General features: G+C 62.3%; 108 protein-coding genes, 3 tRNA genes and 1 riboswitch (2 of these 112 running past the window's edge). Of the genes, 43 read left to right on the forward strand and 68 right to left on the reverse strand.

The features are described 5' to 3' along the window. Positions 1 to 835 carry the beginning of a translation initiation factor IF-2 gene (gene infB / locus M1D89_RS15590; protein WP_498644829.1) on the reverse strand. 2051 nt of this gene lie to the left of the window's left edge, so only the first 835 of its 2886 coding nucleotides appear in the window; it begins with the start codon at positions 833 to 835; the stop codon falls past the left edge of the window. 152 nt (positions 836 to 987) lie between these two features. Further along, positions 988 to 1242, reverse strand: a complete 255-nt coding sequence (locus tag M1D89_RS15595; RefSeq protein ID WP_498650967.1) for a YlxR family protein — start codon at positions 1240 to 1242, stop codon at positions 988 to 990. Between M1D89_RS15595 and M1D89_RS15600 the strand changes: the two genes are divergently transcribed. After that, positions 1162 to 1425: a hypothetical protein gene (locus tag M1D89_RS15600; RefSeq protein WP_475039846.1), complete on the forward strand. Its 264-nt coding sequence runs from the start codon at positions 1162 to 1164 to the stop codon at positions 1423 to 1425. The genes M1D89_RS15595 and M1D89_RS15600 overlap by 81 nt on opposite strands. Before the next feature lie 100 nt (positions 1426 to 1525). On the opposite strand, the gene nusA is transcribed toward M1D89_RS15600, so the two are convergent. Next, positions 1526 to 2506, reverse strand: a complete 981-nt coding sequence (gene nusA, locus M1D89_RS15605) for a transcription termination factor NusA (RefSeq protein WP_011774271.1) — start codon at positions 2504 to 2506, stop codon at positions 1526 to 1528. Then, positions 2506 to 3117 carry a ribosome maturation factor RimP gene (gene rimP, locus M1D89_RS15610; protein WP_419203385.1) on the reverse strand — a complete coding sequence of 204 codons (612 nt, stop codon included), beginning with the start codon at positions 3115 to 3117 and terminating at the stop codon, positions 2506 to 2508. The genes nusA and rimP overlap by 1 nt, the downstream gene beginning before the upstream one ends. 30 nt (positions 3118 to 3147) lie before the next feature. Between rimP and M1D89_RS15615 the strand changes: the two genes are divergently transcribed. Genes M1D89_RS15615 through M1D89_RS15625 form a run of 3 tightly spaced genes read left to right on the forward strand, consistent with a single transcriptional unit; the run spans position 3148 to position 6154 of the window. Next, positions 3148 to 4317, forward strand: a complete 1170-nt coding sequence (locus M1D89_RS15615) for a DUF4439 domain-containing protein (protein WP_498644832.1) — start codon at positions 3148 to 3150, stop codon at positions 4315 to 4317. A 51-nt stretch (positions 4318 to 4368) separates the two neighbouring features. Beyond that, positions 4369 to 5097, forward strand: coding sequence for a VIT1/CCC1 transporter family protein (locus M1D89_RS15620; protein ID WP_498644834.1), 729 nt, complete (start codon positions 4369 to 4371; stop codon positions 5095 to 5097). A gap of 49 nt (positions 5098 to 5146) precedes the next feature. After that, on the forward strand, positions 5147 to 6154 hold the full coding sequence (locus tag M1D89_RS15625) for an aminoglycoside phosphotransferase family protein (protein WP_498650968.1): 1008 nt from the start codon (positions 5147 to 5149) through the stop codon (positions 6152 to 6154). Between the two features lie 28 nt (positions 6155 to 6182). Here the strand turns inward: M1D89_RS15625 and M1D89_RS15630 are convergent, their stop codons facing one another. Next, positions 6183 to 6980 carry a sulfite exporter TauE/SafE family protein gene (locus M1D89_RS15630; protein WP_498644836.1) on the reverse strand — a complete coding sequence of 266 codons (798 nt, stop codon included), beginning with the start codon at positions 6978 to 6980 and terminating at the stop codon, positions 6183 to 6185. Beyond that, positions 6977 to 8788 carry a proline--tRNA ligase gene (locus tag M1D89_RS15635; protein WP_498644838.1) on the reverse strand — a complete coding sequence of 604 codons (1812 nt, stop codon included), beginning with the start codon at positions 8786 to 8788 and terminating at the stop codon, positions 6977 to 6979. The genes M1D89_RS15630 and M1D89_RS15635 overlap by 4 nt, the downstream gene beginning before the upstream one ends. Before the next feature lie 502 nt (positions 8789 to 9290). Here M1D89_RS15635 and M1D89_RS15640 point away from each other — a divergent pair. Genes M1D89_RS15640 through M1D89_RS15650 form a run of 3 tightly spaced genes read left to right on the forward strand, consistent with a single transcriptional unit; the run spans position 9291 to position 11400 of the window. Continuing rightward, entirely contained in the window at positions 9291 to 10040 is a 750-nt protein-coding gene (locus M1D89_RS15640) for an ABC transporter ATP-binding protein (protein ID WP_498644840.1), read from the forward strand. A gap of 8 nt (positions 10041 to 10048) precedes the next feature. Then, positions 10049 to 10792, forward strand: a complete 744-nt coding sequence (locus M1D89_RS15645; RefSeq protein WP_498650969.1) for an ABC transporter permease — start codon at positions 10049 to 10051, stop codon at positions 10790 to 10792. Further along, complete coding sequence (locus M1D89_RS15650) at positions 10789 to 11400, forward strand: TetR/AcrR family transcriptional regulator (protein ID WP_498644842.1); 612 nt, start codon at positions 10789 to 10791, stop codon at positions 11398 to 11400. Before M1D89_RS15645 ends, M1D89_RS15650 begins: the two co-directional genes overlap by 4 nt. A 16-nt stretch (positions 11401 to 11416) precedes the next feature. Here M1D89_RS15650 and M1D89_RS15655 read toward each other — a convergent pair whose 3' ends face one another. The 5 genes from M1D89_RS15655 to dxr are packed head-to-tail and all read right to left on the reverse strand — an operon-like array spanning position 11417 to position 16337. Next, positions 11417 to 12295: a GNAT family N-acetyltransferase gene (locus tag M1D89_RS15655; protein ID WP_498650970.1), complete on the reverse strand. Its 879-nt coding sequence runs from the start codon at positions 12293 to 12295 to the stop codon at positions 11417 to 11419. Then, positions 12258 to 13424: a flavodoxin-dependent (E)-4-hydroxy-3-methylbut-2-enyl-diphosphate synthase gene (gene ispG, locus M1D89_RS15660; RefSeq protein ID WP_011774258.1), complete on the reverse strand. Its 1167-nt coding sequence runs from the start codon at positions 13422 to 13424 to the stop codon at positions 12258 to 12260. The genes M1D89_RS15655 and ispG overlap by 38 nt, the downstream gene beginning before the upstream one ends. A gap of 48 nt (positions 13425 to 13472) precedes the next feature. Next, on the reverse strand, positions 13473 to 13766 hold the full coding sequence (locus M1D89_RS15665; RefSeq protein WP_498644845.1) for a YciI family protein: 294 nt from the start codon (positions 13764 to 13766) through the stop codon (positions 13473 to 13475). A 22-nt stretch (positions 13767 to 13788) separates the two neighbouring features. After that, entirely contained in the window at positions 13789 to 15120 is a 1332-nt protein-coding gene (locus tag M1D89_RS15670) for a M50 family metallopeptidase (RefSeq protein ID WP_498644847.1), read from the reverse strand. Between the two features lie 32 nt (positions 15121 to 15152). Next, entirely contained in the window at positions 15153 to 16337 is a 1185-nt protein-coding gene (dxr, locus tag M1D89_RS15675; protein ID WP_498644849.1) for a 1-deoxy-D-xylulose-5-phosphate reductoisomerase, read from the reverse strand. A 103-nt stretch (positions 16338 to 16440) separates the two neighbouring features. Between dxr and M1D89_RS15680 the strand changes: the two genes are divergently transcribed. Continuing rightward, on the forward strand, positions 16441 to 17901 hold the full coding sequence (locus M1D89_RS15680) for a lipase maturation factor family protein (RefSeq protein WP_498644851.1): 1461 nt from the start codon (positions 16441 to 16443) through the stop codon (positions 17899 to 17901). On the opposite strand, the gene M1D89_RS15685 is transcribed toward M1D89_RS15680, so the two are convergent. Continuing rightward, complete coding sequence (locus tag M1D89_RS15685) at positions 17873 to 18940, reverse strand: LacI family DNA-binding transcriptional regulator (RefSeq protein WP_498644853.1); 1068 nt, start codon at positions 18938 to 18940, stop codon at positions 17873 to 17875. The two genes, M1D89_RS15680 and M1D89_RS15685, sit on opposite strands and share 29 nt — an antisense overlap. Positions 18941 to 19224: 284 nt before the next feature. On the opposite strand from M1D89_RS15685, the gene M1D89_RS15690 reads away from it, so the two are divergent. Genes M1D89_RS15690 through M1D89_RS15720 form a run of 7 tightly spaced genes read left to right on the forward strand, consistent with a single transcriptional unit; the run spans position 19225 to position 26508 of the window. Beyond that, positions 19225 to 20544, forward strand: coding sequence for an extracellular solute-binding protein (locus tag M1D89_RS15690; RefSeq protein WP_498644855.1), 1320 nt, complete (start codon positions 19225 to 19227; stop codon positions 20542 to 20544). Positions 20545 to 20548: 4 nt separating this feature from the next. Then, entirely contained in the window at positions 20549 to 21487 is a 939-nt protein-coding gene (locus M1D89_RS15695) for a carbohydrate ABC transporter permease (RefSeq protein ID WP_498644857.1), read from the forward strand. Further along, positions 21487 to 22386 (forward strand): carbohydrate ABC transporter permease, encoded by a 900-nt coding sequence (locus M1D89_RS15700; RefSeq protein ID WP_498644859.1) that lies wholly within the window; start codon positions 21487 to 21489, stop codon positions 22384 to 22386. Before M1D89_RS15695 ends, M1D89_RS15700 begins: the two co-directional genes overlap by 1 nt. Before the next feature lie 12 nt (positions 22387 to 22398). Continuing rightward, positions 22399 to 23619, forward strand: coding sequence for a Gfo/Idh/MocA family protein (locus tag M1D89_RS15705; protein WP_498644861.1), 1221 nt, complete (start codon positions 22399 to 22401; stop codon positions 23617 to 23619). Between the two features lie 11 nt (positions 23620 to 23630). Beyond that, entirely contained in the window at positions 23631 to 24635 is a 1005-nt protein-coding gene (locus M1D89_RS15710) for a sugar phosphate isomerase/epimerase family protein (protein ID WP_498644863.1), read from the forward strand. A 47-nt stretch (positions 24636 to 24682) separates the two neighbouring features. Next, a complete protein-coding gene (locus tag M1D89_RS15715) occupies positions 24683 to 25384 on the forward strand; it encodes a ThuA domain-containing protein (protein ID WP_498644865.1) in 702 nt (233 codons plus the stop codon). Beyond that, the gene (locus tag M1D89_RS15720) at positions 25369 to 26508 is read left to right on the forward strand and encodes a Gfo/Idh/MocA family protein (RefSeq protein ID WP_498644867.1); all 1140 of its coding nucleotides are present in this window, start codon (positions 25369 to 25371) and stop codon (positions 26506 to 26508) included. The genes M1D89_RS15715 and M1D89_RS15720 overlap by 16 nt, the downstream gene beginning before the upstream one ends. Before the next feature lie 65 nt (positions 26509 to 26573). Here the strand turns inward: M1D89_RS15720 and M1D89_RS15725 are convergent, their stop codons facing one another. Genes M1D89_RS15725 through M1D89_RS15755 form a run of 7 tightly spaced genes read right to left on the reverse strand, consistent with a single transcriptional unit; the run spans position 26574 to position 34401 of the window. Then, positions 26574 to 27422, reverse strand: a complete 849-nt coding sequence (locus M1D89_RS15725; protein WP_498644869.1) for an HpcH/HpaI aldolase/citrate lyase family protein — start codon at positions 27420 to 27422, stop codon at positions 26574 to 26576. Between the two features lie 45 nt (positions 27423 to 27467). Beyond that, the gene (locus tag M1D89_RS15730; protein ID WP_498644871.1) at positions 27468 to 27953 is read right to left on the reverse strand and encodes a MaoC family dehydratase; all 486 of its coding nucleotides are present in this window, start codon (positions 27951 to 27953) and stop codon (positions 27468 to 27470) included. Continuing rightward, positions 27950 to 28702: a CoA transferase subunit B gene (locus M1D89_RS15735; protein ID WP_017199435.1), complete on the reverse strand. Its 753-nt coding sequence runs from the start codon at positions 28700 to 28702 to the stop codon at positions 27950 to 27952. The genes M1D89_RS15730 and M1D89_RS15735 overlap by 4 nt, the downstream gene beginning before the upstream one ends. Continuing rightward, complete coding sequence (locus M1D89_RS15740) at positions 28699 to 29466, reverse strand: CoA transferase subunit A (protein WP_498644874.1); 768 nt, start codon at positions 29464 to 29466, stop codon at positions 28699 to 28701. The genes M1D89_RS15735 and M1D89_RS15740 overlap by 4 nt, the downstream gene beginning before the upstream one ends. A gap of 20 nt (positions 29467 to 29486) precedes the next feature. Then, a complete protein-coding gene (locus M1D89_RS15745; protein WP_498644875.1) occupies positions 29487 to 30650 on the reverse strand; it encodes an acyl-CoA dehydrogenase family protein in 1164 nt (387 codons plus the stop codon). Then, a complete protein-coding gene (locus M1D89_RS15750; RefSeq protein ID WP_498644877.1) occupies positions 30647 to 32788 on the reverse strand; it encodes an acetyl/propionyl/methylcrotonyl-CoA carboxylase subunit alpha in 2142 nt (713 codons plus the stop codon). The genes M1D89_RS15745 and M1D89_RS15750 overlap by 4 nt, the downstream gene beginning before the upstream one ends. A gap of 2 nt (positions 32789 to 32790) precedes the next feature. Next, the gene (locus tag M1D89_RS15755) at positions 32791 to 34401 is read right to left on the reverse strand and encodes a carboxyl transferase domain-containing protein (protein WP_498644879.1); all 1611 of its coding nucleotides are present in this window, start codon (positions 34399 to 34401) and stop codon (positions 32791 to 32793) included. A 140-nt stretch (positions 34402 to 34541) separates the two neighbouring features. Between M1D89_RS15755 and M1D89_RS15760 the strand changes: the two genes are divergently transcribed. From M1D89_RS15760 to M1D89_RS15770, 3 genes are all read left to right on the forward strand, one after another. Continuing rightward, positions 34542 to 35174: an SACE_7040 family transcriptional regulator gene (locus tag M1D89_RS15760; RefSeq protein ID WP_498644881.1), complete on the forward strand. Its 633-nt coding sequence runs from the start codon at positions 34542 to 34544 to the stop codon at positions 35172 to 35174. Positions 35175 to 35251: 77 nt separating this feature from the next. Next, positions 35252 to 37231, forward strand: a complete 1980-nt coding sequence (locus tag M1D89_RS15765) for an HNH endonuclease signature motif containing protein (protein ID WP_498644883.1) — start codon at positions 35252 to 35254, stop codon at positions 37229 to 37231. A gap of 380 nt (positions 37232 to 37611) precedes the next feature. After that, the gene (locus tag M1D89_RS15770) at positions 37612 to 38484 is read left to right on the forward strand and encodes an NAD-dependent epimerase/dehydratase family protein (protein ID WP_498644885.1); all 873 of its coding nucleotides are present in this window, start codon (positions 37612 to 37614) and stop codon (positions 38482 to 38484) included. A gap of 94 nt (positions 38485 to 38578) precedes the next feature. On the opposite strand, the gene M1D89_RS15775 is transcribed toward M1D89_RS15770, so the two are convergent. From M1D89_RS15775 to pdhA, 3 genes are read right to left on the reverse strand one after another with little or no spacing between them, the layout of a single operon-like run. Then, the gene (locus M1D89_RS15775; RefSeq protein ID WP_498644887.1) at positions 38579 to 40036 is read right to left on the reverse strand and encodes a dihydrolipoamide acetyltransferase family protein; all 1458 of its coding nucleotides are present in this window, start codon (positions 40034 to 40036) and stop codon (positions 38579 to 38581) included. Next, positions 40033 to 41043: an alpha-ketoacid dehydrogenase subunit beta gene (locus M1D89_RS15780; RefSeq protein ID WP_498644889.1), complete on the reverse strand. Its 1011-nt coding sequence runs from the start codon at positions 41041 to 41043 to the stop codon at positions 40033 to 40035. Before M1D89_RS15780 ends, M1D89_RS15775 begins: the two co-directional genes overlap by 4 nt. Next, positions 41043 to 42212 carry a pyruvate dehydrogenase (acetyl-transferring) E1 component subunit alpha gene (pdhA, locus tag M1D89_RS15785; RefSeq protein ID WP_498644891.1) on the reverse strand — a complete coding sequence of 390 codons (1170 nt, stop codon included), beginning with the start codon at positions 42210 to 42212 and terminating at the stop codon, positions 41043 to 41045. Before pdhA ends, M1D89_RS15780 begins: the two co-directional genes overlap by 1 nt. A gap of 195 nt (positions 42213 to 42407) precedes the next feature. Between pdhA and M1D89_RS15790 the strand changes: the two genes are divergently transcribed. The 5 genes from M1D89_RS15790 (at position 42408) to M1D89_RS15810 (ending at position 46004) form a co-directional block, all read left to right on the forward strand. After that, positions 42408 to 42878 (forward strand): Lrp/AsnC family transcriptional regulator, encoded by a 471-nt coding sequence (locus tag M1D89_RS15790; protein WP_475039744.1) that lies wholly within the window; start codon positions 42408 to 42410, stop codon positions 42876 to 42878. Between the two features lie 148 nt (positions 42879 to 43026). Next, positions 43027 to 43728, forward strand: a complete 702-nt coding sequence (locus tag M1D89_RS15795) for a hypothetical protein (protein WP_498644894.1) — start codon at positions 43027 to 43029, stop codon at positions 43726 to 43728. A gap of 129 nt (positions 43729 to 43857) precedes the next feature. After that, the gene (locus M1D89_RS15800; RefSeq protein WP_498644896.1) at positions 43858 to 44265 is read left to right on the forward strand and encodes a DUF4383 domain-containing protein; all 408 of its coding nucleotides are present in this window, start codon (positions 43858 to 43860) and stop codon (positions 44263 to 44265) included. Positions 44266 to 44305: 40 nt separating this feature from the next. Then, positions 44306 to 44911 (forward strand): hypothetical protein, encoded by a 606-nt coding sequence (locus M1D89_RS15805; protein ID WP_498644898.1) that lies wholly within the window; start codon positions 44306 to 44308, stop codon positions 44909 to 44911. 73 nt (positions 44912 to 44984) lie between these two features. Further along, a complete protein-coding gene (locus M1D89_RS15810) occupies positions 44985 to 46004 on the forward strand; it encodes a PHP domain-containing protein (protein ID WP_498644900.1) in 1020 nt (339 codons plus the stop codon). Between the two features lie 73 nt (positions 46005 to 46077). Here the strand turns inward: M1D89_RS15810 and M1D89_RS15815 are convergent, their stop codons facing one another. Further along, a complete protein-coding gene (locus M1D89_RS15815; protein WP_498644902.1) occupies positions 46078 to 47697 on the reverse strand; it encodes a monocarboxylic acid transporter in 1620 nt (539 codons plus the stop codon). After that, positions 47694 to 48074, reverse strand: a complete 381-nt coding sequence (locus M1D89_RS15820; protein WP_017199418.1) for a DUF485 domain-containing protein — start codon at positions 48072 to 48074, stop codon at positions 47694 to 47696. Before M1D89_RS15820 ends, M1D89_RS15815 begins: the two co-directional genes overlap by 4 nt. Before the next feature lie 275 nt (positions 48075 to 48349). Here M1D89_RS15820 and M1D89_RS15825 point away from each other — a divergent pair, with 275 nt between their 5' ends. The 5 genes from M1D89_RS15825 to M1D89_RS15845 are packed head-to-tail and all read left to right on the forward strand — an operon-like array spanning position 48350 to position 52862. Then, entirely contained in the window at positions 48350 to 49549 is a 1200-nt protein-coding gene (locus M1D89_RS15825) for a sensor histidine kinase (protein ID WP_498644904.1), read from the forward strand. 21 nt (positions 49550 to 49570) lie between these two features. Then, positions 49571 to 50290: a LytR/AlgR family response regulator transcription factor gene (locus M1D89_RS15830; RefSeq protein WP_091466370.1), complete on the forward strand. Its 720-nt coding sequence runs from the start codon at positions 49571 to 49573 to the stop codon at positions 50288 to 50290. Then, complete coding sequence (locus M1D89_RS15835; RefSeq protein WP_498644907.1) at positions 50287 to 50658, forward strand: DUF485 domain-containing protein; 372 nt, start codon at positions 50287 to 50289, stop codon at positions 50656 to 50658. Before M1D89_RS15830 ends, M1D89_RS15835 begins: the two co-directional genes overlap by 4 nt. Beyond that, positions 50655 to 52121: a sodium/solute symporter gene (locus tag M1D89_RS15840; protein ID WP_498644909.1), complete on the forward strand. Its 1467-nt coding sequence runs from the start codon at positions 50655 to 50657 to the stop codon at positions 52119 to 52121. Before M1D89_RS15835 ends, M1D89_RS15840 begins: the two co-directional genes overlap by 4 nt. Positions 52122 to 52169: 48 nt before the next feature. Further along, on the forward strand, positions 52170 to 52862 hold the full coding sequence (locus tag M1D89_RS15845; protein ID WP_498644911.1) for a hypothetical protein: 693 nt from the start codon (positions 52170 to 52172) through the stop codon (positions 52860 to 52862). 13 nt (positions 52863 to 52875) lie between these two features. On the opposite strand, the gene M1D89_RS15850 is transcribed toward M1D89_RS15845, so the two are convergent. The 6 genes from M1D89_RS15850 to rpsB form a co-directional block, all read right to left on the reverse strand. Next, on the reverse strand, positions 52876 to 53460 hold the full coding sequence (locus M1D89_RS15850; RefSeq protein ID WP_498644913.1) for a DivIVA domain-containing protein: 585 nt from the start codon (positions 53458 to 53460) through the stop codon (positions 52876 to 52878). A gap of 20 nt (positions 53461 to 53480) precedes the next feature. Then, positions 53481 to 54416, reverse strand: a complete 936-nt coding sequence (locus M1D89_RS15855; RefSeq protein WP_498644915.1) for a phosphatidate cytidylyltransferase — start codon at positions 54414 to 54416, stop codon at positions 53481 to 53483. Next, the gene (frr, locus tag M1D89_RS15860) at positions 54416 to 54973 is read right to left on the reverse strand and encodes a ribosome recycling factor (RefSeq protein ID WP_011774219.1); all 558 of its coding nucleotides are present in this window, start codon (positions 54971 to 54973) and stop codon (positions 54416 to 54418) included. The genes M1D89_RS15855 and frr overlap by 1 nt, the downstream gene beginning before the upstream one ends. 116 nt (positions 54974 to 55089) lie before the next feature. Then, positions 55090 to 55827, reverse strand: a complete 738-nt coding sequence (gene pyrH / locus M1D89_RS15865; RefSeq protein ID WP_014921238.1) for a UMP kinase — start codon at positions 55825 to 55827, stop codon at positions 55090 to 55092. A 121-nt stretch (positions 55828 to 55948) separates the two neighbouring features. Then, positions 55949 to 56785, reverse strand: a complete 837-nt coding sequence (gene tsf, locus M1D89_RS15870) for a translation elongation factor Ts (RefSeq protein WP_011774217.1) — start codon at positions 56783 to 56785, stop codon at positions 55949 to 55951. A 121-nt stretch (positions 56786 to 56906) separates the two neighbouring features. After that, positions 56907 to 57779, reverse strand: coding sequence for a 30S ribosomal protein S2 (gene rpsB / locus M1D89_RS15875; protein WP_017199410.1), 873 nt, complete (start codon positions 57777 to 57779; stop codon positions 56907 to 56909). Positions 57780 to 58186: 407 nt separating this feature from the next. On the opposite strand from rpsB, the gene M1D89_RS15880 reads away from it, so the two are divergent. Continuing rightward, positions 58187 to 58711, forward strand: coding sequence for a M23 family metallopeptidase (locus tag M1D89_RS15880; protein WP_498644918.1), 525 nt, complete (start codon positions 58187 to 58189; stop codon positions 58709 to 58711). Between the two features lie 66 nt (positions 58712 to 58777). On the opposite strand, the gene M1D89_RS15885 is transcribed toward M1D89_RS15880, so the two are convergent. Further along, positions 58778 to 59968, reverse strand: coding sequence for an acyl-CoA dehydrogenase family protein (locus M1D89_RS15885; RefSeq protein ID WP_498644920.1), 1191 nt, complete (start codon positions 59966 to 59968; stop codon positions 58778 to 58780). Between the two features lie 864 nt (positions 59969 to 60832). After that, complete coding sequence (locus M1D89_RS15890; RefSeq protein ID WP_498644922.1) at positions 60833 to 61834, reverse strand: hypothetical protein; 1002 nt, start codon at positions 61832 to 61834, stop codon at positions 60833 to 60835. Positions 61835 to 62472: 638 nt separating this feature from the next. Between M1D89_RS15890 and M1D89_RS15895 the strand changes: the two genes are divergently transcribed. Next, positions 62473 to 62895 carry a hypothetical protein gene (locus M1D89_RS15895; protein WP_498644924.1) on the forward strand — a complete coding sequence of 141 codons (423 nt, stop codon included), beginning with the start codon at positions 62473 to 62475 and terminating at the stop codon, positions 62893 to 62895. A gap of 92 nt (positions 62896 to 62987) precedes the next feature. Here M1D89_RS15895 and M1D89_RS15900 read toward each other — a convergent pair. The 5 genes from M1D89_RS15900 to M1D89_RS15920 form a co-directional block, all read right to left on the reverse strand. Continuing rightward, positions 62988 to 63061: transfer RNA gene (locus M1D89_RS15900), tRNA-Ile, on the reverse strand. 83 nt (positions 63062 to 63144) lie between these two features. After that, the gene (locus tag M1D89_RS15905; protein ID WP_498644926.1) at positions 63145 to 64341 is read right to left on the reverse strand and encodes a glycosyltransferase; all 1197 of its coding nucleotides are present in this window, start codon (positions 64339 to 64341) and stop codon (positions 63145 to 63147) included. 107 nt (positions 64342 to 64448) lie between these two features. Next, a complete protein-coding gene (locus M1D89_RS15910; protein ID WP_498644928.1) occupies positions 64449 to 65354 on the reverse strand; it encodes a DMT family transporter in 906 nt (301 codons plus the stop codon). Further along, entirely contained in the window at positions 65354 to 65977 is a 624-nt protein-coding gene (locus tag M1D89_RS15915) for a CDP-alcohol phosphatidyltransferase family protein (RefSeq protein ID WP_498644930.1), read from the reverse strand. The genes M1D89_RS15910 and M1D89_RS15915 overlap by 1 nt, the downstream gene beginning before the upstream one ends. A 51-nt stretch (positions 65978 to 66028) precedes the next feature. Then, positions 66029 to 66877 carry a phage holin family protein gene (locus M1D89_RS15920; protein WP_498644932.1) on the reverse strand — a complete coding sequence of 283 codons (849 nt, stop codon included), beginning with the start codon at positions 66875 to 66877 and terminating at the stop codon, positions 66029 to 66031. Positions 66878 to 67049: 172 nt separating this feature from the next. On the opposite strand from M1D89_RS15920, the gene M1D89_RS15925 reads away from it, so the two are divergent. From M1D89_RS15925 to M1D89_RS15945, 5 genes are all read left to right on the forward strand, one after another. Next, positions 67050 to 68279, forward strand: a complete 1230-nt coding sequence (locus tag M1D89_RS15925; protein ID WP_498644934.1) for a multidrug effflux MFS transporter — start codon at positions 67050 to 67052, stop codon at positions 68277 to 68279. Positions 68280 to 68302: 23 nt separating this feature from the next. After that, positions 68303 to 68482: a YMGG-like glycine zipper-containing protein gene (locus M1D89_RS15930; protein WP_017199401.1), complete on the forward strand. Its 180-nt coding sequence runs from the start codon at positions 68303 to 68305 to the stop codon at positions 68480 to 68482. A gap of 124 nt (positions 68483 to 68606) precedes the next feature. After that, the gene (locus M1D89_RS15935) at positions 68607 to 71132 is read left to right on the forward strand and encodes a bifunctional lysylphosphatidylglycerol flippase/synthetase MprF (protein ID WP_498644936.1); all 2526 of its coding nucleotides are present in this window, start codon (positions 68607 to 68609) and stop codon (positions 71130 to 71132) included. A 22-nt stretch (positions 71133 to 71154) separates the two neighbouring features. Then, complete coding sequence (locus M1D89_RS15940) at positions 71155 to 72438, forward strand: alpha/beta hydrolase (RefSeq protein ID WP_498644939.1); 1284 nt, start codon at positions 71155 to 71157, stop codon at positions 72436 to 72438. Positions 72439 to 72482: 44 nt separating this feature from the next. Continuing rightward, positions 72483 to 72890, forward strand: a complete 408-nt coding sequence (locus M1D89_RS15945) for a hypothetical protein (protein ID WP_011774207.1) — start codon at positions 72483 to 72485, stop codon at positions 72888 to 72890. A gap of 50 nt (positions 72891 to 72940) precedes the next feature. Here M1D89_RS15945 and M1D89_RS15950 read toward each other — a convergent pair. The 9 genes from M1D89_RS15950 to M1D89_RS15990 form a co-directional block, all read right to left on the reverse strand. Further along, positions 72941 to 73013: transfer RNA gene (locus M1D89_RS15950), tRNA-Asn, on the reverse strand. A gap of 116 nt (positions 73014 to 73129) precedes the next feature. Then, a tRNA-Asn gene (locus M1D89_RS15955) sits at positions 73130 to 73202 on the reverse strand. Positions 73203 to 73254: 52 nt separating this feature from the next. Further along, positions 73255 to 75153 (reverse strand): DNA primase, encoded by a 1899-nt coding sequence (dnaG, locus tag M1D89_RS15960; RefSeq protein WP_498644941.1) that lies wholly within the window; start codon positions 75151 to 75153, stop codon positions 73255 to 73257. Positions 75154 to 75212: 59 nt separating this feature from the next. Further along, complete coding sequence (locus tag M1D89_RS15965; RefSeq protein WP_498644943.1) at positions 75213 to 76529, reverse strand: deoxyguanosinetriphosphate triphosphohydrolase; 1317 nt, start codon at positions 76527 to 76529, stop codon at positions 75213 to 75215. 64 nt (positions 76530 to 76593) lie between these two features. After that, complete coding sequence (dusB, locus tag M1D89_RS15970; RefSeq protein WP_498644945.1) at positions 76594 to 77775, reverse strand: tRNA dihydrouridine synthase DusB; 1182 nt, start codon at positions 77773 to 77775, stop codon at positions 76594 to 76596. 113 nt (positions 77776 to 77888) lie between these two features. Further along, positions 77889 to 79385 carry a YibE/F family protein gene (locus tag M1D89_RS15975; RefSeq protein WP_498644947.1) on the reverse strand — a complete coding sequence of 499 codons (1497 nt, stop codon included), beginning with the start codon at positions 79383 to 79385 and terminating at the stop codon, positions 77889 to 77891. 137 nt (positions 79386 to 79522) lie between these two features. Continuing rightward, a complete protein-coding gene (locus M1D89_RS15980; RefSeq protein ID WP_498644949.1) occupies positions 79523 to 80485 on the reverse strand; it encodes a GNAT family N-acetyltransferase in 963 nt (320 codons plus the stop codon). Between the two features lie 2 nt (positions 80486 to 80487). Next, positions 80488 to 81873 carry a glycine--tRNA ligase gene (locus tag M1D89_RS15985; protein ID WP_498644951.1) on the reverse strand — a complete coding sequence of 462 codons (1386 nt, stop codon included), beginning with the start codon at positions 81871 to 81873 and terminating at the stop codon, positions 80488 to 80490. Positions 81874 to 81987: 114 nt separating this feature from the next. Next, positions 81988 to 82992, reverse strand: a complete 1005-nt coding sequence (locus tag M1D89_RS15990) for a DMT family transporter (protein WP_498644953.1) — start codon at positions 82990 to 82992, stop codon at positions 81988 to 81990. A gap of 23 nt (positions 82993 to 83015) precedes the next feature. Between M1D89_RS15990 and M1D89_RS15995 the strand changes: the two genes are divergently transcribed. Beyond that, a complete protein-coding gene (locus M1D89_RS15995; protein WP_062067368.1) occupies positions 83016 to 83243 on the forward strand; it encodes an RNA-binding S4 domain-containing protein in 228 nt (75 codons plus the stop codon). A 12-nt stretch (positions 83244 to 83255) separates the two neighbouring features. Here the strand turns inward: M1D89_RS15995 and M1D89_RS16000 are convergent, their stop codons facing one another. Next, positions 83256 to 83906, reverse strand: coding sequence for an alpha/beta hydrolase (locus tag M1D89_RS16000; RefSeq protein ID WP_498644955.1), 651 nt, complete (start codon positions 83904 to 83906; stop codon positions 83256 to 83258). A gap of 70 nt (positions 83907 to 83976) precedes the next feature. On the opposite strand from M1D89_RS16000, the gene M1D89_RS16005 reads away from it, so the two are divergent. The 3 genes from M1D89_RS16005 to M1D89_RS16015 all read left to right on the forward strand — a co-directional run bounded on the left by M1D89_RS16005 (position 83977) and on the right by M1D89_RS16015 (position 86530). Beyond that, positions 83977 to 84819: an SGNH/GDSL hydrolase family protein gene (locus M1D89_RS16005; RefSeq protein ID WP_498644957.1), complete on the forward strand. Its 843-nt coding sequence runs from the start codon at positions 83977 to 83979 to the stop codon at positions 84817 to 84819. Positions 84820 to 84827: 8 nt separating this feature from the next. Beyond that, a complete protein-coding gene (locus M1D89_RS16010; RefSeq protein ID WP_498644959.1) occupies positions 84828 to 86003 on the forward strand; it encodes a winged helix DNA-binding domain-containing protein in 1176 nt (391 codons plus the stop codon). A gap of 62 nt (positions 86004 to 86065) precedes the next feature. After that, positions 86066 to 86530 (forward strand): hypothetical protein, encoded by a 465-nt coding sequence (locus tag M1D89_RS16015; protein ID WP_498644961.1) that lies wholly within the window; start codon positions 86066 to 86068, stop codon positions 86528 to 86530. 11 nt (positions 86531 to 86541) lie between these two features. Here M1D89_RS16015 and metX read toward each other — a convergent pair whose 3' ends face one another. After that, positions 86542 to 87663: a homoserine O-acetyltransferase MetX gene (metX, locus tag M1D89_RS16020; protein ID WP_498644963.1), complete on the reverse strand. Its 1122-nt coding sequence runs from the start codon at positions 87661 to 87663 to the stop codon at positions 86542 to 86544. Positions 87664 to 87678: 15 nt separating this feature from the next. Then, a riboswitch (SAM riboswitch) is annotated at positions 87679 to 87795 on the reverse strand. Positions 87796 to 87957: 162 nt separating this feature from the next. Further along, positions 87958 to 89313 carry a bifunctional o-acetylhomoserine/o-acetylserine sulfhydrylase gene (locus tag M1D89_RS16025; protein WP_498644965.1) on the reverse strand — a complete coding sequence of 452 codons (1356 nt, stop codon included), beginning with the start codon at positions 89311 to 89313 and terminating at the stop codon, positions 87958 to 87960. A gap of 188 nt (positions 89314 to 89501) precedes the next feature. On the opposite strand from M1D89_RS16025, the gene M1D89_RS16030 reads away from it, so the two are divergent. Then, on the forward strand, positions 89502 to 90140 hold the full coding sequence (locus M1D89_RS16030) for a VOC family protein (protein WP_026005588.1): 639 nt from the start codon (positions 89502 to 89504) through the stop codon (positions 90138 to 90140). Positions 90141 to 90263: 123 nt separating this feature from the next. On the opposite strand, the gene M1D89_RS16035 is transcribed toward M1D89_RS16030, so the two are convergent. Then, positions 90264 to 91037, reverse strand: a complete 774-nt coding sequence (locus M1D89_RS16035) for a CPBP family intramembrane glutamic endopeptidase (RefSeq protein ID WP_498644967.1) — start codon at positions 91035 to 91037, stop codon at positions 90264 to 90266. A 23-nt stretch (positions 91038 to 91060) separates the two neighbouring features. Between M1D89_RS16035 and M1D89_RS16040 the strand changes: the two genes are divergently transcribed. Next, entirely contained in the window at positions 91061 to 91741 is a 681-nt protein-coding gene (locus tag M1D89_RS16040; RefSeq protein ID WP_498644969.1) for a histidine phosphatase family protein, read from the forward strand. A 39-nt stretch (positions 91742 to 91780) separates the two neighbouring features. Here the strand turns inward: M1D89_RS16040 and M1D89_RS16045 are convergent, their stop codons facing one another. The 9 genes from M1D89_RS16045 to tdh all read right to left on the reverse strand — a co-directional run bounded on the left by M1D89_RS16045 (position 91781) and on the right by tdh (position 101251). Then, positions 91781 to 92572, reverse strand: a complete 792-nt coding sequence (locus M1D89_RS16045; RefSeq protein WP_014921218.1) for a DeoR/GlpR family DNA-binding transcription regulator — start codon at positions 92570 to 92572, stop codon at positions 91781 to 91783. A gap of 23 nt (positions 92573 to 92595) precedes the next feature. Continuing rightward, positions 92596 to 93450, reverse strand: a complete 855-nt coding sequence (locus M1D89_RS16050; RefSeq protein ID WP_498644971.1) for a class II fructose-bisphosphate aldolase — start codon at positions 93448 to 93450, stop codon at positions 92596 to 92598. Next, positions 93432 to 94400, reverse strand: a complete 969-nt coding sequence (locus M1D89_RS16055; protein ID WP_498644973.1) for a 1-phosphofructokinase family hexose kinase — start codon at positions 94398 to 94400, stop codon at positions 93432 to 93434. Before M1D89_RS16055 ends, M1D89_RS16050 begins: the two co-directional genes overlap by 19 nt. Continuing rightward, the gene (locus M1D89_RS16060; RefSeq protein WP_498644975.1) at positions 94397 to 95332 is read right to left on the reverse strand and encodes an ROK family protein; all 936 of its coding nucleotides are present in this window, start codon (positions 95330 to 95332) and stop codon (positions 94397 to 94399) included. Before M1D89_RS16060 ends, M1D89_RS16055 begins: the two co-directional genes overlap by 4 nt. Positions 95333 to 95342: 10 nt before the next feature. Further along, complete coding sequence (locus tag M1D89_RS16065; RefSeq protein ID WP_498644977.1) at positions 95343 to 96260, reverse strand: SIS domain-containing protein; 918 nt, start codon at positions 96258 to 96260, stop codon at positions 95343 to 95345. A 201-nt stretch (positions 96261 to 96461) separates the two neighbouring features. Beyond that, positions 96462 to 97691 carry an imidazolonepropionase gene (gene hutI / locus M1D89_RS16070; protein WP_498650971.1) on the reverse strand — a complete coding sequence of 410 codons (1230 nt, stop codon included), beginning with the start codon at positions 97689 to 97691 and terminating at the stop codon, positions 96462 to 96464. 20 nt (positions 97692 to 97711) lie between these two features. Beyond that, positions 97712 to 98809 carry an NAD(P)/FAD-dependent oxidoreductase gene (locus M1D89_RS16075; protein ID WP_498644979.1) on the reverse strand — a complete coding sequence of 366 codons (1098 nt, stop codon included), beginning with the start codon at positions 98807 to 98809 and terminating at the stop codon, positions 97712 to 97714. A gap of 157 nt (positions 98810 to 98966) precedes the next feature. Then, entirely contained in the window at positions 98967 to 100160 is a 1194-nt protein-coding gene (locus tag M1D89_RS16080; protein ID WP_498644981.1) for a glycine C-acetyltransferase, read from the reverse strand. Between the two features lie 44 nt (positions 100161 to 100204). Beyond that, complete coding sequence (gene tdh / locus M1D89_RS16085) at positions 100205 to 101251, reverse strand: L-threonine 3-dehydrogenase (protein WP_498644983.1); 1047 nt, start codon at positions 101249 to 101251, stop codon at positions 100205 to 100207. A 108-nt stretch (positions 101252 to 101359) separates the two neighbouring features. Between tdh and M1D89_RS16090 the strand changes: the two genes are divergently transcribed. After that, positions 101360 to 102298, forward strand: coding sequence for a LysR family transcriptional regulator (locus M1D89_RS16090; RefSeq protein ID WP_498644985.1), 939 nt, complete (start codon positions 101360 to 101362; stop codon positions 102296 to 102298). 44 nt (positions 102299 to 102342) lie between these two features. Here the strand turns inward: M1D89_RS16090 and M1D89_RS16095 are convergent, their stop codons facing one another. The 5 genes from M1D89_RS16095 to M1D89_RS16115 all read right to left on the reverse strand — a co-directional run bounded on the left by M1D89_RS16095 (position 102343) and on the right by M1D89_RS16115 (position 108402). Then, complete coding sequence (locus M1D89_RS16095; RefSeq protein ID WP_498644987.1) at positions 102343 to 103545, reverse strand: Gfo/Idh/MocA family protein; 1203 nt, start codon at positions 103543 to 103545, stop codon at positions 102343 to 102345. Positions 103546 to 103561: 16 nt separating this feature from the next. After that, positions 103562 to 104605: a LacI family DNA-binding transcriptional regulator gene (locus M1D89_RS16100; protein ID WP_498644989.1), complete on the reverse strand. Its 1044-nt coding sequence runs from the start codon at positions 104603 to 104605 to the stop codon at positions 103562 to 103564. Between the two features lie 55 nt (positions 104606 to 104660). Further along, complete coding sequence (locus tag M1D89_RS16105; RefSeq protein ID WP_498644991.1) at positions 104661 to 106319, reverse strand: type 2 periplasmic-binding domain-containing protein; 1659 nt, start codon at positions 106317 to 106319, stop codon at positions 104661 to 104663. Positions 106320 to 106401: 82 nt separating this feature from the next. Beyond that, complete coding sequence (locus M1D89_RS16110; RefSeq protein ID WP_091466299.1) at positions 106402 to 107325, reverse strand: carbohydrate ABC transporter permease; 924 nt, start codon at positions 107323 to 107325, stop codon at positions 106402 to 106404. A gap of 42 nt (positions 107326 to 107367) precedes the next feature. After that, entirely contained in the window at positions 107368 to 108402 is a 1035-nt protein-coding gene (locus M1D89_RS16115; RefSeq protein ID WP_498644993.1) for an ABC transporter permease, read from the reverse strand. A 699-nt stretch (positions 108403 to 109101) separates the two neighbouring features. Here M1D89_RS16115 and M1D89_RS16120 point away from each other — a divergent pair. Next, positions 109102 to 110133 (forward strand): formylglycine-generating enzyme family protein, encoded by a 1032-nt coding sequence (locus M1D89_RS16120; RefSeq protein WP_498644995.1) that lies wholly within the window; start codon positions 109102 to 109104, stop codon positions 110131 to 110133. Between the two features lie 15 nt (positions 110134 to 110148). Here the strand turns inward: M1D89_RS16120 and M1D89_RS16125 are convergent, their stop codons facing one another. The 4 genes from M1D89_RS16125 to gatC form a co-directional block, all read right to left on the reverse strand. Beyond that, positions 110149 to 110706 carry a DUF5666 domain-containing protein gene (locus M1D89_RS16125; protein WP_498644997.1) on the reverse strand — a complete coding sequence of 186 codons (558 nt, stop codon included), beginning with the start codon at positions 110704 to 110706 and terminating at the stop codon, positions 110149 to 110151. A gap of 105 nt (positions 110707 to 110811) precedes the next feature. Continuing rightward, positions 110812 to 112320 (reverse strand): Asp-tRNA(Asn)/Glu-tRNA(Gln) amidotransferase subunit GatB, encoded by a 1509-nt coding sequence (gene gatB, locus M1D89_RS16130; protein WP_498644999.1) that lies wholly within the window; start codon positions 112318 to 112320, stop codon positions 110812 to 110814. After that, entirely contained in the window at positions 112320 to 113873 is a 1554-nt protein-coding gene (gene gatA, locus M1D89_RS16135) for an Asp-tRNA(Asn)/Glu-tRNA(Gln) amidotransferase subunit GatA (protein ID WP_498645001.1), read from the reverse strand. Before gatA ends, gatB begins: the two co-directional genes overlap by 1 nt. 5 nt (positions 113874 to 113878) lie before the next feature. Further along, on the reverse strand, positions 113879 to 114074 hold the 3' portion of the coding sequence (gene gatC / locus M1D89_RS16140) for an Asp-tRNA(Asn)/Glu-tRNA(Gln) amidotransferase subunit GatC (RefSeq protein ID WP_017199363.1). Its footprint extends 101 nt past the window's final position; 196 of the gene's 297 nt are visible here — the last part of the coding sequence; its start codon lies off the right edge, out of view; it ends in the stop codon at positions 113879 to 113881.

Below are 114074 nucleotides of genomic sequence, written 5' to 3' on the forward strand. Positions count from 1 at the left end.
CGCCACCCGGACGGCCTGCGCCACCGGGAGCCGGACGCTCAGTGCGGTTGGGCATCATGCCCGGAGTAGGACGGTTTCCGGCACCCGGACCGCCGGCGGGACGCGGTGCGCCCGGACGGGGTGCACCGGGACGCGGTGCGCCCGGACGGGGTCCACCGGTACCTGCTGCGGGACGGGGTCCGCCTGCGCCAGCCGCGGGACGGGGGCCACCGGGGCGTTCGCCATCGTTGCGGCGTTCGCCTCGGGGCATGCCCTGGGACGGTGCAAACGGGTTGTTACCCGGACGCGGCGGACGGTCTCCGTCGCCACCACGGCCGCGGGGCATGCCCTGGGACGTAGCAAACGGGTTGTTGCCCGGACGGGGACCGCCGGGACGCGGAGCCTGGCCACCTTGACGTGCCGGAGCCGGAGTCTCTGCCTTGGGGGCAGGACGGGCGCCGGGCTTGGCCGAAACCGAGGTGGATGCGGCAGGAGCCGCAGGGGCCGCCGGCGCTGGTGCTGCCGGTGTAGAGGCCGCCGGAGCTGCCGGTGTAGAGGCGGCCGGAGCTGCCGGAGCGGAGGCTGCAGGCGCCGGGGCGGGAGCCTTCGGCGCTGCAGGACCCGGTGCCGGAGCTGCCGGACGGGATGCTGCGGGAGCTTTGGGGGCTGCAGCGGGTGCGGCGGCTTTCGCAGCGCCGGCACCCGGGTAGGCGTCGCGAAGCTTCTTCACGACGGGGGCCTCAATGGTTGAAGAGGCGGAGCGAACGAATTCGCCCAATTCCTGCAGTTTGGTTACTGCATCTTTGGAAGTAATACCGAGCTCTTTGGCGAGCTCATGTACGCGGACCTTGGCCACATTTCTCCTGTCTCGGTCCGCACCGAGCCAGGCACGAACCGTCTACTTCTTACTGCGGGCCTTCGCCGCTTGCGCGATTGAAAGGCCCATTGCAGAGCGCAACAAAGTTGTCATCGTTACGCACTCATCGCTGGGAACTCATCGGGTTTCCATCAGTTTTCTGACCCGCTTTCAGGTTTGGACGGTTTTCCTGTGGCGGCCTGAGCCTCCACAAGTGGCGTACCGGACATCAGGTATCGTTCCACGGCGCCTATATCCGAAGCACCCGTAAGGGCCCTTCCAAAAGCTCGCCGCTTGATCGCCAATGCCAAGCACTTTTTGCTGGGGTGCAGCCACGCACCCCTGCCGGCCATCCGGCGTCGTTCATCCACCAGGACAGCGGACGAACCGCTGCCTTGGGCGACCAGCCGGACAAGCTCGGACCGGGAGCCTTGCTTCCGGCATCCGATGCACGTGCGAACAGGCCCGTGGCCATGTTCAAGCAGTTCAGCCACGACGTGTCCAACCTGCCTTACGCTACTGGCACCCGACGGGCCCCGGTCCTGCGCATGCAGCTGAGGCACGCCAAAGCGCGCGGATACCGGACGTAAGCCCGGTTCCATCTAGTCTAGCCCCCCGGCCCCGGACTCCCGAAACCAAGCACGCCGCCAGCGCGGCGCGGAACCGGCGGCGTGGCCGCCGGTTGAACTGCTAGTCCGTCTTGGCCGGAGCAGCGTCCGAGACAATATCAATGCGCCAGCCGGTCAGCTTGGCTGCGAGTCGGGCGTTCTGGCCCTCTTTCCCGATCGCCAGTGAAAGCTGGTAATCGGGCACAACCACACGGGCGGAACGGGTGGACTCATCAGTGATAGTGACAGAATTCACTCGCGACGGCGACAATGAGTTGGCGATGAAGGTCGCGGGATCGTCACTGAAGTCGACGATGTCGATCTTTTCGTCGTTGAGTTCGGTCATGACTGCCCGGACACGGGAACCCATTTCACCGATGCAGGCACCCTTGGCGTTCACGCCGGGAGTGTTCGCCTTAACGGCAATCTTGGTGCGGTGACCGGCTTCGCGGGCCAGGGCCACGATCTCCACGGAATGGTCCGCAATTTCCGGAACTTCCATTTCGAACAGCTTCCGGACCAGGCCGGGGTGCGAGCGGGACAACGTGATTGATGGGCCTTTAGCACCACGGTGTACGTCCACCACGAAGGCACGCAAACGGCTTCCGTGGAGGTACTTCTCACCAGGAACCTGCTCGGGCGGCGGCAGCAACGCTTCCACAGCTCCAAGGTTGACCTGAATCATGTGCGGGTTGTTGCCCTGCTGGATCATGCCGGCAACAAGCTCGCCTTCACGGCCCTTGAACTCGCCCAGCACATTGTCGTCTTCCACGTCGCGAAGACGCTGCAAGATGATCTGGCGGGCGGTGCTGGCGGCGATGCGACCGAACCCGGCCGGCGTGTCCTCGAACTCACCGATGGGCTCGCCGTCGTCGTCGATTTCCGTGGCCCAGATGGTCACGTGACCGCTCTTGCGGTCCAGTTCAGCGCGGGCCTTTTCGAAGGCACCGGGCGTCTTGTGGTACGCCACCAGCAGCGCCTGCTCGATGGTGGGAATCAGGAGATCCAGCGGGATTTCACGCTCACGCTCCAGGAGTCTCAGTGCGCTCATGTCAATATCCATTAGGCCTCCTCGGAAGGTCCGTTGTGCTCGTCTTCCAGCGCAGCCTCGTGGAGGTGGCTGAATTCAATCTCGACTTTTCCTTGGCGGATCCTGTCGAAAGGAATAGTGATGGGTTCGCCCTGCTTGGGCTTCATGCCCTTCTTGACCTCGTGCTCCGGGATGAGCGTCACTGCGTCATCGCCAACCGAGGCGATGCGGCCCAGGAGGTTATCCCCTTGGATGACGTTGACCCTGACCATGCGGCCGCGGGCGCGGTGCCAGTGACGCGGTTCGGTCAGGGGACGACCTACTCCCGGGGAAGAAACCTCAAGGTCGTACGGACGGCCATCGTCATGGGGATCGTTGTCCAGAATATCGGACAGCCCGCGGGAGACCTCCGCGATGGCGTCAAGGCTGACGCCCCCGGTCTCTTCCTGCGGAAGGTCCACGACGACGTGGACCGTGCGGTGTGAACCGGCAACGTGGATGGAAACATCCTCGAGGTAGAGCCTGCTGGCAAGGACAGCCGGTTCAAGCAGCGCCTTAAGCCTGCTCTCTTCCGGGTTGTGGATGGTGGCCGTTGAGTTCGATTCAGAACGGTCTGTTGAAGTCGTGGCTTCCGAGTCACTCACGTTGCCCGCCGCCTCCCGATAGATGTTGTTGTGACTACTAGCCTAACGATTTTCCCGGCAACATGGTGCACGGACTTCCCCGTCCACGTGACACCATGGTCTGTTGTGAACGGGCAGACAAGCGAAAAAAGACGAACACCACCCTGGGGCCGGGTTTTGCTGGTTGCCGTGGTGGCGCTGCTTGTTGCGGGTACCGGAATGGTGCTGATTCCGCGTGATTCCGGCACTCCCCCGGCGGTTCCCTTCTCCGAAACCGCCCGCGTCGCGGCGCTGGAGGACACGCAGCGGTTGCGGGAATCAGCCACCTTACTGGCGGAGGCGTCTGCTTCTGATGCCGGAAAGCCGACGCTCGGCGACGCTGTGACTTTGCTGACAACCCATGCGCAGGCTCTGCAGGGCCCCAATGGTGTCACGTCCCGCGGCCCGTCGTCCGCTGTTCCGGCCACTGCTGATCAAGAGAGTGCAGCCAAACCAACCAGCCGCGCATCTTTTCTGACCGGGTTGGCCGCCAGCGGGCAGAAGCGACTGGACGATGCCCGTGAGGCCGACGGCGGGATCGCCCGCCTGCTCGCCGCCGTCGGTACCGCCCAGCTGCTTCAGGCGGAAAGTCTGGCCGCGGAGTGGCAGCTGCCGCTGCCACTCACGACAGCGGCGTCCGACACGGGAGCTACTACGGCGACGCCATTGGCGGCCTCCTGTCCGTCAGTGAGCCCGACCCCGGAGCCGACATCCGCTTCTACCGACACCGCCCTGGCTGCGGTGGTTCGCTCGCAGCAGGAAGCGATCTACGTTTACCAGGTGGCACTGAAGCGGGTGGACACATCGAACTCGGCGGCTGCTGCCAAGTACTTGCAAATGCACGAGGTACTGCTCCAGCAGGCAGAATCGCTCATCAGCGTCAACTGCGCAGACGCGCCTGCCGGCGAGGCGGGCTACCGGCTGCCGGAACAGTTTGCCCAGGACCCTGCTGCTTTCCTGGGTTCCGTGGAACTTGCTTCCCTGCCTCGACTCGGTGATCTGGTGGCACTGTCTACGGATGAGACCCGGATGTGGGCCGTTGACTGCCTCCTGGCGGCTGCCCGTAGGAGCGCTGCCTGGGGAGCGCCGCTCCCTGCGTTGCCGGGACTCATGCTCGACGCCGGCGAGCTGCCTTCCCTGCCGACGCCCACTCCAGCCACTTCCACTTCCAACGGCGGATAGGCGAGCCTAGCCATGCTGGTCACGGCGGACTGCCAGTGATTGGCTTGATGCATGGCTTCCACAGAAACTGCCACCACGCACGAGAACGAACCCCACCGGGACGATCTGGCCCACCGCCTGAATTGGTTGCGGGCAGGAGTTCTGGGTGCCAATGATGGCATCGTGTCCGTCGCCGCGATTGTGGTGGGCGTAGCAGGCGCGACGACCAGTACGGGCAGTATCCTCGCCGCAGGCACCGCCGGCCTGGTGGGTGGCGCCATCTCCATGGCTTTGGGTGAATACGTGTCAGTCAGCAGCCAAAGCGACACGCAAAAAGCGTTGATCGAAAAAGAAAAACGAGAACTGGCGGAGCAACCGGAGGATGAACTCAGAGAGCTGGCCGCGATCTACGAGGCCAAAGGGCTCAGCACCAAGACAGCCCGGGCCGTTGCGCAGGAACTAACCGAACACGATGCGTTGGCCGCCCACCTCTCGGCCGAGCTGAATATCCATGAAGACGACATCGTCAGCCCTTGGAACGCCGCATTGGCTTCTGCCGTGGCATTCACCTTGGGAGCGGTGCTTCCGCTGCTGGCCATCCTGCTTCCTCCCCAGGAGATGCGGGTGCCTTTGACGTTCATCGCAGTTCTCCTGGCCTTGGCAATCACCGGCGCCGTTGGTGCATGGATAGGTGGCGCTTCCCGCTTCCGCGCGGCAGTCCGGGTAGTACTCGGCGGTGCTTTGGCGCTGGCCGCTACATTCTCGATCGGAACCCTGTTGGGAGCGAGCGGCGTTTTCTAGGAGGCTCGCGTTGACTCGGAGTTAGGCTGTTGGCGTGACCCTTCACGCGATGATTCCCATTCCGGGCGACCTCCACGCCCGGTACAACCGCGACTCAGCGGGCAGGGATTGGCTCGCCAGCCTCCCGGGGCTCATCTCCGGGGCTCTGGACCGTTGGCAGCTCTCGGTGGACCTTGCACCAGGCGCTGAGCCTTGGAATGGTCATGGAGCTTTGGTGGTCCCGGTTCTTCAGAACGGCACGCCCGCAGCCCTTAAGATCGCTTATCCCCATGAAGAAGCGCTGGTGGAGCGCCACGCGCTGGCGCTCTGGAATGGCCGCGGCGCGGTTCGCCTCCTCGCGTCCGACGCCGCAAGTTGCTCCATGTTGCTCGAACGCCTTGATGCCTCCCGCTGGCTCCAGGACGCCCCATTGGATAAAGCCAGGGACGTGTGGGGCGCGATCATGCGCAAGCTCTCGATCCAGCCTGATGACCGACTCGAGTGGCGGGCTTTCGAGCATGTTGCTGCGACCGCCGAGCGGTGGAGCGATGAACTCCCCGCAGAGTGGGAGCACTTGGACCGCCCCTTCCCCAGGTGGCTGCTGGAGGCGGCACTGGAGGTGTGCCAAACGCGCGGGGCCGTGGGACGCCGTTCCGGCACGGATGTCCTGGTGCACACTGACCTTCACTTCATGAATATCCTTGCCACCACAACTGCCGAAAGGCTGTCCCTCCGCGGAGACTATCTGGCCATAGATCCCCAACCACAGATAGGCGAGGCGGAGTTCGCCGCCGCCCCCATCCTGTGGAACCGCATCCACGACCTTCCGCGGACCGACCCGGAGGCCGGGTTGCTGGAGCGGTGCCAGGACTTCAGCCACGCCGCTGGATTGGACCCTGAAGTTGCCCGCCAATGGAGCATCGCCCGTGAGGTGGAGAATGCTCTGTGGTACGCCGCAAAGCCCGGACATGGAGGAGACCTTGCCCGCTCCTTATGGGTCGCCAGCACCCTCGCCGGCAGCACGCTGGCGGACCTGCCATCTCCCCATGATCTCCCCGATCCCGGCGAAGCGGCCTGACACCAAGGTCCTGCAGGCCGTAGCGGTCCTATGCTGCGAAGTTCTCATTCCAGACGTCCATGCCAAGTTTGATGATCAGCGCCGCCACCACCACCAGGAAAACGAGGCGTACAAACTTACTTCCCCTTGCCACGGCGGTCCTGGCCCCGAGATAGCCGCCCGCCATGTTAGCCAGACCCAGGACCAGTCCCACGCCCCAGAGCAATGAACCGTGCGGGAGGAAGAAGATCAAGGCTCCGGCATTGGTTGCCATGTTAACGATTTTGGCTTTTGCGCTGGCCTCGAGGAAGGCGTAACCCATCGCCGAAACGAGGGCAATCACCAGGAAGGAGCCAGTACCAGGGCCAATCAGACCGTCATAAAAGCCGATGACGGCACCGATGAGGCAGGCCACCACGTAATGCTTATGGCCATCGTGGCGGAGCGCTGTCAGTTCACCGGCGCTGGGACGCAAGGCAGTGAAAACAGCGACGGCGATCAGCGCCACCACAATGATCGGTTTAAAGACGCTGGGCGGAAGAGACGCGGCAAGGATGGCTCCACCGAAGCTCCCGGCGAGTGCGATGACCGCCATGGGAATCGCGGTCTTGAGATCCGGGCCGACGCGGCGGTAGTAGGTGACCGCGCTGGTGGTGGTCCCGAAGATGGAGCCCATCTTGTTCGTGGCCAAGGCCTGGACGGGCGTGATGCCGGGGACCAGCAGCAGGGCGGGGAGCTGAATCAGTCCCCCGCCCCCAACTACGGCGTCAACCCAGCCTGCTGCGAATCCGGCCACCACAATCAGGATGAGTGTGGTGAGCTGGATCGATTCGAAGCCGGAAATCACCGGGTTCGTACAGCGTTGACCACGTAATCCACGGCTTTGTCCACCGAAATGTTCTCGGCTTCACCACTGCGGCGGTCCTTGATTTCAACCACACCATCAACCAGCCCGCGCCCAACGGCCAGGATGGTGGGCACACCGACGAGTTCGGCGTCACCGAACTTCACGCCGGGAGATACCTTCGGGCGGTCGTCGAAAATGACATCCAAGCCGGCAGCTTCAAGCTCAGCCGAGAGCCTTTCAGCGGCTTCGAAGATCTCATCGCCACGGCCGACTGCCACAACGTGGACATCTGCCGGAGCCACGGAGCGCGGCCACACCAGGCCGCGGTCATCATGGTTTGCTTCGGCCAAGGCTGCGACAGCACGCGTCACGCCAACGCCGTATGAGCCCATGGTGACAACCTGCTGCTTGCCGTTCTGATCCAGGACCTTCAGGTCCAGGGCCTCAGCGTACTTGCGTCCAAGCTGGAAGATGTGGCCCATTTCAATACCGCGCGCGGTTTCAAGCGGTCCGGAACCGTCCGGGGCGGGATCGCCGGCACGCACGTCAGTGCTCTCGATGACGCCGTCCCATGTGAAGTCGCGGCCGGCGACCAGTCCGAAAACGTGCTTGCCCTCGGCATTGGCACCGGTCACCCAGCTGGTGCCGGAGACAACGCGGGGATCCACAAGGAAGAGCACCTTGGAGGATCCTTCAAGGCCAAGGACGGGCTCTTCGAGGGACAGGCCAGGCCCGATGTAGCCCTTGACCAGCCACGGCAGCTTCTTGAGGTCCTCTTCGTTGGCGGCCTCGAGGCCGATTTCGCCGGCGATGGGCAGGTGGGACCCGATATTGGCTTCCACGCGCTTGAGGTCCACGCCGCGGTCGCCGGGAACGCCGATAACTACGATCTGGCGCTCACCGGTGGGCAGCGTGACGGCCAGGACAACATTCTTGAGCGTGTCAGCGGCAGTCCAGGCGCCGCCGTCGGCCTCGCTGCGGGGAGCGAGTTGGTTGGCGGCGTCCACCAAAGTATCGATGGTGGGGGTGTTCGGGGTATCCAGGACCTCAGCGGCCGGAGCGTTGGTGAAGTCGATATCGTCCGGAACCACGGTGGTCACGGCTTCAACGTTGGCGTAGTAGCCACCGGCCGAGCGGACGAACGTGTCCTCGCCGATCTCGGTGGGGAACAGGAATTCCTCGCTCTTGGAGCCGCCCATTGCACCAGCGGTGGCGGCAACAGGAATGACTTCCAGGCCAAGGCGCGCAAAGATCTTCAGGTAAGCACCGCGGTGGGCGGCGTAGCTTGCGTCCAAGCCGGCGTCGTCAATGTCGAAGGAGTAGGAGTCCTTCATGATGAACTCGCGGCCACGGAGGAGTCCTGCCCGCGGACGCGCTTCATCGCGGTACTTGTTCTGGATCTGGTAGAGGCTCAGCGGCAGGTCTTTGTACGAGGAGTACAGGTCCTTGACCAGGAGCGTGAACATTTCCTCGTGCGTGGGGGCAAGGAGGTAGTCCGCACCCTTCCGGTCCTGGAGGCGGAACAGGCCTTCGCCGTATTCGGTCCAACGGTTGGTGGCCTCATAGGGCTCGCGGGGAAGCAGCGCCGGGAAGTGGACTTCCTGGGCTCCGATGGCGGACATTTCCTGGCGGATGATGTCCTCCACCTTCCGCAGGACACTCAACCCCAGCGGCAGCCACGTGTAGATGCCGGGTGCAGCGCGGCGGATGTAGCCGGCGCGCACCAGGAGCTTGTGGCTTGCGACCTCGGCGTCGACGGGATCTTCACGCAGGGTGCGCAGGAACAGCTGGGAAAGGCGAAGGACCACGGGTACGTATCCGTTTCTATGGCAGATGTGGCAAAAACAACTGCCTACTAATCTACCGGCTGCCGGCGGGGCCGCTTGAACCAAGCCGGATGGCGTCCGGGACAGCTTGAACACAGAAGAGCCACGCCGTCGCGTTTGGAAGCCCCTGGCCGCAAACGGCTGGTCATCCTGCGATGGCGTGGCTCAGCGGCCGGCCGGCCGCAGACTCTGTCCTGAGACTAGATCGCCGTTCCCTCCAGCGGAACGGGATCGCCTGCAGCTGGGAGGCGTTGATCGCTGCCGAACACGCGGATGGCACGGCCGCCGATGGCGCCCTTCAAGGTCTTGGTCATGATTCCCCCTGTACCACCCGCACCCCAACGACACGGCTTGGGAAGAACCTATGTGATAGCGGACACATTTTCAAGGACTCCCTTCGCTGGCGGGCCCCTTGACCTGCATCTTCGCTGGATCTAGTTTTAATTCATCAGTTGGTGAATTAATGGAGCCATCGGAGGCCCGTATGACACCTGCACCATTAGCCATCAAGGCGACGGGACTTCATGTCTCCCGTTCACGTACCAAGATCTTGCGAGGCCTGGACTTCACGGTTGACGCCGGACGCATCACCGGGCTCCTGGGCCCTTCGGGCAGCGGCAAAACGACACTCATGCGGGCTATCGTCGGCGTCCAGCGAATTACTCGGGGCACGGTTACCGTCCTCGGCCGGCCGGCAGGCACCCCACCGCTCAGGCACGACGTCGGATACGTCACCCAAGGCGGGAGCGTTTATGGAGACCTCAGCGTCGAAGCGAACGTTCGGTACTTCGGAGCCATGCACGGCGCAACGGCGGCTGATGCCGCGGAGGCAATTGCCGCCGTCGGGCTTCAGGAATTTTCCCGCCAGAAGGCGGCGGACCTGTCCGGCGGGCAATTCAGCCGGGTGTCCCTTGCCTGCGCGCTGGTGGCCCATCCGCGGCTTCTTGTCCTGGACGAGCCCACGGTGGGGCTGGATCCCGTACTCCGCGCCGAGTTGTGGGAGCGTTTCGCCGCCATGGCTGCTGGCGGAACCACCCTGCTGGTGTCCAGCCACGTCATGGAGGAAGCATCCCACTGCTCGTCACTGCTGCTGCTGCGCGATGGTCTTCTGCTGGCTCAGTTGACTCCTGCAGAACTGGCCGAACGAGGCCGGAGCGAGGATCTGGAACGGGCGTTCCTGACAATCATCAAAGCCGCGGAGCATGGCCAGGAAGAGAGCCAGGTGACTTCATGAACCCCCGCATGACGCTGGCCACGACAACTCGGGTCCTGGGACAACTGCGACACGATCACCGGAGCGTCGCGTTGATCCTGGTGGTCCCGGCGCTGCTCCTGACGGCCGTCTATTTCCTCTTCGAGAACGAAACACTCCCACCCGGGTTCCCCCGCACCTTCGACCGCGTAGGCCTGATGATGCTTGCGATCTTCCCCTTCGTGGTCATGTTCCTGGTCACGTCCATCACCATGCTTCGGGAACGCACTTCCGGGACCCTCGAACGCCTCCTGACCACCCCGATCCACAAGGCAGACCTGTTGTTTGGCTACGCCCTGGCCTTCTCCATCATGGCCGCCCTGCAATCCTTGGTGGCAACGGCTGTGGCCTACTGGATTTTCGACCTCGACATCAAAGGAAGTCCCGGCTTCGTGGTGATGATCGCCGTCATCAACGCCGTCTTGGGCGTCGCTTTGGGGCTGTTGTGTTCAGCATTCGCCCGCACCGAGTTCCAAGCCGTGCAGTTCATGCCCGTGGTGGTGGTGCCCCAGATCCTGTTGTGCGGCTTGTTCGTGGCGCGCGACGATATGAACGAGGTCCTGGAAGCAATCTCCGGCGTTTTGCCGCTTACGTTCTCCGTGGACGCATTGCAGGAGATCGCCGGAAATGCCGACGCCACGTCGGTAATGTGGCAGGACGCCCTGATCATGGGCGGGATTGTTGTAGGAATCCTGGTCCTGGCATCACTGACCCTTCGCCGGCAAACCCGATGAGCCTCCCGCAGGCGCGTCGAGGCCGCCGCAGCGCAGGAGATCACTCGCGGGAAGCCATCCTCGCAACTGCACGGAAACTGTTCGCTGAGCAGGGATTCGAGGGGACAAGCCTGCGGCAAGTAGCCCGCGAATCATCAGTGGATCCGGCCATGGTGCACCACTTTTTCGGGGGCAAGGACGAGCTTTTTGCCGCCAGCGTGGAGTTGCCCGCTGACCCGGCAGAGGTTCTTGCCGGCGTCGAAACCCTGGACCCGACCGTAAGGGCGGAAGCGATTGTCCGGGCCGTACTGCGGCTATGGGAAAGCCCCGCCCAGCACGGCCTGGTGGCCTTTGTTCGTGGAACCATCGGCTCCAAAGCCAAGACGGCACTCATGCGCGAGATGGTCAACCGCACCATCCTGTCCCGGATCATGGCGGGGCTGCCAGGTTCCCCCGAAGAAGTACGCGTGCGCGGAAATCTTGTGGCCACGCAAGTGGTAGGGCTAATGCTGGTCCGCTACGTGATCCGGCTCGAGCCCCTGGCCTCGGCGGATCAGGAAGACGTGGTCCGCTTCGTCGCACCAAACATCCAGCGCTACCTCACAGGAGACCTGGACTCGTCGACGTAGCTCGCAGCAGGTGCGCTTAGAACAGCACCGTTGCGAAAGTGCCCACTTGTTCGAAGCCGACCCGCTCATACGTGGCGCGGGCCTTGGCGTTGTAGTCGTTGACATAAAGGCTAGTCACCGGGGCAAACGTTTTTGAGAGATTTACGACGGCGGCCATGTAACCGCTGCTTTGGCCGCGCCCCCGTAATTCGGGGTTCATCCATACGCCTTGGACCTGAGTGACGTCCCGCGTAACTGCCCCCAATTCGGCTTTGAAGACCACAGTGCCGTTGGCATCGATGTGGACCAAGGAATGGCCCTCACGAATAAGGCCAGCTACGCGCCTGCTGTAGAACTCCTGCCCTCCGAGAAAAGGCGAGTAGCCAACTTCTTCTTCGAACATGGCTGCGCAGGCGGGCAGGATGCGATCGAAGTCAGCCATGGTGCCGAAAGTCAGGGCAGGGTTGGCGCCGGTGACCGGCGGGCCTGAAATAGTAAGTAGCGGTTGCTGGGAGCGAACTTCGTGCGCGCCGTGTCCCAATTGCTCGAATCGCGAGTAGAGGGCCAAGACAGTTTCCGCCGGCCCAAAAATGGACGCGTAGCGGCGGCCTGTTTCGTGTGCCGCACTGGCCACGTACCCCGCCAGGCCGGGATCGAGTTGCACAGGGACCAGGTTGGCTCCCGCCCAACACGCGCCAAGGAGCGTTTCGCCGTCGAAGACTCCGAAAATACTGGCACCGCCGCTGGTGGGCGCCGCTGTTCCGGTGCTTTCCAAGTGGGCGAGGATGAAAACGTTGGCTACCACGTCTTCCCTGGCCAGGGCGCGAAGAGCCAGGGTGTCGGCACTGCCGAGCACCCTGACTCCCAAGCCGGTCTCGTTACGAGACGCTAACCACGGGGCTACCCTTGACAGCATCTTCGCCATCGGCCTCCCCCATCTCTTCGGCGATGCGCATGGCCTCTTCGATCAGTGTCTCAACAATTTCGCTCTCAGGCACAGTCTTGATGACTTCACCCTTCACGAAAATCTGGCCCTTGCCGTTTCCGGAGGCCACACCGAGGTCCGCTTCACGGGCCTCACCGGGTCCGTTGACGACGCAACCCATGACGGCTACGCGCAACGGGATCTCCATGCCTTCCAAACCTGCGGTTACCTGCTCGGCCAGCGTGTACACGTCCACTTGCGCGCGGCCACAGGACGGGCAGGAGACGATTTCGAGCTTGCGCGGACGCAAGTTCAGGGATTGCAGGATCTGGTTGCCCACCTTGATTTCCTCCACTGGCGGAGCCGAGAGGGAAACACGGATGGTGTCGCCAATGCCGCGGGACAGGAGTGCACCGAAAGCCGTTGCCGATTTGATGGTGCCCTGGAATGCCGGTCCGGCCTCGGTCACGCCGAGGTGCAAGGGCCAGTCGCCCTTCTCGGCCAGCATCTCGTACGCGGCCACCATGATCACAGGATCGTTGTGTTTGACGGAGATCTTGAAGTCATGGAATCCGTGCTCTTCGAACAGCGAGGCTTCCCAAACTGCGGACTCAACAAGTGCCTCCGGGGTGGCCTTGCCGTACTTCTTCATGATGCCGGGTTCAAGGGAGCCTGCGTTGACACCGATCCGGATGGATGTTCCGTGGTCACGCGCCGCTGCAGCAATTTCTTTGACCTGGTCATCGAACTTGCGGATGTTGCCCGGGTTCACGCGAACTGCCGCACATCCGGCTTCAATTGCGGCGAAGACGTACTTCGGCTGGAAGTGGATGTCCGCGATCACGGGAATCTGGGATTTGCGGGCAATGATCGGCAAAGCCTCGGCATCGTCGGCTGACGGGCAGGCAACACGCACAATGTCGCAGCCGGACGCCGTCAGCTCAGCAATCTGCTGCAGCGTAGCGTTGATATCCGTGGTGGGCGTGGTGGTCATGGACTGCACGCTGATGGGCGAGTCAGAGCCGACGCCAACGGACCCTACCTTGATCTGCCGCGTCTTACGACGCGGGGCAAGGACGGGGGGTGGGGCTGCTGGCATTCCCAGGCTGACCGAGGTCACGTGGACTCCTTGGGTTGGGGTGGATCGTTGTGGTGGAGAACGTCCGGACTAGGACGCGTGGGGAGCCAGGACGCCGATGATGGGCGCCCATTCCGTGGTGCGGATACCGGCGATAACTCCGGCTTCTGCAAACGGATCCTGCTTGAGGAGGTCATTGAGTTCGGCTTCGTCCGCGGACTTGAAGATCAGCAGAGCGCCGGCGCCGTCACCGTAGGGGCCACTGGCAAGCAGTTTGCCTTCCTCGGCCAGATCGCCGAGCCAGGCACGGTGTGCGGGGCGGGCTTCATCGCGGAGGGCGTCGGATTCGGCGACGTATACATACTCAACAGCGAAAACAGTCATGGAGCTAGCCTATCCCGCCTACTCAGCCGAAAATGTTCACGGGCTTCACGATGTCCGCATAGATCAGGAGTGCGCCCATGGCCATCAGCAGCGCTGCAACAACATACGTGGCCGGCAGCAGCTTGGCGATGTCGAACGCGCCCGGGTCCGGCTTGCCCAGTAGCTTGGCCACCCGGCGTCGTGCCCCTTCGTAGAGCGCGCCGGCTACGTGGCCGCCGTCGAGGGGCAGAAGGGGAATGAGATTGAAGATCGCCAGGGCGAAGTTGAGCCCGGCGAGCAACCCGATCAGGGTGCCGATGCGGGCCTGCATGGGCACCTGCTCCATGGCCGCGACTTCGCCCGCAACCCGGCCTACACCCACCACGCTGATCGGTCCGTTCGGGTCGCGGGGCTCCTCGCTGAAGGCCGCTTTCGCCACTCCAACCACCCTGGCCGGCAGGTTGAAGATCACACCTGATATCTGTTTGATGTTCTCTCCGGCCATGGGCAAAACGGCCGACGCCGGCTGGGGAACCAGTTCGCTTTGGGCCCCGATACCAAGGAATCCGACTTCCTGGTATTTCAGCACCCCGTTGGCGTCCTGTTCAGGCCGGCCGTCGGCCCCGACCACAGGCCGCGAGGAGAGTACGGGCGTCACGGTAGTTTCCACCGTTGATCCGTTGCGCTCCACGGTGATGGGCACGTCTCTTCCGGCGGACGCGCGGATCCAGCTGGTGAGTTCGTCCCAGCTGGTGACGGCTTTTCCGTCGAAGGAAGTAATGGTGTCATTCGGCTGGAGGCCCGCAGCCGCGGCGGGAGTCAGTTTGCATTCGGCCGAGTCGGGGTCCACGGTCTCCCCTGCGGCAACCTGGCACTTGGAAACGTCCGCGATGGTGGTGGTTGCTGTAGCCATGCCGAAGCCCATGAGCAGGACAGCCAGCAGTATCAACCCGATCAGCATGTTCATGGCAGGACCGCCGAGCATGACGATGATCTTTTTCCAGACGGGAAGCTTGTAGAAGACGCGGTTTTCGTCTCCGGGTCCCACTTCCTCGTGCGCCATGGAGCGCGCCTCAGTGGCGAGCGTCTGGAACATCCCTGTGCTGGAGGGGCGGACGGCGCCGTCTTCCTTGTTCGGCGGGTACATGCCGATCATGGACACGTAGCCGCCCAACGGAAGCGCCTTGAAGCCGTATTCCGTCTCGCCCTTCTTCTTGGACCACAGGGTGGGTCCGAAACCAATCATGTACTTGGTGACGCGCACTTTGAACAGCTTGGCAGGAACCAGGTGGCCCACCTCGTGAAGCGCAATGGAGACAGCTACGCCGATCGCGACGAAGACGACTCCGAGAATGAAGAGAAGGACGGGACTCATGCCGGTGGGACTGCTTCCATAAGGGTTGTGAGCTACAGGGCGCTGCTGGCTAAACGATCAAGGGTGCGGGCGCGTGCCCACTTCTCAGCATCCAACACGGACTCCACCGTTAGCTCAGAAGAGCCTGAATGTTCGCTGAGGACGCATTCCACGGTATCCACAATGTCCGTGAAGCGGATGCGGCCAGCATGGAAGGCCTCTACGGCTTCCTCATTGGCGGCGTTGAAGACTGCGGGGAACGTGCTGCCCTGCTTGGCTGCGTCCTTGGCGAGGTCCACCGCCGGGAAGGCAACCGTATCCAGGGGTTCGAACGTCCAACTGGTCGCTTGGGTCCAGTCGCATGCTTGGGCAGCACGGGGAACACGGTCCGGCCAGCCCAGCCCGAGGGCAATCGGCAGTCGCATGTCAGGCGGCGATGCCTGGGCAATGATGGAGCCGTCCACGAACTGGACCATGGAGTGGACCACCGACTGTGGGTGAACCACAACATCGATCCTGTCCAAGGGAACGTCGAACAGCAGGTGGGCCTCAATCACTTCAAGGCCCTTGTTGACCAGGCTGGCTGAGTTGGTGGTGACCATGAGGCCCATGTCCCAGGTGGGGTGGGCGAGCGCCTCCCGCGGTGTGACATTGTGAAGCTGTTCCCGTGTGCGCCCGCGGAAAGGGCCGCCTGACGCGGTCAGGATCAGCTTTTCGACTTCCTGGTCCGAGCCCGAACGGAGGCATTGGGCGATGGCAGAGTGCTCCGAGTCGACGGGAACAATCTGGCCGGGGCTCGCAGCAGCTTTGACCAAGGCACCGCCGACAATCAGTGATTCCTTGTTGGCAAGTGCCAGGGTGGCTTCGGTGCCGAGCGCGGCCAGGGTGGGCGCCAGTCCTATGGAACCAGTAATGCCGTTGAGGACGACGTCGCACTCGATGGCCGCGATCTGCGTGGAAGCGTCCGGCCCCACAAAGATTTCCGGCGCGAAGTTGCTCACGCCGGCAGCGGCTGCCGCGGAGTCAATCAATTGCCGCAGCGCTGCTGGGTCTCCTTGCGCAATGCCCACGGCTTGCGCCCTGGTGTGGACGGCCTGCTGCGCAATGAGTTCAAGGTTTCCTCCGCCGGCGCTGAGGGCCACCACCTCGAAACGGTGCGGGGCAGCATCGACGACGTCAATCGCTTGTGTGCCGATGGAACCGGTGGACCCGAGGATGACGATCTTGCGCGGCTGCATTGCTTAAGTATCCCAGTCGCCACCGGGGGCCGCGAACGGAAGCGGGCATAAGTGGAAAACCGGTACCGCTTGACCCCCGCACGTCCGCGCGTACCGTGGAATCGTGGAATGGATGTCCTGGTTTGATGCTCGGGACTACGAGTTCGCCCGGCAGGTCTTGCAGCGCGGCACCGCCGCGCTCTTTGCAGTTGCGTTCCTCTCCACGGTGAACCAGTTCCCGGCACTCCTCGGCGAGCGCGGTCTGTTGCCTGTACCGGCTTTCCTGGACATGGCCCGCAAGCTGGCCAGACCCACACTGTTCCAGTGGCGTTACTCCGACGCGCTGCTCAAGGCCGTGTGCTGGACGGGGATCAGCGTTTCCATTCTGCTGGTGGCCGGCCTCCCCCAAATGGGTCCACCGTGGCTGCCTATGCTCGCTTTCCTCGCCCTCTGGTTCCTTTACATGTCGATCGTTAACGTCGGCCAAACGTTCTATGGTTTTGGTTGGGAGATTCTTCTCCTTGAGGCCGGATTCACGGTGGCATTCCTTGGCTCGGACCAGACTCCGCCGCCCACAACCATCCTCATTCTCATTCTGTGGTTGGTATTCCGGCTTGAATTCGGTGCTGGAATGATCAAGATCCGGGGCGGCCGCGAGTGGCGCGACCTGACGGCGATGTTCTATCACCATGAAACACAGCCAATGCCGGGCCCGCTCAGCAGGCAGGCGCACCTTTTGCCGCGTCCGCTGCACAAGGTGGAAGTGGTGGGCAACCATTTCGCGCAGTTGGTAGTGCCGTTCTTCCTGTTCGCGCCTCAACCGCTGGCGAGTATTGCCGCCAGCATCATCATCGTGACGCAGCTGTGGTTGGTGGGTACCGGGAACTTTGCCTGGCTGAACTGGGTGGCGATCGTCCTGGCTTTCGCGGCCGTCAGTGATCCCGTGGCCCATGCGGTTTTTCCGTTCATCCCGCTGGAGTGGCACCAAGGTGCCGCTACCCCGGCGTGGTGGCTCGCCGTCGTCGTGCTTGTCACCGTTCTCTTGCTGGTGTTCAGCTACCGGCCGCTCCTCAACCTGTTCTCCAGCCATCAGTTAATGAACGCCAGTTTCAACCGGTGGCGCTTGGTGAATGCCTATGGAGCTTTTGGGACGGTGACCAAGCAACGGATCGAGATCGTGGTGGAGGGCACCCTGGCTGAGGAGCCGGACGCACCGGAGGAGCACTGGCTTGAGTACGGCTTCAAGGGCAAGCCCGGCGACGTTCGGCGACTCCCCCGGCAATGGGCGCCGTACCACCTGCGCTTGGATTGGCTGATGTGGTTCCTGCCGCTACGGACCGTTCATGAGGACTGGTTTTATGTGTTCCTGCACAGACTGTTGGAGGCGGACAAGCCCACGCTTGGACTGCTGCGCCATGACCCGTTCGACGGCGAACGCCCCCGTTGGGTGAGGGCGCGCAGCTACCTCTACCGTTTCGCCAGCCGCGCGGAGTTCCGTGAGACGGGCGAACGTTGGGTTCGGGTGCTGCTGTATGACGCGATCCCGCCACTCTCGCTTAGTCCTCGACGGCGGCGGCTGCCCTAGCGTTCGACGCCCGCGGTGGAGCGGTGGACTCGCGGACGACGAGGTGCGTAGCCAACTCCACTCTTCGCGAGTCGATTTCCTCGCCATTTTTCTGACGGAGGATAAACCTCAGGGCCGACCGTCCCATCTCTTGCAAAGGTTGGGACACTGACGTCAGCGGAGGCACCGATTCCTCGGCTTGGTGGGTGCCGTCAAAGCCAACAAGGCTCATGTCCTCGGGAATGCGCACATTTTGGCGCCGCGCTTCGGCCAGCACCCCCAACGCTATGCTGTCGCTGCCGGCAAAGATCGCCGTGGGCGGATTGTCGAGTGCCAGCAGGGCTTTCATGGCACGCACTCCGTTTTCCGGCTTGAAGGGCCCATCGGAAACATACTCGTGGTCGACGGCCACTCCTTCCGCCATCAATGCCGCCATGTAACCGTGCAGGCGGGCCTGGCTGCACTCCGCAGTAGAGGGACCGCCGATGTAAGCGATTCTTCGATGCCCCAACTCCAGAAGGTGTGATGCCGCAGCCTTACCGCCGGCCCAATTGCTGGCGCCAACACTGTAGACGTCAGCGGGTGGCGGATTCAGGGGGTCCACCACCACGATGGGTATCTGGCGCCGCTTGAATGCCTCCAACTGCGCTGCGCCGAAAGCGGAGGTCACCACGATCATGCCGGCACGGCCCTCGTCGATCAGGCGCTGCGCCCGTTCCTCGGGCCCCAGTGGCGAGCCCGCCTGCCTTCCGGTGATGGAGAGGATCACCTCCATGTCCGAGACTGCCGCGTGCTCCATCACTCCATTGAGGACTTCCACCCCGTAAGCAGAGTTCAAGGAATCGAAGACGACTTCCACTGCACGATGCTCGGGAATGCTCTTGCGTTGTAGTGGCGATTTGTAGCCGGTGCGCTGCAAAGCCGCCAACACCCTGGCGCGGGTGGCTTCCGCTACGTCCTCACGGCCGTTGACCACCTTGGAAACAGTGGGCGCGGAGACTCCTACCTCGGCTGCCACCGCTGCCAAGGTGAGCTTGGACGGGCGGGGATCTGGTTCCACAATGTTCCTGCTTTCGAAATATTTCGGACGATTACAGTGTGCTGGATCGCAGCGATATCCGTCAATGGACGTTCAAGTTCTTCTAAGTCCGGCCACAGATACCTCTTGACGGTGATGCACGTCACGGCTAAATTTGGTGGGCACTTCCGAAAGGATGTTCGAAATATTTCGAAATATCCATGGATGCGGATGATCGCAGTCGATCCCCTCACCGCGAAGTGTGGCTTTTTACACGCACAACCGGGCAATCAGCGTCGAGCCCGAAGGACGAATGGAAACTGCACATGAATAATCTCAAGTTGCGCACCGCCGGAATGGCCGTTTCTGCAGCCGCTATGTCGATCGCGCTCGTAGCCTGCGGGTCCTCTGGCCCGGCCGGAACAGGAGCTTCGGCGGACTCAGCAACCATGTGGGGACTCACCGGTGGTGACCAGCCCGTGTTCCAGGCATCCATTGACTCCTGGAACAAGTCACACCCGGACTCCGCCATCAAGCTCGACTTCTTCGCCAACGATGCCTACAAGACCAAGGTCCGCACCGCCGTAGGTGCCGGTCAAGGGCCCACCCTGGTTTACGGCTGGGGCGGAGGGGTGCTCAAGTCCTACGTCGACGCCGGCCAAGTGGATGATCTGACGGGATTCCTTAAAGAGAACCCTGACGTCCAGAGCCGCTACCTTCCTTCCATCCTCGAGAGCGGCGTGATCGACGGAAAGACCTACGCACTGCCCAACAACAAGGTGCAGCCCGTGGTGCTCTACTACAACAAGGAAGTCTTCGACAAGATCGGGGCTGTCGCGCCCAAGACCTGGGATGAGCTCATGGCGCTGGTCCCCAAGTTCAAGGAAGCCGGCGTGGCGCCTTTCTCCCTGGGCGGCCAGTCCAAATGGCCGGACCTGATGTGGCTTGAATACCTTGTAGACCGTATCGGCGGCCCTGAAGTCTTCGCCAACATCGCAGCCAACAAGCCGGAAGCATGGTCCCACCCCGCAGTAATCGAGGCCTTGACCAAAATCCAGGAACTCGTTGACGCCGGCGGCTTCATCAACGGTTTCTCCTCCATTGCCGCTGACAGCAACGCGGACCAGGCACTGCTGTACACAGGCAAGGCCGCCATGATCCTGCAGGGAAGTTGGATCTACCAAGGCATGAAGAAGGACGCCGCCGACTTCGTCTCCAGCGGCAAGCTCGGATACGCCCCCTTCCCCACCGTTGAAGGTGGCAAGGGTGACCCTGCGAACGTTGTGGGTAACCCGTCCAATTTCTGGTCCGTATCCTCCAAGGCCACCGAGGACCAGAAGAAGACAGCCTTGGAGTACGTCAAGGACGGAATGTTCACGGACGAGAACGTTCAAAGCCTGATCGACTCAGGAGCCGTACCTGTGGTGACGGGTATCGAAGACAAGCTCGCTGCCTCCCCTGACAAGGACTTCCTGAGCTACGTCTATGGCCTGGCCAAGGATGCCCCGGACTTCACACTGTCCTGGGACCAGGCGCTCAGCCCCGCGCAGGGAGATGCAATGCTGGCCAATCTCGATCAAATCTTCCTGAAGAAGATCACTCCGGAGCAGTTCGCTTCCACCATGAACGCGACGATCGGGAAGTAACACGGTGTCCGCAACTACCACCACTCCCCCGCGGTCAGTGGGCGCGGAGCGCTCCCCGGGCACCCGACGGACCCTGGAAAAGGGTCCGTCAGGGTGGCTGGCCGTACCGGCCCTCGCGTTCTTCATGCTCTTCGCCATCCTCCCGCTCCTGGGAGTCCTGTTCCTTAGCTTCACCCGTTGGGACGGACTCGGCGAGATCAAGCTCGACGGCCTGTCCAGTTGGAACACCGTCCTGGCCGACCCCGTCACGGGCAACGCTTTGCTGGTGACGGCCAAGATCATGTTTTTCTCCTTCATCGTCCAAGCACCCATCAGTCTCCTTCTCGGCGTGTTCACAGCGGCCAGCCAGAAGTACCGCGCAGCACTGGCTGTCCTCTACTTCGTGCCCCTGCTCCTCTCCTCTGCCGCAGTGGCCATCGCCTTCAAAGCGCTGCTGGATCCGAACTTCGGGCTCGGGCCCGGCTTGGGTCTGCCGTTCCTCGCCCAAGACTGGCTGGGCAACTCGGATCTGGTGCTGTTTGTAGTGGTGTTCGTGATCGCCTGGCAGTTCGTACCGTTCCACACCTTGATCTACCAAGGCGGCGTACGGCAGATTCCTGCCTCGCTGTACGAGGCCGCGCAAATTGACGGCGCCGGCCGTGTCCAGCAGTTCTTCAACATCACGCTGCCCCAGCTGAAATACACGATGATCACCTCCTCCACCCTCATGGTGGTGGGCTCGCTGGCCTACTTCGACCTGATCTTCGTGCTGACTGCCGGCGGCCCGGGCTACTCCACCAGGCTCCTGCCCCTGCACATGTACCTCACAGGCTTCAAAGCGAACGACATGGGAGCGGCGAGCGCCCTGGGCGTCATCCTCGTTGTCATCGGCCTGGCCTTGGCACTGTTCCTTCAACGACTCGGCGGCAAGAACCGCAACGCCAGCCAACTGGAAGGTGCGTAATGGCTTCCACCACCCAACTCCCCACAGCACCGGCAACGCTGCCCCAACCGGTAACCACCCGCCGTCGGCCCCCAAAGCTTGGCCGTTCGCGGCCAAACTTCCTGGGCGGACTGGGCGGCTGGCTCTGGCTGGCGATCATTATTGTGCCTGTGTACTACGTGGTGATTACCAGCCTGAAGAACCAGGCGGGGTTCTTCACGTCGAACCCGATGCTGCCACCTGCAGAGCCAACCCTGGACAACTACAAGCTCGTCCTGGAAAACGACTTCGCCAAGTACTTCACCAACAGTCTCATCGTCACCGTTGGCAGCGTGGTTCCGGCACTGTTTGTCGCTTTTATGGCCGCCTACGCCATCGTGAGGGGAAAGGGAAAGTTCCTCAGCTGGACCAATAACGTCTTCCTTCTGGGCCTGGCCATTCCGCTGCACGCCACCATCATTCCGATCTACTGGATGATCACCAAGGCCCATATGTACGACACCCTGTTGGCGTTGATCCTGCCCTCCATTGCGTTCGCGATCCCAGTATCCGTGCTCATCCTGTCCAACTTCATGCGGGATGTGCCCAATGAACTGTTTGAATCGATGCGCCTGGACGGTTGCTCGGATTGGGCCATGATGTGGCGCCTCGCCTTGCCCATGACCAAGCCCGCTGTCATCACGGTTGGCATCTACAACGCACTACATGTGTGGAACGGATTCCTGTTCCCGCTGATTCTTACGCAAAGCCCGGACACACGGGTTCTGCCGCTTTCACTGTGGACCTTCCAGGGTGAGTTCAGCGTCAACATCCCGGCGGTACTCGCCTCCGTGGTACTGGCTACGCTCCCCCTGCTGGTGATTTACGTAGTGGCACGGCGGCAGTTGCTCAGCGGCCTGACTGCAGGCTTCAGCAAGTAGAGAGGATTTCCAATGACAGACCTTCAACCCCTGCGGGTCGGCATGGTGGGCTATGCCTTCATGGGCGCCGCCCACTCCCACGCCTGGCGGACAGCGCCGCGCTTCTTCGACCTCCCACTTGCTCCGGAATTGACCGCAGTGGCGGGCCGGAGCAAGGAAGGTGTACGGGCGGCGGCCAACAAATACGGCTGGTCCTCCACCGAGACAGATTGGCGCCGCCTTATTGAGCGCGACGATATTGATCTCATCGACATCTGCACTCCCGGCAACACTCATGCGGAGATAGCCATCGCAGCGCTCGAAGCCGGCAAGCACGTCCTGTGCGAAAAGCCGTTGGCCAACTCAGTGGAGGAAGCCGAAAAGATGACGCTGGTAGCCCAGGCAGCTGCCGAACGCGGGGTGTTCTCCATGTGCGGCTTTAGTTACCGACGCACGCCCGCCCTGGCGTTGGCCAAGCGAATGGTGGATGACGGCCGTTTGGGCGAGATCCGCCACGTCCGCGCTCAATATCTTCAGGACTGGCTCAGTGACGCCGATGCTCCGCTGACCTGGCGACTGGACAAATCCAAGTCCGGGTCCGGTTCCCTCGGTGACATCGGCGCGCACAGCATCGACGCCGCGCAATGGATCACAGGACTCAACATCACGGGTGTCTCGGCGTTGCTGGAGACGTTCGTGAAAGAGCGCCCTGTGGGTGGGGACTTTGTGGGTCTGGGAGGTCAAGGGGGTGCGGACGGTCCTCGCGGGCCAGTGACGGTGGACGACGCGGCGCTGTTCACCGCCCGCTTTGAGGCAAAGCACGACGACGGCGCTGACGCAGGCTTAAGCAACAGCGGCTCTTCCGGCCCGATCGGCATCTTCGAAGCCACCCGTTTTGCTTTGGGACGCAAGAACGCCATGCGCCTGGAACTCAACGGCACCAAGGGGTCCATTTCCTTCGACTTCGAGGATATGAACTCGCTGCAGTTCTACGATGCCGCGTTGGAACCCGACGCAGGCTTCCGAAAAATCATGGTCACCGAACCGTCCCACCCCTACACAGCAAACTGGTGGCCCACAGGGCATGGACTCGGCTATGAGCACGGCTTCACGCATCAGGTGGTGGACCTCGTGACTGCCATCAGCGCAGGCGAGCAACCCTCGCCGTCGTTCGCTGACGCCTTGCAAGTGCAAAAGGTGCTGGCCGCCGTCGAGGCAAGCGCAGACAACTCAAGCCGCTGGCAGAACGTGTGAAAGGAAACAACATGACCCGACCCATTACCCTTTTCACTGGTCAGTGGGCCGACCTTCCATTCGAGGAAGTGGCCCGGCTTGCTGGAGAGTGGGGCTTCGACGGATTAGAGATCGCCTGCTGGGGTGATCACCTCGATCCCGAACGCATTGTGGCAGACGACAACTACCTGCAGGGCAAGCTGGACATCCTGGAAAAGCACAAGCTGACCGTCCATGCAATCGCCAACCACCTCACCGGGCAAGCGGTCTGCGACGACCCAATTGACGAACGCCATCAGGACATCCTGAGCCCTTCAATCTGGGGCGATGGTGAGCCGGAGGGTGTTCGTCAGCGGGCTTCGGAAGCTATGAAGACTACGGCACGCGCTGCCGCGAGGTTGGGAGCAAAGACGGTTACTGGCTTTACCGGCTCGTCAATTTGGAAATGCGTGGCCATGTTCCCACCGGCCTCGGATGCCATGATCGAGCGCGGCTACCAGGACTTTGCCGACCGGTGGAATCCCATCCTTGATGTGTTTGACGAAGTGGGCGTCCGATTCGCCTTGGAAGTCCATCCCTCTGAAATCGCCTACGACTATTGGACGGCCAAACGTACGTTGGACGCGGTAGGACACCGGGAGAACTTTGGCCTCAACTTTGATCCGTCCCATTTCATCTGGCAGGACCTGGACCCGGTGATGTTCCTCCAGGACTTCGCGGACAAGATCTTCCACGTCCATGTGAAGGAGTCGGTCAGGCAACTCAACGGACGGAACGGCCGGCTGGGTTCGCACCTGCCATGGGCTGATCCACGCCGGGGTTGGGACTTTGTCACGGCCGGTCACGGTGACGTGAAGTGGGAGCCAATCTTCCGAACCCTCAACGCTATTGGCTATGAAGGACCAACCAGCATCGAGTGGGAGGACGCCGGCATGGACCGACTCGTAGGAGCTCCCCAAGCGCTGCGCATGGTCCAGGAACTGGCCGCAATACGCCCGCCGGCTGCCGCTTTTGATGCCGCTTTTGCGACTCGCTGATCGAAACATCCTGACTCACTGAAATACGCCCCAAAACGAAGGAAACCATGACGAGCAACAACAAGACAGCGCTGGTGGTTCGCGGCGGCTGGGACGGACACCAGCCAGTGGAAGCCACAGAGCTGTTCATTCCCTACCTGAAGGACAACGGCTACGACGTCCGCGTGGAGGAATCCCCCAAGATCTACGCGGACCCCGAATATATGGCCACCGTGGACCTGATCGTGCAATGCATGACCATGACCACCATTGAGAAGGATGAGTTCGAGGGCCTGCGCGCTGCGGTCGAAAACGGCACCGGCCTGGCTGGCTGGCACGGCGGGATTGCCGATTCCTACCGCAACAACTCGGACTACCTGCATCTGATCGGCGGCCAGTTCGCCTGTCACCCCGGCAAGCATGCTGACGAACGGATCGGCGAACAGTCAGACAACTACATCCCTTACACCGTTAACATGCTGCCCGCTGCGTCCGAACACCCGATCACGCAGGGCATCGGCGACTTTGAGCTCGTCACGGAACAGTACTGGGTCCTGTCCGACGACTACATCGACGTCCTGGCTACCACCACCCAGAAAGTCCGCGAGTGGGACCCGTGGAACCGCGAAGTCACCTCACCGGCCATCTGGACCCGTCAGTGGGGCAAAGGAAAGATCTTTGTCTGCACACCAGGCCACCGCGTGGAGATACTCCAGGACAGCAACGTCCGAACCATCATCGAAAGGGGCATGCTGTGGGCATCTCGATAAATGAGGCCAAGCCGCTGAGCACCGATACACCGCTGAACGTGGGAGTTATCGGCTGCGGTGCCATCATCGCCCAGTACCTGGCCAACTTCCGTCGGCTGGATTCGATTAACCTGGTGGCGGTCGCGGACCTTGATCCGGCGCGTGCACAGGCCGTCGCTGATTCGTACGAGGGAGTTCGGGCACTGACCGTGGACCACCTTTTGGCCGCGGACGACGTGGACCTGGTCCTGAACCTGACCATTCCTGCCGCCCACGCCGACATTGCGCTCAAGGCCGTCGCGGCCGGCAAGTCCGTCTACGGTGAAAAGCCGCTGGCAGCCACCACGGCAGAGGCCCGGCAGGTGCTGGATGCGGCCGCCGCGGCCGGAGTCACTGTGGGTTGCGCACCCGACACTGTGCTGGGAACGGGCATCCAGACAGCCCGCAAAGCGATCGACGACGGGCGGATCGGCTCACCTGTTTCCGCTACAGCCACCATGGCGACGCCCGGGCACGAACGCTGGCACCCCAACCCTGATTTCTACTACCAACCAGGCGGTGGACCGTTGCTGGACATGGGCCCCTACTACGTCTCGGCGCTTGTCACGTTGCTTGGACCCGTGGTCTCCGTGGTGGGCGCTGCCAGCCACACCCGCAGCGAGCGCACTATTGGTTCAGGCCCGCGACAAGGCCAAAAAGTCCCGGTGGATATTGACTCGCACGTCACCGGAGTTTTGGTACATGCCTCCGGTGCTTTATCCACCCTGTTCATGAGCTTCGACGCCGTAAAAACGAAGAGCCCCAACATTGAGATCCACGGTGAAACGGGTTCGCTGATCGTCCCGGACCCCAATCATTTCGACGGCGATGTGCAGTTGTTCGCACTTGGCGCCGAAGATTGGGAGACGCTCCCCGTCTCGGCCGGCTACGTGGATTCAGGGCGTGGCTTTGGAATTGCCGACCTCGCAGCGACCCCGGCCGGACAGGAACCCCGCGCCGGCGGCCAATTGGCTTTCCACGCCTTGGACGTCATGGAATCGGTGCTGGAATCGGCCAAGAGCGGGAAGGCCGTGGCCATCCAGAGCACCGCCTCCCGGCCCGCTGTGGTTGAACTGACAGAGCTCTCGACGCCGGTGCGCGCCTAACGCTCAGCACCCCCGCCGAGATGCCAGGTAACACCCATGTTTCCGCCGAACATGGGTGTCAACTGTCATCTCGCGGGGTGCCCGGCGCGGCGAAGTGTCGCCTCGGCGTGCTTGAGAATGGGTCCGTCGATCATCCTGCCCTTGAACTGGAACACTCCCGTGCCCACAGATGCTGCCGCTTCCAGGAGCTCGGTAGCTTGGGCTATGACTTCGGGAGTGGGCGCATAAGCCTCACGGACTACTGCTACCTGATTCGGATGGATGCAGGCCTTCGCGCCGAAACCACTGGAAATGGCGTCGCGCGACTCGGCCAACAGGCCTTCGAGATCCGGGATGTTCACGTACACGGAGTCGATGGCTTCCTTGCCCGCGGCTTTGGCGGCGAGCAGTACAGCGGACCGGGAGTGCAGGGCAACAGCCCGGTATCCGCCGTCGTCGTTCCTGCTGGAGAGGCCACCCAGCGACGCAAGCAAATCTTCGGCGCCCCACATCAGCCCTACGACGTTCGGTTCGGCGGCGATAGCAGAGGCGTTGACGATTCCCGCAGCAGTTTCGCACAATGCGATGACCTGATAGCCCTCCAAAGACCTGAGCTGCTCCGCACTCTCCGCTTTGGCCAGCATCACCGTGCGGTAGGGCGTTTTTGCCAGAGCCTCAAGGTCGAGGTCGAACTCGGGCGTCCCCACTGGATTGACCCGAACAATGGTGCGGCTTGGCTCCAGGCCACCGGTACCGGTCTGCTCAAGAATCGCTTCGCGGGCCCCCGGCTTGTCCGCAGGAGCTACGGCGTCCTCCAAGTCCAGGATGACGGCATCGGATCGATCAGCGGCCTTGCCGAAACGCTCCGGCCGGTCTGCAGGGCAGAACAAGAGTGCTGGACCCATGGTGAACGGAGTCGCGTTGGAAGAAAGCATCGAGGTCCTTGCTGCTGGTGTCCTACAGAATTTGGAAATAGCGGTTCAGGACTGCGCGGCGTGCGCTTCCTTGGTCCACATCAGGCAGGTCCTGGTAGCCAAGGCCACCACTGCCCCTTCCTGGTTGCGGCCGGTGTGCTGCATGGTCACCACGCCTTGACCCGGGCGGGACGACGATAGCCGTTTTCCCGTAATCACCGTTTCCGTATACAGGGTATCGCCGTGATACAGCGGGTGGGGGAAGGTGACATCCGTCAAACCCAACTGCGCAATGATGGTCCCCTGCGTCAACTGGGTCACGGACTGCCCCACCATGGTGGACAGGGTGAACATGGAGTTCATCAGGCGCTGCCCGAACGGCTGCCCCGAGCTCCACGCCGCGTCCAAATGCAGCGCCTGGGTGTTCATGGTCATGGTGGTGAAGAGGACGTTGTCCGCCTCGGTGACAGTGCGGCCGGGTTTGTGGGCATAGATCACGCCCTCTTCGAGTTCATCGAAGTAGAGCCCACGCTGCTCAACCACCCGCGTCATACGGTGAGCTCCTGGTCTTCCTCAAAGAGCTCGGCACCGGTAGCGGCCAGGACGTCCTCAAGGGTGACGTTAGGCGCCAACTCGCGGAGGACCAAGCGCGGGTCACCTTCGTCCTTGACGACGTCGATCACCGCCAAATCCGTGATGATCCTGTCCACACAGCCTTTCCCTGTGAGCGGGAGCGTGCAGTCCTGGACGATTTTCGGCCGGCCGCTGCGGTCTACATGTTCCATCATGACGATGACCTTCTTGGCACCGAACACCAGGTCCATGGCGCCGCCCATGCCCTTGACCATCTTGCCTGGAATCATCCAGTTGGCCAGGTCACCATTCGCGGCCACCTCCATGGCGCCCAGGACGGCCACATCCACGTGCCCGCCGCGGATCATGCCGAAGGACGACGCCGAGTCGAAGAACGCAGCCCCCGCATTCGTGGTGACGGTTTCCTTGCCCGCGTTGATGAGGTCGGGATCAACCTTGTCCTCGGTGGGGTAGGGACCGACGCCAAGGATCCCGTTCTCGGAGTGAAGAATGACCTCCACGCCATCGGGAATGTAGTTGGGGATCAGCGTGGGCATCCCGATTCCCAGGTTCACATATTGCCCGTTGGTGAGTTCCCTGGCAACGCGGGCGGCCAGTTCGTTGCGGGTCCAGCCTTTGGCCTCGTGATGTTCGACGTCGGCGCGACGGTACTCATGACGGACGGCTTCCGGGCGGGGCGGGATGTCGTGGTAGGTATTGTCGGTCATTGATCCGCTCCTGCCGTCAGCGCTACCGTCCGCTTTTCTATCCGCTTCTCGTTCGAGGTTGCCACCACTACCCTTTGGACAAAGATCCCCGGAGAGTGGATGTGCTCCGGATCAAGCTCGCCGGGTTCCACCAACTCCTCTACTTCGGCAATGGTGGTCCTGGCAGCCATGGCACAGAGGGGGTTGAAGTTCATCGCTGTCGCGTGGAAGACCAGGTTGCCGTGCCGGTCTCCCTTCCAGGCGTGGATAAGGCCGAAGTCCGGTGTCAGGGACTCCTCCAGCACGTAGTCCGCGTCGTTGAAGGTTCGCACTTCCTTCGGTGGAGAGGCCAGCGCAACGTTTCCGGCGGCGTCGTACTTTTGTGGAAGGCCGCCTTCTGACACCTGGGTTCCCACACCTGCTTTGGTGTAGAAGGCCGGGATGCCGGCTCCACCGGCGCGCAGCTTCTCAGCCAGGGTGCCCTGCGGGGTGAGGACTACTTCCAGCTCCCCCGCCAGATACTGCCGGGCAAACTCCTTGTTCTCGCCCACATACGAACTGATGGTCCGCCGGATTCGACCATCCTTAAGGAGAATGCCAAGGCCCCAGTCGTCCACGCCACAGTTGTTGCTGACCGTCTCAAGATCCGTGGTGCCTTGCTGGTGAAGGGCATCGATGAGGGAAACGGGGACGCCGCATAATCCGAAACCTCCCACCGCCAGCGAGGCACCGTCCGGGATGTCCTTCACCGCTTCCGCGGCACTGGCAACAACCTTGTCAATCATCCTTGATCCTTCCCGTACGGTTACAGACCCAGCTCACGGGCGATGAGCATCAACTGGACCTCGGTGGTGCCCTCCCCGATTTCAAGGATCTTGGAGTCGCGGTAATGCCGTGCCACCGTGAATTCGTTGATGAAGCCATAGCCGCCGAACACCTGGGTGGCGTCCCGCGCGTTGTCCATGGCTGCCTCGCCTGCGACCATCTTAGCGATGGCCGCTTCGGTCTTGAACGGCTTGCCTGCCAGCATCCGGGAGGCGGCGTCGTAGTAGGCAAGGCGGGCAGTGTGGGCCCTTGCCTGCATCCGGGCGATCTTGAACTGGATGGCCTGGTACTTGCCGATGTTCTGCCCGAACGCGCTGCGTTCCTTGGCGTACTTCACGGACAAGTCCACGCAACCCTGGGCTGCGCCGGTGGCCAGTGCGGCGATCGCGATGCGGCCCTCGTCGAGGATGGAAAGGAAGTTGGCATAACCCCGGCCACGCTCGCCCAGGAGGTTGGCTTCGGCAACACGGACATTGTCCAGAGTGAGCGGGTGAGTGTCGGACGCGTTCCAGCCCACCTTGTTATACGGCTTTTCCGCCCTGAAACCGGGCGTGTCAGTGGGTACCAGGATGGTGGAGATTTCCTTCTTGGTACTGCCGTCGGCGTTTTCTTTATGGCCCGTGACTGCCGTGACGGTGACCAGCGTGGTGATGTCCGTGCCGGAGTTGGTGATGAACTCCTTGTTGCCGTTGATGACCCATTCGCCGTTTTCCAGATGGGCGTTGGTCTTGGTGCCGCCGGCATCGGAACCGGCTTCGCGCTCCGTCAGGCCGAAGCCGGCCAAGGAACGCCCGGACGCCAGTTGCGGCAACCACTCTTGCTTCTGATCCTCCGTGCCGAAGCGGTACACCGGCATGGCGCCGAGCGACACACCGGCTTCAAGGGTGATGGCCACCGACTGGTCAACGCGGCCCAGCTGTTCCAATGCCAGCGCCAGGGCAAAATAATCGCCACCCATCCCGCCGAATTCCTCGGGGAAAGGCAAGCCGAACAGACCCATCTCCCCCATCTGCTTCACAACCTCGTAGGGGAAGCTGTGCTCTTCGTCGTGCTTGGCGGAGACCGGTGCGACTACCTCGTCAGCGAATTCGCGGACGGAGTCGCTAAGGTCCTGGTATTCCTCATTGAGTTCAAACGTGCTCATCGCTGGACTTCCTCGTCTGTGCTGGTCTTGTCTACGTGAATGGTGGCGAGTACCTGGTCCGCTTTGACCAGGTCGCCGGGTTTGCTGGTGAGGTGGACGGCTCCTGCAACGGACGCCACCAGTTGGTGCTCCATCTTCATCGCTTCCACGGCAAGGAGGGCCTGGCCTTCCTCCACCGAGTCACCGTCGGCCACGGACACGGAAACCACCGTCCCGGGCATCGGCGAGCGCACCTCCGGGTCCGCAGCCCCTTCCTCGCGTTGGATGCCGGCCAGCATCCGCCGCAGGCGCTCAGCACGGTTCAGGATCTCGAACCTGCAGGACCAGCCATCGTTGCCGACGTAAATTTCGCCGGCATCATCCTGGGCAATGCCAACCGCTAAGGTGACCGATCCGTCGTCGAACTCCAACGCGATGCTGTTCGCGCTGCGATCCGCCACCTTCACCCGTACTGGATTCCCGCCGTCGATGCTTGCCGTGACGATACCGTCCTCCTCGATGATGGACACGGTAGTAATGTCACCGCCCGGAACACCAAAGCTGGCTGTCCATGCGCCACGGCCCCCGATGCGCCAGGCGTCGGGCGTCTTCCACGCGTCTCCCGAGAGCGCAGAACCCGTGCGCTCCAGCCATAGGGCGATGGCGGCGGCGATCATTTCGGCGGGACCAAAGTGCCTGAATTCCATGGACGGCAGCTTGCGTTCGATCAGTCCCGTATCCAGGTGCCCGGCGCGGACCTCGGGATCATTGATTAGCAACCGCAAATATTCAACGTTCGTGTCCACGCCCAGCAAGGTGTACCGGCCGAGCGCAGCGTCAAGGGTATCTAGTGCTGCTGCCCTGTCCTCGCCCCACGCGATGACCTTAGCGAGCATGGGATCGTAGTCCCCCGTGATCTCCAGGTTGTCCCGCATGGCGGAATCGATGCGCACGTTCGCATGGGCCTGCTGGTGCCCGGAAACGGCGGCATCCACCGGGCCCTGCTCTGAGAGCGCCACAATGCGCCCCATCGACGGCATGAAATTCCGCTCGGGCACCTCGGCGTAGACGCGCGCCTCAACGGCATGGCCCTTAAGTACGACGTCGGACTGCGCCACGGTGAGCACCTCACCGGCGGCGATCCTCACCTGCCATTCCACCAGGTCGATGCCCGTAACCATCTCCGTGACAGGATGCTCTACCTGCAGCCGGGTGTTCATCTCCATGAAGAAGAACTCGTCGGGGTGTTCGTCGGAGACCAGGAACTCGACCGTACCGGCGCCACTGTAGTTGACCGAACGTGCCGCATTGCAGGCCGCCTCGCCGATGCGCGCCCGCTCCCTTGCGCCATCCGGCAGTGATTCGAAGAGGGCGGACGGGGCTTCTTCGATGACTTTCTGGTGGCGTCGTTGCAGTGAGCACTCGCGCTCGCCGAGGTGAATGACGTTGCCGTGATTGTCAGCCAGGACTTGGACCTCGATGTGCCGGGGCGCGCGAATGAGCCGCTCAAGGAAGAGAGTGTCGTCGCCGAACGCGGACGCTGCCACGCGTCTTGCCGTGACGAGCGTGGAGGCCATGTCCTCGGGGCGTTCCACAATGTGCATGCCTTTGCCGCCGCCACCTGCGGACGGCTTGATCAACAAGGGGAAACCGACCCCCTGTGCCGCCTCAATCAACTCCTGATCGGTGAGTTCTGGTTGTGCGATGCCCGGAACGCAGGGAACGTCGTAGGCCATCACGTGGTTCTTGGACCGGATCTTGTCGCCCATTACTTCAATGGCGCCAATTCCCGGCCCGATGAACGTGATGCCCGCGGCGTCCAGCGCCTTGGCGAACTCCACATTCTCGGACAGGAAACCGTAGCCCGGGTGGACTGCCTCCGCCCCGCTTCGACGACACGCGTCGATGATGGCATCGATCTTCAAGTAGCTGTCCGCGGGTGCCGTACCACCGATGGCGACCGCGGTATCGGCGAGGGCCACGTGCTTGGCGTCTTTGTCCGCGTCCGAGTACACGGCGACGGAGCGGATGCCCATCTCCTTCAGCGTCTTGATAACGCGGCAGGCGATCTCACCACGGTTGGCAACAAGGACGGCGTTGAAGGTTCGGGCTTCGACTGCCGGGGTGGGCGGGGCTGTGGTTGTTGTTGGGAGGCTCATGGTCACATCCTGAAGAGACCGAAGGAGGTCTCGGGCAGTTGTTGGCGTGAGACGACGTCCAGGGCCATTCCCAGGACGCGCCGCGTGTCAGCGGGATCGATAATGCCGTCGTCCCATAAGCGCGCAGTGGAGTAGTACGGACTTCCTTGGTCCTCATACTGTTGCTTGATGGGGGCTTTGAAGGCTTCCTCGTCCTCCGCGGACCATTCCTGGCCAGCTGCCTCGAACTGGTCCCTTTTGACCGTTGCCAGGACGCTGGAGGCTTGGTTTCCACCCATGACGGAAATGCGGGCGGCCGGCCACATCCACAGGAACCGTGGTGAGTAGGCCCGGCCGCACATGGAGTAGTTGCCGGCGCCGAAGGATCCACCGATGACCACCGTCAGCTTGGGCACGCGGGCAGTAGCCACTGCTGTGACCATTTTGGCGCCGTTCTTGGCAATGCCGCCTTGCTCGTAGTCCTTGCCCACCATGAATCCGGAGAGGTTTTGCAGGAAGATGAGGGGAATTCCTCGCTGATCACAGAGTTCAATGAAATGGGCGCCCTTCAAGGAAGATTCACTGAAAAGGACGCCATTGTTGGCCACGATGCCCACGGGATGGCCGTGCAGGTGCGCGAATCCGGTCACGAGGGTGGTGCCATAGTTCTTCTTGAACTCGTGGAATTCCGATCCATCCACCAGCCTTGCGATGACTTCCCGGACGTCGTATTGGGCGTTGACGTCCGTCGGAACCACACCATGGATTTCTGAAGGGTCGACGACGGGCGGCAGGACGACGTCGGACACGTCCCACGCCGGCTGCGCCGGCTTCGGCAACGTCGCCACAATGTCCCGAACGATCTCCAAGGCATGCTGGTCATTTTCGGCGAGGTGGTCCGTGACCCCGGAAATCCTTGAGTGGACGTCGCCGCCGCCCAGTTCCTCTGCTGTGACGATCTCACCAATCGCTGCCTTAACCAGGGGCGGACCGCCCAGGAAGATGGTGCCCTGGTTCCGGACTATGACGGTCTCGTCGCTCATTGCTGGTACATAGGCGCCGCCAGCCGTGCACGACCCCATGACGGAGGCGATCTGCGGGATCTTGGCGGCGGACATTTTGGCCTGGTTGTAGAAGATCCGGCCAAAGTGCTCCTTGTCCGGGAAGACTTCGTCCTGCTTGGGCAGGAAAGCTCCTCCGGAATCCACGAGGTAGATGCACGGAAGCTTGTTTTCCAAGGCGATCTCTTGAGCCCTGAGGTGCTTCTTCACCGTCATGGGATAGTAGGTGCCGCCCTTGACCGTGGCGTCGTTGGAAATCACCAGAACGTGGCGGCCATGGACCAGGCCAATGCCTGCAATAACCCCTGCGCCCGGGGAATCGTCGTTGTACATGCCATTCGCAGCCAAGGGCGCGATCTCAAGGAACGGGCTGCCGTCATCGAGCAAGTAGTCAATGCGGTCCCGCGGCAAAAGTTTTCCGCGGGCGATGTGCCGCTCCCGGGACTTGGCAGGGCCGCCAAGGGCCGCCGTCGCCAGGCGCTCCCTCAGTTCATCCACCAAGGCCAGTTGCGCTTCCTGGTTGGCTGCAAAGGTGCCGCTGGCGGCTCCCGTCAGACTGGCAATTGTCTCCATTGACCCCTGTTCCATTCCCGGCCACAGGCCATTTCGGTTAGTGCCACGTAACTGAAATTTAGGTTAGTCTTTATTAACTGTGATGTCCAGCACAGGGGGCCCCGCGAACGTTGGGCCTGGCCTGGCGCAAGGAGGAAGACGTGACCGGAGGTCCGGAAGCAAGCATCAACGGCACCCGCGCCGCCGGCACGCAACGTGGCCAGGCAAAGGAGCTCCGCAGGTTGGCCTTGTTGTCCGCTGCTGCCGGACTCTTTGCGGAAAACGGTTTTACCCGGGTGTCGCTCGAGGACCTCGGAGCAGCAGCAGGCGTCAGCGGCCCCGCCGTCTATCGGCATTTTCCCGGCAAGCAAGCGGTCCTCGGAGAGTTACTACTCAGCGTCAGCCGTGACTTGCTGGACGGCGGATTGCGGGTGGTGTCGGAATCCGATGATCCCCGGATCGCACTGAAGGGGCTCATCCAGTTCCAGGTTGATTTCGCCCTCAGCAATCCTGACGTCATCCGTGTCCAGGACCGGGACTTCGGAAGTCTCAGCGACGCCGACCAGGCAGAAGTCAGGTCCCTCCAGCGCAGTTACGTCGAAACGTGGGTAGACGTCTTGGCCCGCATTCACCCTGACGCAGATGTCCCTGGCCTCCGTGTGCGGGCACACGCAGCCTTTGGTTTGATCAACTCCACGCCCCACTCGGTGCGCCACCACGGCAGGAAGATCGCTGTGAAGTCAGCCAGGCCCATCCTGGAACAGATGGCTTTGGCCGCTCTCACTTCAGCCTGATTGTCTGTTTTCCGGGAGGTTGGAGCTGTCTTCCAGGGTCCTCTTTAAATGTCAGACCCCGATGAAATGATCTATTCATGGAAGAAATAGGGCAGTTGACAGCACTTCGGACGGAACCGTCCCCTGTTGTCACTGCCCTTGTTGCGGCCCGGTCACGTCGCTTCTTGAGCATGCCGGACATGGTCAAGGCCGGGTTCAAGGATTCGACGACGCCCATCACCGTGATCAGCCATTTCCACGGCGTCGGGCTGGGCAACAGAGCCGGGCTGGGCAACAGAGCCGGGCTGGGCAACAGAGCCGGGCTGGGCAACAGAGCCGGGCTGGGCAACAGCAAGGCCAAGTTCGCCCGGACTTCGGAGTCCGCGGGCGCCATAGCTACGGTTACCGGGTCAACAGGCGACAGTTCCCCGGCCACCGGCCGGGACCTGGCGGCGCTTCTTGAAGACGGCGCGGCTCTTCTGGACCCCATGCAGTTGTCCGCTGCGGCCGATGAGGCGCGGTTGTTCGGGTTCGTTGAGGCTGCTGACTTTGCGGGCAGGATTGAGGAGATCTCCCGGTCGTTGGAGTACTTGCAGGTTGTCGCGGCGCAGGCGGTGGAACGAACCCGGAGGGAAGCACAGCAAGCGTCGCCGGGGTCATCAGGGGCGGCGGGGTCGTCGGGGGCGTCGGCAGCGGCGCCGGAATGGCGGACCGGTTGGACTGAACCAGAGCCCACATTCGGTGTGGCATCGGTTTCCGCTGGTGAAGTACGCTCCACAAGCGCAGGGGCTTCCGTGAGCGGAGCAGGCTCCGCGACCAGTCCAGGGCCGGCACCTGGGCCCGGTTCCGTCTTCGGCGCGGACTCCGGAGGACCGACCGCCGATTCAAAAGTGAGCCCTTTGGATGACGGCTACCGGAACGCCGCTGAGTTCCTCCGGGCCCGGCTGCGGATCAGCATCGCGGAGGCCCGGCGCAGGTTGGCCCTCGCCCCCGAGGTGCTGCCGCAGGCCGGAATGGCCGGGCAACAGATCCCGGCCCGGCGCGAAGCGCTGGCCGACGCGGTGGCCTCAGCCCTGGTATCTTCCCGATCCGCGACGATCATCAGCACCGCGTTGGACCACGTCCGGCAGCTCACCGATGACCAGACCATCACCCGGATGGAACACGCCCTCACCGCCACAGCCATTGACTCCGACCCGGACTTCCTCACCAAAATGACCAAACGCTGGACCGACATGATCGACCAGGACGGCCCCGAACCCTCCGAAGAAGTCCTCCGCCAACTCCAAGGCGCGTTCCTCCGCCGTCGACGCCGCCACGGACTTCACCACATCGAAATCTTCGCCACCGCCGAACAATACGAAACCCTGGCCACCGCGATGAACACCGCCACCAACCCACGACTCACCACCAGCCAGGACGATGGCGCCAGAACAGCACCTGACCTGGACCGGCGCAGCCGGGCCCAGAAACTCCTCAACGGACTCGTCGGAGCCTGCGCCCTCGCGATGACCACCAGGAAACTGCCCTCCAACGGAGGACTCCGACCCCAACTCACCGTCACCATCGACGAACGAGACCTCTTCGAACGACTCAACAACCACAACAACCACCAACAACCCGGCACCGGACCCGCACGGAACCCACTCAGCACCGGCACAGCAACCTTCACCGGCCCGATCCACCCGAACACCATCCGCAAAATCGCCTGCGACGCCGACATCATCCCCGTCCTCCTCGGAACCGACTCCCGCGTCCTGGACATCGGCCGCACCACCCGGATCTTCCCACCCCACATCCGCAAAGCCATCACCGCCCGCGACGGCGGCTGCGCCTTCCCCGACTGCACCATCCCCGCACCCTGGTGCGAAGCCCACCACACCACCTACTGGTCAAACGGCGGCACCACATCAACACACAACGGCACCCTGCTCTGCAGCCACCACCACCACCTCATCCACAAAGAACAATGGCGCATCAACATCACAACCGGGACCCCCTGGTTCATCCCCCCACCCCACATCGACCCCAAACAAACACCCCGACGCAACCACCACCACACACCCCACAGGACATAAACACGCCCCAAAACAATGACGAGTACGGGCAAGGGTTGCCCACGATCAGCGGGGCGAGATGATGCTTGGAGCGGCAATTCGCGAGTCGATTCGCAGCAGTGCACCGGGGTGCTGCCCGCGTCCATTTCCTGATCGCCGCTGCTAGCTTTTGCGTGCGTGATTGACCGCCGCTGCCTGCTGCAGGCGACCTGGAACCTGCGGCTTGGAAGCCGTATGCCCTGCGTCCTTCCAGTATTCCTAGGACTCACAGGGCCAGCCTCAGGGGCTGTGCCCAACCGCCGCGCCGCCTAGGCTGAAACTCGACCCCTTGCTGAATTCATAAAGCAGCTGAATCAAGAAAGCAACAGGCTTAGGTACCAGCCACTATCGAGGAGCGAACCATGAGGATTGCCGTAACCGGCGGAAGCGGAAAACTGGGCAGGAGCGTGGTCCGGCGGCTTACGCAGGACGGCCACGAGGTGCTCAACATGGACCGCGCAGGCACGCGCGGCCGGGGTTACGTCAGCGTTGACCTCCGCAACTATGGACAGGTCCTGGATGTCGTCCTGGGCTTGGACGATCAGCACGACGGCTTGGACGCGATAGTTCACTTGGCAGCCATTCCAGCACCGGGGCTGGCCCCGGATGCTGCAATCTTTGAGAACAACATGGTGTCCACTTACAACGTGTTCCAGGCGGCACGGAGGGCGGGCATTAAGAAGGTGGTCTATGCTTCCAGCGAGACCGTGCTGGGACTCCCCTTCGACATCGAGCCTCCCTACATTCCCGTGGATGAGGAGTACGCAGCCCGACCGGAAAGCACCTACTCGCTGGTTAAGCACTTGGAGGAGCAGATGGCCATCCAAATGACGCGCTGGGATCCGGAGCTGAGCATCACGGCGTTGCGGTTCTCCAACGTCATGGACCCCGAGGACTATGACGCTTTCCCGTCCTTCGACTCCGACGCAACGCTCCGGAAATGGAATCTCTGGGGCTACATCGACGCCCGGGACGGCGCCCTTGCCGTGGTGCGGGCCTTGGAGCATGGGGAACCGGGCTTCGAGACCTTCATCATTGCCGCCGCTGATACCGTGATGAGTAGAAGCAGCGCCGAATTGGCAGCCGAAGTCTTTCCCGGCGTCGAGGTCCTTAAGGAACTGGGCGAGCACGAAACCATGCTCTCCATCGACAAAGCCCGCAGGCTGTTGGGCTTTGAGCCGGAGCATAGTTGGCGCAACGTCCACTCCAACCGCACCACGCCAACCGAAGACTGACGCCGCCCACCGGCTGACGCGCGACGGCCCACCCCTTAGCTGCAGTTTCCTGCAAGCACTCGTAAAGGGATGGGCCGGCGCAGCTTCGGACGCGTCAGATCATGGTCATGACCATGGCGGGGTCGGCCAGGATTGAGCCGAGGTCCGCTAGGAATCGCGAACCCTGTTCCCCATCCACCAAGCGGTGGTCGAAGGACAGGCTGAGCGACATGACCTGCCGAACGGCGAGTTCGTCGTTCACAACCCAGGGCGCCTTCCGCACAGCACCCAAAGCCACAATGGCGGCCTCGCCCGGATTCAGGATGGGAGTTCCGGCGTCGATGCCAAACACGCCGATGTTGGTGATGGAGATGGTGCCACCAGACAACTCGGACGGCGACGTCTTTCCTGCCCGCGCCGTATCGGTCAGTTCAGTTAGCGCCGTGGAGAGCTCACGCAGCGTCAGCCGGTCCGCGTCCTTGATGTTCGGGACGGTCAGACCTCGAGGCGTTGCGGCCGCGATGCCCAGGTTCACGTAATTGAACTGGACAATTTCCTGGTTGGCTTCATCCCACCGCGAATTCAGCGATGGATTGTTCCGCAGCGCCACCAGAACCGCCTTAGCCGCAATGGTCAGTGGCGTCAGCTTGTAGCCTTCGAATGCCTTATTGCCTTTGAGCCTGGCCAGCAATTCCATGGTTGCCGTGACGTCCACCGTGAGGAATTCAGTCACATGCGGGGCAGTGAACGCGCTCTGCACCATGGCGGCGGCTGTGAACTTGCGAACACCCTTGATAGGCGTTCGCGTTTCCCGCTCACCCTGTGCAGCAGAAACCGGGGCCCCAGCTGGCGCTTCCGGCGTAGCGGAGAAGCTCTGAACGTCCTCGCGAGTGATGAGCCCGCCCGGTCCGGTGCCGGGAACGAGTTCCAGGTTGATCCCGAGGTCACGGGCGAGCTTCCGGACCGGCGGGGTTGAGCGCGGGCGCTCAGAGGTTTCGGGCTCTGCCTGACGTGACACCACGGGCTGGGCGGTTGCCGGCGCCTCCGGCGTTGGAGACTTCACTTCCTGGGCTTGACCGCGGGCACGCCGGGTTGGGCGGCCGGAATGTTCGACGACGGCGCCGTATCCCACCAGGTTCGGCTCACGTTTCGCGGGGCTCCCCACCCCGTCGGTGGCAGCGGCGGCGGCATCATTGGCAGATGTCTCGACGGCGGCACGGTCACCTGTGGACCCCTTACCACTGGACGTGTCAGCGGCGGACCCCGTCCCAGCAAGCTCTTTAACAGCAACAGGTGCGCTGCTCCCGTTGGAAGACCCGGCGTCGTCAACCTCGAACGAAACGATCCGCTTGCCAACCTCCACCACAGTGCCGGGCTGCTCATGAAGTTCCGCCACGACTCCTGCGAACGGCGAGGGCAACTCGACAACGGCCTTGGCGGTTTCAACCTCAGCGATGACCTGGTTCAGCGTAACGGTATCCCCCACTGCCACTTTCCAGCTCAGGATTTCCGATTCGGTCAGGCCCTCGCCAAGGTCCGGCAGCCTGAATTCCTTGATCATGGTGGCGGTCATCCTTCCAGTCCACTCAGCGAGTTGCGGCGGCCCAGGGCGCGGTCCACGCCGTCGAGAATTCTGTCCAGGTCGGGCAAGTGGTGCATTTCGAGCTTCGAATACGGGTACGGAACATCGAAACCGGTGATGCGGACCGGAGCGGACTCCAGGTAATGGAAGCAGCGTTCGGTGATGCTTGCAGCAATCTCGGCGCCGAGACCACCGGATTGGCCGGCCTCGTGGGTGATAACCAGCCGACCGGTCTTGCGGACAGAAGCTTCGACGACGGGGTAGTCCACAGGGGCCAGGGAGCGGAGATCGATGACTTCCACGGAAATGCCTTCATCGGCCGCGGCCATGGCAGCGTCCTTGGCCGTCTTAACAAGTGGACCGTAGGCAACCAGCGTGACATCAGAACCCGGGCTCACCACGGCAGCCTTGTCCAAAGGAAGTGCAGTGGAAAGGTCAAGGGTCTCATCCACATCGCCCTTGTCGTGATAACGCCGCTTGGGCTCGAAGTAGAGGACAGGATCATCGGACGCGATGGCTTGCTGGATCATGGTGTAGGCATCCTGCGGATTCGACACAGCTACAACCCGGAGGCCGGAGGTGTGCGTGAAGTACGCCTCGGGTGATTCGGAATGGTGCTCCGGCGATCCGATGCCACCACCGAAGGGAACACGGATAGTGATGGGCATCTTGACGCGCCCTTGGGTCCGGTAATGCATCTTGGCTACCTGGCTGACGATCTGGTCGAACGCCGGGTAAATGAAACCATCGAACTGGATCTCGCACACCGGCCGGTAGCCACGGTAGGCCAAGCCAACCGCGGTACCGATAATGCCGGACTCAGCCAGCGGCGAATCAATGACTCTGTGCTTCCCGAAATCTTTCTGCAGCCCATCCGTGACCCGGAAAACGCCGCCGAGCGAACCGATGTCTTCTCCCATGAGGACTACTTTGGGATCATTCTCGAGGGACTTCCGGAGGCCGGCATTGATGGCGCGGGCAAAAGTGAGCTTGGACATCAGAGTGCACCTTCCTCGGCTGGCTGGTTGAAACTGTTCAGGTAGCGGGAGTACTGGTCCTTCTGGCGTTCAATCCAGGAATTGGGGGTGCTATAGACGTGATTGAAAACGTCCAACGGTTGCGGGTCGGGCATGTCGATACAGCTGGACCTGAGTTCTGCGGCAACCGCATCAGCCTTTGCCTTCACGCGGGTTTCAACGTCCTCGGTCAGCAGGCCCTTGGCCTCCAACAGCTTGCGCAGCCTCAGGATCGGATCCTTGGCAGCCCAATCCTCCAGCTCGATCGGGTCACGGTACCGGGTGGGGTCATCAGCGGTGGTGTGCGGACCCATGCGGTAGGTAACGGCCTCAATGAAGGTAGGTCCGCCGCCCTTGCGCGCCCGGTCCAAGGCAACACGGGTCGCCGCCATGACAGCCAGGACATCATTGCCATCAACCCGCATGCTCGGGATACCGAATCCGGTGGGTCTGTCGGCCAGTTGAACGTGAGACTGCACACGAACTGGCTCGGATATTGCCCAATGGTTGTTCTGGCAGAAGAACACCACGGGGGCCTGGTAGCTCGCAGCGAACACCATGGCCTCGTTCACATCGCCTTCACTCGTGGCACCATCGCCAAAGTAGGCAAGGACCGCGGTGTTGGCACCATCCAGCTGGACACCCATGGCATAGCCGGTGGCGTGCAGGCTCTGGGAACCAATAATGATCTGAGGCGTCGCCAGATTGATGCGCAGGGGATCCCAGCCATAGGAGGCGTTGCCTCGCCACACGCGGGCGATTTCGGAGAGGTGGGCGCCACGCACGTATGCCACGCCGCTTTCCCGGTAGCTCGGGAAGACGAAGTCGTCGTCCCGCAGGGAGCGGCTTGAGCCGATCTGGGCCGCTTCCTGCCCCAGCAACGGCGGCCACAACGCGAGTTCTCCCTGCCGCTGCAATGCCGTAGCTTCCGCATCAATTCGCCGAATAACCGTCATGTCCTCATACAAGGAGCACAGTTGCTCATCGCCGATGTCCTTGACCCAGATATCAAATTCGGGGTGGCTGATGCGCTCGCCGTCCGGCGACACCAACTGGAGCAGATCGCCGCCAGTCCTCAAGGGATTTTGTGCACTATGTCCTGGGCGTGGAGTGTCATGGTGCACTCCCTTGCCCGCATGATCCGTTAACACAGGTGATCGCAACCTTCCGGCTCGTTTTCGTCGGCGCTGGCGGGACTTGTGATCCTGTCGCAGACCGGCCCTCCGGCACCTTCGCCGGAGTTAATTGTGACCCTACTCACAACGCGCATCGGGTACAACTACCCTCGTTGAAGTTGAGCATTATGCCCTGTTTTGGGGTCCTCAGCCGTGCTAATCTTGCGCATTATGCAACCCTTGGATGGCACTGACACCCGGCTCCTTTCCGCCATGGCCAAGGACCCCCGCGGGACGGTGGTGGCACTGGCGCAAAAGCTGGGATTGTCTCGCAATACAGTGCAAGCCCGCATGGCGCAGCTCGAGAAGAAGCACGCCTTCCTGTCCTTCGAGCGCAGGATCAATCCGGTGGCCCTCGGCTACCCGCTGACGGCATTCATCACCGTCCATGTGCAGCAGCAGAAACTGGCCTCCCTTGCCCAGGACCTGGCCGATATTCCGGAGATCCTGGAAGGTTTCGGCCTGACGGGTTCCGCGGACCTATTGCTGCGGGTTGTGGCCTTGGATGCGGAGGACCTTTACCGCATCAACGGGAAGATCCTCGGCTGCGACGGCGTGGACCGGACAGACACGGCACTCGCTATGCGGGAGATGATCCCCTACCGGGTGCAACCATTGCTGGGGCGTCGCACGGAGGCCTGAATTTCCCGCTTCACCTGCAGTTATTCATGGCGAACTCTTGCCCGGGGAAGCTGACTTGCGATTTGATGCAAGAGGACGCATCGGGGACCGTCCAGAGGTTCCCGGCCAGGTGGTGGCGCTGCCGAAGGCTGCCGAAAGGGGCACTACCGTGAGCAATCCGCAAGAACCCAACCAGCCGGATCACCAGCCGGGGTACAACCCGCCGCCGGTTCCGCCGGGACCCGGGTATCCCCCACAGAGTGGAGGTTCGCCGCAGTGGCAACAGCCGCCGTCGTCCGCTTCTCCGCAAGGCAGCCCGCAATACGGCGTGCCGGGCCAGTCCCAAAACCCATACCCTCAGGGCCAGTATCAGCCCGGCCAATATCCGCCAGGCCAATACCCGCCGAATCAGTATTCCCCGGGGCAATACGGCCAGCAGCCACCGAAAAAGAGCCGGAAATTACTGTGGATTGTCCTCAGCATTGTGGCAGGACTCATCGTGCTGGCCGTGGTGGGCATACTGTTGTTCGTCAACGTGGTGGGCAACGCAACCTCCAAGGCGAGATCCCTGGCCGACGAATTCACCAATTTAGTGGTGTCAGGCCAAACGGAGCAGGCCTACGACAACTACCTCGGCCAGCCATTGAAGGACGAACTGGACAAGCAATCGTTCATGGATGGCATTGCGAGCCTGGAGCTCGACAGCTCATGCAAAGCAAACTACAACTCCGTGAGCGTGAACTCGGAGAACGGAAACAACAAGGCGGACCTTGCCGGCAAGCTCCAGTGTGAGGGCAAAACCATCGATCTCCAGTACATCTTCGAGGGCACCGACGACCTCAAGATGAGCAGTATCCGCCTGCGCCCCTAAAGGGCGGCAAAAAAATCCTGCCCACCACCCATCCACCTGCGCTAATGGTCCGAATCACTCCTTGAGAGCCCCACCCGGGGCTCAGCAGGACGGCCGGGATTTCCGGCCATCACCGGAAGGTTCGGACCAATGCGTACTTCGCCCAACCGCTTGATCGCCACCATTTTTGGAGCCATCTACCTCTTGGTAGGCGTGCTCGGATTCTTTGTCACCTCGGGAATCGGCTTCTTCGCCACCGAGGGTGCCAACTTGATCATCTTCGCAGTCAACCCGCTTCACAACATCATCCACTTGGCCATTGGTGCCGCCCTTCTCTATGCCGGCATGAACAGCGTGACACTGTCCAAGTCCGTCAACACGGCTGTAGGAGGCGTCTACCTCCTGGTAGGTATCGTCGGGCTCTTCTTGGTGGGTTCCTCACTGAACATCATCGCCCTCAACGGCGCCGACAACGTCCTGCACCTTGCCAGCGCAGTGGTCCTGTTGGGCGTCGCCCTGTCGCAGGATAAGGCCGCAGTAGCTTCCGCCCGCGCCTGATCACCCACTACGCCAAAAGAGTGAAAGGACGGCACGAGCCATGGAAAGCAGCAACCATCCCACGCTGAAGGCAGCCACCCTGCTGTTTGTGTACTTTGCTGCCATGGCGGCCGGGATGGTTGAGCTTTCCCTTGCCGCCGGGTATCTCACCGGAACCACCTCCTTGACAGTCGGCTTGGTGGTTTCAGGTTTGGCTACCCTCATGGGTGGCCTGGCTTTCCTGGCGTGGTCTTTGTGGGGCCTGCATCGCAACTCGCTCGTCTTCGCCCGCTATGCCGTTCCAGCTTTGGCAGTGGCTGCCGCGGCCCACGTCGCAGTCATGGCGGCTGGAATCTCCACCCAGCGCTCACTTGACGTGAGCCACCTTGCCGCCCTCGGCCTGACGCTCATGGCACTTGCCGGAGCGGGCTGGTTGAGGCGGCAGCACAAGACCAACGACGGCGGCGCCCACGGCCAGCCAAGGACCGGGCGGCTTCTGGCAGCCGCGTTCGGAGCCGCCGTCGTTGTTGCAACAGTGGCAACACCAGGCCTGGCAGCATCGATGGCCGGACAGCACGCCGTCCCCCATGGCGAACACGGCCAGTCGCCGGACGGAAAGAACGGCCAGGGCTCCAATCCCGCCCTGGATCCGGGTCGCCACCACTAGGCGGCGACTGGACCGGCGCACCATTAACACTGCCCACTGTTGATGGTGCGCCTGGTTCGTGGATCATGGAGCCATGGATCCCATCGAGGCGCTCGACGAAATTTCCTTCTGGCTGGAACGAAGCCAAGCCCCCACTTTCAAGGTCCAAGCCTTCCGCAAGGCGGCCGACGCCGTTCGGCAGCTTCCGCCGGAAGAGCTGGCAAAGCTGGTCGGCAGCGGGCGGATAACGAGCCTCAAAGGCGTCGGAAGCCGGAGCGCGGAAGTCATCACCCAGGCCATGGAGGACCGTATTCCCGACTATCTGGCCGATCTGCGTGAACGTGGAACGGAATCTTTGGCCTCAGGCGGTGACACCCTGCGGGCCGCGTTGCGCGGGGACCTTCACAGCCACAGCAACTGGTCCGATGGCGGCTCACCGATCGCAACCATGGTTGCCGCAGCCCGCACTCTCGGCCGGGAGTATCTTGCCCTGACGGACCACTCCCCCAACCTCACCATCGCCAACGGCCTCAGCGTCGAACGGCTCGAGAAACAACTGGGCGTGGTGGAAGGCATCAACGCCGCACAGGATGGCTTCCGGTTGCTCAAGGGCATTGAGGTGGACATCCTTGAGGACGGAACCCTGGACCAGACCCCGGACATGCTGGATCGTCTGGACGTGGTGGTGGCTAGCGTTCACTCCAAGCTTCGGTCAGACAAGAAGACCATGACTAAGCGAATGCTGGGCGGCATCAGCGACCCCCATACCAACGTATTGGGGCACTGCACGGGCCGCCTTGTCCAAGGATCGCGGGGTACCAGGCCTGAGTCTGAGTTCGATGCCGCCACGGTTTTCAAAGAGTGCGCCGAGTGGGGCGTGGCGGTTGAAATCAACTCACGGCCAGAGCGGCAGGACCCACCGGACAACCTCATCAGGATGGCCCTCGACGCCGGTTGCCTGTTCAGCATCGACAGCGACGCCCACGCTCCCGGGCAGCTCGATTTCCTGCAGTACGGGGCGGAGCGGGCCGAAGCTCTTGGCGTGCCGAAAGAACGGATTGTCACCACGTGGCCGCTTGAACAGTTGAAAGAGTGGCTGAGCCTGAAGAAGTGACTGACCCCGCACAAGAGAAGGCTCCTCCTGCAGTTCGCAGGAGGAGCCTTCTTTTGTGTTGGCTCTGTGTCGGCTAGTGGTCTACGGCCTTCTCAGCACCGACGCCGGTCAGCGAGCGCACCTCCATTTCCGCCTGCTTGGCCGGATCCTCCCGCCGCTTGTCCAAGACCGTACCGAGCCAGCCGAGGAAGAAGGCCAGCGGAATGGACACGATTCCCGGGTTGCTCAACGGGAAGAGGGCAAAGTTCGCGCCCGGGATCATGGAGGTCTTGGCCCCCGAAACAACGGGCGAGAACGTGATCAGCAAGATGGCCGCGGCCAAGCCGCCATACATGCTCCAGACCGCGCCCTGTGTAGTGAACTTCTTCCAGAACAGGGAGTACACGATGGTGGGCAGGTTCGCCGAGGCTGCAACTGCGAAGGCCAAAGCCACCAGGAAGGCCACATTCTGACCGTTGGCAAAGATGCCGCCCAGGATGGCCAGGACTCCGATCACCAAGACAGTGCGTCGGGCCACCTTCACTTCGGTAGTGGCGTCGGCTTTGCCCTTGGCAATGACGTTGGCGTAAATGTCATGGGCGAAGGATGCTGCCGCCGTGATGGTCAGACCGGCCACCACCGCCAGGATGGTGGCGAAGGCGACAGCCGAAATGAAGCCCAAAAGCAGCGGTCCACCCAGGTGGAAGGCCAGCAGCGGGGCGGCGGAGTTGACGCCGCCAGGTGCGGATTTGATGGTTTCTGCGCCCACCAGGGCTGCTGCACCGTAACCCAGTACCAAGGTGAAGAGGTAGAACAGGCCGATCAGCCAGATCGCCCAGACAACGGACTTCCGGGCTTCCTTGGCCGTGGGGACAGTGTAGAAGCGCATCAGGACGTGCGGGAGCGCCGCGGTTCCGAGCACCAGTGCAAGGCCAAGAGACATGAAGTCGAGCTTGGATGTTTCGGTCTTGCCATACTGCAGGCCCGGGTTCAGGATGGCCGGGTTGTTGGCGGCCTCAGCTGCGGAGCCCAGCAGGCTGGACAGGTTGAAGCCGTAGATCGCAAGCACCATGGCCGTCATGACTCCGGCACCGGCTATCAGCAGGATGGCTTTGATGATCTGTACCCAGGTGGTGCCCTTCATGCCGCCGATCAGTACGTACATGATCATCAGGGCGCCGACGACGATGATCACCAAGGCTTGGCCGCCCCAGTCGCTGATGCCCAGCAGGAGCGAGATCAGGCTGCCTGCGCCGGCCATCTGCGCCAGGAGGTAGAAGAAGCAGACGGCGAGGGTGGACAGGGCTGCCGCGATACGGACCGGGCGCTGACGCAGCCTGAACGAGAGGACGTCGGCCATGGTGAACTTGCCGGTGTTGCGGAGCAGTTCAGCCACCAGCAGCAGGGCTACCAACCACGCAACCAGGAAGCCGATGGAGTACAGGAACCCGTCGTAGCCGTTGATGGCAATGGCGCCTGTGATGCCGAGGAATGATGCCGCCGAGAGATAGTCGCCAGCAATGGCCGTGCCGTTTTGGGAACCGGTGAACGATCGGCCAGCTGCGTAATAGTCTGCCGCGGTCTTATTGTTCCGGCTTGCCCGGAAGACGATCACCATGGTGACCGCCACGAAGAGGGCGAAGATCCCCATGTTGAGCAGTGTGGTGTCTTTCAGCGCTTCGACGTTGACTGCTGCCGGGATCATGGTGTTCATTTGGCTGCCCCGCTGATCACATTGCCGTCCTTATCGAATTCGTGGCCCTCGATCTCGTTGCGGATTTCAGCAGCGATGGGGTCCAGCTTCCTGTTGGAGTAGCTCACGTACCAGGCCGTGATGCCGAAGGTGGTAACGAACTGAAGCAGGCCGAGAATCAGGCCGACATTGATGTTGCCCCAAACCTTGATGGACATGAAGCCGACTGCGTAGTCGGCCAAGAGAACGTATGCGAAATACCAGAGCAGGAATACCACTGCCATTGGAAAGACAAAGCTGCGGTGCCGCTTGCGCAGTGTCTTGAACCGTTCCGTCTGTTGGACTTCCTGGAAGTCCACGGACGCCGTTGCGTCCTGGGGTTGGGCCTCATTACCCATGGTTCCTCCTGATTGTGATGTGTCCACATCAGCTCCGCACGCATTGCCAATGTGACTGCAATCACTATCGAACGCTTTGCGGTGCCTGTTCCAGAGAATCGTGCACTGCCGTCGCCCAACGGTTGCGACGTTGCGCCAAACGGCATGTGAGCCAGCGATCGGGCAAAACCCGGCCGGATGTGAGCGAGCGTCCGGGAAAACCCGGCGGGATGTGAGCGAGCGTTCACTTCGCACCTCTTCGATGAGGAGGACCAGCATCCCGCTACGCTGGCCTTATGCCCGATTCCCCGCTTTTCACCGCAGCTGCGATCGCCGTGATCGTGCTGGCAGTCGCCGTCGTCGTGGGTGTTGGCCTCAAAGTGATCCGCTCGTTCCGCGACCTTGGCACGGACGCCGAACGTGCCACCTACAACACACTCCATGCAGCCTCCAAGGCTGGACAGCACCTTCGCGGTGGCCTCCATCCCTCCAGCGCAGCCAAGGCCAGCAAGCAATTACGGGCCCTGCTGGGCTGCGATGCGTTGGCCATCACGGACACGGACGGCGTGCTCGCCTGGGATGGCGTCGCCGAGGAACTCCGGCCTTCGTTGATGCGGCTCGCGGAGGAAGTGTTGACCACTGGCCGCACTGTTGTGGTGGCTGTAGGGTACCCCTCAGCCGCTAAGCCGGATCACGGCAACCAAGACTTCAGCGCTGTCATCGCACCGATCCGGGCGGGATCCAGGGTTGTTGGTTCTGTGGCCGCACTTGCCCCTGCGGCCGGGGCCGGTCTGGTGAGGGCAACAAGCGAGGTGGCCGACTGGATCGCAGCGCAGCTGGAACTCGCGGAGTTGGAATCATCGCGCACCCTCCTGATGGAGGCCGAGGTCCGTGCACTGCGGGCCCAGATAAGCCCACACTTCATCTACAACTCGTTGAATGCCATTGCCTCGTTCATCAACACCGATCCGGCCCGGGCCAGGGAGCTGGTGGTGGAATTCGCTGATTTCACCCGCTATTCGTTCCGCCGGCACGGCGACTTCACTACTGTGGCGGAGGAACTCCGGTGCATTGATCGCTACCTCTTGCTGGAGCGGGCCAGGTTCGGCGAACGGGTCCAAGTGAGCCTGCGGATCGCTCCGGAGGTCCTCAGCACGGTCATCCCGTTCCTTAGCCTGCAACCCCTGGTGGAAAACGCCGTCCGGCACGGTTTGGAGGCCAAGGAAGGACCCGGACACATCACCATTTGCGCGAATGATTCCGGAGCGTTCGCTGAAGTGACCATCGAGGACGACGGCGTCGGCATGGACCCGGAGCATCTGCGGTCTGTGCTCGCCGGGCACACGGACGGGGTCCACGTGGGACTTCGCAATGTGGACGCCCGCCTGCGACAGGTCTACGGCGACGAGCACGGACTTGTCATCGACACAGCTCCGGGAGAAGGAACCATGATCACGATGCGGGTCCCGAAATCCCAGCCGGAACACGACGCCTGAGGCGGCGGTTAGTCTTTAATGATGATCAACGTGCTCGTCGCTGATGACGAACTGCCAGCCGTGGAGGAGCTCGCCTTCCTGCTGGGCCGGGATGAGCGGATAGGCGCCATCCACCGGGCATCTTCCGGCGCAGAGGCGCTACGGACCTTGGAAACAGAGTCGGTGGACGCCGTTTTCCTGGACATCCATATGCCGGCGCTCTCCGGGCTGGATATCGCGCGCGCCATTTCCCGCAGCAGCAGTCCGCCCGCCGTCGTGTTTGTCACTGCAGACGAAGACTGCGCACTTGAAGCCTTCGACCTCGCGGCAATCGACTATCTGCTGAAGCCCCTGCGCGCTGAACGGCTTTCCCGATCCGTGGACCGCATCAGTGAGCTCATCAAGGACGGAACGCCCGCGCCGGAGATGATCACGGTGGACCTCGGCAGCACAACCCGCATGATCCGCCGCGACGACGTCACGTATGTGCAGGCCCAGGGCGATTACGCAAGACTGCACACGGCCGAGGCCAGCTATCTGATCCGTGTGCCCCTCAGCGATCTCGAGCAGAAGTGGGCGGACGCCGGCTTTATCCGGATTCACCGCTCGTATCTCATCGCCTTGAACCATGTGCAGCACCTCAAGCTTTCAGCAACGGGACCCAGCGTAGCGGTGGCTGGCGCCGAGCTGCCCATCAGCCGCAGGCACCTGCCATCGGTAAGGGACAAGCTGCAGTCCACCCGCATCCGGCCGCAGGGATGACACGCGTCCGCGTCACCGCCCCGCGCCAATCAGCCACGGCGACACCGAGGGCCTTGGGACAGTTGCCGCATCCTGGAGAAGTTGCCGAGGATTCCGATGCAGGCCGGATTTTCATCCGCTCGCTCATCCGCTCCCAATTGCGGTTAGCCTTGGTGGTGGCTTGCGGGTTCCTGGTCATTCTTGCCGTGATCGCAGCTTTCCTGGTCTATGGACCGGGCGTAGCGGAAACCCGCATCTTCGGCATTCCCTTGGATTGGCTGGTTCTGGGCGCGGGCATCTACCCCGTCATTGGACTGAGCGCTTGGCTCTACAATCGTGCCGCGGCCCGGAACGAGGCACGTTACCAGGACCTTGTGGAGGATAAGTGAACCCTGCCGTTGGCCTGTTCGCCTTTCTGGCCGTTTCCCTCGCGACGGCGGTGATTGGCTTCTACGGCTTGCGCATCTCACGCACCACCGGCGACTTCTACGTCGCCTCCCGAACTGTCCCGCCGTGGTGGAACGCCTCCGCGATCGGTGGCGAGTACTTATCCGCCGCCAGCTTCCTGGGCGTCGCGGGGCTGATCCTGCTTTCAGGAACTGACGCGCTTTGGTTCCCCGTGGGGTACACCGCCGGCTACCTGATGCTGCTGCTCTTCGTAGCCGCTCCCCTTCGCCGCTCCGGTGCCTACACCATTCCGGATTTCACTGAAGCCCGGCTGGACTCCAAGCTGGTCCGCCGGGTGACGAGCCTGGTGGTGGTGGCCGTCGGTTGGCTATACATCGTTCCCCAACTCCATGGCGCGGCGCTCACTATCCGGATCACCACAGGACTTCCGTCGTGGGTAGGTTCGACGGCGGTGGTGCTGGTTGTGTGCCTCACCGTGGTGGCAGGTGGAATGCGCTCGATTACCTTCGTTCAGGCCTTTCAGTACTGGTTGAAATTGACCGCGTTGGCGGTGCCTGTGGTCTTCGTTCTTCTAGCGCTGGCAGGCAATGGTGAACAGCCACAGGCGCCCCTGCCCCTCAACCCCACCGGCCAAAGTGCTGCCGGGGCATACCAACACATCTCACTCTTAGTGGCATTGCTCTTCGGAACCCTGGGCCTACCGCACGTTCTGGTGAGGTTTTATACCAACCCGGACGGCCAATCGGCACGACGGACAACACTGATCGTGTTGGGGCTGCTCTCCGTCTTTTATCTGTTCCCCACGCTGTCTGGTGCTTTGGGGAGGATGTTCGCACCCGACCTCGCGCAGTCCGGCCAGGCCGACGCCCTGGTCTTGTTGCTGCCCGGAAGGCTTGTAGGCGGCCTGGCCGGTGACATGCTCTCTGCCTTGGTGGTAGCCGGCGCCTTCGCCGCTTTCCTGTCCACGACGTCCGGGCTGGTTGTTTCGCTATCCGGCGTCATCAGCCAGGACCTCTTTGGAGGAAGCGTAAAGGGCTTCCGCCTCGCAGCGTTGCTCGCCGCCGTCGTGCCTTTAGGTTTTGCCTTGATGACTGACACACTTGCGCTGGCCGGAAGCGTTGGCTTGGTCTTCGCCTTCACGGCGTCCACCATCTGCCCGGTACTGCTCCTGGGGATCTGGTGGCGTGGGCTGACGGATGCGGGCGCTATCGCGGGGATGCTGATTGGCGCGCTTCTTTGTGGCGGCGCCATGGTGGCGGGCACCCTCATGGGCCCGGGCAACGCGCCCGCGTGGTTGGCGCAGCCTGCAGCGTGGAGCGTCCCGGCCGCCTTCGCGGTGACCGTGGCCGTGTCAATCATGACGAAGAACCGTGTGCCGGCCTCAGTGAACCGAGTGATGTCACGACTACATGTGCCGGAGCGTCCGGTCGTCACGGAGAGATAGCGGCAGCAAGCCGTTGTCCGCGGCCCCTACAGGGTGGACAATGACGCCATGTCCGATGAAGCGGGTGCCGCGAGCCCGGAACCGCCGGCGCCCACCCCGGAGCTATCTCCCAGCGTCCGGGCGCAATTGCTGGCCACGGAACACTGGAGCCTGCTTGCTTCAAGGAGTACCACCCAAGGCGAAGTCCTCACCCGCATCAGCATGTTCCTGACGTTCACTTCGGCAAGCCTGCTCAGTGTGGCGCTCGTAGGCAACGCCACCCAATTTTCAGATGACTTCAGGGCCTTCGCGCTGACGATTCTCAGCATCGACGTCGTCGTAGGACTGTTAACACAGATCCGGGTCTTGAACGTCGGCATGGAGGACCTCATGTACGTCCTCGCCATGAACAGGTTGCGTGCCGCTTACGTCGAACTGGATCCCGGCATGGCGCGCTACTTGATGGCGGGCTACCACGACGACGAGGCAGGCTCGGAGCAGACGTACTACTTCCTGGGCGGGCGGGGCTCATTCAGCCAGGTAGCAGGCAGCAGCATGATGTTCATCATGACGGCCAACTCGGCGTTGCTTGCACTGCTGATCGGCTCTGTCTTGACTGTCCTTCAGGTGCCCACGCCCGTCTCAATCAGCGTGGCTGTGGTGGTCGCACTGGCCTTTTTTGCATTCACCATGATCCGCGGCGGGCGCCGGTATTACGCGGTGTGGAAGATCAACCAGCCAGTCTCCCCCACCCCGCATTAGCCCGCCGTTCGAACTAATCGATGGCCGCCATGAGCTCTACAACACGCGCGAGGAAGGCATCTACCTGCGCCTCTTCGTAGCCATCGGCGCCCTTGGCCGCACGGAAAACGGCACGGCGAACAGTGTCTACGCTCAAGGCCTGATCGTGCTCGAGGTACCCAATGAGCTCGGCGCACAAGGCGTCGACATCCTGGACGTTGTAGCTGCGTGTCCTTTTCCCGGACGGGCGCCGGAAGCGCTCGCCGTCGGGCCGGTGCAGCCTGCCGCGCAGGATGCCGGAGAGCTTGCCAATCTCGCGCAGCCAGGCCTCTTCGCCCTGCTGGCTGATGAGGTCGTCCCTCTCCCGACGCGCAAAGGCGTCCTCCAGCCGGTCCAGCGCAGCATCCACACTGTTGGCGTCGTAGCCACCCTTGACGGGGTCGAAAGCCACAGCACGTACATCTACGCTGGCCACTTGGTCGGCCGTGCCCACAGGGTTCTCAAACGACGTCCTGGCTCGCTGGAGGAACTCATCCACTTGCTTGGCGTTATAGCCGTACTTGCTGCGATCCACGCGATCAAACGTTGCGGGAATCTGGCGTCGAATATCCAAGGCCACTAATTTTCCTTCATAGGTTGTCAGACGCCGCTCAGCAGCGCGAACAGAACATAGGCTACAGGGGCTGCGAACACAATGGAGTCCAAGCGGTCCATCACGCCGCCGTGGCCGGGCAAGATGCTGCTCATGTCCTTGACGCCAAGTTCGCGTTTGACCATGGACTCGGCGAGGTCTCCGGCGGTTGATGCGGCCACCATGCCCACGGCCAGCACAAGGCCCACCCACCAAGGCTTGTCGAGCAGGAAGATACAGGCAAGGACGCCGATGACCATGGCCCCACCCACCGAGCCGGCGAAGCCCTCCCAGGACTTCTTGGGGCTGATCTTGGGGGCCATGGGGTGCTTCCCGAAGGTAGCACCAACGATGTAGCCAAACGTGTCATTCGAGACCACCAACAGCAACAAAGTGGCTATCTGCCACGCGCCGTCGGGAATCCCGTTCGGCCAGAAGCCGATGGGGGTGGCACCACCGGTGGCGTGGAGGGGCAATGCCGCGAAGCTGATAAGGAACGGAATCCAAGCCAAGGTGAAAACGCCGGCAAACACGCTGCGCGGCGCCCCGGCAGCACTCTCGATGGAGCGCCACAGCAAAACGGCCACCGAACTAGCCGTCATAGTGAAAAGCAAACCCTCAAGTCCGCCAAAGTAGGCCGACACCGGCATCACCAGGCTGCCGATCATCACGGGAACGATCGGCATCCTGGTCCCCTGGGCCTCAAGCGCCCGGAAAACCTCCCAAACACCCAGTACGGCGAAAGCAGTAGTGAGCAGGACGAATCCCAGCGGGAGGAAAAGCAATCCACCCAAAACGGCCAAAAGCATGGCAAGCCCGACGCCGATGGCCGCCGGAAGATTCCGCCCTGCCTTGGGTGTGGGGTTCTTCCGCACGCGCCTGACGCGCTTGGGGGTATCGCGTGTCGGGACCCGCTCAGCGGGCGCCGGCTCAGCCTGGTTCATCAGACCTCGAGCAGCTCGGCTTCCTTGCGCTTGAGCAGTTCGTCGATGCTGTCCACGTGCTGCTTGGTCAGGGCGTCGAGTTCCTTCTCAGCGCGTGCACCCTCGTCCTCTCCGGCTTCGCCGTCTTTGACGAGCTTGTCCAGGGAGTCCTTTGCCTTACGGCGGATGCTTCGGATGGATACCTTGGCATCCTCACCCTTGCCCTTGACGATCTTCACGTACTCCTTGCGGCGCTCCTTGGTGAGCTCCGGGATGGTCACGCGGATAACGTTGCCGTCGTTGGAAGGGTTGGCGCCAACCTCAGAGTCGCTCAGTGCCTTCTCAATGTCGCGCAACGCGGTCTTGTCGTAGGGGGTGATCAGGATGGTCCGGGCATCCGGCACACCGAAGGAGGCCAGCTGTTGAAGCGGAGTAGGTGTGCCGTAGTACTCGACGATCACCTTGTTGTAGAGGGCGGGGTTGGCCCGGCCAGTGCGGATCGAGGCGAAATCGTCCTTGGCTACCTCCACCGCCTTATCCATCTTCTCGCCGGCTTCGAGCAAGGTCTCTTCGATCACGGGTTTCTCCTCAGAAATAGTTGCTGCCCAACTGCAGGCGGCAATGCACAGTAAATCAATGCACAGTAAAGATCCGCCACCAGGGGCGGACGGTCCTAGAAATATCCTAGCCCTTGCTAGGGAGTAACCAAGGTTCCCAGCGTTTCACCCAGGATGGCGCGGGTAACGTTGCCCTCACCCTCCATGCCGAAGACCACCATGGAAAGACTGTTGTCCTTGCACATGGTCATTGCCGTCTGGTCCATGACCCGGATGTCACGGCGCAAGGCGTCATCGTAGCTGAGGACATCCAACTTCTCGGCCGTGGGGTCTTTCTTGGGATCAGCGGTGTAGACGCCGTCCACACCGCTCTTGGCCATGAGGACCACGTCCGCGTGCACTTCAAGGGCCCGCTGCGCCGCAACGGTGTCGGTGGAGAAGTAGGGCAACCCGGCGCCTGCGCCGAAAATGACCACGCGACCCTTTTCCATGTGGCGGATCGCACGGCGGGGAATGTAGGCCTCCGCGACCTGGCCCATGGTGATAGCGCTCTGGACCCTGGTCTCCACACCGGCCTGCTCCAGGAAGTCCTGCAGCGCCAGGCAGTTCATCACAGTGCCCAGCATGCCCATATAGTCGGCGCGGGAGCGGTCCATACCGCTTTGCGACAGTTCGGCGCCGCGGAAGAAGTTACCGCCGCCGACAACAATTGCCACTTCTACCTCGGTGACCGCTGCCGCGATTTGCTTGGCGATGGCGCGTACGGTCTCAGGATCGACGCCGAGTTTGCCTCCGCCGATGACCTCGCCGGAAAGTTTCAGAAGTACACGTCGACGGGTCTTCTCGGGCTGGATAGCAGTGTTGACGGTTTCCATGGTGCCTTCCCGTTGGTGGACTCTGGCTAGATTATCGTGCTGTGGGTCCGCGCAGGTACTACCCGGACGGGTGCATGAAAAAGGGGCGGCCACCGAAGTGACCACCCCTTTTCATGAATTACTAGTTTCCGACGCGGAAACGGGTTACTGCGGTTGCCTTGACGCCGGCTTCTTCGAGGACCTGTGCAACAGTCTTCTTGGAGTCCTTGGCGAATGCCTGGTCAACCAGAACTTCACCCTTGTAGAAGCCCGTCACGCGGCCTTCCACGATCTTGGAAAGAGCAGCTTCGGGCTTGCCTTCAGCCTTTGCAGTCTCTTCCGCGATACGGCGCTCGGACTCGACCAGTTCGGCCGGGACATCCTCGCGGGTCAGGTAGTTCGGAGCCATGGCTGCAACGTGGACAGCGATGTCGTGCGCGGCGGTGGCAGCGGCTTCGCCTTCACCGTCGACAGCGAACAGGACGCCGACCTGGGCCGGGAGGTCCTTGGACGTCTTGTGCAGGTAAGCGTCAACCGTGGTGCCCTCAACGCGGGAGATACGGCGGACAACAACCTTCTCGCCGAGGACTGCGCCTTCTTCGACAACAACCTCGGACAACGGCTTGCCGTCGACCTCGGTGGCCAGCAGGGTCTCGAGGTCGGCTGCGCCGGACTCGACTGCAACGTTGAGGACCTTGTCAGCCAGCTGGATGAACTTGTCAGCCTTGGCGACGAAGTCAGTCTCGCAGTTGACCTCGATCATTACGCCGACGCCGCCGTTGACCTTGGCAGCAACCAGGCCTTCAGCAGTGGAACGGCCTTCGCGCTTGGTAGCACCCTTGAGGCCCTTGATGCGGATGATCTCGATGGCCTTCTCAGCGTCACCGTTGGCTTCGTCAAGAGCCTTCTTGACGTCCATCATGCCGGCGCCGGTGCGCTCGCGCAGGGCCTTGATGTCAGCAGCAGTGTAGTTCGCCATGTGAACCCCTCTGTCTAGAAATTTGTGTGTTTACGGACTGACAGGACGGCAGCCCACCGTGTGAGCCGCCATCCTGTCAGTTGCCCCCGACGCTGTATCCAGCATCAGGGAAGGTCCAGATTTACTTGGCTGCTTCGGCTTCGCCGGCTGCAGCTTCAGTTGCTTCGGGAGCCTCGGCTGCGGGAGCTTCTGCTGCCGGTGCCTCGGTTGCCGCTGCTTCTTCGGCCTTGCTGCCTTCGAGGAGCTCGCGCTCCCACTCAGCCAGCGGCTCTTCCGGAGCTTCGGTGGTGCCCGTTGCGCGCTGGTTGCGGGCGATGAGGCCCTCAGCTACGGCGTCGGCAACAACGCGGGTGAGCAGGTTGACGGAGCGGATGGCGTCGTCGTTACCCGGGATCGGGAAGTCAACTTCGTCGGGGTCGCAGTTGGTGTCCAAGATGGCAACAACCGGGATGTTCAGCTTCTTGGCTTCGTCAACAGCAAGGTGTTCCTTCTTGGTGTCAACAACCCAGAGAACCGAGGGGGCCTTGGTCAGGTTGCGGATACCACCGAGGTTGGACTCAAGCTTGGTGAGTTCACGCTTGAGGAGCAGGAGCTCCTTCTTGGTGTAAGCCGAGCCAGCGACGTCGTCGAAGTTGATCTCTTCGAGTTCCTTCATGCGCTGAATACGCTTGGCGACGGTCTGGAAGTTGGTGAGCATACCACCCAACCAACGCTGGTTGACGTACGGCTGGCCAACGCGGGTGGCCTGCTCAGCAATTGCTTCCTGAGCCTGCTTCTTGGTGCCAACGAACAGGACGGTGCCGCCGTGGGCGACAGTAGCCTTGACGAACTCGTAGGCGCGGTCGATGTAGGACAGCGACTGCTGGAGGTCAATGATGTAGATGCCGTTGCGCTCCGTGAAGATGAAGCGCTTCATCTTCGGGTTCCAACGACGGGTCTGGTGTCCAAAGTGGACGCCGCTGTCAAGCAGCTGGCGCATAGTTACGACGGGCATGCCGACGCTCCTTCCGGCAGGTCATTCATGAGAGAGCCCATGGGGCTGCTCTTACCCTGCCAATAGTTGACGGTTGTTTAGCCTTTGCCCGGTTGGGCGTGGCTCCTGGCATCCATTGCACTTCTCATCCGGCACGGAGCCTAAGCTCGGCCGGACCGCAAGAGGCGCAATCCTCCGCAGCACAAAACCATGAGGCTTAGCTGGCGGAGGGCTGGATACGCGTAGTCAGCCTGGGACCCTCGCATATCTGAATGAGACATGCTTCTGAACAAGCTTGAGGGCACAGCAAACTGCTCCACCAAGTGTACTACAGCGACCCCACCGATTTGACCGCGGGGAACCGCCCGTTGTCCACATACGGCAGTCAACGTATCGCGTCGCCGGGGTTGCCCCGGAAGGCTGGCTCCATGACCGTTTTGAAACTCATATTGACCACCCTCATTGCCTTCGCCCTCGCTGTTGGCAACGCAAGCGCAGCTACGCCGGCAGATCCGGATTCCGCGATTACCCAGTCGGGACAGGGGCAGTGGAGTTGGCCACTCTCCCCCAAGCCTTCCGTCCTGCAGACGTTCGACCCACCGGACAGACCGTGGCTCAGCGGGCATCGCGGCGTGGACCTGGGACCAACTCACGACGGCGCTCCGGTCACCGCGCCGTCGGATGGCGTGGTGACCTTTGCCGGCGTCGTGGTTGATCGTCCGGTATTGACCATCGATCAGGGAAATAGCCGCAAGAGCAGCTTCGAACCCGTGACCAGCGAACTCAAAAGCGGAGATGCTGTCCGCAAAGGGCAGGTCATCGGCATTGTGGAACCCGGCCACTGCGGCGGGGCCCCCTGCCTGCATTGGGGCGTGCGGCGTGGCGAGGACTACGTCAATCCGTTGGGCTTCGTGTCGCACATACGGCCATCCGTACTGCTGCCGCTCAAGTGAGTTGCCAGCAACGCCCAAGCCCCACCGCGTTCCCGCCGCACCTCCCCCGACACGTCAGCGGACGTTCTAGACGATGGCCGAAACTCCCGTGATGGCACGGCCGGTCACCAGGGTGTTGATCTCGTGCGTGCCCTCGTAAGAGTAGATGGCCTCTGCATCCGAGAAGATCTTGGCCATGCCATAGTCCGTGACGATGCCGTTACCACCCAGGATGCTGCGTCCCAGAGCGACGCTTTCGCGCATACGCGCTGTAGTGAAAGCCTTTGCCAGAGCCGACTGCTCGTCCTTGGCCACACCTGCGTCTTCGAGTTGGGCCAGACGAACCATCATGCCCATGGAGGCAACAGTGTTTCCGAGGATTTGCACCAGCTGGTTTTGCACCAACTGGAACGCTGCAAGTGGACGCCCGAACTGCTGGCGATCCACAGCGTAACTGCGGGCGACATCGAAGGCGGCCATCTGCAGCCCCACGGCCTGCCACGCGACGGCCAGGCGGGTTACTTTGAGGACCTTGTTTGTGTCGCGGAAGCTGTTGCCGTTGGCAAGCTTGAAGAAGTCCGGAACCACCACATTGTCAAGAATGATGTCCGCATTCTGCACCGTACGCAGGGAGATCTTGTTTTCAATCTTGGTGGCCGAGTAGCCGGGCAGCGAAGTGTCCACCAGGAATGCCTTGACCTGGTTGTCTGCCACGTCCTTGGCGTAGATGACCACCCAATCGGAGAAGGTGGCGTTGCCGATCCAGCGCTTGGCGCCGTTGAGGACCCAGGTGTCGCCGTCGCGCCTCGCTGTGGTGCGCGTTCCGCCAGCGACATCCGAGCCACCCAGCGGCTCGGTCAGCCCGAAGGCGCCAATCTTTTTCAGCGAGTAAATGTCCGGGAGCCAAGCATCCTTCTGCTCCTGCGACGCGAGGGCCTCGATTGAGCCCGTGAACAGGCCGTCGTGGACACCCATAAAGGTTGCAATCGAAGCATCGGCACGGGTCACTTCCGCGTGGAGCATGCCCGCGAACAGGTTGGAGTACCCCTGGCGGCGGACGGGACTGACCAGGTCCAGTTCGCCGAGCTTGGGAATGAGGTCCATGGGGAACTCGCCACGGTTCCAGCAATCCACCGCGATGGGCTTGACCTCGCGGGCGAGAAATTCACGGACCTCCGCCAGTCTGTCCTGCTCTTTTCCTGTCAGCATCTGCTCAAAGGCGTAGAAGTCACCATCGGCATACGGGAGGTTGGTGGCGTCGAAAGCGGCGTTGGACATATTCGCTCCTTCAAGGGTGGTCACCTGCGACCAAGGCTAAGTTACTGATGAGTAACATACCGCACTGGCGGGGGAACGCAAAAGAGCCGCAGCCGACGAAGATGAATCGTCGGCCACGGCTCCCGTGTGAAATGTAGGGATACTCGGACTTGAACCGAGGACCTTAGGACCGCAACTTCCATTCATTGTTGGCCCCACCGACGGCCCGCTGCCCGGGCGGTCTAAAGATACAGGGACTCAGCAGCTTGCGCTAAGCAAGCTTGCATCCACTCGGCATCTAATTCAGTCCGTTCCCCTGCCGGTAGTTCCGATGTAGCACCAGGAAGAAACACCATCGGCCCCGGCCCACCAAGGTCTTTGGCAGTAACGAGGGTTGCGGTAGGAAACGCCTGCACCTGAGTGCGATGCACAGCTCGCGGCGGCAGGTAGTATGAGTCGCCTTGCCGAACCGTCCTAGATTCCTTCTTTTCGAGGGACCACCGGCCATCTAGACGCCGCGTAGCGTTGACGTCTGCCCCGTACTCAATCTGGTAGGCGCTATATTCCCCATCCGGGTCTTGCTTCGGCTCAAGATATGTGTCAGTTAGAGCCCCGGCGAGTACGGCGCTGCGAAGTTCCCATGTGTGGTCATGAAGGCTCCCGAGGTCATCAGCCCAAGCGCCCGTCTGCCGCGTCCACAGGTGTAACCGCGTCCGAAACGGCCCCTCCACGAGGCTCGTAAGTTCTACATGCGCGAATCCCAAGGGATGCTTCGTACACGGAACCGATGAGAGCACGTCACTAACCTCATGAAGTACCGCTCTAGCCAATGCGACATCAATGCTGACACCGCGGAGGATGTTGCCAGCTGCCAAGGCAGTGAATTTAAGGTTTGACACCGAACGCCTTCCTGTTGATGGTGTCGAAATCTAGCTCGTCTGGCTCCGCAAAGCCTGACAGCAGGGCGGTACGCTCACCCAAGCCACCTGACGTGACATAGCATCCCTCGAGCACTGCCTTGGCCGAGTCTGCTGTCATATCAGTCGGTTTTGGGACGTCGCGCAGGGGCACTAAACTCTCCAGGACTCCATGACCGTGAGCCGCATTCTCGAATTCGTCCCTAATGCTCTTGTAGTAGAAGCTATGGCTTCTAGCCATTAAAGCCGGGGCCGTCTGTGATGCCACGGTTGCAAGGAGCATGCTCGACCCCATGTCTATACGCAATGGGCTATAGGTGCGCAGAAGGACTACCTCCGGCGCTATCCGAGAGTGTGCGGCGTACACAAAGGTCGACAGTATGCAGGCGAGCAGGTCGGTCTGGATGGCTCGGGGATCAGATTCATCATCGCGCCGGTCAGCAGGATCACGCTGCTTACTGCGGTAGGAAGAGTATCGTTCGCACAAATGCTCGTCTCTGGGATCGAGTATTTGGACTGAAACAGGTTGTGGTTCTTGTCGCAAGGCTAAGTTCGGCAATACCTGATCTCGGAACCAGCGCCCGGAGCCCCCTCGGAACCACCAACCAGAGGTCCTGCGCAATTCCGTCAGCAATAGCTCACCAATTTCCCCACTTGCAACCTGACGGAGTTCGGCCTCTTTCACCAACTGTGCGATCTGGTTGAGAAGCAGATCGTGCCGCGTGTCCCGGCTAGCTTCCGCAACGTCGCGGATCCGCCGTAAGCGAGAAGCGCCGTAGACGCTCAGGAGAAAGGCCGACAGCCCGAAAAGGAAGACCTCATCCGGGACATTGTCTGGTAACTCAAACGGTGTAAACAGGTCTGCTAGAGCGACCAAAATTCCAACTACACCGGCAAGACCAGTAACCGCACCAGCTGGGTCTGCCTTGGCGAGAGACAATGTCTCAGCCAAAAATCTCTTCTTACTCAAGCGAAGATTTCCTATCCAATAGAGCTGGCGCCAGAATCAGTGCCCGGACAGCCGGACCCCCGAGTTCATCCAAGAAAGCCCATCAACGCATTCAACGATGCACCCGTAGAACGATAGCTGGTTCGCAAACGCCGTTCGTTTTGTGACCGGCTTTTGGGGCCCGGCACTTTCCCGCGGCAGGGATCCTCACCTCAAATCCGAAGCGCCACCTACATTTTCAGCAGGCCAGACCACCCAGAACGGCCCACCAAGAGTGCAAATTCTCATTAGAGGTACTTTTCCTCGCCTTTTGCCGTGGCAACGCTCATAAGTCGGCAAATTGGCCAGGTGGAAGCCAATCAACCGGACGCGGCGTTCCCACCCGCGGTCGGAGCACTCTGAGACCCCAACAACTACCGTATACAGTAGCGCTCAGCCCGCGAGCTCGGATTCGACGTGGGTGTCACCACGCGCGTTCCGCACGCCAGTTGGAACACTACTGGAAGCTTCAGCGGGCATGACCGTTGCTTCGGCCCACCTCGGCCACTCCAACGAGAGCGTCACACGCAAGCACTACGTTCAAAAGACCGCCACAGACCCGTAAACACTTAGCTGCTAGAAGCCTTTGGCTCCTAGCACACCTATCAGGAGAGAAAAGTTTGGACTTCGACATACTCAGCAAAGTCATCGCAGCGATCGTCCCGCTTCTCGTCGCAGCACTTAGCCTCCTGGGCGGGCGTCGTTCAAACCGCGGCGAGATCAAGGAGGATCTCGAAATGTTGGCAGCGCTTCCCGAGGGTAGCGGCCTCAAGCCAAAGTTGGAAAAGATCGTGGAGACTCAGCTGGATCGTATCCAGAACGAGATCCACTACACGCGGAACTTACCAATGATTGTTGTGGCAATCGCCGGCTCAGGGATCTTCATCTATTTAGGCATCTACCTGTTCCAGCTCAACACCTGGTGGTGGACCATAGCCGCTGTGTTGTCAGTCTTGATGGCGTCCATCTTCATGTACGGCATCTTCGAAAGTGTCCAAAAGAAGGACAGACGAAAGCCCCCGACTCCCGCTTCTTCACAATGATTCCAGTGAGTTTCCGGTGGATGGCCCCGCTCTGAATCCAAATGAAGCAGCCCCTGGTCTGCGTTTCCGCAGGTCCTGGGCTGTTTTTCGTGTAGGGCTACTCGGACTTGAACCGAGGACCTTAGGATTATGAGTCCCGCGCTCTAACCAGCTGAGCTATAGCCCCGTGATGCCCGGTCCGGCGGCTGAAAACAGCTGTACCGGGCAAAGCACTCCAGCAATTCTAATAGGTGCCGGGGAGTGCTTTTGTCACACCACCATGTCCTCGTAGGATGCGCCCCGGTAAAGGTCCTCGAAAGTCTGGAGGGTGCCGTTGATGCTGTGCGGTTCCACCATCTCGCGGCTCAGCTTGCCCATGGCCTCAAGCTCGTCCTTGGGAAGCTCCACGAGCTGGGTGATCCGGGCAGCGAGTCCGTTGCTGTCGTTGGGGGTGAAGAGGTAGCCGTTCTCCCCGTCACGAACGAGGTGCGGAAGTGCCATGGCGTTGGCCAGCAGCACAGGAGTGGAAGCAGACATGGCCTCCAATGTCACCAGTGACTGAAGCTCGGCCGTGCCGGGCATGCAGAAGATGTCGGCCTTGATGTACGCCTCACGAAGGTCCTCGTCGCTGGCAAGCCCGAGGAACCTTACCCGATCCCCTAGGCCAAGTTTCGCAACCTGGGCTTCAAGGGCGGGCCGGACTTCGCCACCACCCACGATTTCCAGGTTCACGTTCAGTTCGCGCGGGGTTTTGGCCACGGCGTCGATCAGCACGTTGATGTGCTTCTCTTCGGCAAGGCGGCCCACGAACAGGACCGTGGGGTTGGCGTGCGGCTCTATGACTTCGCCGGGCTGGAGCTCGTAGGCCGAAGAGTCGATCCCGTTGGAAAGGGGCAGGACCTTGCGCAGGAAAGCGTGCTGGTGCATGGCCTTAGCAGCGAGCGGCGTCGGCGTTGTGACCACGTCCGCCTGCCCCATGACCTTGCCCATGTCCTTCCAGGAAATCCGGCCGACGATGTCCTTGAACCACTGCGGGAACGGAAGGAACGGGTTGAGGTTCTCGGGCATGAAGTGGTTGGTGGCCACAATCCGGATGCCGCGCTTAACAGCCTCGTAGAGGACGTGCTCGCCAATCATGTAGTGGCTCTGGATATGGACGACGTCCGGCTGGACCTTGTCGAAAAGAAGGCTGATTTCCTTCTTGATTTCCCACGGGAAGCAGATCCGGAAGTACTCGTGGGTGAAGACACCATGGGAGCGGAGCCGGTGAACGGTGGCTTCGTCGCGGAACTCGGTGTAGCTCTTGCCCGTGTCCGGACGGCAGGCCAACACATGCACGTTGTGCCCACGTGCAGTCATCCCCTTGGCCAGGCGGTAGCCGAACTGTGCGGCACCGTTGACGTGCGGCGGGTAGGTATCCGCGGCGATCAGAATAGTGAGGGGCTTGTTGGTGTCGGGAATGGTCACGTGGAGAACTCCTGATGGTCACGGTGCGGACAGCGTTGCTTGTGGCAATGCTGCGGTGTCGCCGGGTTGCCGCCCGCAATAGCGGTGGCTCAAGGTAAAGCTCTGGCCTAAGCCTTCCGGTTGGCAGCCGCTTTCGCGTCCTTCTTGCGTTTGGTGACTTCCGGATGGTGCCGGCTCAGGGCAATAACCCCCACGATAGCAAGCGTAGCGGCCGTGGCCATGGCGATGGCCATCACGGCGTGGACATCGGGACGAAGTTCACCAAGGATCACGATGCCGATTGCGATGCCCACCATGGGGTCGATAACGGTCAGGCCTGCGATGACCAGATCAGGTGGACCACCGGAATATGCACTCTGAACGAACCAGGAGCCCAGTCCTCCGGCGGCCACAATGGCAATGAGCGTGTACCACTGGACATTGAGCAGGAACAGGCCATTGGGATCGAGCAAGTGTTTGCCGATAATGCGGGTCAGCACGGCGACAAAGCCGAACAGGACACCGGCCCCCAGGATGTAGATAAAGGCGCTCATGCGGTGTTTAAACATCACGGCCAGCGTGCCAAAAATGCCCACGGCGAGAGCCAGTAGGAGAACAATCGTCAGTTCGTCGTCGCTATTTACGTGATGGTTCTCCTGCGTGACGTTGACTGCCAGCAGCACGAACAGCGCTGAACCCGTGACACAGGCGCTGATGGCCACCACAGTGGCGCGGTTGATGCTGAGGCCTTGGTCCTTGGCGTTGACCACCGTAGTGATGACCAAGGCGATGGCACCGATGGGCTGCACCACTGTGAGGGGTGCAGACACCAAAGCGATAGCGTTCATCACCATACCGAGGGCAAGGAACAACAGCCCGAGCATCCAGCGGGGGTTACGCAGGAGCCGCAGGAACCCATTGGAGCTGAGCGCCAAGCCACCGGTGTCAGCTTTTACCGCGCTGCCTTGCCGCTGGGCGCCGATGGCGAGGAAGAAGGCACCAAGTACCGCGAGAAAAACCGCCAGCCAGACCATCAGCCTCGTCCGCCGTCGTCGGTTTTCAATTCTTTACCCTTACGCAAGATGGCCCAAAAATAGTTGTAGGCCGCAATCCAATGGCCGATCAGGCCGAAACCCAGGAACGTCCAAGCAGCCACGAAGTAGACCTCGGTAAAAGCAATGGGCAGCTTGGACAGGACAAGCAACGGCGTGCCAACCAGCAGCAGCGCCGTACGGATTTTTCCGATGACGCTCACCGGTAGGTCCGGATGGCTGCGGAAGTAGATGAAAGATGCGATGGCCAGGACGGCGTCAGGCACCAGCAGCGCGGCCAGGTACCACCACTGCACGACGCCGGCAATCGCCAGCGTGAACGCGACGGCCAGGAGGGCGGCCCGGTCGGCCATCGGATCCAGGATCCGGCCAAGCTTGGAAGTCTGGTCGAAGCGTCTGGCGATGTAGCCATCCACCCAGTCGGTGCTGCCCATGACCACCAGCACCAGCACCGCGAAGCCGTACTCCTGCTCCGACAACACGAGCCAGACAAACAGCGGGACACCCATGAAGCGAAGGACCGTAAGGATGTTGGGGACAGTGAAGATGAGGTCATGATCGACCTGCGGCCGGTCGGGGTTCGACCCAGCTCCGATCAATCTCATCCTGCCCCCCCCCCCTTCCTCGTCTTCAGTGTTTGGCGCCGCCGGTAGCTGCTACTTCTTCAGCAACTTCCGAAGCGCAACAACGAAGACCACGGCGGCAGTGGCAAACGCCGCGAGGTCCTTCCACCGGGCGGCGAGCCGTTCGGTGAGGCTTTCGGGAACGGAGTCTCCGAGGTCGGCGAACTTCGCGGCAGCGAACTCTTTGCCCTCTTGGAACTTTCCGTTGGCGCTTTCCAGCAAAGCCTGGCCCTGCTTCTTGACGTCCAGCTGTTCACCAAGTTCGTCGCGGACACCGGTCAGGTGTTCACGGCGCCGCTTCAGGCGCGAGCGAAGCTCAGCTTCGGTAGGCGCCTTGACGGCGTCTGCTTCCTTGGCGGCTTCCTTTGCAGCCTTTTCTGCCTTGGCCTTCTCTGCTGCCGCTTCCTTTTCAGCCTTGGCTGCCTTGGCTGCAGGCGAATTGGGATCCAGGATCGACTCGTCGAAGTCGGAACCTTCCTTGGCGATTCCGAGATCGTGCTTGATCCCACGGATGGTGTCTTCGGGGACCAGGGGCATGGCCTTCTTGAATTTAGCGATGCCGATCAGGGATGCGATTGCCACAATCACCAGGAAGAAGGCTGCAACAATGAGTGCCGCGAGCCAGCCGGGCATGATGGTGGCCAGACCAAGGATCGCTGCGACAACCAGCGCGATCACCAGTAACGCCAGGAAGACAAGCGCCACTCCGAAGAAGGCACCAGCGATGCCAACCTGAGTGGCCTTACGCTTGAGTTCTACTTTCGCCAGGGCGATTTCGTCGTTGAGTTGCCTCGGAGCCAGCCTTGCTACGAGCTTGAGGGTCTTCGGCAAAGTACGAATGGCTGGTCCTTGACTGGGCCGGCCGGTGTGACGTCCACTCATGGGTTCCGCCTAACTGCTTCCTCTGGGCATCGTGTAGGGCGAACGCGGCGGAAATCTATCGTCGCGGACACCTGTCCTCAAAGCTATCATTCAGGTTCCTGCTGAACTTTCGGGATCACGCCGTGGCGCGCCTGTCATACATCCAATAAATATGATCTGGGCCATAGGATAGATGATCGTGACCTCTCCCATTGCTCCGGGCGATTCTCTGAGCCGACGCGAAAAACTTGTCTACATTCTCCTGCTGGGTGCACTGACTGCCCTGGGTCCTTTCACTATCGACCTGTATCTTCCGGCGTTCCCCGCCTTGGAAGAGAGTTTTGATGTATCGGCGGCAGCAATCCAGCTCACGCTGACCGGGACAACGGTTGGCTTCGGGCTCGGCCAGCTATTGGTGGGTCCCTTCAGTGACAAAGTGGGTCGCCGGCTGCCCTTGATCCTGGCGACGGCTGTGCACATCGGCTCTTCGCTCGGGGCGGCACTGGCCACGGACATCGGGATGCTCTCCTTGTTCCGAGTGCTCATGGGAATTGGTGCTGCCGGAGGTGGCGTGGTGGCCATGGCCATGGTCCGGGACCTCTTTCACGGCTACTCCATGGTCCGGATGTTTTCAAGGATGTCACTGGTCAACGGCCTGGCACCGATCCTGGCGCCGGTCATCGGATCCCAACTGCTGCTCGCGTTTCCCTGGCCGGGCATCTTCTACTTCCTGGCGGGCTATGGCTTGCTGGTGATCCTTGCCTCCATCTTCTTCATTCGGGAGACACTTCCGGCAGACCAGCGTGGAAAGTCCACCATCACGGCTGCTCAACGCTATAAGACCGTCCTCACGGACAGGATTTTTGTGGGCATGGTGCTCGTGGGAAGCCTGAACTTCGGCGGGCTTTTCGCCTACCTCTCGGCTTCCACGTTCCTCTTTCAGAACGTTTACGGCTTTTCACCGCAGGAATACGGGATCCTGTTCGGCATCAACTCCCTGGGCATCGTGGCCGGCGTGCAGATCAGTTCGCGCCTGATCCGGCGGGTGGCCCCGCAGTGGATCGTGGCGGGAGCCACGGTGTTCATGCTGTTCACTGCCCTCCTGATCGTGGTGCTTGACCTGTTCCACGTGGGGCTGTGGGGAATCCTCATTCCGTTGTGGTTCTACATCTGCGCAACCGGCTTCATGTTCCCGTGCGTTCAGGTCCTGTCCCTGGCCAACCACGGCGCACAAGCAGGCACCGCTGCTTCTCTCCTGGGCGCGTCCCAGTTCATGATGGCCGGAATTGTACCGCCGGTCGTCGGTTGGCTGGGTGTCAGTTCCGCCGTCCCCATGGGTGCCGTCATGGCCGCCTGCATCACCGGCGCGATCGCCGCGTTGTGGCTGGTAGTGCGGCCCGGATCTGTTCCATCCATCCATTAGCAGCAGCCCCGTAGGCTGTGACCATGACTAATAAACCGCACCGCAACGGCAGGGGCTTGTTCCTCGGTGCTTTGCTCGGCGCCGTCGCCGGTGCACTTCTCGGTCGCGCCGCGGGCAGTGCGCTGTTTGGCGCCATCCTGGGTGCCGTGATCGGCGCCGCTGTGCTGTACCGCGTGAATCCTGGCCCTTGGAAGCGGGACTAGGCTAGCTGCCACCAGCGACCCGCCGCCGTCGAGAGTCACCAAACCCTCCCCTAACCGCCTGCTGCAGGGCAGAATGGTGGCCAGCCGGGGTAACCGGTGCTTGAACCGGTGAAGGGGACATCACATGAGCACGGCTGTTGGATTTCGGGGCAATGTGCGCGGGCTGGCAGCCGTGCGGAGGTTGCCACTGACCCTGGCTCTCGTAGTGCTCTTCTGGGTGCTGGGTGCCGTCTCCGGCAGCATCCTCAACGGGCCCGGCCAAGCCTTGTTGGATCAAGTAGGAATCGGCCTGGCGGTGGAACCCGGACCGTGGTGGTCCATCTTCACGTCAGCATTCTTCGCCTCCTCCTTGCTGGATTACCTGGCCTGTACAGCCGCGATCCTGGTAGGCGTCGGCATTGCCGAACGCGTCATGGGCCCTTGGCTGGCTCTGGCTGCCTTCATAGCCGGTTCAGCCCTTAGCGCCCTGGTTCTTGTGGTCCTGGTGACCTTCGGAACGGACGCCAGCGACCAGTGGCTGAGTTTTCTGGGCGGCGAATATGTGGTGGGTGCTTATGGCGGCGCTGCCGCTGCGTTGGGATGCTCGACGGCGGCGCTCGAGGCTTTGTGGCGTCGCCGCCTGAGGACGTGGCTGCTCGCCGCCACGCTGATGTTTGCCCTGTTCGTAGGCGTTGCCCAGACCCTGCAGGCACTTGCCGGAGCCGTGATCGGCATCCTGGTCGGTTGGGCCATCCAGTCGCTGGTGCTACGCCGCCGGGCGGGATCGCTCCACTCCTCAAGCCTTCGGGAAACGCGTTTCCTGGTGGGCACCGTGGTGGGTGTCTTCGCGGTTGGACCTTTGCTCACGCAGCTGACCGGAACGTGGGAAATCGGGCCCCTCTCCGTTGTTTCCGAGGTCATGCTCCAGGCCAGTCCCGACGCGGATGAGGTTCAGGAAGCGTGCAACAACGACACCAACTGTGTCACCTTGCAGAGCATCGTCGGCGTCCAGAGCTTCGGAGCGGCAATCCTGACACTGATTCCGGTCCTTCTGCTGCTCGTCTGCGCCGAGGGGCTCCGGCGCGGCCGTCGGCTCGCCTACAGGCTGACGCTCGTTATCCAGCTGTATCTGGCTGCCGTGACCGTTCTGTCCATCGTCCAGTACGTTACAGATCCGGACGTCACGTTAGGCGACGACGACTTCGCGTACCTCCTCCTGTACGCGGTCCCCGCGGTCCTCGCCCCTGTCATCATCGTGGTGCTGCTGCTGATAAACCGGCATAAGTTCAGGGTCGAATCGAGCGACGCCGGTTACCGGGTCCTCGGCAAGACCTCGCTCATCCTCGCCGTCGCGGCCGTGATCTTCTATGTCGCGTTTTGGTTCATTGAAGGCAACCCGGGCCGCTCTACGTTGTTGGATCTTGCCGGGCAGCTGACACATATCCTGGTTCCCTTCCCTGTCCCGTTCGTGGTGGCTCTCCCGCAAGGCCTGCTGAGCACAGTGGTCTACGGACTGGGCGGGGACATCATTTGGCTCTGCATCCTTGTACTTGTCCTGAATAACTTCCGTCGGTTCCGGATGCTCGCCACTGATCCGGCAGCAGACCTGGGCCACGCCAAGGAGCTATTGCATGATGGCGGCGGATCGTTGTCCTGGATGGCGCTGTGGGACAACAACCAGTACTGGTTTACCCCGGACAGGAAGGCCGGCGTTGCGTATCAGGTCCACAACGGTGTGGCCCTCACAGTTGCGGGGCCCTTTGGCGCAAGCGAACTCCATGCCGGAGCAGCCACGGGTTTCGTAAAGCACTGCTCCAGCCTTGGGTTGATTCCGTGCTTCTACTCAGCCACGGCAGAGCTCGACGCTGCGCTGCTCCCCCATGGCTTCAGGAAACTGGAAGTGGCGGAAGAGACACTCCTCAACGTCCAGGCCATGACCTTCAAGGGGAAGGAATGGCAGAATGTCCGCACGGCCCTGAACCGCGCAGACAAGCTCTCCATCAAGGATCACTGGTACAGCTACCCCGGGATGCCGCCGGGAATCAGGGCACAGCTCGCCGAGATTTCCGAAGAGTGGGTGGCTGATAAGGCACTTCCTGAGATGGGCTTCACCTTGGGTGGCTTGAACGAACTCAAAGACCCCGAGGTGCTCTGCTGTGTGGCCGTGGATGATGACGGCCTGGTCCATGGAGTCACCAGCTGGCTGCCCGTCTTCAGCGACGGGGTCATCTCAGGGTGGACCCTGGACTTCATGCGCCGCCGCACCACAGGCTTTAAGGGCGTCATGGAGTTCCTCATCGCTTCTGCCGTGACGCACTTCAAAGAAGAAGTACCCCAAATCTCGTTGTCCGGATCTCCGCTCGCCAATACGGGCGCCGAGGCAGGAGCCGATGTCGGCGAGGGAGACCACAGCGCTCCGGACCACAGCACCCTGGACCGCGTCCTTGCGCTGCTCGGGAACGCGCTGGAGCCCATGTACGGCTTCAAGTCGTTGGCCGCCTTCAAGTCGCGGTTCCAGCCTGAGCATCGCACCTTGTACATGTACTACCAGGATCCTTTGGCCTTGCCGTCCATCGGTATCGCCGTGGGTTCCGCCTACCTGCCGGGACTCTCCCCCGCACAAAGCGCGGGGCTGTTGCGGCAGATGGTGGCCAAGGAGCCCGCCGCATGACTCCGGAGCGGAGTCCCCAGCCATGAACGACCTCCTGAAGGTAGAAATCAGTGGACCTGTGGTCATGACGATTGCCGGGGTGATCGGCGTCGGGTTCTTCCTCCTGCTGTTCCTTAGGCCGTCAGCGCGCTGGGCCCTGACCGCGATCACCGCCGTCGTGGTGGCAGCGCTGGTGGGATGGCTGACGGTGTGGATCGTGGAGGACGTGATGGATGTCTTCCACGTGGGGCTGACACCGCGGGTGTGGTTCTGGGCGATTTCCTGCTTCGCTGCCCTGGGTCTCGCCGTGGTCAGCTTCCGCCATAGCCCACGGTGGCGCAAAGCGGTGGCCGCGGTATCCGTTCCAGTGTTCGTGGTGGTCGCGGCCCTTGGCATCAACACGGAGTTCGGACTGAACAAGACCTTGGGCTCGGCATTGGGAATCTCTACGGAGGACGCCATTCAACTGGCCAAACCGGACCCGGACGCCTCCATTCCGGCCGGTCCCCTGTGGCAAAGCTGGAAACCCCCGGCCAACATGCAGGCGAAGGGCGAAGCGGGCACCCAGGTCATTCCAGCCACCGCCTCCGGTTTCGACGCCAGGCCCGCCGGCATCTACTTGCCCCCTGCCGCCCTGACTGCCAATCCGCCTAAGCTGCCCTTGTTCGTCCTCATGATGGGCCAGCCGGGACTCCCCGATCCCCAGTACGTTTCGGCCGCATTGGATGAGTTCGCGGCCAAGAACAACGGGCTGGCCCCCATAGCGATCGTCGCGGACCAGATAGGTCCGGACCAGAATGACACGCTCTGCCTGGACACCGCGAAGTACGGCAACGTGGAGAAGTACATCAACGAGGACGTGGTGAACTGGGCCAAAGCCAACTTGAACATCCTCCCCGACCGCGAACACTGGACCATCGCCGGGTACTCCAACGGCGGCCAATGTGCCATTTCCTTCGCGGTCAAATACCCGCAGATGTGGGGCAACGTGGTGGACATCTCCGGCGAAGAGTTCCCCGGTGCGGAGGATCCGGCCGGCAACCTCGCAACGATCTTCAACGGCAACCAAGCTGCCTACGATGCCCAGAAGCCCATCAACATCATGAAGGGGAAGCAGTTCCCCAACACAACGGCAGTGTTCACCGTAGGTTCGGACGATACTACGTACGTGGCGGCCGCCAAAGCAGTCTCCGCAGCAGCCCGGGATGCAGGGATGACGGTGACGTACTACGAGGTGCCCAATGGCGGTCACGTGGGCCTGGCGCTGAACGCGGGACTTACCAAAGGCTTTGAGGTTCTTTATCCGAGGCTGGGCCTGTCCCAGTAGCTCCTACCCTTTTCCGGTCCACGCCCGGGCGATAAAGTTGAGATGTGCCACATTGGCAAGAGCTGCAGCCGCTACCGGCGCCGTGGCAGCGTCGGGATGAACGCATCCTGCCGCTGTGGTGGGACAGGCTGTGCTCGGTGACCAGTCCCCAGTCGGCCGCCCTCTACGCCGCCGGGCTCTTTACAGACGACCGTCGCCGCCCCATTGCCCAGTGGTATAACCCCGAAACGGACGCCGCGCTCCTGGTCGCGCCGGAGACCTCCCCTGAATGGCCGGTCCAGCGCTTCGGCATCTTCTATGCCCCACCAGGCGGTGGGTTCACCCGTGTCTACTCGGCGCCCCACGAGTGGCATCCCCGCGAGCCCAGGACTCCTCCTACCGAGCAGGATTCGTTCCTGGCCGCAGTGGCCGAGGCAGCCCGTTTCCTGCAAGTGGAGATGGATTTCGTCTGAAAAAAAGGCGGACCCCGCACCAGCAGTGAAGCCGGTACGGGGTCCTTGTGCTCCTCCGACTGGACTTGAACCAGTAACCCTTCGATTAACAGTCGAATGCTCTGCCAATTGAGCTACGGAGGAATGAAGCGGTTATGACTTTAGCAAAGGTTCTACCGGAATGCGAAATCGGCACCGAATACCCCCAGGGGGTATAAAAATACCCCCGTTCCGAAGGATCGGAACGGGGGTATTGTGCGCTCCTCCGACTGGACTTGAACCAGTAACCCTTCGATTAACAGTCGAATGCTCTGCCAATTGAGCTACGGAGGAATGAAGCGGTTACTAGCTTAACAGGGGCCCGCCGGAAAACGAAATCGGCGCTTCAGCCGTCCGAACGAAGCGCCCTGCGCTCCATCTCGAGCTGCATCAGCTCCCGGTTCAGCCGCTGGAATTCCTCCGGGTTGGCTCCTGCATCTAAGCGCTGCAGCTGCCCCATCTTGTCTGCCTTGATCCGGGTGATCTGCAATTCGAAGAGGCGGGCCAGGATGTCGCGGCAATATCGCTGCATGGCCTCGGGGGTGCTCGCCGGCAAGGGCGTTACGGCCAGCTCCGAGACCAAAGGCCGTAGCGGCTCAGGGACTTCCTGGCGGACCTGTTCCACCCAGGCCACAGGGTCATCCGAGTGGGCGAGGCCGGCGGCCCTCACGGCGGTGTGGACAGCCGCATAAGCAGGCGTGGTGAAGTGTGAGGCCTCGAAGCGTTCCCAGGCTCCCCCGCCCAGCACTCCCGGCTCTTGGAGGACAACCTCAAGCGCTTGGCGTTCCATACCGGCCACGGGGTCCCTGGGGTCGGGCCGCTGGAAGACCGGGCCGCTCGACGGCGGTGCTGCCGCCGTCGTCGCCTGTCCTGCGGGGCCTGCAGAGCTGGCGCCAGCGGTGCCACTGCCGGAAGCGGCCCGCTTGGCAGCTGCTCCAACGTAACCGCTGACTTCCTCAATGGGCATGCCCAACCAGCCGGCCAGGTTGCGAGTATAGCCAGGCCGGGTGGCGGAATCCCTGATTTGTGCCACCACGGGGGCGGCTTCCCGGAGGGCAGCCACACGGCCTTCCACGGTATCCAAATTATGGCGGCGGAGAGTGGCCCGGATAGCGAACTCGAAGAGTGGCTTGCGGGTGCTGATGAGTTCACGGACCGCGGCGTCGCCCTTTAGTTGGCGAAGATCACAGGGGTCGGCGCCGGAGGGCTCCACTGCGACGTACGTCTGGGCGGTGAAGCGTTGGTCTTCCTCGAAAGCCCGCAGAGCCGCCTTCTGGCCGGCGGCATCGCCGTCGAAGGTAAAGATGACCTCTCCCCCGCTGCCGTCGTCGGAGAGCAGCCGCCGGGCAACTTTGATGTGCTCGGTACCGAAGGCAGTACCGCAGGTGGCCACCGCCGTCGCGACCCCTGCGAGGTGACAGGCCATGACGTCCGTGTACCCCTCGACCACGACCAGTTGCCGTTCCTTGGCGATGTTCCGCTTGGCGATGTCGATCCCATACAGGACCTGGGACTTCTTGTAGAGCGTGGTCTCAGGGGTGTTCAGGTATTTGGGGCCCTGATCGTCTTCGAAGAGTTTGCGTGCACCGAACCCGATGGTGTCGCCCGCGATGTCCCGGATTGGCCAGATCAGCCTGCCGCGGAAGCGATCGTAAATTCCGCGGTTACCTTCGGAGAACATGCCTGTGAGTTTCAACTCGGCATCAGTGAACCCACGGCCGCGCAGGTGCTTCAGGAGGGCGTCCCAGCCCTGGGGCGCATAGCCTACGCCGAAATGCTCTGCGGCAGCGCGGTCAAAACCGCGGCCATCCAGGAAGTTGCGCCCCTCGGCTGCTCCGGGCGTCAGCAACTGGGCGCGGAAGAACTCATCGGCGATCTTGTGGGCATCCAGCAAGCGCTGCCGTTTGCCCACTTCCTCGCGGCTGGGGCCGGTGCCGCCGTCCTCGTAGCGCAGCTCGTAGCCGATTCTGGCGGCAAGTTTCTCCACGGCTTCATGGAAGGAGCTGTGGTCCATTTTCTGCACGAAGGAGATGGCGTCGCCGTCCTCACCGCAGCCAAAGCAGTGGTACCTGCCTACCTGCGGGCGGACTGTGAAGGAGGGAGAACGTTCGTCGTGGAAGGGGCACAGTCCCTTGAAACTACCCAGGCCGGCGCCCTTGAGCGTGACGTAACCGTCAACGACTTCCTTGATATCCGTGCGCTGGCGTACTTCGTCGATATCTTCACGTTTGATCAGGCCAGCCACGTGACCATCCTAGTCGCTTGCCTCAACAGTCCCCGTCCGTTAACGGAACACCCGGAGGGTTACCAGAGCGACGGGAGGCTGCCCACGAGCCGCTCGTACATAGCCAACGCCGACACATCCGTCAGCGACGCCACTTGGTCGATCACTACGCGCAGCCGCGCACCGTCGTCGACGGCGTCACGCCAGTCCGAGGCGAACATTGGCTCCAGGTGACGGTCGCCCGTGGCGTTCAAAACACCCACCAGTGCATGCAGCACTTCGCGTTGGCGCTCGTACACCGGCTGACGGTGATCGGTGGAGATCACGAACGTGGTGGCCAAGCCCTTGAGGACCGCAATCTCGGTGACAGTGTCCTCGGGGACCATGAGTTCAGCGTCGTAGCGGGTCAGATTGGCTGGTCCGAAGTGAGCGCGCGTTGTTTCCATGGCGCTCTGGCAGAAGCGGCCGATCAGTTGGCTGGTCATGTCCTTCAAGGCAGCCATGGATTTCCGGCTGCCATCAGCTTCGCGGACCCAGACCTTGGTTGCTTCCAGCCGCGCAAGGGCGGCATCAATTTCGGCGGGATCGTTGTGTGGCAGGTACCACTGCTTGGTGTACCCCACCACGCGCGCACGATGGTCCGGGTTTTCCATCCATTTGAGCTGGAAGTGGCCGGCAACGATCGCGTCCTCGACGTCGTGTACGGAGTACGAAATGTCGTCGGCAAGGTCCATCACCTGGGCCTCGATGCACGAACGGTTGCCCGGAGCGCCTTCCCGGAGCCATTCGAACACCGGAAGATCGTCTTCGTACGCGCCAAACTTACTGGTGCGGTGGCCATGGATGACGGGGGCGTCGACGGCGGACCACGGGTATTTGGACGCAGCATCCAGGCTGGCACGGGTCAGGTTAAGCCCTGCCGGCCTGCCGTCCTCGGCGAGTACTTTGGGTTCGAGCCGCGTCAGCAGCCGCAGGGTCTGGGCGTTGCCTTCGAAACCACCAATCGTGTGCGCTACTTCGTTCAGCGCAGACTCACCGTTATGGCCGAAGGGCGGATGTCCAAGATCGTGGCTCAGGCACGCAGTGTCCACCACGTCCGGATCGCACCCCAGGGAGCGGCCAAGTTCGCGGCCCACTTGGGCGACTTCGAGGCTGTGCGTAAGCCGGGTGCGGACAAAGTCATCCGTGTCCGGGGCAACTACCTGCGTTTTGGCACCGAGCCTGCGTAACGCGGAGGAGTGCAGGACCCTCGCGCGGTCCCGTTCAAAATCCGAGCGATAGTTGCTCTTGCGCGGCTCTTCGACCCATCGCGCGGAATCTGCCTCGACGTAACCGGGGATGGCCAGCACAAAATCGTGAGCCGTCCCGTCTTGGCCAAGTATCGCTTCGGTTCCCATGGGTATCTGCCTCCTTCAAGCGCCGGGGTGTGGAGCTTCTTGAGTCAGTCTTACACGTGTGAGGCTAGCCGCCCGAAACGTCCAGCTCCGCGGCCGAGATATCAGCGCTCTGTTCAGCGTTCAGCTGACGGCTCACCAGCCAGTCCTTAGGCAAGGCAGGCTTCTTGGGCGAGCCTGCGCGGCCGCGGGGGCCCTCGGAATCGACTCCTGGGTAAGGCGACTCCATATCCAGTTCATCAAGGTATTCGCGCAACACCTCAAGGGTGGGCACGGTGGCCAGCTTTGCGCGGAGCTCGCCGCCCACTACGTAGCCTTTGAAGTACCAGGCCATGTGCTTGCGGATCTCGCGGAGCGCCTTGTATTCGTCGTTCCCGAACGTTTCCACCATGAGCTCGGCGTGACGATAGACGCCTTCAGCAACTTCGCGAAGGCCCGGGCGGTGCCGCTGCTCGCTGCCTTCGAAGGCGGCCTGCAGGTCACCGAACAGCCATGGCCTGCCCTGGCATCCACGGCCCACCACCACACCGTCTACGCCGGTCTCCCGCACCATGCGGACTGCGTCCTCGGCGGACCAAATGTCGCCGTTGCCCAGCACAGGGATGTCAGGGAGCGCCTCACGGAGCCGGGCAATGGCAGACCAGTCGGCCTGGCCGGAATAGAACTGGGCTGCGGTCCGGCCGTGGAGGGCAACAGCGGCCACTCCGGCGTCGCGGGCGATGCGGCCGGCGTCGAGGTACGTCAGGTGGTCCTCGTCGATGCCCTTGCGCATCTTGATCGTCAGGGGAATATCTCCCTTGGACGCTTCCTTGACCGCGGTCTGGACAATGGAGGTAAAGAGATCGATCTTCCAAGGCAGCGCCGATCCGCCACCGCGCCGGGTAACCTTGGGCACCGGGCAGCCGAAGTTGAGGTCGATGTGATCAGCTCGGTCCTCTTCCACGAGCATCCGCACTGCGGCGCCCACTGTCACCGGATCCACACCATAGAGCTGCACGGACCGGACTTTCTCGTCCTCATCATGCGAGATGATGCGCAACGATTCCGGCGTGCGCTCCACCAAGGCACGCGAGGTCACCATCTCAGCCACGTACATGCCGCCACCATATTCACGGCAGAGCCTGCGGAAGGCAGAGTTGGTGATACCCGCCATGGGGGCAAGGATTACCGGGGTGTCCACGGTGATCCCACCGAGTTTCAAAGGCGGGAGCTCGAGCTTTGGTGCAGGGGGCGTCGCTACTACAGTCACCTATCCATTGTTGCAAAGTCAGGCAAATCGGCGGACAGCCAGCCGAATCCCGTGCTTGTTCGCCCACGCGTACGCAGTACGGCGGGTGTGGCGAACAAGAGCAGGGTTCGGGTTTAGGTGGCGTCGTTCGTGTCTCCGCGCCGCTCAGCTTCCCGCTGGGCACGGCGGCTGCCGGGCCGCGCCGGCTTGCCGGAATCGTCAAGGCGCGTACCGGCGTCGTGCTTGTCATGCTGATCTGAACCTACGACGGCGGCGGCTGCTGCCAGCGAACCGGTGTCATTAAGCTCATCAGCAGTTACGGTCGGCCCACCGGCCGCGACGAGGCGCTTCATGCCGGTGGCTTTAACCACCAGGACGGCAATCAGCGTAGTGACCGGGATGGCGAGGACGAGGCCGATGGACCCCACCAAAGTACGGATGACTTCCTCGGATAGCTCCGCACTGGTCAGTGCTTCATCGAGAGGGCGGTCATAAAGCATCACGATGATGAGGATCGGAAGCGCGGCTCCGGCGTACGCAAAAGCGATGGTGTAGACAGTGGAAGCGATGTGGTCCCTACCGATCCTCATGGCAGAGGAGAACAGCTTGCGGGCGCTGGTGTTGGGGGCGAGTTCGTACAGTTCCCACACCGCAGAGGACTGCGTGATGGTGACGTCGTTAAGCACGCCAAGGCCGGAGATGATGAGGCCGCACAGGATAATCCCCGAAATAGAGATCTGGGGTGACATGTTCACCAGCGTTGAGGCGTCGTGGTTCCCCACTCCAGCCAGGTTGGCGGCATCCGTAGCCCACGCCGCCAGCAAGGCAGTGATACTGAGTCCAAAAATGGTGCCCAACAAAGCTGTGGACGTTCGCGCCGAGAATCCGTGCGCGAAATACAGGACCCCGATCATGATCACAGTGGATCCCACCAACGCGAGCAAGAGCGGCGGCTTGCCCTCCACCAAGCCCGGCAGGATAAAGCTGACCAGGACGAAGTAGGCACCTACCAAACCAAGAAGCGCCCGGAACCCCCGCCAACGGGCCACCGCGATGACAACGGCGGCGTAGAGGACGGCCAGGAGTGCGATGGGGATGCTGCGGACGAAGTCCACGAAAACGTAGGCGGGAGCGCCACTTCCGGCATTAGTACCTTGGACCGCGGACAGGTTGAGATAGCGGATGGAGTCCCCCACGTCCACGCCGTGGGACATGGCGACGTCAGGGTTAATGACAACCTTGACCACGTCCCCGCCCTTATCCGGCTCCGTGAAGGCGAAGGTGCACTGGGATCCGCCGGACTGGTTGTTTTGGCCAGTGTCAGTCTGGCCGGTGTTGGGCTGGCCGGTGTTGCTTTGGCCCGTGTTGCTTTGGCCCGTCTGCGTGCAGCTCTCCACCACCACGCTCTGGATCCGGCCGGTATCGAACGTGACCCCCGGGGCAGCCTGGTACGGGCTCGAGAACGAGATCCCTTCCCGACTGCCGGAGGGCCACATGACCATCATGGCCACGAGCGTCAGGACGCCCAGCGGGACAAGTATGGCCGCCAGGATCCAATTGGCCCTCTTCCGCGATGCAAGAGCCTGCGGCGTTGGCTCGGAATTTTCAGAATGACCGTGGGAGTGGCCCATCAGCAGCAAAACCTCATGCCCTTAACCCTACGCGGGGCCGAACGCCCGCAAAGTCATTCACTTAACGCAGATCCCACGCGGCCCGCAGATTACGGGCAGCGTGGGATCCTGGCGCGTGAGACAGGCAAGAACCGTGATTAGTCGCTAACGATCAACGTGTCGGCACCCGGCACGTGGGCTTTTCCGGATTCCAGCAGCGGCTCCAGAACTGCGCGCAGCGCCGTCATGGACTCATCGACTTCCAGCAGCACGGGGTGTTGGTAGGCGATGAGCGCCAAGAGGTCCCGCACTGCAAAAGCTGCGTCCTCGGCGGACAGCTCGGGATCGTGTCCCAGGAAGACATCCGACGGCTCATCCGAGTCGCCTTGGGCGTAACTGATGGCGAACGCCTGGATTTTGCCCTTGCGGCTCGCCGGAACGCCTTGACCGAAGGCACTGGCCTTAGGCGCGCGCAGGACGATTGCGCCGTGGGCGCCAGTCAGGTCATGCAGGAACAAGCGCTGTACCGTGGGGATGCTGAGCTCCCCCGGGCTGTCCCAATGGTGGACGTGCGAGTAGTACCTACCCACCACATCGCTTAGCTCCACCGAACCCGTGGCCAGGTCCTCCACGCGCTCGGAAGCGGCTTCCTCGGAACCATCGCCGAATCGCGGCAATGACAGGGGTTCAGGTTCCACCACCACAAGCTGCGAACGCTGGATGGGCGCAAGTCCCGCAGCCGCAGCGAATGCCGCGCCTGCGGTATCCGGCTCCACCTTGCTGCGCAGCTTGGACACGCCCGACGGCGAGTTCCCGGCTTCGCGGCGAAGCATGGTCAGCAGGGTTGCACCCACGCCTTCACGCCGGTGGTCCTTGGCAACCTCGATGTAGGCCCAGAGTCGCTCCGGGTGCAGGGATGCCTCGTGGACAACGCCGGCGGCAACGGGAATCCGCACGCCGTCCACCACGTCCTCGGCCACGATGCAGCGGCGCCAAGGCTGGTTGCTGGAGGGTGCCAGGGCCGCCCGGAACTGCTCAGCAGGAAGGGTCTCCGGGCCACCCCAGATTTCCAGGAGGGCGAGGTCGTCGCCCTCCTTCCATTCGCGGTACTCCAAAGCCACGACTAGGCGCCGATCAGGCGTGCTGCCAGGTAGCCCTCAACCTTGTCCAAGGACACGCGTTCCTGGCTCATGGTGTCGCGCTCACGAATGGTGACGGCCTGGTCCTCGAGGGTGTCGAAGTCCACCGTGATGCAGAACGGGGTACCGATCTCGTCCTGGCGACGGTAGCGGCGGCCGATTGCGCCGGCGTCGTCGAAGTCGATGTTCCAGTTCTTGCGCAGCTGGGCGCCCAGCGCCTTGGCCTTCGGGGACAGGTCCTCGTTGCGGCTCAGCGGCAGGACTGCGGCCTTGACCGGCGCCAGGCGCGGATCCAGCTTCAGCACCGTACGGACATCGACGCCGCCCTTGGCGTTGGGGGCCTCGTCCTCGGTGTAGGCGTCGATCAGGAAGGCCATAAAGGAACGGGTCAGGCCAGCGGCGGGCTCGATCACGTACGGCGTGTAGCGCTCGTTGGTTGCCTGGTTGAAGTAGCTCAGGTCCGTTCCGGAGGCCGTGGCGTGCGTGGAGAGGTCGAAGTCGGTGCGGTTGGCGATGCCCTCGAGCTCGCCCCACTCGGAGCCCTGGAAACCGAAGCGGTATTCGATGTCCGTGGTGCCCTTGGAGTAGTGGCTGAGCTTCTCCAGCGGGTGCTCGAAGAAACGGAGGTTGTCTTCACGGATGCCCAGGTCCGTGTACCAGGACATGCGCTCCTTCATCCAGTACTGGTGCCACTCTTCATCTGTGCCGGGCTCGACGAAGAATTCCATTTCCATCTGCTCGAATTCGCGGGTACGGAAGATGAAGTTGCCCGGCGTGATTTCGTTACGGAACGACTTGCCGATCTGGCCAATGCCGAACGGCGGCTTCTTACGGGACGTGGTGAGCACGTTGTTGAAGTTCACGAAGATGCCCTGGGCCGTTTCGGGGCGCAGGTAGTGCATGCCTTCATCGCTGGCCACGGGGCCGAGGAAGGTCTTCAGGAGGCCGGAGAATTCCTGCGGTTCAGTCCATTCGCCACGGGTGCCACAGTTGGCGCAGGCGATGTCCTTGAGGCCGTTTTCTGCCGGGCGGCCCTTCTTTTCCTCGTATTCTTCTTCGAGGTGGTCGGCACGGTAGCGCTTGTGGCAGGAAAGGCATTCAACCAGGGGGTCGGAGAAGACCTCCACGTGGCCGGATGCTTCCCATACCTGGCGGGGAAGGATGACGGAGGAATCCAGGCCTACAACGTCCTCGCGGCCGCGGACCATGCTCTGCCACCACTGGCGCTTGATGTTTTCCTTCAGTTCCGCACCGAGGGGACCGTAATCCCATGCCGAACGGGAGCCACCATAGATTTCACCGGCCTGGAAGACAAAGCCCCTCCGCTTGGAGAGGGAAATGACCTGGTCAAGGACGGATTTTGCTGCCATGGGTAACTCCATTTGTTCTACAGGGCCGCTGGGTGCGGTCCGCGGTGGTTTGCCCCGGAATCCGGACGAGGTTGTCCGGCGGGGTGATGGGGGGAAAGTTTGTTGATTCCTACCCTACCGGCCTTTGGGAGGGACTCTTCGTGCGAAAGCTCCCTTGGGCCAGGGCAGCGTGGCCACGATGATCGCGGCGAGCGTCAGGACCGTACCCAGCACCGTGGGCAAGGCGACCACCGCGCCGGGACTGGGGATCACGACGTCGAGCACCAGCGACCCCACCAACTGCCCGGCAATCATCCCCAAACCGGTGATCAGGACCCCAAGGCTGCGGACCAACAGCGCCGCCAGCCCGATGAACAGGCAGCCCATGGGGCCGCCAAGGTAGTACCACCACTCGCTGGGAAGCGGATTTCCAGGCCCGGCCACAGACAGCTTGATAATCCACGCGATCCACAGAATGAGCGACCCCGCAATGAAGTTGACCAGCGTGGCTGCGATTGGCGTTCCGTAGTGGACCGTTGCAGTTCCGTTCATGGCCTGCTGGAAGCTCATGAAGAAGCCGGCGGCCAGCGGCAGGAGAACGGGCAGGACGAGCGAGGCGATGTCGGTGTCGCCGCTGAACCGCGGGGAAACTGCCCACGCGACGGCGGCCACCGTCAGGACACTGCCTATGACCCGGACTCCTGTGATGGCGCGTTTTCCTCCCGGTCCGATGCCCATCCGGTCCACGAGCAGTCCACTCAACGTCTGCCCAGTCACGGCTGCGACTGTGAACAACGCGACACCCAGCAGGGCAACAGTGAACGACTGGGCAACGACGAACAGCGCTCCGATGGCACCGGCCATGACGTAAAACCGGGGGAAGCTGCGGTTCCGGACGGCAGGAATGATGCGCTGGAGCCCTGCCCTGCCCTTGGGGGTGGCAAGTGAGATGGCACTGATGAGGAGGAGTCCTGTGGTGAAGCTCACCACAGCCGCGGCGATGCCGTCTCCCAGTTTGGCGCCGAGGGCCCCGTTGATCCTTCCTTGAAGCGGGATGACCAGGCCCGTCGCTACTGCAATGGGAAGGCCAATGACCAGCGGAAGGGCGGGACGGGGAGAAGGCTGCGGCACCGTCACCACACTACTTCAGGCATCATTGCTGTATGAGCAACCCCGAAATTGAAGAGATCCCCATCCGCGACGACATGATCCGACTCGGCCAGCTGTTGAAGCTCGCCAACTTGGTGGAGGACGGGGTTGAAGCCACGGAGCTCATCAAGAACGGCTTGGTCAAAGTCAACAACGAAATCGACGATCGCCGCGGACGCCAGCTCCACGTTGGCGATACCGTGACCGTCAATGGCCAGACGGTCCGGATCACCGCCGCCTGACAGACCGGAAACTCAGTCAGCAAGCACCTTGTGGGTGAGGAATTCGCCCACGTGTCCGATCTCCTGCTGGTTGATGCCGTGCCACATTCCCGTGTAAAGCACTTTGGTGAGGTCAACGTGCTTGCGCACCCAGCCCATGGTGTATTCGATCTTGTCCTGGGTAATGACGGGATCCTGTTGGTCGCGGCCCCAGAACATCGGTAGCGTTCCGTCCAAATCGTCGTCCCGGAAGTCGGCGTCAGCGCCGGCGTCGATCACAAAGCCTGAAAGTCCGACGACGGCGGCGAAGTCCGCGGGACGGTAGCGGAGCATGGTGGTAGCCATCGCCATGCCCATGGAGAAGCCCAGCAGCGTCACGGATGAGTGGTTGGCTTTGACTGTGTCCAGCCACTCAAGGGCGTACTCGGCTGCCTGCTTTACAGCTTCCAACGAATAGTCGATGGACGCCGTAAGGGGAAACCACGTGAACCCCGGCCCCATGGGCATCGGCGCTCGAAGGGCGGCCACCACAAAACCGTCGGGCAGCAATCCGGCCAAGCTGAACAGGTCGTCCTCGTTGGAGCCGTAACCGTGCAGCAGGACCAGGAGCGGCTTGCCTGCACGCTCTGATTCGTCATGGGACCACAGGACAACGGGGGCGGGAAATGTGGGTGCTTCAGTCATGGGTCCATTCTTGCAGTTACCCACGAGTAACAACCTGCGGTGGCGTAGGGTCGGCGTCACGGTGCAGGATATGAGCGTGAGTGAGAACAATCTTTTACTGAAGCCGGGCGAGCCCGTTCAAAAGCACCCTTGGACCCGTTATGTGGCCCTGGGCGACTCCTTCACGGAGGGCATCGGCGACCCCGAGCCCCGAAACCCCGGCGGTCACCGTGGTTGGGCGGATCGGGTTGCCGAGGAACTGGGCCGCAGCCAGGAAGACTTCGCCTACGCCAACCTTGCTATCCGTGGCAGGCTGCTGCAGCAGATTATCGATGAACAAGTTGGCCCCTGCTTGGAACTGCAGCCTGACCTTGTCTCCATTTCAGCCGGCGGAAACGACCTCATCCGTCCCGGCGGTGATCCCGACCTGTTGGCCGAAAAGCTCGACGCCGCGGTCGCGGAGTTGAGCTCGGGCGGTGCCACTGTGGTGCTTTTCAACGGCCCGGACACGGCAGCATCAGTACTGGGGCGTATCCGCGGCAAGGTGGCCATCTACAACGAGAACCTCAGGACGGTCGCTGCACGCCACGATGCCATCATCGCGGACATGTGGTCCTTGCGGCAGTTGGCGGATCCCCAGATGTGGGACGTTGACCGCCTTCACTTCTCGCCGCTGGGCCACCACACCATCGCGATGATGGTTTTGGAGGCGTTGAACGTCCAGCACACGCTTGAGCCCCTGATGCCCAAGTCCCTTCCTCCCCGCACATGGCGTGAAGCCCGGTCTTCGGACCTCGTCTGGGCACGTGAGTACTTTGTCCCGTGGGTGATCCGGCGCCTTCGACACCAGTCCTCCGGCGACGGAATCACGCCAAAGCGTCCGACGCCGGGACCCGTCTTCGGCTCCACCGGCACCTTGCTGCCCCGCCGCTGAGGTCCGCCGTGCCGGGTGACAGCTCTCTCTTCACCGCGACGATCCGGAGGATTCGGTTACGGCGACAGCAGTTGCGGGCTCCCTACGCCGGAAGTCCCGGGGATGTGGTCCGCAACCTCCTGGCCGTCCAGTCCCAGGAGTTCCCCTACGCGAGGTGGACGCTTGCGCAGCGAAGCTCCACCAGCGCTTCATCGACGGTCACGGCGTCAGACGTTGAGCAGGCCGTAGCCGACGGGACTATCCTGCGGACACATATCCTCCGGCCAACCTGGCATTTTGTGCACCGGGACGATCTTGGCTGGTTGGTGGCATTGTCCGCAGATCGCCTCCACCAGGGCAACAAAGGCATGTACCGCCAAACAGGAATCGATGAGGAATCCGCAGCCAAGAGCGGCCGGATCCTGGGCGAAGCCGTGGCAGACGGAGCCCACAAAACGCGCGAGGAACTGGCCGAAGTCCTGGGAGAGTCCGGATTTGCCAGCAAGGGGCTTGGCTTCATTTACCACCTCATGCACGCGGAAATCAGCGGCGTCCTGGCCAGCGGCTCACCCGTCCGCTCTGCCGGGGGCGCCCTGAAACAGACCTATGCCCTGTTCGACGAACGAGTACCGGGCGCGGTGCTTTCACCGCTGACCCCCGAAGGTCGCGACGAAGCTCTTGGACAGTTGGCACTCCGCTACTTCACCAGCCGGGGACCCGCCACTGTCAAAGACTGTGCCACGTGGTCCGGGTTGACCATGAAGGACGTCAAGCGGGGAATCGAAGTGGCTGGTGACATGTCTCCCGGGAGTTTAGGCTCGGTGCAGTGTGATGGTCTCGGCTTCCATCTGGCCTCCGAGGAAGTGGACGCTCTCGAAGGTGGCGTTCATCCTTCGCCCGCTGAAGATTCCGGGGTCCCCCGCATGGATCTCATCCAGTGCTACGACGAATACGTGATGGGCTACTCACAGTCCCGGCACTTCCTTGGCGGAACAGCGCCGTACTTCCCCGAGGACAATGGACCCATGCACGTGGTCCTGCTTGGCGGCAGGTTGGCCGGCTGGTGGCGCCACGGGTTCTCCGGCGGAACCTGCGAATTGGACGTCCGAATGAACCAGCCCACAACTGCGGAAGAGCAGGTCGCCCTGCAGTCCGAGGTGGATCGCTACGGCCGTTTCCTCGGCATGGAGACCAAGCTGGTCTGAGGCGGCCGGAATGGTTTCGCCGGGCAGGACTAAGCTGGGATGAGACCTAGGAGGCCTGCACCGTGAACAATTTGATCTTCTGGATCATCGTCTGCTCGTGGCTGATTCCACTCGGGATCCGCATGTACAACCGCTCCCGGGCGCGTCGGATCCAGGATGGTAACTTCCGCGGCCCCGGCTACCCGCAGCAGAATCTGCCCGGACCAGGGTATCCGCCACAGAATTACCCGCAGCAGAATTACCCAGGGCCGGGATACTCGAATCAGGGTTATCCAGGTCAGAGCTACCCGACGCAGAACTACCCCGGGTACCCGTCTGACCCAACCGTTATCCGCCCCGCGGATTCGACACCGCAGGCCGGGCCGCCGTCGAGGCCTTCATCCCCTGCCCCATTCCCCGCGGCGAGCGCTTCGGAGCCGCAGGGATACCGCGCTCGCAAGTTGGCGGAGCTGGACACGAAGTTCAGCAACGGCGAGATTGCCATGGAGGATTACATGAAGCAGCGCGGCGACATCATGAACGGCTAAAGCTGTTAGCTTTAGGCGAAGAATGATTCGCGGAGTTGCGCCGAGAGCTGGCCGATCTCAGTGAGAAAGCCATCGTGACCAATCGGCGCCTCAATGAGGTGGACCGGCACATTCCCGGGTAGCGCCGCGGCAAGTTCCCGCGACTGTGCAGGGAAGTAGAGCCTGTCGCTGTCCACCGCGGCCACGAAGAACTCAGCCGTGGTGCGCGACAACGCCTGTTCCAGGGAGCCGCGGCCACGCGTGACGTCATGGGACATCAGGGCTTCGGTGATGGCGATGTAGCTGTTGGCATCAAAACGGCGGACCAGCTTTGTTCCCTGGTGGTCCAAGTAGCTTTCCACCTGGTAGCGGCCACGCTCCCCCAACACTGCGGCGGCGAGTGGTGTCTCCTGGTGCTGGGCTTCCCTGCCAAAGCGGAAATCCAGCTCCAAGGCTGAGCGGTAAGTGATGTGGGCGATGCGTCGGGCCAGTGCCAAACCATGTTCAGGTGCAGTGCCGCCGTAATAGTCGCCGTTTTTGAAGTTCGGGTCCTGCCGGATGGCCAAGGTTTGGGCCTGCGCGAAGGCGATCTGCTCGGCCGTGCTGTAGGCGCCCACCGAGATTACGGCGCAGCGTTTGACCCTGTCAGGGAACGTAACAGCCCATTCAAGGGCCCTGGCACCTCCCATTGAACCCCCCAAAACGGCGTGCCAGGCATCAATTCCCAAGGCATCGGCGAGGCGTGCCTCAGCCTCCGTGCTGTCGCGCAGCGTGACCAACGGGAAACGTGAGCCCCAAGGACGTCCGTCCGGTGCTTCCGATGATGGGCCGGTACTGCCATAACAACCGCCCACGATGTTGATGGAGATGACGAAGAACTTGTTGGTGTCGATGGTGGCACCCGGCCCAACCAGTTGCTCCCACCAACCTTCCTCGTCGGTGGCTCCACGGGCTACGTGAGTGCTGCCCGTCAGCGCGTGCTGGATAAGCACGGCATTGGAGGCATCGGCGTTCAGTTGTCCCCAGGTCTCATACGCGAGGACGACGTCGGGGAGGAATCCGCCGGCTTCAAGTTCCAACGGCCCGATACCGGCGTACTTGACGGTTCCGTCTTCTTCTCCGGATTTTGGAAGGGCTGTAGCAGTAATGGTCATTCCTTTGACACCTTAACCTCGCGCTTGCCCGTCGCCTTGCGTGCGAACAGGCCAGGTCTTCACCCGGGGCACCCCACCGCGGAGGAGGGTTGCCGGCCAGCAAGCCGGGGCTGTGTGCTGGCACTCATGACCTAATACGAAGAGTCTAGGAAATGCAGGGCGGTTCTGGCGAAGAATGTGACAACAGTGTGACGGTTTGGGGTGACTTCGTTCACGAACGAGCACCCGTAACTGCCGCCCGGCGAATAATCGTCGACGCGGGCGGCAGTCGGGCTGATACTTTGGGTCGCGGCGTTAGGCGCCCTTGGCAGCCCGGAAGCCGGCTTCGAGGTCGGCGATGATGTCATCGACATGCTCGATGCCCACGGACAAGCGCACGAGGCCAGGGTTGACGCCGGCAGCCACCTGCTGTTCCACCGTCAATTGGCTGTGGGTAGTCGACGCCGGGTGGATGACCAGCGAGCGGACATCACCGATGTTGGCAACGTGCGAGTGCAGCTCCAGGCCGTCCACGAAGCGCTTGCCCGCTTCTACGCCGCCCTTGATGTTGAAGGCCACGATGGCACCCGTGCCCTTGGGACCGTACTTCCGGCCTCGGTCATACCACGGGCTGGACGGCAAGCCCGCATAGGCGACCGATTCGACGTCGTCGTGGTTTTCCAGCCATTCGGCCACCTTGGTGGCGTTGGCAACGTGGCGTTCCACGCGCAGGCTCAAGGTCTCCAGGCCCTGGGCAATGAGGAAGGCGTTGAACGGGGACACGGCAGAGCCGAGATCCCGAAGCAACTGCACGCGTGCCTTGAGGATGTAGGAGAGGTTGGCGCCCAGTGCACCGTCCTTGCCCAGGTCCCGGGCGTAGACCAGGCCGTTGTAGCTGGGGTCAGGGGTATTGAAGCCAGGGAAGCGCTCCGGGTCCTTGCCGAAGTCAAAGTTGCCGGAGTCCACAATCACACCGGCGATTGCGGAACCATGACCACCGAGGTACTTGGTTGCGGAGTGGACCACGATGTCCGCTCCCCACTCGATGGGACGGATCAGGTAGGGCGTGGACAGGGTGTTGTCGACGATGAGGGGCACGCCGGCCTCGTGGGCGGTGCGGGCGATGCCTTCGATGTCCAGCACGTCCTGCCGGGGGTTGGACACCACCTCACCGAAGAACAGCTTGGTGTTCGGCTGGACGGCGTCCCGCCACTGGTCCAGGTTGTCCGGGTCCTCCACGAACGTGACCGAAATGCCGAACTTCTTCAGCGTGTGCGCCAGCAAATTGTACGTGCCGCCGTACAGGCTGGGGCTCGCTACGATGTGGTCGCCTGCCTCGGCGATATTCAGGATGGCGAACGTCTCCGCAGCTTGTCCGGAGCTGAGCAAGAGGGCACCCAGTCCACCCTCAAGGCTCGCGACCCGCTGCTCCACTGCATCCTGCGTCGGGTTGCCTATCCGGGTGTAGATGGGGGCGAGCTCGGCCAGGGCAAAGCGATTGGCGGCGCTCTCGGCACTGGGGAAGACGAAGGATGTGGTCTGGTAGATCGGGAGCGAACGCGCTCCAGTGGCGGCGTCAGGCTCCTGGCCTGCGTGGATCTGGCGGGTTTCGAAAGACCATCCTTGGGACATGGAGTTCTCCTGTTCGTGACGCGTGGGTTTAGCAGGCAAGGTGAAGCGGTGTGAGCTGGGGCCAGTCTAGGAACTGTCCGGAGGCGAAGACAGCTTTGTGACGCCGGTGGAATCTTTCGGTCTCCCCGCGTCCCACCATGACGCCCACTACCACCGGTTATACACATCCCACCTTAGTTAGGCTTGACTTAGCTGAGACCCCGATCACAAAGTGCCAAGATGAAGCCATGCGCATGGATCACGTCTCTTACGCCTGTGAACGAGATGGCCTTTTGGCCACTACCGAACGAATTTCCGCGGCATTGGGAGTGGACGCTGTCCGGGGCGGAGTGCACCCGCGCTTCGGTACCCGGAACATGATCATTCCCCTTGCGGATAACAAGTACCTGGAAGTGGTGGAGGTCCTGGACCACCCCGCTTCCGACAAAGCACCCTTTGGCCAGGCCGTCCGTGCCCGCTCGGCTGCCGGTGGTGGATGGATGGGCTGGTGCGTCGCCGTTGACGACCTTGCCCCGTTCGAAGACCGCCTTGGCCGCTCGGCTGTTCCGGGCAACCGCAAGTTCCCCGACGGACGCGAACTGGTGTGGCAGCAGATTGGCATCCTCGGCCTGATCGCGGATCCTCAAGTGCCCTACCTGCTCAAGTGGGAGGGCGACCCCTCGCTGCACCCGTCCAGGATCTACGAGAGCGACGTCAAGATGTCCAGCCTCACCATCGCGGGCTCGGCTGAGCGCGTCACCGAATGGTTGGGCGAACCGGTGGAGAAGCCGCTGGAGGACGTCGCCGTTCAGTGGATGGCCCCGCACGGTACTCCTGGCATTCTCGCTGTAACTTTCGAGACCGCCTCCGGAGCCGTCACCATCTGACCGATCCATCCACCCGGGCTGGTCCCGGCCCCGGTCAGCCATGTCCGGGCTAAGCTTCGGCCGCCATCAGCGGGTGCCAATGACGTCACCCACCGATGGCGGCCGGATACTTTTAACCGACCGCTACCCCAGGCCCATTGCCTTGCCGAACAGGCTGAATCCAACGAACGCCACAATGTCCAGCAATGCGTGGGCAATCACCAAAGGCATTACCCGCTTGGTCTTGGTATAGATCCACGCGAACAGCAGGCCCATGACCACGTTCCCTATGAACGGCCCAAAGCCTTGGTACAGGTGGTAGGTTCCCCGCAGGACGGCACTGACCACAATGGCCACCGGCATGCTCCACCCGAATTTACCGAAGCGGTCCATGAGGTAGCCCACCACGATCACTTCTTCCACGATCGCATGGCGCATGGCCGAAAGGACCAGCACCGGCACTGTCCACCAGTAAGCGTCCAGGCCGCTGGGCACAATTGCAGTAGTGATTCCCAGCGCACGACCGGCGGCATACAGGCCCAGCGAGGGGATGCCAATCGCAGCGGCCAGGCCAACACCCTGGAGAAGGTCCTTGCCGGGCCGGGATAAGTTGAAACCGAGCCGGGCGAATGCCGAGCCGCCCCCGCTTTCCCTGCCGCCGGGAGCATGGGTGGACAGAAAGTAAAACACCAACGCCACGGGCACCAGCGCGAACACAATGTCCAGTAGTTGGTAGGTCAGGTCAAAGTACTCGCGCGTGCTTTGGGACCTGTTCAGGGTTGACGTGGCATCCGCCAGGGGTGCCCTCGTCATCTTGTCCAGCAGCTGAACTATGGAGTAGACGGCTGACTGGCCCAAGGACAGGCCCAGCACAATTAGTACTTCGGCGCGCAGCCGGCGGCGGGAAGCAAGGAACATGTACCCACCCTATGCTTGGTTGGATGGGTGCCCCTGAGAGAATCTTCATGATCCGGCACGGCCAGTCTGCCGCCAATGCCGACACGTCCATCTACAACCGTGTGCCGGACTATCGGATCCCGCTGACGGAGCGCGGAGTGGAGCAGGCACGGATCGCCGGGGAGGCCCTACGCCGGAAGCTCGATGGAGAACAGGTCTGCGTCTACGTCTCCCCCTACCTGCGGGCGTACCAGACCCTCGAAGCCATGAATCTCGGTCCCCTGATCGAGCGGGTCATTGAGGAACCCCGGCTTCGCGAGCAGGACTGGGCCAACTTCCAGATCGCCGGGGAGATCGAAGACCAAAAAGAACTGCGCAACCTCTACGGACATTTCTTCTACAGGTTCCGCGAGGGCGAGTCCGGTTCGGATGTTTATGACCGGGTGTCATCCTTCATGGAGACGCTGTACCGGCACTGGCAGAAACCCACCTATGCACCAAACACGCTCCTGGTGACGCACGGGCTGACCATGCGCCTGTTCTGCATGCGCTGGTTCCACTGGACGGTGGAGTACTTCGAGTCGCTCAACAACCCGGACAACGCCGAGCTGCGCACCCTGATTAAGAACGACGACGACCAGTACAGCTTGGACATACCGTTCAGCCAGTGGGTGCCAAGGGAGGTAGACGACTCAGTGCTGCACGCACCGAGAATGCGCTTCTAGCGTGTCCTGTTCTGCCGGCCAAGTCTCAGCCGGCCGGTCTCAGCCGGCGGGTGCGACGATGACTTCGGTGCCCTTGGCCTCGAACGCAGCTTTATGTTCGGCGCTGATGCCGGAGTCCGTGATGAGGTGCCTGAAGTCGTAGCCTGCCATGGCGGCAAAGGAGCGGCGGCCCACTTTGGAAGAGTCGGCAACCACATAGGACTCGGTGGCCCGGCGTGCCATCACCGTGTTGACCATGGCTTCGCCTTCGTCGGTGATGGTTGGGCCGAGGTCCGGGTCGACGCCGTTGACACCGATGAACGCAATATCGAGGGCGACTTTTTGCATGATGACGTCTGTGTAGGGACCCACCAGCTCATAGGATCGCGGGTTGAGGATGCCACCGGTGACCATGATCTTGATGTTCGGCCGCACCGCCAACTGGGAAGCGATGTTGATGGCGTTGGTGACCACGGTCAGCGTGGGCGTGTGGGACGGCGCGTTGAGGTCCTCGCGGGTGGACAGCAGCTGGGCCAAAGCAGTGTTGGTGGTACCGCCGCTGAGGCCAATCACGGCACCAGGGCGGATCAATGCTGACGCGGCCAGGGCGATTTCCTGCTTGGCCTCAGCATGGTCGTCACGGTTATAGCGGCCCGGAAGGTCGTAGGCAACGGACCCCGTAGTGGCGCCGCCGCGGGTGCGGCTGAGCAGTCGCTGCTTGGCAAGGCTGTCAAGATCCCTGCGTGCCGTGGCAGGTGAGACGCCCAGGCGGGTCACGATGTCCTCGACTTCCACATGGCCGGACTCGGCCAGGAGGTCGAGTATGGCAGTGAGCCGATCGGTGCGGGTCATGACAAGCCTTTCGCGGGTTCCAGCTAATTCGCTTTGGCGAACAGCGTCAGCATACGTGCGGACTCCAGCACAAGGGCATCCCGGCCGGCCTTGATGTATTTCCGGGAATCCACCACTGCAGGATTGGCATCGAGGTACTCACGGACGGCGCGGGTAAAGAACCCGTTCAAATGTGTGGATACGTTGATCTTAGTCATACCCGCGCGGATAGCGGCTATGAGCATGTCATCTGCCACACCGGAAGAGCCGTGGAGGACCAGTGGTTTTCCCACCGCAGTCTTCAGTCTGGTGATGAGGTGCAAGTCCAGCGCGGCGCTGCGTTCGGTCATGGCGTGGGAGGAGCCGACAGCAACGGCGAGCGCGTCCACGCCGGTTGCCTCAACGAATGCGTGGGCCTCGCCGGGGTCTGTGCGGACACCGGGAGCGTGGGCTCCGTCCTTGCCACCCACTTTTCCAAGCTCCGCCTCCACATAGACACCGCGCTCGTGGGCATACTTGGCCACCCGTTGCGTGACTTCCACGTTCCATTCGTACGGCAGGTGCGCGCCGTCGTACATGACGGAACCGAAACCCAAGTCCACCGCGGCAATGGCCAGGTCTTCGGATTCTGCGTGATCCAGGTGAAGGGCAACAGGCACGGCGGCGGAACGGGCGATTGCCAGGGCCGCCGCCGCGATGGGTTCGAGTCCGCCGTGGTATTTGGCGCAGTTCTCGGAAATCTGCAGAAGCAGTGGGACACCGGCCGCTTCGGCCCCTGCCACCAGGCCTTCGGCAGTTTCGATGTGGATGATGTTGAAGGCACCTTGGCCTGTGCCCGCGGCGGCGGCCTTGTCCATGAGTTCCCGAGTGTTGACCAGGGTCACCGGGTCTCCTTCCATGTCACGATCAATTGGTCCTGGAGTTCCTGGTATCGCGGCGAGATTTCACCTGCGGCAGGCATGAGCACGGCCGCGGCCGACCATGCGGTGGCCCGGCGAAGAATTTCCCGGGGCTCGGTGATGCCTTCGGCGAGTGCGACGGCGGCAGCGGCCACACCGGCGTCGCCCGCCCCTGTGGGGTTGCCGCTGAGCGCTTCCGGCAGGCGGGCACTCCAATAACCGCCCGGGGCGGCATGGTCGAAGGCGAGCATGCCGTCCGCACCGGCGCTGACAAGGACCGTGCGGGCACCCATGTCGATCAGCGCCAATGCGGCTGCTTCGAGGCTGGACTCGCCCGTGGCTTCGGCCAGCTCGTGATGATTGGGCTTGAGGATGTCGGCGCCGGCCTTCGCCGCGGCGATGATCCCCGGACCGGAGGTGTCGATGATGGCCGGGATACCGGCGTCGTGGGCAAGGCGCACCAGCTCCGGGTAGAAATCCGCAGGAGCGCCCGGCGGCAGGCTTCCCGAACCGACCAGGACGGAGGCCGGCAGGTTGCGGTTGCCGCTCACAGCGTCAACCACGGCGATCCGCAGTGAGCGCCAGTCGTCGGGCAGAAGAGCCTGGCCCTCCTCATTGAAGATGGAGGTCTCCCCCGCGACGGTATCCACCAGCGCGATGCTTCGGCGCGTCTCTGCGGCGACTCCCACCAGGGCGTGCGGCACCCCGCTGGTCCACAGTTCGGCTGCCAGTGTCTGCCCTGCCGCACCGCCGGTAGGGGCAATGGCGAGCACCGGGTAGCCGAGCTGGTGAGTGACACGGGCTACGTTGATGCCCTTGCCTCCCGCACGGCTCAAGGGCGTGGGTACCCGGTGGCTGGAGCCCTCGATGATTCCGTGGACGGTGTAGGTCATGTCGATGGCCGGATTGGGAGTGACCGTAATAATACGGTTCACGTTGGCTCGTTTCATCGTGTGCCTCCCAAAAGTGCCCGGGCGTTCAGTGCCGCGCCGAGCAAGCCGGCGTCCTGCCCCAATTGGGCACGGATGAGTTGGGGCCTGCGCTGGAACTCCAGGATGGCGTCAACCCGTTTACGGAGTGGTTCGAGCAGCTCCTCGCCTGCTTCAGCGAGGCCTCCGCCGATCACCACGGCTTCTGTCCCAATGATGTTCACGCACTGGCAGATAGTGAAGGCCAGAGCATCAACAGCATCGGCCCAAACACGTGCGGCCACTGCGTCTCCTGCGCTTGCCCTGAGCAGCACCCCGCGCGCACCGTCCACCCGGTTTCCCGATGCCCGGTGGTAACGCTTGGCAATTGCCCCTGCTGAGCCCACTGCTTCCAGGATGGTGGAGCCTGCGGCGCCCGGCCCGGCGTCGGGGTCCGGAACCTGGGCGTGGCCGAGCTCGCCGGCGAAACCACCTGCAGTGACCGCCTTGCCGCCCGAGAATACGGCTGCAGCAATGCCGGTTCCCACCACCATCACTACAACATCGTTGAACTCTTTGGACCCTCCAAAACTGTGTTCAACTGCTGCAGCGGAACGGACATCGTGATCGAACGCAACGGGGATGCCAAGCCGTTTTTCAGCTTCGGCAGTGAAGGGGAAGTTACGCCATCCGAGGTTGGCGGAATAAATGCCCACTCCGCTCACGGAGTCCACGATTCCAGGAACGATGATGCCTGCTGCTTTGGCGGGGGCTTCAGGAAACTCCGAGGCCAACTCGGCTTTAAGCTCAGCAAGCCTGTCCAGGACCGCTTCGCCGGGGCGGGCAGGATCCAACGGCGTAGGGACGCGGCGCATGCCCAGGACTGTCCCACGGATATCCACCAAACCAGCCTTGATGTCTGTCCCGCCAACGTCGAACGAAAGGACCGGTGATTCCGCGGCTCCGAGAACCATGATCGGCTACCTAGGCCGAGGCGTCGAGAATAACGGAGCGCGTCAGGTTGCGGGGCAGGTCCGGATTCAGTCCACGAACGCGCGCACGCTCCAGGGTGACTTTGTGGACACGTGCCAGTTCAGCCAGCGGGTGCTTATCCGTGTGGATGTAGAGGGCGCCGGTGACGGCCATATCGCTGTCCAGACCCTCGGGCTGGGTTCCGAACAGCCAGGTGACGCGGCCAGGGGCAGCAATGGAGACGGGGCCGTGGCGGTATTCCATGGCAGGGTAGGACTCGGTCCAACCCTGCACGGCTTCGCGCATCTTCAAGCCGGCTTCGTGGGCCAGTCCAACGGTCCAGCCGGTGCCGAGGAAGGTGAATTGCTCGGCGTCCAAGAGTTCCTGGGAGACCGGTGCAGTCACAGCATCACGGGCATCATCGATTGCCTGCTGGACGTCGATGCCAAGGCTGGTCAGCATGTAGACCAATGCCGTGGTGGCGAAGCGGGTCTGCACCACGGAGCGCTCATCGGCGTATTGGAGGCCCACCACGGCGTCTGCCAGCTCGACGATTGGCGAGGAGGTGTCGCCAATGATGGCTACGGTGGGGACAATCCCCTTCAACTCAGCCAGAATCCCGAGCACCTCAGTGGTGGTACCTGACCGGGTAATGGCCACGACGGCGTCGTACCCGCGATCGGCGCTGTTGCTGTTCAGGAAAGCTTCTGACGCGGCGAACGCATCCGTAACCCCCTTGCCCGCAGATTCGCGGGCAGCGGCGTAGCTCTGAGCCATGAACCATGATGTGCCACACCCGATGACGGCAATGCGCATACCGTCCGCTGGAAGCAACTGCTCCGTACGGGCCTGCTCTACGGCCCGCTGCCAAACGTCGGGCTGGGAAACCAGCTCTTCCTCCATGAAGGCGCCCAGTGTGTTCTCGCTCATCGTGTGTACCGCTCCCGCTCAAATTAATGACGTTTTCTGATCTATAGAAACACTAAACGATCATTTTCGATCTCACAAGGATCATTCGTGTGCTGAGACTGGTCATTATTCGCGCATCATGAGCGGCAAGCGTGAAACCCAAAAAAGAGAGGCTGCGTTCCAACCGGAACACAGCCCCTCCTTCTTGTCTCTAACTTGTCCTTAGACAGCCCGTACGCCGGCCCGCCACACCGAATGGGTCAACGGGATCCCGGGACGGTACGCCAGATGCGTAGCCGACGGAGCCTTCAGCATGTGCAAATCGGCGCGATGTCCGACCGCGAGCGAACCCACCGCCCGTTCGCCGTCGACGTCGTTCCCGGACTCCCTGCCCAGCGCCAGCGCACCGCCGTACGTCGCCGCGCGGACGGCTTCGTGAACGCTCAAGTGCATCTGAAGCACAGCCGTGGTGACGCAGAAGGCCATGGAGCTGGTGTACGAGGTCCCCGGATTGCAGTTGGCCGCAAGGGCAATCTGTACGCCCGCGTCGATCAGTTCACGGCCGGGCGCCAAGGGCTGGCGGGTGGAAAGGTCACAAGCGGGAAGGCACGTGGCCACGGTACCGCGCGTGCCCGTTCCGGAGGCCACATCCCAGCCGGCCCACGTTTCCGCGAGCGCCCGGACGTCCTTGTCCGAAAGATAGTTCACATGGTCGACGCTCGCAGCCGCGAACTCAACTGCCAGCGCCACACCGGGTCCCTCCCCAAGCTGGTTTCCGTGAACCCTTAGCCCCAGACCGGCATCGCGGGCAGCAGTGAGGACTCGGCGTGACTGGTCCTCACTGAACGCACCGCGCTCGCAGAACACATCAGCCCAGCGGACATGAGGGAGGACGGCGTCGAGCATGGGGCCGCACACCAGATCCGTGTACTCCTCAGGATCGGAGCCGCTGGGAACCAGGTGCGCGCCAAGATAGGTTACCTCGTCCACTTCGCCTGCTGCGATGCGGGCACTGCGGGCCTCGTTCTCCACGTCCAACCCGTAACCGGTTTTGCTCTCCAGGTAGGTGGTCCCTTGCGAAACTGCCTCAGCCACGCGGTCCCGCACGAGGCGCGTAAGTTCGTCGTCGCTGACGCTGCGTGTGGCACCCATGGTGACGGCGATACCACCAGCGCTGTAGCTTTCGCCGGCCATTCGAGCCTCGAACTCGGCAGTGCGGTCTCCTGCGAAAACGAGATGCGAGTGCGAATCCACCCAACCTGGCAGGACAGCACGGCCCTCGGCATCGATCCTTGCCTCAGCCTCCGGAGCATCTTTGCTAGCCCCCAACCAAGCGATGCGCTCGCCCTCGATCACGATGGCGGCGTCCTTAAGGACGCGGTGCTCCCGGTCCTGGGTCATCAGTTCACCGATGTTGGTGATGACCGTGCTGCTTTTGTTTCCGCTCGTCATTCCGCTCATGACCCTATTGTTCAGCGCCGGATGGACCAGCGTACGGCCGCGAGCTGCTCCGCTGTCCGGGATTCCGGACTGTCATCCTGTATCCCGCCGAGGATCAGTGCGGCGGCCAGCTCGGCGATGGCGGAAGATGTTTGAAAACCGTAACCCCCCTGACCGGCGAGCCAGAAGAAGCCCGGCGCTTCGGCGTCGAAACCCACCACCGGGATTCCGTCCGCCGCTTCTGTCCTGAGGCCCGTCCAGGCACGCTCCACGGAGCGGATTCCAAGGGAAGTGACCGTGTTGAGTTTGCCGATCAATGTCTCCACATCCCCGGCGTAGGGTTTGGCGTCCTCGGCTCCACTGGGCACGGTTTCCGACGGCGAAATCAACACCTGGCTGCCCTCGGCGCGGAAGTAGAAAGAATTATCAGCGGCACACACCATGGGCGTTTCCGGCGTCAGTGGATTCTCAACGTTCACAATCGCCGCAGTCCGGCGGTATGGCTGCAGTCCCAGCTTCTCCACTCCGCTGATGACCGCCAGCTCATCCGCCCAGGCACGTGCTGCGTTAACCACGACGCCGGACTGGAAGCCTTCCGTGCCCGCGCCCAGTTGCCAGCCGCTCCCCAACCGCTGGGCCGAGTGCACTTTGGCTCCGGTGATGATGTCCACGCCCGCAGTTTCCGCCGTCCGGCGGTGCTCCTCGAGAAGCAGGGGCGCGTTGCAGCCGAAGGAGCCGTTATCCAGCCCCGCGGCGGTGAAGGATGCGGGATTCAGGGCCGGGCAGAGACGCATGGCTTCGTCGTGTGAGATGGGATGCATGTTTCCGCTGGCTTCGGCGCTCACGGTGGCCTCGTCGCCCACCAGCATGAAGCCCCGGGGAGTCAGGATCGGCGTTCCTGCCTCTGCGTCCCGGGCGGACAGCATGTCGAGTGTGCGGATGGTCAGATCCTGGACCACGGCCGGTCCGTAGCTGGGGATCAGTTGCCGGGCCGACCGCGAGGAAGTGTGGAAAGCCAGGGACTGCTCAGCCTCGACAAGGGCCACCGAGCACTTGCCCGCGAGAGCCGCTGCCAAGGACAGTCCACCGATGCCGCCGCCAACGATTACCACGTCATAATTCGAAGCCATGACTCCATCCTGACAGACCGGATGCTCTCTCACATCCCGCGCCCTTCAGCCGGACGCTCGCTCACTTTCATCAAGAAAGCGAGATAGCGTCGGCCGGAAACCCGAGGGATGTGAGAGAGGGCCGGCCTGAAACCCGAGGGATGTGAGAGAGGGTTGCCTAGGCGACCGCGGCGCGACTCTTGACGAACGCCTGAACGCACGCTTCGACGTCGTCCGCGCTGTGCGCAGCGGAGAGCTGCACACGGATGCGGGCCACACCCTTCGGCACCACAGGGAAGCTGAAGGCCGTGACGAAAACGCCGTTGTTGAGCATTTCGTCGGCAACCTTTGCAGCAACCACGGCATCGCCGAACATCACGGGGATGATGGCGTGTTCTCCGTCAAGGAGTTCGAAGCCTTCTTCGCTCATGCGCCGACGGAACAGCGCTGCATTCTCGAACAGGCGGGTCCGGAGTTCGCCGGATTCCTGCACGAGCTCGATCGCCTTGATGGTTGCCGCAACGATGGCCGGGGCAAGCGAGTTGGAGAACAGGTAGGGGCGCGCCTTTTGACGTAGCATCGCTACGATTTCGCCGCGGCCTGAAACGTATCCACCTGAGGCACCGCCGAGTGCCTTGCCGAACGTACCCGTGTAGATGTCTACGCGCTCGGAAACACCAGCGTGCTCCGGGGTGCCGGCGCCGGTGGGGCCCATGAAGCCGACGGCGTGGGAGTCGTCCACCATGACCAAGGCGTCGTGCTTCTCGGCGAGGTCGCAGATGGCCTCAAGCGGAGCGAGGTACCCGTCCATGGAGAACACACCATCCGTGACGATGATCTTGCGGCGGGAGCCCTCGGCCTCCACCAGCTTGGCTTCGAGGTCGGCCATGTCCTGGTTGGCGTACCGGAAACGCTTGGCCTTGCTGAGGCGGATGCCGTCGATGATGGACGCGTGGTTCAGGGAGTCCGAGATGATGGCGTCTTCAGGACCGAAGAGGGACTCGAACACGCCGCCGTTAGCGTCAAAGCAACTGGAGAAGAGGATGGTGTCCTCGGTTCCCAGGAACTCGGAGACTCGGGTCTCAAGCTCCAGGTGGAGGTCCTGGGTTCCGCAAATGAAGCGCACGGATGCCATGCCGAAGCCGCGCTCGTCCATTGCGGACTTGGCGGCGGCGATGATGTCCGGGTGGTCGGCCAAGCCCAGGTAGTTGTTGGCGCAGAAGTTCAGGACCTTGTTGGCCGGCTGCCCGAGCTGGCCTGCTGCGATGTGGCTGGCCTGCGGCGAATCGATGTGGCGTTCGGTCTTGAACAGTCCGGCGCTGCGGATCTCGTCCAGTTCGCCCTGCAGTTGGTCTTTGATGGCTGAATACATGGTGCTCCTAAAGTCTTCTTGGGTCCGGTGGCCGTGCGGGGCGGTTACAGTTCAGTCCAGTCGAGGACCACTTTGCCGCCGGTCCCGTTGCGGGCGATCTCGAAGCCCTTTTCCCAGTCGGCTGCGGACAGTTTGTCTGTGACGACGGCGGAGATGCTGCGGTGCAGCACGGGGTTGGAGGACAGCATGGCGCTCATGGCGTACCAGGTCTCGAACATTTCACGGCCGTAGATGCCCTTAAGCGTGAGCATGTGGGTTACTACCTTGCCCCAGTCGATGTCGATGGACTGGCTGGGTAGGCCGAGCATGGCGATGCGGCCGCCGTGGTTCATGTTGTCGATCATCTCAGGCAGCGCCGTGGGGTGTCCCGACATTTCCAGTCCGATGTCGAAGCCTTCGCGCATGCCCAGTTCCTGCTGCGCTTCGCGAACGCGCATCTTTGAAACGTCGACTGCAAGGTCCACGCCCATCTGGCGAGCCAGCTCAAGGCGCGGTGCGGACACGTCCGTGATGGCGATCTTGCGGGCACCTGCGTGGCGGGCGACGGCGATAGCCATCAAACCGATGGGACCGGCACCGGTGATGAGCACGTCTTCCCCGACCAGCGGGAAGCTCAGAGCGGTGTGGACGGCGTTGCCGAAGGGGTCGAAGATGGCGCCGAGTTCAGGGGTAACTGACTCGTCGTGGTGAACCCAGACATTGGTTTCCGGGATGACGACGAATTCAGCGAAGGCGCCGTCGCGCTGCACGCCAACGGAAACGGTATGAATGCACATCTGGCGGCGGCCGGCACGGCAGTTGCGGCAGATTCCGCACACCACGTGGCCCTCGCCGGAGACCCTGTCCCCTATCTTGACGTCGCGGACGTCCTCGCCAATTTCCACTACTTCGCCATAGAACTCGTGGCCGGCAATGAGGGGCGTTTCGATGATGCCCTGGGCCCAGGCGTCCCAGCTCTGGATGTGGAGGTCGGTGCCGCAGATACCGGTGGTCATCACACGGATCTTGACGTCGCCGGGGCCAGCTTGGGGCTCGGGACGTTCGACGAGTTCGAACCCTGCGTGGGGTCCGGATTTGTAGAGAGCCTTCATGGAATTCCTCACTGCCTTGGCTGCTTCGCTGCTGCTGACTTCCATTACAGCCCCGCAAACGATTTAGCACAACTAGATTCTTCTCAATCAACGATTTAGTATTTGCTAATGGAAATTCATCAGTTGCAGATGCTTCGTGAACTCCGAGACTTGGGAAGCGTCAAGGCTGTAGCCGAGACATTGATGGTGACTTCCTCGGCAGTTTCACAACAGCTCGCACTGTTGCAGAAATCTGTGGACGTGCCGTTGACGCGCAAAGAAGGCCGGGCTTTGGTGCTCACGGATGCAGGCCGCGTCCTCGCTGAGGCGGGTGCCGCCGTCGTGAATGCCATGGCAGATGCGCGGGCTGCGATCGGCGCCTATCACGACGCTCCGGGCGCGCCGGTGAGCGTCAGCGCGTTTCACAGCGCAGGGCAGGCGCTGTTTGCGCCGTTGGCCGCTCTGTTGGCGTCCGACGGCGGGGAATCGCCCCGCCTCCGCCTGTCCGATGAGGATGTGGCCCAGGAGGATTTCCCGGGGTTGGCTGCCAGGTACGACCTCGTCTTGGCCCACCGGATGGACAACAGCCCGTCCTGGCCGGAAGACAAGGTAGCGGTGATTCCACTGGCCGACGAGCCTTTGGACATCGCGCTTCCTGCAGATCACCCACTGGCGAACCGGCGCGAACTGGAGCCGTCCGACGTCGTGGGTGAATCCTGGGTGACCAGCCGCGACGGCTACTCCCCTGCAGACGTCCTTGCCGCCGTCGTTGCTGTAAGCGGGCGGCCGGCAGAAGTACTGCACCGCATCAACGACTATTCCACCGTGGCGGCGTTGGTCTCGGCGGGAGGGGCGATCGGTCTACTCCCGCGGTTCACTGCACGCCGCGTGTTGGACGCCGGAGTGGTGCTGCGTCCGCTGTCCGGGGTGAATTCGGTCCGCAAGATCGACATCCTGGCCCGGCCGGAGACACTGAAGCGAAAATCGGTCATGACGGTTTGCGAGTCACTTCAAACCGTCATGACCGAGCTTGTCGAGCTTTCGAGCCCCGCTCACCCAACTAAGTAGCAGCACATGCCGTTATGAGCGCTGAGAACGGCCTCATCTGCGACCTACTTGGGTCCGTCGCGGACGAGGGCGGGCTGGCCGGCGTCGAAGTACTCCACTAGTTCGGCCGGGAGCTCCGGTACCTCCCGAGCCGAGCCGTCACCTCGTAGCGATTCTGCCGCAAGGACGCCGGCCACTACCGCCTGTCGCGCTGCAATCGGGCTTGTCTGGGTCTGGCCCCCTTCGGAGGCGAAGCGCAGGAATTCCTCGATCAGGCGAGGGTCCGCACCGCCGTGGCCACCTTCGCCGTCCTGAATGGCGATGACCTCGTCCGGCGCCGCGTAGCCGGACGTCCGGCTGGTCCATACGTTGATAGTTTCCCCTGGTCCATCGCCAAGGTTCTCGATCCGGCCTTTGGTGCCAATGACCGTATAGTTGCGCCAATAGTCCGGCGTGAAGTGGCACTGCTGGTAGGAGGCGAGGACGCCGTTATCCAGCACCATGTTCATCATGGAGATGTCCTCAACGTCAATCACCTCGGCCAGATCCTTCTGCTCCGTGGGCGGCCAGTTGTCCATGGAGAACCAGTCCCCCATGCGCTTGCCGGCGTTGTTGCTGCGGTTGGCCACGTCGCCGTAGACCGCTAGATCTCCGACGGCGGCAACCCGCTTGGTGTATCCGCCGGCCAGCCAGTGGATCACGTCGATGTCGTGGGCACCTTTTTGGAGGAGAAGGGACGTGACGTTGGCGCGCTGGGCGTGCCAGTCCTTGAAGTAGTAGTCTCCCCCGTGACCCACGAAGTGGCGGCACCAGACCGCTTTGACGTCGCCGATCCTGCCGTCCTCGATCAGTTTGCGCATCTGGACCACCACGGGCATGTGGCGCATGTTGTGGCCCACGTACAAACGAGTCCCGGTCTCGTAAGCCGTCTTGAGGATCCGGTCCGCAGCCTCCACCGTGATGTCCAGTGGCTTCTCGCAGAAGGTGGGGATGCCCGCCTTGAGCGTTCGGACAGCGACGGCGGCGTGCTGGTTATCGGGGGTCAGGACCAGGACGGCGTCGATCCCGCTGCCCAGCAGCTCCTCAAGATCCCCCGTAACCTGAGCCGACGGGATGCGTTCTGCGGCGTCTGCCCGGCCACGTTCACTGAGGTCACAAACAACAGTGACCTCGGAGCCTTGGCCCGGCTTGTGGGCGTGCTTCCACAGCCCTGAACGCAGGCCGAAACCCACGATGCCGACCTTCAAATCCTTTTCCATGGTGTGCAATTTCCTTCTGCTGTTCTTAGTAAAGTCTGGTTGCGGCGCTGCGGTGCGGCGCCGATTCGCGCACGAACAAGTGCCAGGGGAAGTCGAGGAGGCCGGGTGACTCCGGCGCGGTGTGACCTGTTGCCCGCCGAAGGAGCAGCCGGGCGAGTTTGTCGAAGAAGTCAACAGGGCCTACCGTGCTCAATGACGGTGACATCCGTTCGCCCTCCACGGTGTTGCCCACACCGATGATGTCCACGTCGGTGCCCACAGCGAGGCCCAGGCGCTGGGCGGCATTGATGGCGCTTACTGCTGCGTAGTCCGTGGTGGCATAGATGGCGGTGGGATGGTCCGGCATGCCGAGCAGCCTCGTTGCCGCAGCGTAAGCCCCTGCGCTGGTGCCGTCGAACAGGCCAACGTAATCGTCCCGTTCCTTGATCTTCGCCGCGGCCAAAGCATCCGAGTAGGCCCGATACCTTGTCCCACCAGAGGTGCCCGCTGCCGTTGCCGGGGTCAGGCAGGCAATCCTCCGGTGGCCGTGGAGCAGATGCTCCACGGCCATGCGGCAGCCGGGTCCGGCGATGGAACGGATGACATCGAAGCCTTCTGCTTGCACCTCTTCGTCAAAGACCACCAGCGTGGTGCCGTGCTCGGCGAGCTTGCGCAGGGCTTCCCGCTGATCAGGACGAACTGCATCCACGAAAACAGCATCGGCATTGTGCGTGCCCAGAACCTTGACCCAATCGGCGTCACCCAGGATCATCGGTGTGATGCCCAGCGGGACTGCCGCCTTCTGAACAGCCTCAATGACGGACAGCGACCACGGATCGGACAGCATGGTCAATGACAGGATCACTGTATTCGTGCGTCCCGTCCGGATGGCCCGAGCCGCCTGGTTGGGGCGATAGCCAAGCCGCTCCGCAGCGGCCTTGACCTTTTCCGCCGTCGGATCCGACACTCCTGGTCCGCCATCACCGCGGCGACCCGACAGCACGTAGGAAACCGTGGCTGTGGAGACGCCCGCCAGTTCGGCCACCATGCGGATGGTTGGCCTGACTCCTGTGCTGCTCGCTTTTGCCATGGTTCCCCCTGCTTTGATCTTCGTATTTGCGTGGTGGTTCGTTGTTGGTTTGAGGCTAGCTCCTGAATACCGGCGCGTTGGGGTCCAACGCGGCCTGGTACTCGTCGCGCATCTTGTCGCCGCCTTCGCTCTTCCAGCGCTTGACCGCGTCCTTGAGTTCGTCGATCTTGGCGCGGCCGGTAATGATGTCAACTACCTTGTCTCGCAACTGCTTGGTGATCTTGGCGCCCACCTTGGCGTTGGTGTCCGAGTAGGAACCGTTGGTGGGGTTGCGCCATGCGAACTCGAGCAGTTTTTCTTCCTGCTGGCTGACGTACCGGGTGTCGTCGTCGAAACCGGGGTTGAAGATGACATTCTCCGGGCTGGACATGATGTTCAACGCTGAGACAAGGCCGGGCGCGTTGGTGCTTCCCGTCTCGGTGCGTGCGGGGTTGCCGGAGGCATCGATGGTGTAGTCCTGACCCAGCTCGCCGAAGTTCTTCTGCATGTACTCCACCGTGCCGAACGGTGCCGACAGGTAGTTGATCAGCGCCAACAGCTCGCGGATCTTGCCCTCTTCAGCCTTCTTAAACGGGGTGAAGCCCACCGTGCCGTAGCCCATGTCGTAGACGGGCTTGACCTTGCCGTCGGCACTGAAGGGGATCAATATGTCGAACTGGGCGTCCTTGTTCAGGGCACGGTAGCTGCGGATATCGTGCGGGCCCACCACCACCTGGGCTGCAACGCTTCCGTTGGCTACGCGCGAACGGATGTCAGTTGCTTTGGAGTCCGGGTAGAAGACGCCCGCTGCGAACATCTTGGCCGTGAACTCGACGCCGGCCAAGTATTCGTCGGTCTCGTACAGGTGGGTGAGGGTGCGGTCTTTGTTCACAGCCCAACTGTTCGGAGCGCCAAACCACTCAGTAACCATGTGGAGGGCATTGATGTAGGCGGGTTCCAGCGCGTATTTCTGGTCACCGGGACGGGTCAGCTCCTTCGCTTTCTCCAGGAATTCCTCGGCGCTGGCAGCTTCGAAGCCACCCACCTGGGCCCACGCGTCGTGGTTGCCAAGGTACACCTGACCGAACGGGGTGCTGGGGATGGGAGCTCCCCAGATCTTGCCGTTCACGACGGCGGTCTTCCAGGAATCGGGCTTAAGTGCGGCCAGGTTGGGGTACTCAAGAACAGCGTCACCGGAGAGGTACGGCGTCAGGTCTTGGAATTTGGCTTCCAGCATGGGTCCGACGTTGGGGATGCCCTGGTTCGGTGGAACCCACATCATGTCCGGAAGATCGTTGCTGGCCAGGACAGTGGCGAACTTTGCCGGGTAACCGTCTCCGATGTCTTCGGCTATTTGGAGTTCCAGGTCGCCGCCGAGTTTGGTGTTGAGGCGCTGCCAGAAGGGGTTGTCCTTCAGGCCCGGGCTCATGGTTTCGAAGGTTTCGGTCAGGCCTGTCACGTTGCCCTTGAGCGGCGGCGTCTTCACGGACTGCACAGCAGTGGGCAGTTTGAAGTAGCCGGCTTGGAGGCCCTTGGCGTTACCGGCGATGTCCGGGGTGACGCCCGTGAATTCCTTGTACGTGGGCAGCTTGACCGAAGCGGAGGCAGCAGCGCCTCCGTTGCTCGCGGTTCCGCCACCGCCGCAGGCGGACAAACCTGCGGCGGTCACGGCAAGGCCCGCGAGGCCAAGGAAACCGCGGCGGCTGAATCCAGCCTGAGAGGTAGTGCTCGTCATGGCATAACCCTTTCTGGTTAATTGCTTCATTTCTGAGTTTGAGTGCTGGGGTTCTTTGGGTTTGGGTGCTCTGGGCGTATGCCTAGCCCTTGACGGCGCCTGTGATGACGCCCTTGGCAAAGTGCTTTTGGAGGAATGGGTAGACCATCAGGATCGGGACGAGTGCCACCACCACCACGGCCATCTGGATGGACTGCGGCGGCGGAGTGGTGGTGATTCCCAACTGGTCCGCCGCGCCACTGCCCTGGACCACGAAATTGCGGAGCAGCAACTGGATGGGCCACTTGCTGTGATCGTTGATGTAGAGCAACGCGTTGAAGAAGGAGTTCCAGAAACCAACCGCGTAAAACAGTCCCACGACGGCGATCACGGCCTTGGAGAGCGGCATCACAATGCGCCACAGGATTTGCCAGTCGTTGGCGCCGTCGATCCTGGCACTTTCGATGAGTTCACCGGGAATGTTCATGAAGAACGATCGCATCACCACAAAGTTGAAGGCCCCGAAGATGCCCGGGAGGATCAGTGACCACAACGAGTCCAGCAGACCGAGTTGGCGGATCATCAGGAACGACGGAATCAGACCCGGCGCAAACAGGAGCGTGAACAAGACTGCAAGGATCACCGGCCGGCCGAACAGCACCGTGCGGCTGGTGGCGTAGGCCATAGTGATGGTCACGAACAGCGCCAGGATGGTGCCAACGGCTGTGACCAGCATGCTGACCCCGAGTGATTGCAACACCATGGGGCCCTTAAAGATGGTGGCGTAGGCCTCCAACGTTGGACGTTCGGGCCAGAGCACGAACCCGCCGGCCTCCACAAGTTGTTCGGTGTCAGCGAGGGACGTTGAGACCACCAGCAGAATTGGCGTAAGGATGGACAAGCTGAAGACAATCAGGACTACCGCTTTGACCGTTTGATACAGGGCGGAAGGTTTTTCCTTCCACACGGGGCGCTTGGGGTTGTAGCTAAGTTCCCGGGGTTTTTTGGTGAAAAGTGTTGTTGCCATGGGGTTCTCCTTGTGCGGCAGGCGCGCGGGTCAGCGTGGCTTTCAGCGCACTTGTTTTGCGAAGATTCCGTCTTCGCCGAAGCGGTGGGCAAGTTTGTTGGCGCCGTAGATCAGCAGGGCGCTCACTACACCCTTGGCCAGGCCGGCTGCCGCGCCCGAGCTCCAACCGCCTCCCACTACGCCGGTGTAGTAGGTGAAGGTGTCCAGCACTTCCGCGGCTCCGGCTCCCACGGCATCCCGCTGCAGGATGAACTGTTCAAATCCGACGGAAAGAATGTCGCCGATGCGGAGAATGAGGAGGAGAACAATTACGGGCCTAAGGCCGGGCAAGGTGATGTGCCACATCCTGCGCCATCGTCCCGCGCCGTCAGCCGCCGCAGCTTCGTAGAGCGAGGCATCAATGCTGGCCAACGCAGCGAGGAAGATGATCATGGCCCAGCCGGCATCTTTCCAGATCATCTGGACCACCACCATGACCGGGAACGTCTCCGGGTTGGTCATGAACGGTATGGGCTCCATGCCCCAGTCCCTCAGAAGGTTGTTCACGAAGCCCGCGCCGCCCAGCATCTGCTGGAAGAACGCGATAACCAACACCCAGGAAAGGAAGTGCGGCAAGTAGGCGATGCTTTGGAAAATCCGGCGAACCCTGGTGCTGATCAGTGAATCCACGATCAGCGCCAATACCAGCGGCACGGGGAACAGGAAGACCAACTGCCAGGCGGCGAGGTACAGGGTGTTCCAGAAGGCGTGAATGAAGTCCGGATTGCCGAAAAGGTCTACGAAATTCTGCCAGCCGACCCACAGGCTGTCACCGATGCCCAGATAGGGCTGGTAGTCCTGGAACGCTATGACGTTGCCCAGGATGGGGATGTAGAAGAAGAGCAACAAGAAGGTCACACCTGGGAGCATCATAAGCAGCATCTGTTTGTCCCGTCGCAGGCGCGATCGGAAACTCTGCTGCGGGACCTTGCTCCTTTTCCGCTTCTTCGGACCGGGTCCGGAGGCGTTTCCGCCCGGCGGACCCGGGACTCGGCGAGCTTCGGGCAATGCCGGAGCCTGTTCCGTCGTCGAGTTCATGCTGTCTCCTCAAGTGCTGAGCCGAAACCACCAATGTGATTCAGGCCACGCTCGTTAACCGTTTAACAAACCATAGGTGACTGGCATCTCTATTTGCAAGATGATGATTAAAACTGGCCGCAAAAATCACTTTTCATCACTCGAAGGATGTGGGATCGTGCGAGGCCCGCGCCCGTTTCCGCCGATCGCCCCCGTAAGAACGGGCGCGCCCGGCGGAAAACGGCGCGCCACAGGCGTACGAGTGGTGCGCGCGGCGGAAAAGGGTGCGCAACAGGGCTACGAGTGGTGCGCGAGGTGGAAACGGGCGCGCCAACTGGGTACGGGTGGTGCGCTGCGCGTGGAGCGATTGAATTCGAGTGGTGCGCGAGGCGGAAAAGGGTGCGCCACAGGCGTAATGCGGTGCGCGAGGTGGAAACGGGCGCGCCAACGGGTACGAGTGGTGGGGTGCGCGTGGAGGGACTGAATCGAATCCCGCCCGCACCCGTTCCCGCCGATCGCCCCCGTAAGAAGGGGCGCACCAGGCGGAAAAGGGTGCGCAACAGGGCTACGAGTGGTGCGCGCGGCGGAAAACGGCGCGCCACAAGCGTACGAGGGCGCGCCAAGCCGCAACGGGCGCGCTCGCTGGATGGGTGCAGCGTGTAGCAAGCAACCGTGCCCCCGCTAAAGTACTAGCAAGTGGAATTCAGATAGAAGGTTGACATGGCAGACTGCTGCAGCCCAGGCGCCGACGCAAGGGCGCATTCGACACCGGGGCTGAAACTCCCCCTGCGCACGGTGGGCGATCGTCCGAAGGCGAGCAACGTCGTCGAGCCTTCCGCGAACGCCGCACCTACCGCCAACGGTCCCGCAGCCTCTAGGAAAACAGGCGACGTCGAGATTCCCGCGGGAACCTTCGCCATGGGCGATCCCTTCAACGAGGGCTATGAGGACGACGGTGAGTCCCCCGTGCACGAAGTTAAGGTCTCAAAATTCCGCATCAGCGCCACAACCGTGACCAATGAAGAATTCGCTGAGTTCGTGGAGGCCACCGGTCACCGCACCGAGTCGGAAACCTTCGGAACATCGGCGGTGTTCCACCTCGCCGTGAAAGCAAACAAGGGGGATGTCCTCAACCGGGTCAGCAACGTCCCTTGGTGGCTCAACGTCCGTGGAGCCGACTGGGCCCACCCGGCCGGACCCCTCTCAAGCTGGGCAGACGTCCCTGACCATCCCGTCACCCATGTGTCGCACAACGATGCCTTGGCGTACTGCGAATGGGCCGGCCGCCGGCTACCCACCGAAGCCGAGTGGGAATACGCAGCACGCGGCGGACTGCCCGGGCAGCGCTACCCCTGGGGTAATGACTTGCACAACGATGTCCCGGGCAAAGCCGCTCACAACTGCAATATCTGGCAAGGGGAATTCCCCTCCCGCAACACGATGGACGACGGCCACCTCACCACCGCGCCCGCCAGGTCGTTCCGCCCAAACGGCTACGGACTGTACCAAACCAGCGGAAACGTATGGGAGTGGTGCAGCGACTGGTTCCTGCCCAAGTACTACAAGACGTGCCTCGCGCTAGGACCAGTGGAGGACCCGCAGGGTCCCTCGATCGGCCGCGGGAGGGTGATGCGCGGCGGCTCGTACCTGTGCCACGACTCCTACTGCAACCGTTACCGCCTCGCGGCCCGGAGCTCAAACACACCTGACTCGGCCAGCGCCAACCTCGGCTTCAGGACAGTGGCGCTCTAACTACGGAAGCTCTAACTACTTGGGACCATGTCCGCGCTTTAATCCGTTGCCCTTGAGGCCCGCAGGCAAGTCGCCGGATACTACCCGCGTCGCTGTCGCGGCGTCGCCGTCCTTGGTGCCGGTGACTCTTACTGTGTCGCCGACCTTGAGATCCGTGACGGCGACAGCGGGAAGCGAAGGCCTACCCTTGCCGTTTCTGAGCTCGGAAAGGTCGGCGGGAACCTTTGTAATCCGCGAATCCGCGGTGATCGAATAGCGTTGCGTGAAGCCGTCTTCGCTCTTCACAGCCACCTCGGTTTCACTCACCGATTCGATGGTTCCGGCTTGCGTCAGAACCGTGCGGTAGCTCCCGTCCTGCTGCTTCACCACGTGTTCGCCGTGGATAGCCTGGCCGCGGCCTTCAATGGACTTGGCTTTCGCTGACGCGGATGGGCCGGGCGAAGCAGAAGTGCTCGACGGCGAAGGGCTGGGTTGGGTGCCCGCCCACACAGCGGCGGCCCCGCCACCGGTCAAGGCGAGAGCGATCCCGCCCGCGAGGAGGCCGTTACGAAGGCCTGGTCTGAGAGTGGCCATGCATCCATTGTGCGCCCTCTCCAAACAAAAGTAGCTCGCAGTTGGGTTGTTCTGAGCTTTCAAACAACCACAACTGCGAGCTACTTGGGTACCAAGCCGCGGGACTTAGCCCTCGACGCCGAGCTTCTCCAGGATGAGTTCACGGACACGTCCGGCGTCGGCCTGGCCACGGGTGGCCTTCATGACGCCACCAACAATCGCGCCAATGGCCTGGACCTTGCCGCTGCGGATCTTCTCCGCCACGTCAGGCTGTGCTGCGAGTGCGGCGTCGATGGCTTCCAGGAGCGGACCGTCGTCGGAGACAACCGCGAGGCCGCGCTTTTCCACGATTTCCGCAGGAGTTCCTTCGCCGGCGAGCACGCCGTCCAGGACCTGGGTGGCCATCTTGTTGTTGATCTTGCCGTCTTCAACCAGCTTGTTCAGCTCGACGATGACCTGCGGCGTGACACCAAGCTCGGAAGGATCGACGTCGGCAACCTTGGCGCGGCCTACGATCTCACCCATCCACCACTTGCGGGCAACATCCGCGGAAGCACCCGCTGCGATGGTTTCCTCGATGGAATCCATGACGCCGGCGTTAACAACGTCGCGGAATTCCAGATCCGAGTAGCCCCAGGCTTCCTTGAGGCGCTTGCGGCGCTCGGCCGGCGGCTCAGGAAGGGTGGCGCGGAGTTCCTCCACCCACTCACGGGAGGCGACGACGGGAACCAGGTCCGGCTCCGGGAAGTAGCGGTAATCGTCGGCGTCGGACTTGGGCCGGCCCGACGTCGTCGAGCGTGTGTCCTCGTGCCAGTGCCTCGTCTCCTGGATGACCGGTTCGCCGGAATCGAGGACGGCAGCGTGGCGCTGGATCTCGTAACGGACGGCGTGCTCGACGGCGCGTAGCGAGTTTACGTTCTTGGTTTCGGAACGGATGCCGAACCGCTCCCGGCCGTGCGGGCGCAGGGAAACGTTGGCGTCGCAACGGACGTTGCCGCGCTCCATCTTGGCATCGGAAACACCAAGGTTCTTTACGATCTCGCGGACTGCGGCGACGTACGCCTTGGCCAGCTCAGGCGCACGGCTACCGGCGCCCTCGATGGGCTTGGTGACAATCTCAACCAGCGGCACACCGGAACGGTTGTAGTCCACCAGCGAGTAGTCGGCGCCCTGGATACGGCCTGCGGCACCACCCATGTGGGTCAGCTTGCCGGCGTCTTCTTCCATGTGGGCGCGCTCGATCTCCACGCGGAAGACCGTGCCATCCTCAAGCTCGATGTCGAGGTAACCGTCATAGGCGATCGGTTCGTCGTACTGCGAGGTCTGGAAGTTCTTGGGGGTGTCCGGGTAGAAGTAGTTCTTCCGGGCGAAGCGGCAGGACTCGGCGATCTTGCAGTTAAGGGCAAGGCCGATCTTGATGGATGACTCCACCGCCGTCTTGTTCACCACGGGCAGGACGCCGGGCATGCCCAGGTCCACCTCATTGACGTTGGTGTTCGGCTCGTCGCCGAAAACGTTCGGTGCGGAGGAGAACATCTTGGTCTTGGTGTTGAGCTCCACGTGGACCTCAAACCCCAGGACAGGATCGTACTTCTCCATGGCCTCTTCGAAGCTCAGGGTTGCATCGACGGACATTAGTTGGAACCTCCGGCGGTGGTTGTGGCAGAACCAAGAACAGGCGCCTGCGCAAGCATCGGGCCGCCCCACTTCTCTTCAAGGATGGATTCGAGGACAGCACCCACGCGGTAAAGGCGGGCATCCTGGCGGGCAGGAGCCAGCAGCTGGATGCCAACGGGCAGGCCGTCTTCGTCAGCCAGGCCACCCGGCAGCGACAGGCCCGGGATGCCGGCGAGGTTGGCCGGGATGGTGGCGACGTCGTTCAGGTACATTGCCAGCGGATCGTCCAGCTTCTCCCCCAGCTTGAACGCGGTAGTGGGCGCCGTCGGAGAGATGAGGACATCGGCCTTGGCGAAAGCAGCGTCGAAGTCGCGCTGGATCAGCGTACGGACCTTCTGTGCTGAGCCGTAGTAAGCGTCGTAGTAACCGGCGCTCAACGCGTAGGTACCAAGGATGATGCGTCGCTTTACTTCGTCGCCGAACCCCGCGGCCCGGGTGGCACCCATGACACGCTCGATGGTCATGGGACCGTCCTTGGGCAGGACGCGCATGCCGAAGCGGACGCCGTCGAACTTGGCCAGGTTGCTGGACACCTCTGACGGCATGATGAGGTAGTACGCACCCAGGGCGTACTTCAGGTTGGGGCAGGAAACCTCGACGATTTCAGCGCCAGCATCCTTGAGCAGCTGAAGGGACTCGTTGAAACGGTTCTCGACGCCGGCCTGGTAGCCCTCGCCGTGAAGTTCCTTGACGATGCCGATCTTCATGCCGGCAACGTTGCCCACGCGGGCGGCAGCAACAAGATCGTTGAACGGGTCGGTCAGCGACGTGGAGTCAAAGGGGTCGTGGCCGCCGATGACTTCCTGCAGCAGCGCCGAGTCCAGCACCGTACGGGAAACCGGGCCGATCTGGTCCAGCGAGGACGCCATGGCAATAGCACCGTAACGGGAAACAGCACCGTACGTCGGCTTCACGCCAACGGTTCCGGTGACGGCGCCCGGCTGGCGGATCGAGCCACCGGTATCGGTACCGAGCGCCAGTGGCGCTTCGAAAGCGGCGACGGCGGCAGCAGAGCCGCCGCCCGAACCGCCGGGAATCCGGTCCAGGTCCCACGGGTTGCGGGTGGGGCCGTACGCCGAGTGCTCCGTGGAGGAACCCATGGCGAATTCATCCAGATTGGTCTTACCCAGGATGGGCATCTTAGCCGCGCGCAGCTTCTTCACCACGGTGGCGTCGTACGGGCTGTGCCAGCCCTCAAGGATCTTCGAACCAGCTGTGGTGGGCTGGCCGACCGTGACGATGAGGTCCTTCACTGCGATCGGCACGCCAGCAAGGGCGTGCAGCTCCTCGGCAGCGGACCCCCCGGCGGCACGGGCAGCGTCAACCTCGGCTGCAACAGCCAAAGCCTCTTCGGTGTTCACGTGCAGGAACGCGTTAACCTGACCGTCGACGTCGGCAATGCGGTCAAGATGCGCCTGCGTCACCTCGACGGCGGTAACCTCGCGGGCAGCCAGCTTCGCAGCGAGATCGGCAGCGGAGTGGTGGATGAGTTCGTTCTTCAGCTCAGTCATAGTGATTAGTCCTCATCCAGGATTGCGGGGACCTTGAAACGGTTCTCGTAAGCATCCGGAGCGCCGGACAACGCCTGCTCAGCCGTGAAGGTGTGGCCCACAACATCCTCGCGGAACACGTTGGTCAACGGAATCGGGTGCGACGTCGCCGGGACGTCCTCCCCCGCAGCTTCGCTCACGCTCTTCACCGAATCCACAATG

The organism is Arthrobacter sp. D3-18, assembly GCF_054408525.1.

Excerpts from the sequence above, each read along its gene's own strand:
- M1D89_RS16005 (WP_498644957.1), top strand. The coding sequence starts at position 83,977 with ATGAGCGTGAGTGAGAACAATCTTTTACTGAAGCCGGGCGAGCCCGTT.
- M1D89_RS15925 (WP_498644934.1), top strand. The coding sequence starts at position 67,050 with ATGATCGTGACCTCTCCCATTGCTCCGGGCGATTCTCTGAGCCGACGC.
- M1D89_RS16055 (WP_498644973.1), bottom strand. The coding sequence starts at position 94,400 with ATGAAACGAGCCAACGTGAACCGTATTATTACGGTCACTCCCAATCCG.
- M1D89_RS15765 (WP_498644883.1), top strand. The coding sequence starts at position 35,252 with ATGGAAGAAATAGGGCAGTTGACAGCACTTCGGACGGAACCGTCCCCT.
- dxr (WP_498644849.1), bottom strand. The coding sequence starts at position 16,337 with ATGCAGCCGCGCAAGATCGTCATCCTCGGGTCCACCGGTTCCATCGGC.
- M1D89_RS15855 (WP_498644915.1), bottom strand. The coding sequence starts at position 54,416 with ATGAACCAGGCTGAGCCGGCGCCCGCTGAGCGGGTCCCGACACGCGAT.
- M1D89_RS15985 (WP_498644951.1), bottom strand. The coding sequence starts at position 81,873 with ATGGCAGCAAAATCCGTCCTTGACCAGGTCATTTCCCTCTCCAAGCGG.
- tsf (WP_011774217.1), bottom strand. The coding sequence starts at position 56,785 with ATGGCGAACTACACTGCTGCTGACATCAAGGCCCTGCGCGAGCGCACC.
- M1D89_RS15710 (WP_498644863.1), top strand. The coding sequence starts at position 23,631 with ATGACCCGACCCATTACCCTTTTCACTGGTCAGTGGGCCGACCTTCCA.
- M1D89_RS15915 (WP_498644930.1), bottom strand. The coding sequence starts at position 65,977 with ATGAGATTGATCGGAGCTGGGTCGAACCCCGACCGGCCGCAGGTCGAT.
- M1D89_RS15770 (WP_498644885.1), top strand. The coding sequence starts at position 37,612 with ATGAGGATTGCCGTAACCGGCGGAAGCGGAAAACTGGGCAGGAGCGTG.
- M1D89_RS15880 (WP_498644918.1), top strand. The coding sequence starts at position 58,187 with ATGACCGTTTTGAAACTCATATTGACCACCCTCATTGCCTTCGCCCTC.
- M1D89_RS16090 (WP_498644985.1), top strand. The coding sequence starts at position 101,360 with ATGGAAATTCATCAGTTGCAGATGCTTCGTGAACTCCGAGACTTGGGA.
- M1D89_RS15790 (WP_475039744.1), top strand. The coding sequence starts at position 42,408 with ATGCAACCCTTGGATGGCACTGACACCCGGCTCCTTTCCGCCATGGCC.
- M1D89_RS15815 (WP_498644902.1), bottom strand. The coding sequence starts at position 47,697 with ATGAACACCATGATCCCGGCAGCAGTCAACGTCGAAGCGCTGAAAGAC.
- tdh (WP_498644983.1), bottom strand. The coding sequence starts at position 101,251 with ATGAAGGCTCTCTACAAATCCGGACCCCACGCAGGGTTCGAACTCGTC.
- M1D89_RS16080 (WP_498644981.1), bottom strand. The coding sequence starts at position 100,160 with ATGTATTCAGCCATCAAAGACCAACTGCAGGGCGAACTGGACGAGATC.
- M1D89_RS15830 (WP_091466370.1), top strand. The coding sequence starts at position 49,571 with ATGATCAACGTGCTCGTCGCTGATGACGAACTGCCAGCCGTGGAGGAG.
- M1D89_RS15775 (WP_498644887.1), bottom strand. The coding sequence starts at position 40,036 with ATGACCGCCACCATGATCAAGGAATTCAGGCTGCCGGACCTTGGCGAG.
- M1D89_RS16065 (WP_498644977.1), bottom strand. The coding sequence starts at position 96,260 with ATGAGCGAGAACACACTGGGCGCCTTCATGGAGGAAGAGCTGGTTTCC.
- M1D89_RS15705 (WP_498644861.1), top strand. The coding sequence starts at position 22,399 with ATGACAGACCTTCAACCCCTGCGGGTCGGCATGGTGGGCTATGCCTTC.
- M1D89_RS15975 (WP_498644947.1), bottom strand. The coding sequence starts at position 79,385 with ATGGGCCACTCCCACGGTCATTCTGAAAATTCCGAGCCAACGCCGCAG.
- hutI (WP_498650971.1), bottom strand. The coding sequence starts at position 97,691 with ATGACGAGCGGAAACAAAAGCAGCACGGTCATCACCAACATCGGTGAA.
- M1D89_RS15730 (WP_498644871.1), bottom strand. The coding sequence starts at position 27,953 with ATGACGCGGGTGGTTGAGCAGCGTGGGCTCTACTTCGATGAACTCGAA.
- M1D89_RS15820 (WP_017199418.1), bottom strand. The coding sequence starts at position 48,074 with ATGGGTAATGAGGCCCAACCCCAGGACGCAACGGCGTCCGTGGACTTC.
- M1D89_RS15625 (WP_498650968.1), top strand. The coding sequence starts at position 5,147 with ATGATTCCCATTCCGGGCGACCTCCACGCCCGGTACAACCGCGACTCA.
- M1D89_RS16100 (WP_498644989.1), bottom strand. The coding sequence starts at position 104,605 with ATGGCAAAAGCGAGCAGCACAGGAGTCAGGCCAACCATCCGCATGGTG.
- M1D89_RS15930 (WP_017199401.1), top strand. The coding sequence starts at position 68,303 with ATGACTAATAAACCGCACCGCAACGGCAGGGGCTTGTTCCTCGGTGCT.
- M1D89_RS15935 (WP_498644936.1), top strand. The coding sequence starts at position 68,607 with ATGAGCACGGCTGTTGGATTTCGGGGCAATGTGCGCGGGCTGGCAGCC.
- M1D89_RS16040 (WP_498644969.1), top strand. The coding sequence starts at position 91,061 with ATGGGTGCCCCTGAGAGAATCTTCATGATCCGGCACGGCCAGTCTGCC.
- M1D89_RS15620 (WP_498644834.1), top strand. The coding sequence starts at position 4,369 with ATGGCTTCCACAGAAACTGCCACCACGCACGAGAACGAACCCCACCGG.
- M1D89_RS15845 (WP_498644911.1), top strand. The coding sequence starts at position 52,170 with ATGTCCGATGAAGCGGGTGCCGCGAGCCCGGAACCGCCGGCGCCCACC.
- M1D89_RS15910 (WP_498644928.1), bottom strand. The coding sequence starts at position 65,354 with ATGGTCTGGCTGGCGGTTTTTCTCGCGGTACTTGGTGCCTTCTTCCTC.
- M1D89_RS15885 (WP_498644920.1), bottom strand. The coding sequence starts at position 59,968 with ATGTCCAACGCCGCTTTCGACGCCACCAACCTCCCGTATGCCGATGGT.
- M1D89_RS15715 (WP_498644865.1), top strand. The coding sequence starts at position 24,683 with ATGACGAGCAACAACAAGACAGCGCTGGTGGTTCGCGGCGGCTGGGAC.
- gatA (WP_498645001.1), bottom strand. The coding sequence starts at position 113,873 with ATGACTGAGCTGAAGAACGAACTCATCCACCACTCCGCTGCCGATCTC.
- metX (WP_498644963.1), bottom strand. The coding sequence starts at position 87,663 with ATGACCATTACTGCTACAGCCCTTCCAAAATCCGGAGAAGAAGACGGA.
- M1D89_RS15650 (WP_498644842.1), top strand. The coding sequence starts at position 10,789 with ATGAGCCTCCCGCAGGCGCGTCGAGGCCGCCGCAGCGCAGGAGATCAC.
- M1D89_RS15780 (WP_498644889.1), bottom strand. The coding sequence starts at position 41,043 with ATGTCCAAGCTCACTTTTGCCCGCGCCATCAATGCCGGCCTCCGGAAG.
- M1D89_RS16045 (WP_014921218.1), bottom strand. The coding sequence starts at position 92,572 with ATGACCCGCACCGATCGGCTCACTGCCATACTCGACCTCCTGGCCGAG.
- pyrH (WP_014921238.1), bottom strand. The coding sequence starts at position 55,827 with ATGGAAACCGTCAACACTGCTATCCAGCCCGAGAAGACCCGTCGACGT.
- M1D89_RS16115 (WP_498644993.1), bottom strand. The coding sequence starts at position 108,402 with ATGAACTCGACGACGGAACAGGCTCCGGCATTGCCCGAAGCTCGCCGA.
- M1D89_RS15725 (WP_498644869.1), bottom strand. The coding sequence starts at position 27,422 with ATGCTTTCTTCCAACGCGACTCCGTTCACCATGGGTCCAGCACTCTTG.
- gatB (WP_498644999.1), bottom strand. The coding sequence starts at position 112,320 with ATGTCCGTCGATGCAACCCTGAGCTTCGAAGAGGCCATGGAGAAGTAC.
- M1D89_RS16050 (WP_498644971.1), bottom strand. The coding sequence starts at position 93,450 with ATGGAAGGAGACCCGGTGACCCTGGTCAACACTCGGGAACTCATGGAC.
- M1D89_RS15735 (WP_017199435.1), bottom strand. The coding sequence starts at position 28,702 with ATGACCGACAATACCTACCACGACATCCCGCCCCGCCCGGAAGCCGTC.
- M1D89_RS15755 (WP_498644879.1), bottom strand. The coding sequence starts at position 34,401 with ATGGAGACAATTGCCAGTCTGACGGGAGCCGCCAGCGGCACCTTTGCA.
- M1D89_RS15700 (WP_498644859.1), top strand. The coding sequence starts at position 21,487 with ATGGCTTCCACCACCCAACTCCCCACAGCACCGGCAACGCTGCCCCAA.
- M1D89_RS16030 (WP_026005588.1), top strand. The coding sequence starts at position 89,502 with ATGCGCATGGATCACGTCTCTTACGCCTGTGAACGAGATGGCCTTTTG.
- M1D89_RS15940 (WP_498644939.1), top strand. The coding sequence starts at position 71,155 with ATGAACGACCTCCTGAAGGTAGAAATCAGTGGACCTGTGGTCATGACG.
- M1D89_RS16035 (WP_498644967.1), bottom strand. The coding sequence starts at position 91,037 with ATGTTCCTTGCTTCCCGCCGCCGGCTGCGCGCCGAAGTACTAATTGTG.
- M1D89_RS15655 (WP_498650970.1), bottom strand. The coding sequence starts at position 12,295 with ATGCTGTCAAGGGTAGCCCCGTGGTTAGCGTCTCGTAACGAGACCGGC.
- M1D89_RS15745 (WP_498644875.1), bottom strand. The coding sequence starts at position 30,650 with ATGAGCACGTTTGAACTCAATGAGGAATACCAGGACCTTAGCGACTCC.
- M1D89_RS15645 (WP_498650969.1), top strand. The coding sequence starts at position 10,049 with ATGACGCTGGCCACGACAACTCGGGTCCTGGGACAACTGCGACACGAT.
- M1D89_RS16075 (WP_498644979.1), bottom strand. The coding sequence starts at position 98,809 with ATGGCTTCGAATTATGACGTGGTAATCGTTGGCGGCGGCATCGGTGGA.
- M1D89_RS15670 (WP_498644847.1), bottom strand. The coding sequence starts at position 15,120 with ATGAGTCCCGTCCTTCTCTTCATTCTCGGAGTCGTCTTCGTCGCGATC.
- M1D89_RS15750 (WP_498644877.1), bottom strand. The coding sequence starts at position 32,788 with ATGAGCCTCCCAACAACAACCACAGCCCCGCCCACCCCGGCAGTCGAA.
- M1D89_RS16105 (WP_498644991.1), bottom strand. The coding sequence starts at position 106,319 with ATGACGAGCACTACCTCTCAGGCTGGATTCAGCCGCCGCGGTTTCCTT.
- M1D89_RS16125 (WP_498644997.1), bottom strand. The coding sequence starts at position 110,706 with ATGGCCACTCTCAGACCAGGCCTTCGTAACGGCCTCCTCGCGGGCGGG.
- M1D89_RS15810 (WP_498644900.1), top strand. The coding sequence starts at position 44,985 with ATGGATCCCATCGAGGCGCTCGACGAAATTTCCTTCTGGCTGGAACGA.
- M1D89_RS16110 (WP_091466299.1), bottom strand. The coding sequence starts at position 107,325 with ATGGCAACAACACTTTTCACCAAAAAACCCCGGGAACTTAGCTACAAC.
- M1D89_RS15800 (WP_498644896.1), top strand. The coding sequence starts at position 43,858 with ATGCGTACTTCGCCCAACCGCTTGATCGCCACCATTTTTGGAGCCATC.
- M1D89_RS15995 (WP_062067368.1), top strand. The coding sequence starts at position 83,016 with ATGAGCAACCCCGAAATTGAAGAGATCCCCATCCGCGACGACATGATC.
- M1D89_RS16120 (WP_498644995.1), top strand. The coding sequence starts at position 109,102 with ATGGCAGACTGCTGCAGCCCAGGCGCCGACGCAAGGGCGCATTCGACA.
- M1D89_RS15965 (WP_498644943.1), bottom strand. The coding sequence starts at position 76,529 with ATGGGAACCGAAGCGATACTTGGCCAAGACGGGACGGCTCACGATTTT.
- M1D89_RS15690 (WP_498644855.1), top strand. The coding sequence starts at position 19,225 with ATGAATAATCTCAAGTTGCGCACCGCCGGAATGGCCGTTTCTGCAGCC.
- rpsB (WP_017199410.1), bottom strand. The coding sequence starts at position 57,779 with ATGCCCGTCGTAACTATGCGCCAGCTGCTTGACAGCGGCGTCCACTTT.
- M1D89_RS15740 (WP_498644874.1), bottom strand. The coding sequence starts at position 29,466 with ATGATTGACAAGGTTGTTGCCAGTGCCGCGGAAGCGGTGAAGGACATC.
- M1D89_RS15665 (WP_498644845.1), bottom strand. The coding sequence starts at position 13,766 with ATGACTGTTTTCGCTGTTGAGTATGTATACGTCGCCGAATCCGACGCC.
- M1D89_RS15835 (WP_498644907.1), top strand. The coding sequence starts at position 50,287 with ATGACACGCGTCCGCGTCACCGCCCCGCGCCAATCAGCCACGGCGACA.
- M1D89_RS15825 (WP_498644904.1), top strand. The coding sequence starts at position 48,350 with ATGCCCGATTCCCCGCTTTTCACCGCAGCTGCGATCGCCGTGATCGTG.
- M1D89_RS16000 (WP_498644955.1), bottom strand. The coding sequence starts at position 83,906 with ATGACTGAAGCACCCACATTTCCCGCCCCCGTTGTCCTGTGGTCCCAT.
- M1D89_RS16060 (WP_498644975.1), bottom strand. The coding sequence starts at position 95,332 with ATGGTTCTCGGAGCCGCGGAATCACCGGTCCTTTCGTTCGACGTTGGC.
- M1D89_RS15640 (WP_498644840.1), top strand. The coding sequence starts at position 9,291 with ATGACACCTGCACCATTAGCCATCAAGGCGACGGGACTTCATGTCTCC.
- M1D89_RS15805 (WP_498644898.1), top strand. The coding sequence starts at position 44,306 with ATGGAAAGCAGCAACCATCCCACGCTGAAGGCAGCCACCCTGCTGTTT.
- nusA (WP_011774271.1), bottom strand. The coding sequence starts at position 2,506 with ATGGATATTGACATGAGCGCACTGAGACTCCTGGAGCGTGAGCGTGAA.
- M1D89_RS15920 (WP_498644932.1), bottom strand. The coding sequence starts at position 66,877 with ATGAGTGGACGTCACACCGGCCGGCCCAGTCAAGGACCAGCCATTCGT.